This is a genomic window from Cytobacillus oceanisediminis (assembly GCF_007830235.1).
Lineage (GTDB): Bacteria > Bacillota > Bacilli > Bacillales > Cytobacillaceae > Cytobacillus > Cytobacillus oceanisediminis.
This window is the reverse complement of record NZ_VLKI01000002.1, coordinates 153,962-269,304: the sequence shown is the minus strand read 5'-3', so window position 1 is coordinate 269,304 and position 115,343 is coordinate 153,962. Positions and strand designations below refer to the sequence as shown.

Annotated in this window: 99 protein-coding genes, 1 pseudogene and 3 riboswitches (1 of these 103 cut by a window edge); of the genes and pseudogenes, 22 read left to right on the top strand and 78 right to left on the bottom strand. The window is 42.8% G+C overall.

What is annotated here, in order from left to right:
• From IQ19_RS05085 to IQ19_RS04970, 24 genes are all read right to left on the bottom strand, one after another.
• Nucleotides 1-653: the 5' portion of a U32 family peptidase gene (locus IQ19_RS05085; RefSeq protein WP_144540541.1), read on the bottom strand. It extends 295 nt beyond the left edge of the window; 653 of the gene's 948 nt are visible here — the first part of the coding sequence; the start codon lies at nucleotides 651-653; its stop codon lies beyond the left edge, outside the window.
• Nucleotides 650-1,561: a dihydrodipicolinate synthase family protein gene (locus tag IQ19_RS05080; protein WP_144540538.1), complete on the bottom strand. Its 912-nt coding sequence runs from the start codon at nucleotides 1,559-1,561 to the stop codon at nucleotides 650-652. The genes IQ19_RS05085 and IQ19_RS05080 overlap by 4 nt, the downstream gene beginning before the upstream one ends.
• A gap of 19 nt (nucleotides 1,562-1,580) precedes the next feature.
• Nucleotides 1,581-2,729 carry a galactonate dehydratase gene (gene dgoD / locus IQ19_RS05075; RefSeq protein ID WP_144540535.1) on the bottom strand — a complete coding sequence of 383 codons (1,149 nt, stop codon included), beginning with the start codon at nucleotides 2,727-2,729 and terminating at the stop codon, nucleotides 1,581-1,583.
• Nucleotides 2,730-3,066: 337 nt separating this feature from the next.
• The gene (gucD, locus tag IQ19_RS05070; protein WP_144540532.1) at nucleotides 3,067-4,533 is read right to left on the bottom strand and encodes an alpha-ketoglutaric semialdehyde dehydrogenase GucD; all 1,467 of its coding nucleotides are present in this window, start codon (nucleotides 4,531-4,533) and stop codon (nucleotides 3,067-3,069) included.
• Between the two features lie 561 nt (nucleotides 4,534-5,094).
• A complete protein-coding gene (locus tag IQ19_RS05065; RefSeq protein WP_144540529.1) occupies nucleotides 5,095-6,267 on the bottom strand; it encodes a UxaA family hydrolase in 1,173 nt (390 codons plus the stop codon).
• Nucleotides 6,260-6,556 (bottom strand): UxaA family hydrolase, encoded by a 297-nt coding sequence (locus IQ19_RS05060; protein ID WP_144540526.1) that lies wholly within the window; start codon nucleotides 6,554-6,556, stop codon nucleotides 6,260-6,262. The genes IQ19_RS05065 and IQ19_RS05060 overlap by 8 nt, the downstream gene beginning before the upstream one ends.
• A gap of 4 nt (nucleotides 6,557-6,560) precedes the next feature.
• Nucleotides 6,561-7,457: a fumarylacetoacetate hydrolase family protein gene (locus IQ19_RS05055; RefSeq protein ID WP_144540523.1), complete on the bottom strand. Its 897-nt coding sequence runs from the start codon at nucleotides 7,455-7,457 to the stop codon at nucleotides 6,561-6,563.
• A gap of 34 nt (nucleotides 7,458-7,491) precedes the next feature.
• A complete protein-coding gene (locus tag IQ19_RS05050; protein WP_144540521.1) occupies nucleotides 7,492-8,259 on the bottom strand; it encodes an IclR family transcriptional regulator in 768 nt (255 codons plus the stop codon).
• A 60-nt stretch (nucleotides 8,260-8,319) separates the two neighbouring features.
• Nucleotides 8,320-10,524, bottom strand: coding sequence for a dihydroxy-acid dehydratase domain-containing protein (locus IQ19_RS05045; protein WP_144540518.1), 2,205 nt, complete (start codon nucleotides 10,522-10,524; stop codon nucleotides 8,320-8,322).
• A 62-nt stretch (nucleotides 10,525-10,586) separates the two neighbouring features.
• Nucleotides 10,587-11,837, bottom strand: coding sequence for a nickel pincer cofactor-dependent isomerase, group 22 (locus IQ19_RS05040; RefSeq protein ID WP_144540516.1), 1,251 nt, complete (start codon nucleotides 11,835-11,837; stop codon nucleotides 10,587-10,589).
• A 39-nt stretch (nucleotides 11,838-11,876) separates the two neighbouring features.
• Nucleotides 11,877-13,151: a TRAP transporter large permease gene (locus IQ19_RS05035; protein ID WP_144540514.1), complete on the bottom strand. Its 1,275-nt coding sequence runs from the start codon at nucleotides 13,149-13,151 to the stop codon at nucleotides 11,877-11,879.
• 30 nt (nucleotides 13,152-13,181) lie between these two features.
• Complete coding sequence (locus IQ19_RS05030; protein ID WP_144540511.1) at nucleotides 13,182-13,733, bottom strand: TRAP transporter small permease; 552 nt, start codon at nucleotides 13,731-13,733, stop codon at nucleotides 13,182-13,184.
• Between the two features lie 73 nt (nucleotides 13,734-13,806).
• Nucleotides 13,807-14,835, bottom strand: coding sequence for a TRAP transporter substrate-binding protein (locus IQ19_RS05025; RefSeq protein WP_144540508.1), 1,029 nt, complete (start codon nucleotides 14,833-14,835; stop codon nucleotides 13,807-13,809).
• A 185-nt stretch (nucleotides 14,836-15,020) separates the two neighbouring features.
• On the bottom strand, nucleotides 15,021-16,286 hold the full coding sequence (locus tag IQ19_RS05020; protein ID WP_144540506.1) for a TRAP transporter large permease: 1,266 nt from the start codon (nucleotides 16,284-16,286) through the stop codon (nucleotides 15,021-15,023).
• 28 nt (nucleotides 16,287-16,314) lie between these two features.
• On the bottom strand, nucleotides 16,315-16,848 hold the full coding sequence (locus tag IQ19_RS05015; protein ID WP_144540504.1) for a TRAP transporter small permease: 534 nt from the start codon (nucleotides 16,846-16,848) through the stop codon (nucleotides 16,315-16,317).
• A gap of 66 nt (nucleotides 16,849-16,914) precedes the next feature.
• Nucleotides 16,915-17,967 (bottom strand): TRAP transporter substrate-binding protein, encoded by a 1,053-nt coding sequence (locus IQ19_RS05010; protein WP_144540501.1) that lies wholly within the window; start codon nucleotides 17,965-17,967, stop codon nucleotides 16,915-16,917.
• Between the two features lie 473 nt (nucleotides 17,968-18,440).
• Nucleotides 18,441-19,554, bottom strand: a protein-coding gene (gene prfB, locus IQ19_RS05005; protein ID WP_144540499.1) for a peptide chain release factor 2 whose coding sequence is annotated in 2 segments (ribosomal slippage) — nucleotides 18,441-19,481 and nucleotides 19,483-19,554 — 1,113 coding nt in all. Because the reading frame shifts where the segments join, the coding sequence is not laid out codon by codon here.
• 595 nt (nucleotides 19,555-20,149) lie between these two features.
• Complete coding sequence (secA, locus tag IQ19_RS05000; RefSeq protein WP_144540497.1) at nucleotides 20,150-22,660, bottom strand: preprotein translocase subunit SecA; 2,511 nt, start codon at nucleotides 22,658-22,660, stop codon at nucleotides 20,150-20,152.
• Nucleotides 22,661-22,841: 181 nt separating this feature from the next.
• Complete coding sequence (locus tag IQ19_RS04995; RefSeq protein ID WP_158638741.1) at nucleotides 22,842-23,834, bottom strand: NERD domain-containing protein; 993 nt, start codon at nucleotides 23,832-23,834, stop codon at nucleotides 22,842-22,844.
• A gap of 292 nt (nucleotides 23,835-24,126) precedes the next feature.
• A complete protein-coding gene (locus IQ19_RS04990; protein WP_144540491.1) occupies nucleotides 24,127-25,185 on the bottom strand; it encodes a YecA family protein in 1,059 nt (352 codons plus the stop codon).
• A gap of 394 nt (nucleotides 25,186-25,579) precedes the next feature.
• Nucleotides 25,580-26,419, bottom strand: coding sequence for a DUF1028 domain-containing protein (locus tag IQ19_RS04985; protein WP_144540488.1), 840 nt, complete (start codon nucleotides 26,417-26,419; stop codon nucleotides 25,580-25,582).
• Nucleotides 26,420-26,432: 13 nt separating this feature from the next.
• On the bottom strand, nucleotides 26,433-26,963 hold the full coding sequence (locus IQ19_RS04980; RefSeq protein ID WP_144540486.1) for a chromate transporter: 531 nt from the start codon (nucleotides 26,961-26,963) through the stop codon (nucleotides 26,433-26,435).
• Nucleotides 26,960-27,535 carry a chromate transporter gene (locus IQ19_RS04975; RefSeq protein WP_110064533.1) on the bottom strand — a complete coding sequence of 192 codons (576 nt, stop codon included), beginning with the start codon at nucleotides 27,533-27,535 and terminating at the stop codon, nucleotides 26,960-26,962. Before IQ19_RS04975 ends, IQ19_RS04980 begins: the two co-directional genes overlap by 4 nt.
• Before the next feature lie 149 nt (nucleotides 27,536-27,684).
• The gene (locus IQ19_RS04970; RefSeq protein ID WP_144540484.1) at nucleotides 27,685-29,295 is read right to left on the bottom strand and encodes a gamma-glutamyltransferase family protein; all 1,611 of its coding nucleotides are present in this window, start codon (nucleotides 29,293-29,295) and stop codon (nucleotides 27,685-27,687) included.
• A 368-nt stretch (nucleotides 29,296-29,663) separates the two neighbouring features.
• Between IQ19_RS04970 and IQ19_RS04965 the strand changes: the two genes are divergently transcribed.
• The 3 genes from IQ19_RS04965 to IQ19_RS04955 all read left to right on the top strand — a co-directional run bounded on the left by IQ19_RS04965 (nucleotide 29,664) and on the right by IQ19_RS04955 (nucleotide 30,827).
• Nucleotides 29,664-29,798 carry an FbpB family small basic protein gene (locus IQ19_RS04965; RefSeq protein WP_144540482.1) on the top strand — a complete coding sequence of 45 codons (135 nt, stop codon included), beginning with the start codon at nucleotides 29,664-29,666 and terminating at the stop codon, nucleotides 29,796-29,798.
• 110 nt (nucleotides 29,799-29,908) lie between these two features.
• Nucleotides 29,909-30,298, top strand: coding sequence for a sporulation protein (locus IQ19_RS04960; protein WP_144540480.1), 390 nt, complete (start codon nucleotides 29,909-29,911; stop codon nucleotides 30,296-30,298).
• A gap of 250 nt (nucleotides 30,299-30,548) precedes the next feature.
• The gene (locus IQ19_RS04955) at nucleotides 30,549-30,827 is read left to right on the top strand and encodes a YkvA family protein (RefSeq protein WP_144540477.1); all 279 of its coding nucleotides are present in this window, start codon (nucleotides 30,549-30,551) and stop codon (nucleotides 30,825-30,827) included.
• A gap of 179 nt (nucleotides 30,828-31,006) precedes the next feature.
• Here the strand turns inward: IQ19_RS04955 and IQ19_RS04950 are convergent, their stop codons facing one another.
• Nucleotides 31,007-31,942 carry a response regulator gene (locus tag IQ19_RS04950; protein WP_144540475.1) on the bottom strand — a complete coding sequence of 312 codons (936 nt, stop codon included), beginning with the start codon at nucleotides 31,940-31,942 and terminating at the stop codon, nucleotides 31,007-31,009.
• A 5-nt stretch (nucleotides 31,943-31,947) separates the two neighbouring features.
• On the bottom strand, nucleotides 31,948-33,201 hold the full coding sequence (locus tag IQ19_RS04945) for an ATP-binding protein (RefSeq protein ID WP_277875288.1): 1,254 nt from the start codon (nucleotides 33,199-33,201) through the stop codon (nucleotides 31,948-31,950).
• A 421-nt stretch (nucleotides 33,202-33,622) separates the two neighbouring features.
• Between IQ19_RS04945 and IQ19_RS04940 the strand changes: the two genes are divergently transcribed.
• From IQ19_RS04940 to IQ19_RS28915, 3 genes are all read left to right on the top strand, one after another.
• Entirely contained in the window at nucleotides 33,623-34,606 is a 984-nt protein-coding gene (locus IQ19_RS04940) for a glutaminase (protein WP_242020918.1), read from the top strand.
• A 128-nt stretch (nucleotides 34,607-34,734) separates the two neighbouring features.
• A complete protein-coding gene (locus IQ19_RS04935) occupies nucleotides 34,735-36,162 on the top strand; it encodes an alanine/glycine:cation symporter family protein (RefSeq protein ID WP_144540472.1) in 1,428 nt (475 codons plus the stop codon).
• Nucleotides 36,163-36,250: 88 nt separating this feature from the next.
• Entirely contained in the window at nucleotides 36,251-36,379 is a 129-nt protein-coding gene (locus tag IQ19_RS28915; RefSeq protein ID WP_277875276.1) for a hypothetical protein, read from the top strand.
• Between the two features lie 77 nt (nucleotides 36,380-36,456).
• Here IQ19_RS28915 and hpf read toward each other — a convergent pair whose 3' ends face one another.
• From hpf to IQ19_RS04830, 21 genes and pseudogenes are all read right to left on the bottom strand, one after another.
• Nucleotides 36,457-37,014 carry a ribosome hibernation-promoting factor, HPF/YfiA family gene (gene hpf / locus IQ19_RS04930; RefSeq protein ID WP_144540469.1) on the bottom strand — a complete coding sequence of 186 codons (558 nt, stop codon included), beginning with the start codon at nucleotides 37,012-37,014 and terminating at the stop codon, nucleotides 36,457-36,459.
• 255 nt (nucleotides 37,015-37,269) lie between these two features.
• On the bottom strand, nucleotides 37,270-37,665 hold the full coding sequence (locus IQ19_RS04925) for a DUF8042 domain-containing protein (RefSeq protein ID WP_242020902.1): 396 nt from the start codon (nucleotides 37,663-37,665) through the stop codon (nucleotides 37,270-37,272).
• Nucleotides 37,666-38,010: a flagellar protein FliT gene (fliT, locus tag IQ19_RS04920; protein WP_144540465.1), complete on the bottom strand. Its 345-nt coding sequence runs from the start codon at nucleotides 38,008-38,010 to the stop codon at nucleotides 37,666-37,668.
• The gene (fliS, locus tag IQ19_RS04915) at nucleotides 38,010-38,411 is read right to left on the bottom strand and encodes a flagellar export chaperone FliS (RefSeq protein WP_144540463.1); all 402 of its coding nucleotides are present in this window, start codon (nucleotides 38,409-38,411) and stop codon (nucleotides 38,010-38,012) included. Before fliS ends, fliT begins: the two co-directional genes overlap by 1 nt.
• 20 nt (nucleotides 38,412-38,431) lie before the next feature.
• Entirely contained in the window at nucleotides 38,432-40,552 is a 2,121-nt protein-coding gene (gene fliD / locus IQ19_RS04910; RefSeq protein WP_144540460.1) for a flagellar filament capping protein FliD, read from the bottom strand.
• Nucleotides 40,553-40,567: 15 nt separating this feature from the next.
• Nucleotides 40,568-40,927 carry a flagellar protein FlaG gene (flaG, locus tag IQ19_RS04905; protein WP_144540458.1) on the bottom strand — a complete coding sequence of 120 codons (360 nt, stop codon included), beginning with the start codon at nucleotides 40,925-40,927 and terminating at the stop codon, nucleotides 40,568-40,570.
• A gap of 324 nt (nucleotides 40,928-41,251) precedes the next feature.
• A pseudogene (locus IQ19_RS28400) lies at nucleotides 41,252-41,365 on the bottom strand (flagellin); the annotation flags it as partial.
• 344 nt (nucleotides 41,366-41,709) lie between these two features.
• On the bottom strand, nucleotides 41,710-42,768 hold the full coding sequence (locus IQ19_RS04895) for a flagellin N-terminal helical domain-containing protein (protein WP_144540455.1): 1,059 nt from the start codon (nucleotides 42,766-42,768) through the stop codon (nucleotides 41,710-41,712).
• A 150-nt stretch (nucleotides 42,769-42,918) separates the two neighbouring features.
• Complete coding sequence (csrA, locus tag IQ19_RS04890; protein ID WP_144540453.1) at nucleotides 42,919-43,149, bottom strand: carbon storage regulator CsrA; 231 nt, start codon at nucleotides 43,147-43,149, stop codon at nucleotides 42,919-42,921.
• Nucleotides 43,149-43,589: a flagellar assembly protein FliW gene (gene fliW / locus IQ19_RS04885; protein WP_144540451.1), complete on the bottom strand. Its 441-nt coding sequence runs from the start codon at nucleotides 43,587-43,589 to the stop codon at nucleotides 43,149-43,151. The genes csrA and fliW overlap by 1 nt, the downstream gene beginning before the upstream one ends.
• A 16-nt stretch (nucleotides 43,590-43,605) precedes the next feature.
• The gene (locus IQ19_RS04880; RefSeq protein WP_144540449.1) at nucleotides 43,606-44,169 is read right to left on the bottom strand and encodes a DUF6470 family protein; all 564 of its coding nucleotides are present in this window, start codon (nucleotides 44,167-44,169) and stop codon (nucleotides 43,606-43,608) included.
• Between the two features lie 55 nt (nucleotides 44,170-44,224).
• Entirely contained in the window at nucleotides 44,225-45,088 is an 864-nt protein-coding gene (flgL, locus tag IQ19_RS04875) for a flagellar hook-associated protein FlgL (protein WP_144540447.1), read from the bottom strand.
• A 13-nt stretch (nucleotides 45,089-45,101) separates the two neighbouring features.
• Entirely contained in the window at nucleotides 45,102-46,664 is a 1,563-nt protein-coding gene (gene flgK / locus IQ19_RS04870) for a flagellar hook-associated protein FlgK (RefSeq protein ID WP_144540445.1), read from the bottom strand.
• A gap of 18 nt (nucleotides 46,665-46,682) precedes the next feature.
• Nucleotides 46,683-47,165: a flagellar protein FlgN gene (locus tag IQ19_RS04865; protein WP_144540444.1), complete on the bottom strand. Its 483-nt coding sequence runs from the start codon at nucleotides 47,163-47,165 to the stop codon at nucleotides 46,683-46,685.
• Nucleotides 47,166-47,180: 15 nt separating this feature from the next.
• Nucleotides 47,181-47,447 carry a flagellar biosynthesis anti-sigma factor FlgM gene (gene flgM / locus IQ19_RS04860; protein WP_144540442.1) on the bottom strand — a complete coding sequence of 89 codons (267 nt, stop codon included), beginning with the start codon at nucleotides 47,445-47,447 and terminating at the stop codon, nucleotides 47,181-47,183.
• A gap of 144 nt (nucleotides 47,448-47,591) precedes the next feature.
• Entirely contained in the window at nucleotides 47,592-48,023 is a 432-nt protein-coding gene (locus IQ19_RS04855; protein ID WP_144541141.1) for a TIGR03826 family flagellar region protein, read from the bottom strand.
• A 33-nt stretch (nucleotides 48,024-48,056) separates the two neighbouring features.
• Nucleotides 48,057-48,722: a ComF family protein gene (locus IQ19_RS04850; RefSeq protein ID WP_144540440.1), complete on the bottom strand. Its 666-nt coding sequence runs from the start codon at nucleotides 48,720-48,722 to the stop codon at nucleotides 48,057-48,059.
• A 25-nt stretch (nucleotides 48,723-48,747) separates the two neighbouring features.
• Nucleotides 48,748-50,244: an ATP-dependent helicase ComFA gene (locus tag IQ19_RS04845; RefSeq protein ID WP_415802365.1), complete on the bottom strand. Its 1,497-nt coding sequence runs from the start codon at nucleotides 50,242-50,244 to the stop codon at nucleotides 48,748-48,750.
• A 264-nt stretch (nucleotides 50,245-50,508) separates the two neighbouring features.
• Complete coding sequence (locus IQ19_RS04840) at nucleotides 50,509-51,348, bottom strand: DegV family protein (RefSeq protein ID WP_144540438.1); 840 nt, start codon at nucleotides 51,346-51,348, stop codon at nucleotides 50,509-50,511.
• A gap of 185 nt (nucleotides 51,349-51,533) precedes the next feature.
• Nucleotides 51,534-52,217, bottom strand: a complete 684-nt coding sequence (locus tag IQ19_RS04835; RefSeq protein WP_144540436.1) for a response regulator — start codon at nucleotides 52,215-52,217, stop codon at nucleotides 51,534-51,536.
• A gap of 48 nt (nucleotides 52,218-52,265) precedes the next feature.
• On the bottom strand, nucleotides 52,266-53,408 hold the full coding sequence (locus IQ19_RS04830) for a sensor histidine kinase (protein WP_144540434.1): 1,143 nt from the start codon (nucleotides 53,406-53,408) through the stop codon (nucleotides 52,266-52,268).
• 450 nt (nucleotides 53,409-53,858) lie between these two features.
• Here IQ19_RS04830 and IQ19_RS04825 point away from each other — a divergent pair, with 450 nt between their 5' ends.
• On the top strand, nucleotides 53,859-54,497 hold the full coding sequence (locus tag IQ19_RS04825) for a YigZ family protein (RefSeq protein WP_144540432.1): 639 nt from the start codon (nucleotides 53,859-53,861) through the stop codon (nucleotides 54,495-54,497).
• Nucleotides 54,498-54,614: 117 nt separating this feature from the next.
• A complete protein-coding gene (locus tag IQ19_RS04820) occupies nucleotides 54,615-55,682 on the top strand; it encodes an LCP family protein (RefSeq protein ID WP_144540430.1) in 1,068 nt (355 codons plus the stop codon).
• A 151-nt stretch (nucleotides 55,683-55,833) separates the two neighbouring features.
• Here IQ19_RS04820 and IQ19_RS04815 read toward each other — a convergent pair whose 3' ends face one another.
• A complete protein-coding gene (locus IQ19_RS04815) occupies nucleotides 55,834-56,877 on the bottom strand; it encodes a glycosyltransferase family 4 protein (protein WP_144540427.1) in 1,044 nt (347 codons plus the stop codon).
• Between the two features lie 428 nt (nucleotides 56,878-57,305).
• Here IQ19_RS04815 and secA2 point away from each other — a divergent pair, with 428 nt between their 5' ends.
• Complete coding sequence (secA2, locus tag IQ19_RS04810) at nucleotides 57,306-59,657, top strand: accessory Sec system translocase SecA2 (RefSeq protein ID WP_144540425.1); 2,352 nt, start codon at nucleotides 57,306-57,308, stop codon at nucleotides 59,655-59,657.
• Between the two features lie 173 nt (nucleotides 59,658-59,830).
• Nucleotides 59,831-60,718 (top strand): accessory Sec system S-layer assembly protein, encoded by an 888-nt coding sequence (locus IQ19_RS04805; protein WP_144540423.1) that lies wholly within the window; start codon nucleotides 59,831-59,833, stop codon nucleotides 60,716-60,718.
• Between the two features lie 428 nt (nucleotides 60,719-61,146).
• Here IQ19_RS04805 and IQ19_RS04800 read toward each other — a convergent pair whose 3' ends face one another.
• Nucleotides 61,147-63,663 carry a phosphodiester glycosidase family protein gene (locus IQ19_RS04800; protein WP_144540422.1) on the bottom strand — a complete coding sequence of 839 codons (2,517 nt, stop codon included), beginning with the start codon at nucleotides 63,661-63,663 and terminating at the stop codon, nucleotides 61,147-61,149.
• A gap of 499 nt (nucleotides 63,664-64,162) precedes the next feature.
• Between IQ19_RS04800 and IQ19_RS04795 the strand changes: the two genes are divergently transcribed.
• Nucleotides 64,163-65,608 carry an MBOAT family O-acyltransferase gene (locus IQ19_RS04795; protein ID WP_144540420.1) on the top strand — a complete coding sequence of 482 codons (1,446 nt, stop codon included), beginning with the start codon at nucleotides 64,163-64,165 and terminating at the stop codon, nucleotides 65,606-65,608.
• A 12-nt stretch (nucleotides 65,609-65,620) separates the two neighbouring features.
• Nucleotides 65,621-66,676: a hypothetical protein gene (locus tag IQ19_RS04790; RefSeq protein ID WP_144540418.1), complete on the top strand. Its 1,056-nt coding sequence runs from the start codon at nucleotides 65,621-65,623 to the stop codon at nucleotides 66,674-66,676.
• A 56-nt stretch (nucleotides 66,677-66,732) separates the two neighbouring features.
• Here IQ19_RS04790 and IQ19_RS04785 read toward each other — a convergent pair whose 3' ends face one another.
• From IQ19_RS04785 to IQ19_RS28910, 3 genes are all read right to left on the bottom strand, one after another.
• Nucleotides 66,733-68,364 (bottom strand): M14 family metallopeptidase, encoded by a 1,632-nt coding sequence (locus tag IQ19_RS04785; RefSeq protein ID WP_144540416.1) that lies wholly within the window; start codon nucleotides 68,362-68,364, stop codon nucleotides 66,733-66,735.
• A gap of 80 nt (nucleotides 68,365-68,444) precedes the next feature.
• Nucleotides 68,445-68,804 carry a hypothetical protein gene (locus tag IQ19_RS04780; RefSeq protein WP_144540414.1) on the bottom strand — a complete coding sequence of 120 codons (360 nt, stop codon included), beginning with the start codon at nucleotides 68,802-68,804 and terminating at the stop codon, nucleotides 68,445-68,447.
• Nucleotides 68,805-69,126: 322 nt separating this feature from the next.
• Nucleotides 69,127-69,255 carry a hypothetical protein gene (locus IQ19_RS28910; RefSeq protein ID WP_277875273.1) on the bottom strand — a complete coding sequence of 43 codons (129 nt, stop codon included), beginning with the start codon at nucleotides 69,253-69,255 and terminating at the stop codon, nucleotides 69,127-69,129.
• Nucleotides 69,256-69,457: 202 nt separating this feature from the next.
• Here IQ19_RS28910 and IQ19_RS04775 point away from each other — a divergent pair, with 202 nt between their 5' ends.
• From IQ19_RS04775 to IQ19_RS04760, 4 genes are all read left to right on the top strand, one after another.
• Nucleotides 69,458-70,336: a helix-turn-helix domain-containing protein gene (locus IQ19_RS04775; RefSeq protein ID WP_144540411.1), complete on the top strand. Its 879-nt coding sequence runs from the start codon at nucleotides 69,458-69,460 to the stop codon at nucleotides 70,334-70,336.
• Nucleotides 70,337-70,544: 208 nt separating this feature from the next.
• Entirely contained in the window at nucleotides 70,545-71,207 is a 663-nt protein-coding gene (locus IQ19_RS04770) for a hypothetical protein (RefSeq protein WP_144540409.1), read from the top strand.
• Nucleotides 71,208-71,221: 14 nt separating this feature from the next.
• Nucleotides 71,222-72,472 (top strand): efflux RND transporter periplasmic adaptor subunit, encoded by a 1,251-nt coding sequence (locus IQ19_RS04765; RefSeq protein WP_144540407.1) that lies wholly within the window; start codon nucleotides 71,222-71,224, stop codon nucleotides 72,470-72,472.
• A gap of 209 nt (nucleotides 72,473-72,681) precedes the next feature.
• Entirely contained in the window at nucleotides 72,682-74,814 is a 2,133-nt protein-coding gene (locus tag IQ19_RS04760) for a 5'-nucleotidase C-terminal domain-containing protein (RefSeq protein WP_144540405.1), read from the top strand.
• Nucleotides 74,815-75,307: 493 nt separating this feature from the next.
• On the opposite strand, the gene IQ19_RS04750 is transcribed toward IQ19_RS04760, so the two are convergent.
• The 3 genes from IQ19_RS04750 to IQ19_RS04745 all read right to left on the bottom strand — a co-directional run bounded on the left by IQ19_RS04750 (nucleotide 75,308) and on the right by IQ19_RS04745 (nucleotide 82,164).
• Nucleotides 75,308-78,856, bottom strand: a complete 3,549-nt coding sequence (locus tag IQ19_RS04750; RefSeq protein ID WP_144540403.1) for a S8 family peptidase — start codon at nucleotides 78,854-78,856, stop codon at nucleotides 75,308-75,310.
• A gap of 766 nt (nucleotides 78,857-79,622) precedes the next feature.
• On the bottom strand, nucleotides 79,623-79,778 hold the full coding sequence (locus tag IQ19_RS27685; protein WP_158638740.1) for a hypothetical protein: 156 nt from the start codon (nucleotides 79,776-79,778) through the stop codon (nucleotides 79,623-79,625).
• A gap of 160 nt (nucleotides 79,779-79,938) precedes the next feature.
• Nucleotides 79,939-82,164: an S-layer homology domain-containing protein gene (locus IQ19_RS04745; RefSeq protein WP_242020901.1), complete on the bottom strand. Its 2,226-nt coding sequence runs from the start codon at nucleotides 82,162-82,164 to the stop codon at nucleotides 79,939-79,941.
• Between the two features lie 232 nt (nucleotides 82,165-82,396).
• On the opposite strand from IQ19_RS04745, the gene IQ19_RS04740 reads away from it, so the two are divergent.
• On the top strand, nucleotides 82,397-83,188 hold the full coding sequence (locus tag IQ19_RS04740) for a hypothetical protein (protein ID WP_144540401.1): 792 nt from the start codon (nucleotides 82,397-82,399) through the stop codon (nucleotides 83,186-83,188).
• A gap of 17 nt (nucleotides 83,189-83,205) precedes the next feature.
• Here the strand turns inward: IQ19_RS04740 and IQ19_RS29260 are convergent, their stop codons facing one another.
• Both IQ19_RS29260 and IQ19_RS04735 read right to left on the bottom strand, forming a co-directional pair.
• The gene (locus IQ19_RS29260; RefSeq protein ID WP_422386968.1) at nucleotides 83,206-83,448 is read right to left on the bottom strand and encodes a hypothetical protein; all 243 of its coding nucleotides are present in this window, start codon (nucleotides 83,446-83,448) and stop codon (nucleotides 83,206-83,208) included.
• A gap of 165 nt (nucleotides 83,449-83,613) precedes the next feature.
• Nucleotides 83,614-83,853: a hypothetical protein gene (locus IQ19_RS04735; RefSeq protein WP_144540399.1), complete on the bottom strand. Its 240-nt coding sequence runs from the start codon at nucleotides 83,851-83,853 to the stop codon at nucleotides 83,614-83,616.
• Nucleotides 83,854-83,997: 144 nt separating this feature from the next.
• Nucleotides 83,998-84,081: riboswitch (cyclic di-GMP riboswitch) on the bottom strand.
• Between the two features lie 277 nt (nucleotides 84,082-84,358).
• On the opposite strand from IQ19_RS04735, the gene IQ19_RS04730 reads away from it, so the two are divergent.
• Entirely contained in the window at nucleotides 84,359-84,817 is a 459-nt protein-coding gene (locus IQ19_RS04730) for a hypothetical protein (protein WP_144540397.1), read from the top strand.
• A gap of 353 nt (nucleotides 84,818-85,170) precedes the next feature.
• On the opposite strand, the gene IQ19_RS04725 is transcribed toward IQ19_RS04730, so the two are convergent.
• The 10 genes from IQ19_RS04725 to hutG form a co-directional block, all read right to left on the bottom strand.
• A complete protein-coding gene (locus IQ19_RS04725; protein ID WP_144540395.1) occupies nucleotides 85,171-85,791 on the bottom strand; it encodes a cell wall hydrolase in 621 nt (206 codons plus the stop codon).
• Between the two features lie 231 nt (nucleotides 85,792-86,022).
• Nucleotides 86,023-87,480: an aldehyde dehydrogenase family protein gene (locus tag IQ19_RS04720; protein ID WP_199749378.1), complete on the bottom strand. Its 1,458-nt coding sequence runs from the start codon at nucleotides 87,478-87,480 to the stop codon at nucleotides 86,023-86,025.
• Between the two features lie 3 nt (nucleotides 87,481-87,483).
• A complete protein-coding gene (locus IQ19_RS04715; protein WP_144540393.1) occupies nucleotides 87,484-88,224 on the bottom strand; it encodes an SDR family NAD(P)-dependent oxidoreductase in 741 nt (246 codons plus the stop codon).
• Between the two features lies 1 nt (nucleotide 88,225).
• Nucleotides 88,226-89,308: a tartrate dehydrogenase gene (locus tag IQ19_RS04710; protein ID WP_144540391.1), complete on the bottom strand. Its 1,083-nt coding sequence runs from the start codon at nucleotides 89,306-89,308 to the stop codon at nucleotides 88,226-88,228.
• Nucleotides 89,308-90,684, bottom strand: a complete 1,377-nt coding sequence (locus IQ19_RS04705; protein ID WP_144540389.1) for an FAD-binding oxidoreductase — start codon at nucleotides 90,682-90,684, stop codon at nucleotides 89,308-89,310. The genes IQ19_RS04710 and IQ19_RS04705 overlap by 1 nt, the downstream gene beginning before the upstream one ends.
• Nucleotides 90,685-91,033: 349 nt before the next feature.
• Entirely contained in the window at nucleotides 91,034-92,302 is a 1,269-nt protein-coding gene (locus IQ19_RS04700) for a TRAP transporter large permease (protein WP_144540387.1), read from the bottom strand.
• Nucleotides 92,302-92,781, bottom strand: a complete 480-nt coding sequence (locus IQ19_RS04695; protein WP_144540385.1) for a TRAP transporter small permease — start codon at nucleotides 92,779-92,781, stop codon at nucleotides 92,302-92,304. The genes IQ19_RS04700 and IQ19_RS04695 overlap by 1 nt, the downstream gene beginning before the upstream one ends.
• Before the next feature lie 76 nt (nucleotides 92,782-92,857).
• Nucleotides 92,858-93,892, bottom strand: coding sequence for a TRAP transporter substrate-binding protein (locus tag IQ19_RS04690; protein WP_144540383.1), 1,035 nt, complete (start codon nucleotides 93,890-93,892; stop codon nucleotides 92,858-92,860).
• Between the two features lie 176 nt (nucleotides 93,893-94,068).
• Nucleotides 94,069-95,277 (bottom strand): sodium/glutamate symporter, encoded by a 1,209-nt coding sequence (gltS, locus tag IQ19_RS04685; RefSeq protein ID WP_144540381.1) that lies wholly within the window; start codon nucleotides 95,275-95,277, stop codon nucleotides 94,069-94,071.
• A 15-nt stretch (nucleotides 95,278-95,292) separates the two neighbouring features.
• Nucleotides 95,293-96,252 (bottom strand): formimidoylglutamase, encoded by a 960-nt coding sequence (hutG, locus tag IQ19_RS04680; RefSeq protein WP_144540379.1) that lies wholly within the window; start codon nucleotides 96,250-96,252, stop codon nucleotides 95,293-95,295.
• Nucleotides 96,253-96,381: 129 nt separating this feature from the next.
• Here hutG and IQ19_RS04675 point away from each other — a divergent pair, with 129 nt between their 5' ends.
• On the top strand, nucleotides 96,382-97,263 hold the full coding sequence (locus tag IQ19_RS04675) for a LysR family transcriptional regulator (protein ID WP_144540376.1): 882 nt from the start codon (nucleotides 96,382-96,384) through the stop codon (nucleotides 97,261-97,263).
• A 105-nt stretch (nucleotides 97,264-97,368) separates the two neighbouring features.
• Here IQ19_RS04675 and argH read toward each other — a convergent pair whose 3' ends face one another.
• The 5 genes from argH to IQ19_RS04650 are packed head-to-tail and all read right to left on the bottom strand — an operon-like array spanning nucleotide 97,369 to nucleotide 103,974.
• Entirely contained in the window at nucleotides 97,369-98,859 is a 1,491-nt protein-coding gene (argH, locus tag IQ19_RS04670; RefSeq protein ID WP_110064477.1) for an argininosuccinate lyase, read from the bottom strand.
• A 16-nt stretch (nucleotides 98,860-98,875) separates the two neighbouring features.
• Nucleotides 98,876-100,567 (bottom strand): ABC transporter permease, encoded by a 1,692-nt coding sequence (locus IQ19_RS04665; RefSeq protein WP_144540374.1) that lies wholly within the window; start codon nucleotides 100,565-100,567, stop codon nucleotides 98,876-98,878.
• Entirely contained in the window at nucleotides 100,564-101,670 is a 1,107-nt protein-coding gene (locus IQ19_RS04660) for an ABC transporter ATP-binding protein (protein ID WP_144540372.1), read from the bottom strand. Before IQ19_RS04660 ends, IQ19_RS04665 begins: the two co-directional genes overlap by 4 nt.
• 14 nt (nucleotides 101,671-101,684) lie before the next feature.
• Complete coding sequence (locus IQ19_RS04655) at nucleotides 101,685-102,782, bottom strand: extracellular solute-binding protein (protein WP_144540370.1); 1,098 nt, start codon at nucleotides 102,780-102,782, stop codon at nucleotides 101,685-101,687.
• Nucleotides 102,783-102,798: 16 nt separating this feature from the next.
• Nucleotides 102,799-103,974 (bottom strand): ROK family transcriptional regulator, encoded by a 1,176-nt coding sequence (locus tag IQ19_RS04650; RefSeq protein ID WP_242020900.1) that lies wholly within the window; start codon nucleotides 103,972-103,974, stop codon nucleotides 102,799-102,801.
• Between the two features lie 350 nt (nucleotides 103,975-104,324).
• Here IQ19_RS04650 and IQ19_RS04645 point away from each other — a divergent pair, with 350 nt between their 5' ends.
• On the top strand, nucleotides 104,325-106,829 hold the full coding sequence (locus IQ19_RS04645) for an NEW3 domain-containing protein (RefSeq protein WP_144540368.1): 2,505 nt from the start codon (nucleotides 104,325-104,327) through the stop codon (nucleotides 106,827-106,829).
• A 149-nt stretch (nucleotides 106,830-106,978) separates the two neighbouring features.
• On the opposite strand, the gene IQ19_RS04640 is transcribed toward IQ19_RS04645, so the two are convergent.
• Nucleotides 106,979-108,991, bottom strand: a complete 2,013-nt coding sequence (locus IQ19_RS04640; RefSeq protein WP_144540366.1) for a penicillin-binding transpeptidase domain-containing protein — start codon at nucleotides 108,989-108,991, stop codon at nucleotides 106,979-106,981.
• Between the two features lie 232 nt (nucleotides 108,992-109,223).
• Between IQ19_RS04640 and IQ19_RS04635 the strand changes: the two genes are divergently transcribed.
• A complete protein-coding gene (locus tag IQ19_RS04635; protein ID WP_144540364.1) occupies nucleotides 109,224-109,484 on the top strand; it encodes a CGCGG family putative rSAM-modified RiPP protein in 261 nt (86 codons plus the stop codon).
• Nucleotides 109,469-109,747, top strand: a complete 279-nt coding sequence (locus IQ19_RS04630; protein WP_144540362.1) for a hypothetical protein — start codon at nucleotides 109,469-109,471, stop codon at nucleotides 109,745-109,747. The genes IQ19_RS04635 and IQ19_RS04630 overlap by 16 nt, the downstream gene beginning before the upstream one ends.
• Before the next feature lie 25 nt (nucleotides 109,748-109,772).
• Here IQ19_RS04630 and IQ19_RS04625 read toward each other — a convergent pair whose 3' ends face one another.
• The 5 genes from IQ19_RS04625 to IQ19_RS04610 all read right to left on the bottom strand — a co-directional run bounded on the left by IQ19_RS04625 (nucleotide 109,773) and on the right by IQ19_RS04610 (nucleotide 115,039).
• On the bottom strand, nucleotides 109,773-110,204 hold the full coding sequence (locus IQ19_RS04625; RefSeq protein WP_158638739.1) for a VanZ family protein: 432 nt from the start codon (nucleotides 110,202-110,204) through the stop codon (nucleotides 109,773-109,775).
• A gap of 346 nt (nucleotides 110,205-110,550) precedes the next feature.
• Nucleotides 110,551-110,636, bottom strand: a riboswitch (cyclic di-GMP riboswitch).
• Nucleotides 110,637-111,260: 624 nt separating this feature from the next.
• A riboswitch (cyclic di-GMP riboswitch) is annotated at nucleotides 111,261-111,346 on the bottom strand.
• A 165-nt stretch (nucleotides 111,347-111,511) separates the two neighbouring features.
• On the bottom strand, nucleotides 111,512-112,429 hold the full coding sequence (locus IQ19_RS04620) for a DMT family transporter (protein ID WP_158638738.1): 918 nt from the start codon (nucleotides 112,427-112,429) through the stop codon (nucleotides 111,512-111,514).
• 67 nt (nucleotides 112,430-112,496) lie between these two features.
• The gene (locus IQ19_RS27680) at nucleotides 112,497-112,664 is read right to left on the bottom strand and encodes a hypothetical protein (RefSeq protein WP_158638737.1); all 168 of its coding nucleotides are present in this window, start codon (nucleotides 112,662-112,664) and stop codon (nucleotides 112,497-112,499) included.
• 93 nt (nucleotides 112,665-112,757) lie between these two features.
• The gene (locus IQ19_RS04615) at nucleotides 112,758-114,287 is read right to left on the bottom strand and encodes a sodium:solute symporter family protein (RefSeq protein WP_144540356.1); all 1,530 of its coding nucleotides are present in this window, start codon (nucleotides 114,285-114,287) and stop codon (nucleotides 112,758-112,760) included.
• A gap of 170 nt (nucleotides 114,288-114,457) precedes the next feature.
• Complete coding sequence (locus IQ19_RS04610; RefSeq protein WP_144540354.1) at nucleotides 114,458-115,039, bottom strand: hypothetical protein; 582 nt, start codon at nucleotides 115,037-115,039, stop codon at nucleotides 114,458-114,460.
• Between the last annotated feature and the right edge of the window lie 304 nt (nucleotides 115,040-115,343).

Below are 115,343 nucleotides of genomic sequence, written 5' to 3'. Positions count from 1 at the left end.
TCGATCGGAATATCAATGGCCTGCCGGATGGCTGCAAGTTTAGCCAGCGGCAATGCGGAAGGAACATTGTAGGTATCTGCGCCAATATCCTGCATTAACTTTACTGATACTGGATTGGCCGAGCCCATTTGAACGGATACCTTCACAACGAAGTCCTCCGGCAGCTGTCCCTTCCTTTTCATTTCTTTTGTTAAAAGCAGAAGTCCCTCATCAGCCACAAGCGCACCCCTTAAGCCAAGTGCAGCACCGCGTTTTAAATCTTCCATTGCATAAACCAGCTGATCGGCTCCTTCATGGCGAAGAGCCTGGGATTTGCCGCCCGATGTAAACGGAGCTGCACTGATGTCCCATGTGCCTCGCGGACCTACGAATAAGCTTAGCTCCATGCCTCGTTCGGCTGTCAGATCACACATTTCTTTAATTTCTTCATCTGTTTGAAGCATAATACCGCTTCCCTGGGAAACGCGGTGAATCGTCAAGCCTAGGCGGTCAATTTCTTCAAGCGTGGCTTTTAACGCTTCAGGTCCTTCCACACTAGGAATTTCAACACGGTATTGTGCACCGTCAGGAAATCTTTTTGTGGATATGGGCAATTCTTGAAAATCGCTGGATGGGTAGCCTAATTGTTCAAGCAATTCGCGGGATTCTTTCATGATTGGACGCCTTCCTTCATTTCAATAGTTTTTAATAGACTTCTAACATTTTCACGTAAGTTTGCCGGGTATACATCAAACGGAACACGGTGTCCCGCTGCTGTGTCAAACCAGCGCTGGTGAACAGCTTCTTTCATGGTTGTAAAAAATGTCGGGCAATAGGTGTAAACATCCATCAGCTTGGAGATCAGCTGGTGGTTTCTCTCCGCTTCAGCCAAATCTCCTCTTTGATAAGATTCATATAAATCCACTGATATTTCCGGAGCAAAAACGGCGCTTCCGTTAATGCTGCCATCTGCGCCGATCATTTGCGCAGGCAGCATATGCTCATCAAATGCAGAGAAAACAAGGAAATCAGGACGGACGTTCTTCACCTCTGTGATCACCTGGCGAATGTGGCCAAAATCACCGACCGTTTCCTTAATGCCAGAAATATTCGGGTGATCTTTCGCCAATTTTACAATTAGCTCAACAGGCAAATTTTGGCCGGTTAATTGCGGAATATTATAAATAAACACTTGCATCCCAGTTTGGCTGGCAACAGATGAATAAAAACGGTAAAGCTGCTCATCTGAGAGCTTCCAATAGTATGGGCTGACAACCAATACACCATCTGCTCCCAATTCTTCTGCATAGGAAGTCAGTTCAAGGACTTCCTTTAGCGCTGTATGGCCCACGCCAACCATTACTTTTACGCGCCCATGGATATGTTTAATCATTTCCCTTACATAAAGCTTCCGCTCTTCGATGGAAAGAGAAGAAAACTCGCCTGAACTTCCCATCAGCAAAATACCATGAATATTCTGTGAAATCAGCTTATCAATATAGCGTCTGTTTAGCTCCAAATCCAGATTTCCGGCTTCGTCAAATAAGGTGACGACCGGGGGGATAATTCCATGAAAGCTCATTATGTTCTCCTCCTTCTCCTTACCATTCGGCAATACTGCCATCTTCATGGCGCCAAATAGGGTTTTTCCAGTCATGCCCGACTTCCGCTGCCTGTTTTACTTTTTCTTCGTTTATCTCAATTCCAAGGCCAGGCTGATCCGGAATGTTCACATAGCCATCTTTATAGGCGAATACTTCAGGATTATTAATATAATCCAGAATGTCCATTCCCTGGTTATAGTGAATGCCAAGGCTTTGCTCCTGGATGATGAAATTTGGGGTAGAGGCGTCCAGATGAACCGATGAAGCAAGCGTCATTGGACCCAATGGACAATGCGGCGCAATGGACACATCATATGCTTCAGCCATCGCGGCTATTTTCTTTCCTTCCAAAATACCACCTGTGTGGGAAAGATCAGGCTGGATAATATCCACATATCCGTCTTGAAGAAGCTGCTTAAATCCCCAGCGCGTATACATTCTTTCTCCGGTTGCAATCGGGCAGGTCGTATGAAGCGCTATTTCACGAAGAGCTTCATTATTTTCCGGCAGCACCGGTTCTTCAATGAACATAGGGCGGTACGGTTCAAGCTCTTTCACTAGTGTTTTGGCCATTGTTTTATGAATCCGGCCGTGAAAATCAACGCCGATTCCAAAATCTTTTCCTAGCGCCTCGCGAATCGATGCAACGCGCTCAATGACTGCATCCACTTTTGAAAAGCTGTCTATGTAGTTCATTTCTTCCGAGGCATTCATTTTAACAGCTTGAAAACCCTGTTCTTGTTTTTCTCTTGCTGCCGCAGCAACATCAGCCGGCCTGTCGCCTCCGATCCATGAATACACTTTAATTTTCTGGCGGGCTTTACCGCCAAGCATTTCATAGACTGGTATGTTGTAATACTTGCCTTTAATATCCCAGAGAGCCTGCTCAATGCCGGATATAGCACTCATTAAAATCGGACCGCCACGGTAAAAACCGCCACGGTACAGTGTTTGCCATATGTCTTCGATGTCATTGGGGTTGCGGCCAATGATATAGTCTGATAGTTCATTGACTGCGGCCTTCACTGTTTCAGCGCGTCCTTCAACAACTGGCTCTCCCCAACCGGAAATGCCTTCATCCGTATCAATCTTTAAAAACAGCCAGCGCGGCGGAACTTTGTATAATGAAAGTTTCGTAATTTTCATATGGGCACCTCGCAACATTTTTATAAAAAGGAGATTTCTATTCCGGAAATCTCCTTTTTGCGCACAAATAGCTCTATGCCTTACTTAACTAAAAGAGTTAAAATCTTTAGCTCTGTTAAACTGGCCTGTTGATTTCCGCTTCAGGTGCTCAGCGAACCGCGGGCAGTCCGGGAGCCTCCTCGGCGCATTCACGCCTGTGGGGTCTCCCTTTGATCCGCACTCCCGCAGGACTTTGAGTAAGCATCCCCGAGTTAACACCGCACGAAGAAAATGCGAATGCATTTTCGAGGAGTCTCGCACCTTACGCTCCAATCAACAGGGTGCCAAAATCATCCCTTTAAGAACCTTTGATGAAAACCGTTTTAATGGCAGTATAAAACTCTTTCGCAGCTTCACCCTGTTCGCGTGAGCCTGTGCTTGAGGCTTTCATGCCGCCGAATGGCGCCTGCAGCTCTACTCCTGCGCTTTCCGCGTTAATACGGACAAGTCCCGCCTCGATTTCATCAATGAATTCCAAAATGGAGCTGATATCTGAAGTGAAAATGGATGCGCTCAATCCATATTTCGTATTGTTCGCCAAATCGATTGCCTCTTCCAGGTCAACGGCTCTAATAAGAGCGATCACTGGCCCGAAAATCTCTTCCTGGGCAATCGTCATATCTGGTGTCACTTCTTCAAAAATCGCTGGTTTAACGAAGAAGCCGTTATCATATTCTCCCCCTGTAAGCACTTCGCCGCCATGTACCAGTCTTGCACCTTCGTTTTTCCCGATCTCAATGTACTTATTGAACGTGTTGAATTGGCTTTCACTTGCACAAGGCCCCATCCAGATGCCCTTTTCAAGCCCATTGCCGACTGTGATTTTTTCGGATGCTTCGATAAGCTTTTGCTTAAATTCGTTATAAACCTCGGATTCAACGATTACGCGGCTTGAGGCCGTACATTTTTGTCCAGATGAGCGGAATCCGCCGCTGATAACCGCTTCAACTGCCTGGTCAAGATTGGCATTTTTCGCAACGATAACAGGGTTCTTTCCGCCCATTTCCAGCTGGAACTTTATGCCTCTTGCTGCTGCTGCTTTCGCTACACTCTGTCCGACACTTTCTGATCCTGTAAACGTAATAGCATTTAATTTAGGATGATCGATCAATCCCTGGCCGATAACAGAGCCTGAACCCGTTACGAAGTTTAAGACACCTTCAGGGAAGCCGGCTTCTGCAAAGCACTCGACCACCTTAGCAGCAGTGACAGCCGCTTCACTTGCAGGCTTGAAAACCACGGTATTTCCATAAACAAGAGCAGGTGCGATTTTCCAGATTGGAATGGCAACAGGGAAATTCCAAGGAGTAATGACGCCTACAACACCAAGCGGCGCACGCTTTGTGAACATAAGCGCATCTTTATCTGTTGATGGAATCACGTCCCCCTCTTTGCGCATTCCTTCTCCTGCATAGTAACGAAGAATCGCAATCCCTCTTGCTGTCTCTCCTTTTGCTTCTGGCAGGGTTTTACCCATTTCCATCGTCATGGATTCCGCAATTTCATCCAGCCTTGCTTCCAGAAGGTTTGCTGTTTGGAACAATAGCTGGCCTCTTGCTGCCTGGCCCAGTTTGCGCCATGCCTTTTTCGCGTTGTGTGCTGCCTCTACCGCCTGGTTTAATTCTTCTTCAGTAGAATTTTGAACATAGCCGACTGCTTCCTTATTGGCAGGGTTAATGCTTGTAATGACTTTCCCGGATGCGGATTCTTTCCATTCATTATTAATAAAGTTGCTATATGTTTTTGTTTCGATGGTAGTTTTCATGTTTTAACCTCTCCTTTTTAATATTAATAGGCTTTGTTAACTCTGGTTAACTTGCCTGTTGATTTCCACTTAAGGGGCTCAGCCAACCGCTTGCGGTCCGATGATCCTCGGCGATTTGGGACTGCGGAGTCTCCCGCTGGATGCTGAATAATCCTGCAAAACAAGCATTTGGCCGATAAATCTTAAGGTTTGGCCGATAACTGGCCGGTTTTGGCCGATAAATTCATGAATTTATCCGTTAAACCAAATTTGAGTTGTTGTAAAATACCGTTTGGCCGGTAAATCCGATAGTTTGGCCGGTATTTTTCTAATTTTGGCCGGTAAATGCTCTAGTTTGACCGGTATTTTTCTAATTTTGGCCGGTAAATGTTATTCGGCCCGCTAATCCGAGTTTGGGAATCTGCTAATTTCGGTAATTTAGCCGTTTTTTTCTACTTCCAGTCGGTAAATGCTTATTTTTGCTCGTTTTTATATCCAAAAAGGAAATGCCCAATGCAATTTCGAGGGCTCCTTCCCTTCCCCCTCAATCAACTCAACAATGAGGCTTACCCAAGCCATTTATTAAAATGTCGGACCAATTCGCCAGATGCCGAAATCATGCTGTTTTAAAATCTCCGCTTTTGTCAATTTGCCATTTGCTACAGCTTGAATTTCATTCATGATACGCCCGCCGACTTCGGCGACCGTTTCTTTGCCGTCCACGATGGTGCCTGCATCAAGATCCATGTTTTCGTTCATGCGTTCGAACATTGGTGTGTTTGTTGAGATTTTAATAACCGGAGCGATCGGTGATCCGGTGGGTGTGCCGCGCCCGCTGGTAAACAGGACGATTTGCGCGCCTCCAGCAACCATACCTGTCAGCTGTTCAATGTCATGGCCTGGCGTATCCATCCAGACCAGCCCTTTTTTTGTTGGCCTTTGTGCATAGTCAATGACTTCTTCCAATCGCGTTGTACCTGATTTTGTCGCAGCTCCCAGCGACTTTTCCTCTAGTGAACTTAAGCCGCCCTCAATGTTGCCGGGGCTTGGATTGCCTGTACGGATGTCCACACCCATTTGGATCGAACGATTTTCCATCATTTTAATGACGGCATAAGCTTTTTTCGCAACTGAGTCATTAGCTGCACGGTTGGCAAGCAAATGCTCTGCACCAATTAATTCGGTTGTTTCGGCTAAAATAGCTGTCCCGCCCTGTTCAACAATCATATCGCTCGTACGTCCTACAGCAGGGTTCGCCGAAAGGCCGGAGCATGCATCAGATCCCCCGCATTCTGTACCGACGATTAATTCGCTAAATTCACAAAGCTCCCGCTGTACCATGGAAGCATCCTGAACCATTTTCACCGCAATCTTTGCCACTTCGGCAATGGTTTGAAGCGTACCGCCATGATCCTGGATGGAGACGGTTTCCACCGGCTTGCCGCATTTGGCGATCTCATCGCCAATGCGGTGAGCCTGATGGGTTTCACACCCAAGGCCGAGGACGATAACACCGTAAACATTTGGGTTCATCCCCATTCCTGCATATGTTCTTGCCGTCTGGTCATAATCCGTGCCAACCTGGGCACAGCCATGCTGGTGAATGAATGTAACGGTTCCGCTGACAAGCTCTGTTACCCGCTGGGCAGTTTGCGTCGCGCAAGTAATGGTTGGCAGGATCAACACGTGATTTCTTACGCCAACGCGGCCATCAGGACGGCGGTAACCCCAAAACTGAAGTTTTTCATTAAACAACCTTGTCACCTCTTCCTCGTTTGCCTTCTAGATTGTGAACATGCACATGTTCTCCGGCATCAATCGGGACGACTGCCGCCCCGATTACCTCTCCATATTTAATAATGTCATCCCCCTGGGGAATCGCTCTGACTGCGAACTTATGGCCAAAGCGGATGGGCTCAAGAATCTTAACCGTTTTTTCGCTGCCCTCTGCTTTGACAATCACTTCAGCTTCTGCAGGTATATCTGAAAGAGCGACAGCTACACTATCTTTCTCGTTTAAATAAAGTGTTTTGTACTCACTCATTTCCTCACCCCTTAGCTGCTTGCCTCGCTTTTTCACTTTGGACAACCGGGTTATTCAGAACGCCGATTCCAGGAATTTCAATTTCAATCCGGTCATTTTCGGCTAATGTAAATTCATTTGGCGGTACAACACACGTTCCTGTCAGGAGTACCGTTCCGTCAAAAATATCATTATCAAGCACTAAGTAATGGACAAGCTCATCCAGCGTCCGTTTAAGTTGATTGACTTGCGCATCCCCGTAAAAAACAAGCTCTTCATCCCGGTAAATTCGGCAAATAATTTGGAATTCATAAGGGTCTGACACAGCCTCTGCCAATACAATTGCCGGCCCGATGGAGCAAGAGTTTTTCCAAACCTTTGCCTGCGGCAGGTAAAGCGGGTTTTCTCCTTCAATGTCCCGGCAGCTCATGTCGTTTCCAGCTGTGTAGCCAAGGACATTCCCCTCCTTATCAATAACCAGCCCAAGCTCAGGCTCCGGAATTTGCCAGTTGGAATCAGAACGGAGATAAACAGGATCATTCGGACCTACTGTTCTTGCAGCAGTTGATTTAAAGAAAATTTCCGGGCGTACGGCATCATAGACTTTGTCATAAAACGTCTCACGATCCAGCTTTCCTTGTGTGGCTTCATAGTTTCGCGCTTCTCTGCTTTTTTTGTATGTTACGCCTGATGCCCACACTTCTGGAGCTTCGATTGGGGTTGTTAACTGAAGGCCATCCAATGGCTGCTTTTCTGCTTCAGCCGCAATTTGTTTTACAATATCAAATGCCGTTTTATCATTTTCACGTGCCTTGTCAATCAACGACATAAAATCGTTGAATGGAAGGTCTGCTACTTCATTTTCATTCGTTACAGCTGCAAGTTGTTTCGCATTTTCTTTTAGGTAGCGAATAATTCTCATTGTTTGTTCCTCCTGAATGACCGATTGTCATTTTTTAAATTTTTTGATATTCATACCCGAGATCCTGTGAAATGCTGTTGCTGCAATCTTTTAAAATGCCAACGTAATGTTCACGGATTTCATCTGTTACTTTTGTAGCCGGCATAGACATGCTTATACCTGCTATAACCTTGCCTGAATAATCCTTAATCGGAACAGCGAAGCAGACAATGCCTGGTTCGTTTTCTTCATTATCCACTGAATATCCGGCCATCCGGACATGGTTGATTTCCGCTAATAATTCTTCTTTTGAGCTGATTGATTTCGGTGTTTGTCTTGTGTATTGATAGTTTTTAAGGAACTGACCCAGTTCGGCGTCTGTTTTGGTTGAAATAAGTGATTTGCCTACCGCGCTTGTATGAACCGGGACACGCCGGCCAATGCGGGAATATAAGACGGTAACACCGCTTCCTTCCACTTTATCGATATAAACACCTTCCTGTCCGTCCAGGATCACAAGATGCACCGTTAGGTTTGTCGTAGCCGATAATCTTTCAAGATGCTTTCTGGCCACTTTCCGCAAATCAAAGTTGCTAAGGACCATATTGCCCCGTTCAAAGAGCTTAAGCCCAAGCCGATACTTCCCATTCTCCTCATTTTGCGAGATATACCGTTGTTCCTGTAAGGTTTTTAAGAGCGAATGAACTGTGCTTTTATGCAGGTTCATTCGTTTGCTGATTTCAGTAATGGATAATTCTCTCTCCCGCTCGTCAAATAAATCCATTATTTTTAATGCGCGTTCCACCGATTGGATAATAGGCATTATTGCTCACTCCTCTAGTTCTATTTAGCCTAATTTTACAGGATATTTGACGAGCTTGCCTTATTTTGCAACCGTGCTTGATTCATGAATTAAAATATCTTTTTCATAATCCAGCACCGCATCTTCCACGACAGCCAATGGAACAACACCATTTGCAGCATCTGTATGGCCGTACATGCGGTTGCTTGCTGCCACCATCTTCTGGCGTGCTTTCATTCGCTGTTTTCTCTCTTCTGCAAGTGGTCGTCTATCATCTTTTATGCTGTCTGAAAATAAGTGAACAACGTTTCCAGCGAATAACTGGGCTCTGTCTACAAAATCAATGCGGCGGCCTCGAAGCTGAAGATGAACAATGTCGCCCGTCTGAAGGAAACCAATGCCTCCATCTTCATAGGCTTCAGGCGTCATATGCCCGATAGCTGCACCATATGTAACGCCAGAATAGCGGCCATCGCTGATAATGGTTGCCAGCTTTTTCATCACGCGGTTGGCATTAATATGCTGCATTGGCGTAAACATCTCAGGCATTCCAAATGCCACAGGACCCTGGCCAGCAATCACAACTGAAATTTTTAAAATGCCTTTTTCAGCCATCTCGTCAAACAATTTTTCGTATGTTTCTTCTTTTAGAAGTTCCCATTCTTCCTTATTATTGTATTTAAGTGTTTCAAGGAGCAGGTTATGATCAAATAATTTTTTCTCTTTTATATGGTTCAAGAGATTTGAGTCCAGCAGACTTCTATTCGCATCATCTTCATTCTCGAAATAAAGGACGAATGCAAGCTTGTCATCGAACTGGTCAAGCTGTGGCGTTGGCATGCCGCTTATTTTTACAACAGCGCTTTCAAAGAAGTTTCCTTGCAGCACATCTACCCCGCTGAATGTCCTGCGCGGCGTTGATAGGATAACTGGGTTTTCTTTAACACTCACAGCTTTCAAGCTTTGTGTAATGGCCAATCGCTCTCTCCATGTTCTGGCTGCAACGGTCGGTGCATCCTGATCCATTGGTACCCCATTTTCAATTAGTTCATAAAAAAGTGTTTCCATCCCTCTGCTCGTACCGCTGCAGCACTGCATAGCCAGCGAATAAATATCGCGCCCTTCTGTCAGGCTGTAATCAAACAGATCCGGAATCGGGTGCTCATGATGAATGCGGTCGAGATCCCATAAGCTGAATTTATATCCTCCATACAGCATGCCTGCCACGATATGCATCATCAGATTAGTTGAACCGCCGGAGGCACTGTGAATGCGAATGGCATTTTTAATGTTTGCAGCAACAATATTGGAAACGCCATATTTTTCTTCATTGATCATGGTAGCAAAACTGTCAAGAACGGCATTAATCTGCCTTTGTGTTGGCGGATCTGTCAGCAGTTCAACCGCTGGATGAACAAGGCCCATTCCGGCTACTAAATGGCGGGAACTATTGCCCGTTCCATTAAAGGCACACACACCGCCCTGGCCATCACATGTGGCAACTGCCAGCCGCATTTCAAAATATTTATGCTGTTCTTTGGTTATAATGCCCCGTTCATAGGCACGCTCGAAAACTCCCTGGAAGGCTGTATTGGATGAGCACTGCAAGATATAGGCCATTGTGTCACGCAAATCAATCGCCACATCTGAAGCGCCTTCCAATTCTGCTTTTTTCGCCAGCTCTTCCAGCTCGGCGATGACATCATCCGGAATCGAACCGCCTTCCAAAACATGCGCTGGTGCAAATGTTGCAAAGAACGGAGCTTCACCGCGGCTGCGCCTTACACGGTCTACATGTGCCAATGCGCTTACAACGCCCAGAGGCTGTTTATCGCAGCCTTGAATGACGAATGCACCATGATAGCTATGTGCTTCAAGCTGATTGACAACCATTTGAGCAACAGCGTTTCGGCTTTGCAGGGAATAGCTCATCCCCTGATTGCTTTGAGCTGTACCGTCACACATAACCGGAGTAGAAAAGTAAAAGGGTACTCCTCCGTTTTGCCAAATGCGGATTGCCGCCCGTGAGGAAGTTTGATAGTCCATTATGTGTGCCGGGTGGTCTGATGAACCTCCGATAATGGCAATGCGCGGGGCATTCATTTCAAGGCGGTTATAGATTTCTTCCAGTGTCCAATCCGGCTTTCCGCCTTCGTAGGAGGAACCGAGTGTCTGTTTTGCACGGTCAAGCAGGCCTGCTACAGTAATGGGTTCATTGGCTTTCCCCTGCACGTTATCACGGTAAGGGTTTACAGGATTATCAATAAGCGGATATAAATGTGTCATGTTAACACTCCTTATCTATCAATCTGCAAAAATAGCAAATCATTTTGCAGCTATTTTTCGAATTAATCGAGCACCAATTCTTCCAGCTCTGAAATGATTTCCAGATTGCTATTTTGTTTGGCTTCGTCAATCATACTTTCCGAGATCCAGATTTCCCCGATGTCTAATGTATTCTTGATTCTAACGGCTTTCACCTTGTTTAAATCGAATGCGTTGCATGTTTTTATGGCAGCCTTAACAGCCAGCTCCTTTGTTTCAAGCACCATCGGAAGTTTAATGACTTCGATAACGGTACTTGTCAATGCGTTCGCATAGCCTTTTTCCCAGATAATCTCATCTACAACCGCTTTGGTTGTCATATCCGCCATGCCAATGCCATTTGCATTTCCATGCGTTTTTTCTGTCAGGCCAAGCACAACGGTTCTTTTAATATCGGGTCCGCCAGTAGCGTAAGGTGTAGCGAAATTCCCTGTTATATTCGGATCCATCCCATCGCCTGAAATATCTTTTCCAAGCTCATCTACAATCAGAACATCAAACTCATCAAAATGAATTTTGGGCATCAAAGACTTCGCTTCTTTTAATAATTCCGGCTCTGCTTTTTCCAGATCTTCTGCTGGTACCGCAATGACTTTTGCCACCTTGTCATATGCATTTTCAAGAGAAGCAAGGCCGAAAATAATCGGGGCTTTCGATAAAGAGATTTTGGCCATTTCAGGCACATGCTCTGCCATATATTTAAAGCTAAAGGCATGGGCAGCCTCTGCCCCTTTTTGCTTCCCAAGCCCGATCGTAATCATCTTCATTAGCCCGCTTTCAATGGGACCCCGGAAGGCTGTATGGGGCTTAATCCGGTTAATGACGACAATTTTATCTGCTTCATAGGCGTTTTGATCAATATAGACCGGGAGCCCATTTGGGAGTTCGCCAATTTTGACCACTTCCATTGAAGATTTAATCGGTGCCCCGACAGCCTCTTCCGTCACACCCAATTGTTGAAGCACATCAATCTGGCCTTCGTCTGTGGCCCCGCCATGGCTACCCATTGCCGGGACGATAAACGGCTGACCGCCAGCACGTTTGATTTCCCTTACCGTCTCGCGCACAAGCACAGGCAAATCTGCCAGGCCTCTGCTTCCAACCGCTATCGCAACAGAATCGCCTTCTTTTATTTTCGTAAGCACATTGGTTTCATTCAGTGTTTTCCGGACCTCAGCTCCAACATCTTCCAGCTGGGGCGCATGAAATTTCTGCTTCACTCTTACCATTTTGGGAATGGGAATATCTTTTAAAATTTCTTTAATGATGTCCATATCCTTATCTCCTTCACATGATCACTCTGGCAGCTTCAATTAATTAAGCCATTCAAGCGGCACCGTAATGATTTCCGGGAATAATATTAAGAGCGCCAGCACGATTGCATGAACGACCAGGAATGGCCAGATGCCTTTCGTCAAATCCGCCAGGCTGATTTTACTTATTCCGCAGCCTACATATAAAACAGTGCCGACCGGAGGAGTAATCAAGCCAATACACAGATTGATAACCATGACAATTCCGAAATAGACAGGATCGATTCCAGCCATTTTAACAAGAGGCAGCAATACTGGCGTAAAAATCAGGATAGCTGGTGTCAGGTCCATCACAAGGCCAATCAATAATAGGAAAATCATAATAACAACCATTAAAAGCAGCGGGCTGTTAACAAGTGAACCCATATAGCCTGCCATTTCTGCCGGGACATTCGCAACGGTAATAAGCCAGGCCGACACCATTGCAGCTGCCGCCACAAACATAACAACACTCGTCGTTTTAGCCGAAGCAATTAAAACTTGATACAACTCATCAAGCTTCAGCTCCCGGTAAATAAATAAGCCAACAAACAAGGCATAAAACGCAGCTACAACAGCAGCTTCAGTTGGTGTAAAAACGCCGCCGCGCAGTCCGCCAATGATGATGACCGGAAGCATTAAGGCAAAACTGGCCTGCTGAACTGCCTTCCAAATTTCTTTGGCCGATTTTCTCGGAGGCAGTTCACTTGTATCTTTTCGTGACATAAAGAACCAGCCAATCATCAATCCGACTCCCATCATCACCCCAGGAATGATGCCGCCCATGAATAAATCGGTAATCGATACACCCGCGGTTACCCCGAATAGAATCATCGGAATGCTTGGCGGAATAACGGGAGCAATGATACCGGATGCACAGATGATGCCTGTAGATGTGTTGACGTTATAACCTTTGGCAATCATCATTGGAATTAAGATGGCACCAAGTGCTGCTGTATCCGCAACAGCGGATCCCGATAGTCCCGCAAATAAAATACTGGCAATAATGGCTACAAATCCAAGGCCGCCTCTAATATGGCCGACAAGCGCCATGGAAAAATCAACGATACGCTTGGAAATCCCGCCTGCATTCATCAATTCACCTGCTAAAACAAAGAACGGGATGGCCATCAATGAAAAGTTATTGGCCCCATTAATCAAGTTTTGAGCAACAATTTGGCTATCAAAAGTTCCCATGACAAACATCAGCATGACACCGCTGGCCAGCAGCGCGAATGCGATCGGCACCCCTAATGCCAGTGATCCAAATAGTGATCCTAAGAATACTCCTATCATGGCGAGTAATGCCCTCCTTTCTTGCCGACGCTATTTTGCTATAAATTCTTCTTCCTGATTATGATTAACCTCTAATAAAACATCTTCTGAAGATTGGATGATCGTAAACCGCTCTGACTTTCCTTTGATTGCTTTAAATAAACTGGCAATGATAAGAGCCATCATCCAAATGCTTGATACAATCCCAATTCCATATAAATAGGAAAGCGGCATTCCCGTTGCCGGGCCTGTACTGTTCATATTGAGAATGGTCATTTTCCAGCTCCCTTCCAAAACAAGCCAAAGCAAGTAAAGAACAATGGCATTGCTGATAATGAAGGCCACTTTTTGAAGGCCCTTTGGCAATGCATTGACGACAATGTCCACTCCAAGGTGCATTTTATCTTTTAATGCGGCAATTGCACCCAGGAATACAAGCCAGACGAAAAAGTAGCGGGACATTTCTTCTGACCAAGTAAGACCGGAATTGAATACATACCTCAGTACAACGTTTCCAAAGACGGAGAGGGACATGGCTGCCAGTGAAAAGGCAATCGCAATGTTTAAAACTTTATTTGAAAAAGAGCTGATTTTACTAAACACGGCTTTCTCCTCCCTGCTAATGAAAGCTGGAGAGATAAAAAGGGTTTATCCCTCCAAGCCATTTATTGCAGTATTACTTTGCTTCTGCCCGGATGCGGTCTGCAAGATCCTTTGCCCAATCAAATTCGCTGTAAATTTCTTCGTATAGAGGCTGCGCTGCTTCTTCCATTTCAGCTGAGAATTCTTCTGACGGTGCAGTAAATTTTAGGCCGTTGTCCTCGAGAAACTTCTTGTCTTCTTCATAACTCTTTTCAAGCAGTTCAAATTCGTAATCAGCAGCTTCCTTTGAAGCCTTTTCAATGATTTTCTGCTGTTCTTCTGTCAAACCACTCCAAAAATTGCTGTTGATAATATACAAGTTCGGGCTAAACATATGCTTTGATTCAAGAATATCGCTTTGCACTTCATACCAGCCTGATGCCCGAACAGTCGCAATCGGGTTATCCTGCCCATCCACAACGTTTTGCTCCATCGCGGTGAATACTTCGGAAATTGGCAGAGGTGTTACATTGGCACCAAGCAATTTTCCAAGTTCGATATAGTTAGGAATATTAGGCATTCTAAGGCGAAGGCCGTTAAAATCCTCTAAACTTTCAATTGTTTGATTGGAAGAAAACATCCGGAAACCATTCGCACTCCAGGCAAGCGGCTTTACGCCATGCTCTGATTCAAGATCTTCCGTCAATTCTTCACCAATCGGTCCATTCAATACGGTTTTGGCATGTTCAAAATCTTTAAATAAGAACGGCCATTCAGGTGCTGCCATTTTCGGAATATCCGCCTGCATGATCAAGCCTGGAATTCCCATCTCAATTGTGCCGTTGCGGACACCGTCATAGAACTCTTTTTCTGCACCAAGCGTACTGTTCGGGAAAATTTGCACTTCAAGCTCCCCGTTGCTTTCTTCTTCAACCATCGTTTTAAACTTTTCTTTTAAGGCAACATTCTGGGGGTGGTCCTCAGCAAAGTAGTGTGCTACTTTGATCACCTTCTTCTTTCCTCCCCCGCCTTCACCTCCTGTTTCTTCCCCTCCGCAGCCTGCCAGAAGTAAAAAGCTTGCAAGGACTGTTGCGGCCAAACCAAATAACTTTTTCTTTTTCATTATTCATCTCCCCTTCATATCATTTGCTGTTTAATCTAAAGTTGATTTTTGTTCTATATTATAAAACCCTGTTTTGTAATATCTGCAAAAAGTGAACAGCATTTTTTCTACTTGTTAATGATTAAAATGCTGTTTAATAGAGATAAATTTAAATTTTTTCTATAAGACAACGAATCTAGGGAACCTTATAAGAACAGCAGTGAAAGCTGAGGTGCAACGATAATAATCAGCAATGTAATTAACATCGCAAAGAAAAACGGCACAATCGCTTTTGATAACTGCTCCAGTGACAAACCGGATATCCCCGCACCTACGAACAAGTTCACACCAAGCGGCGGCGTTATGAATCCAATGGATAGGTTGACAATCATAATGATTCCGAAGTGAATGGGATCATAGCCAATTTGAAGTGCTACAGGAAGCAGGATTGGCGTTAAGATAATAATCGCCGCAATCGTATCCATAAAACAGCCTACTATGAGCAGCAATAATGTAATGAGCAACATAATTATGAGCGGTTCGCTTGAAATGGACATCATCGCTGCCGCAATCTGGTTCGGAATCTGTTCGATTGTTAATAGGCGCCCAAATGCTGTTGCAGCTCCAACGATTACAAGCACTGTGGCTGTTGTTAAGGCAGAGTCGACAAAAATCTGCGGCAGATCTTTGAATTTCAATTCCTTGTAAACAAAAACACTGACAATTAAACCAAATACCACAGCGACAACCGCTGCTTCTGTCGGGGTAAAAATACCGCCGTAAATCCCACCTAAAATAACGACAGGAATGAGAAGTGCCCATTTGGCTTCCCAAAGTGCAGTTAACACACCTTTAATGGTTGTAGCCTGATCAGTTCCTGTATAACCCATTTTCTTTGAATGGATGTAAGAATAAATCATCAAGCCAATACCAACCATAATTCCTGGTATAATCCCGGCAATAAACATATCCCCGATTGAAACACTGCCAGAAACGCCGTAGATAACCATCGGAATACTTGGAGGAATAATAACGCCAATTGAACCTGCTGCAGCAACAACGGCTGTCGCAAAACGTTTATCATACCCTTTTTGTACCATGGCCGGAATCATGATCCCGCCGATTGCCGCAACAGTTGCCGGCCCTGAACCAGAAATAGCAGCGAAAAACATACAGGTGATGATGGTTGCCATGGCAATCCCGCCTGTTTTATTTCCGATCATGGAATCTGCTACATTAAATAGGCGCTTGGATATGCCGCCTTTCCCCATAATTTCGCCGGCGATAATAAAATAAGGAACAGCTAATAGAGGAAATGAGTCAACAGAGTTTGTTAATTCTTTCATCAGGAATTCAACTGGCATTCCTCCGGTATATAAAATAGTGAATAATACCGCTAACCCGATTGCGATCCCGATAGGAACGGTTAAAAATAGGAAAACTGCAAATGAACCGAATAATACCCCTGCCATTCAGAACGTACCTCCTTCAAAAAATCTTCTAGATCGCGCTAATGTTCTGCTCCACATCTTTCGGAAGTTCATGGTTTTTGTCGAAGTTTTTAATCGCTTTAAAATTGCCGATAATGTTTTGAATTAATCGGATTCCCGCAAGCCCCATGCCAACGGGTGGAGCCATATACACGATGCCTGTCGGAATTTGAAGTGCCGGCGTTGTTTGCCCAAATAATAGCAGCTGGGATGCAATGCCATAACCATAGATCACTACATACACACAGAAAACGAGAAAGAGGATATTAGAAATGAGTGAGAAATAAATTTTTGTTTTATCTTTAAATAGCAAAAGGGCCGCATCCACTTTAATATGGCGGTGATGCTTGACCGCATAGCTAATCCCGATATAAATGAGCCAGATAAAGCAGTACCGCGCAAGCTCTTCTGACCAGGAAAGGGAATTTGACATCACATAACGCATAAACACCTGTACAAATATAACGGCAACCATGATAGCCGATAAAAGGAATAATATGTACTTTTCGAGGTTTTCATCAAGCCATTTCAATGATTTAAGCAACTGGATCGCCTCTTTTCTTTAAAAAGAGACCGGCCATCAGGCGACAACCGGCTGCTCTTTTCAAAATTATTTTGCCTTATCAATCTCAGCAAGGAATTCGTCTACAATTTCAGCGCCGATTTTATCTTTATACTTATCGATAACTGGCTTAACTGCTTCCTGGAACTTTTCAAATTCTCCATCTTTTATTTCTGTGAAAGTCATTTCCTTCTTTAACGTTTCAAGAGATTCATCCGCCACTTCACGATTGCGCTGACGGTTAAACTCCCCTGCTTCTACTGCTGCTTTTGCAATGACTTCCTGTTGTTCAGCGGAAAGCTCTTCCCAAATTTTCTTACTGAATAAGAAGATAAACGGTGTGTAAACGTGATTTGTATTCGAAACATGCTTCTGAACTTCAGGGTATTTACTCAATAGAATGGTTGGATATGGATTTTCCTGTCCATCAATTGTGCCTTGCTGCAGCGCTGTGAACAATTCAGTAAATGCCATAGGCGTCGGATTCGCACCAAGTGCTTTCCAAGCATCCAAATGAATTTCGTTTTCCATTGTACGGATTTTAAGGCCTTTTACATCTTCCATAGTGGCAACAGGCTTCACATCGTTCGTTAAGTTACGGAAACCATTTTCCCACCAAGCCAATCCAACTAGTCCCTGCCCGTCAACCATCTCAAGCATCTTGTCTCCAAACGGGCCATCTAATACCTTGTCTGCCACTTCTTCATTTGGAACAGTGAACGGAAGATCAAATACTCCAAACTCAGGAATAAAGTTTACAAGCGGAGACGTTGATGGAATCGTAATATCAAGTGTACCGAACTGAAGCATTTCAATCGCTGAGCGGTCATCAGCAATTTGGCCGGAATGATAAACTTCAACGGTTAAATCATCTGATTCTGCTTCAACAAGCTCTTTAAATTTCAATGAAGCTTCATATTCTGGATGCTTGTCATTTACTCCAATACTAACTTTAAGCGTACGCTTTCCGCCTTCTCCGCTTGCACTATCTGATGATCCTTTTTCAGATGCGCCCGTTGAGCTTGAGTTTCCTCCGCAGGCTGCTAATACCATTGTGCTGATCATTAAGATACTAAGAAATAAAATGGACAGTTTTTTCATTAATTTTCCCCCTCAACTATTTTAAAAAAATGATAGTGTACTCTATCTTTTGCGCTATCATTGGAAGTTCAAAAAAGGCTTTTTCATAAAATAAAACGCTTTCAAAACAGACTAAAAAAATTTGATATGTAAATCACCCTTCCACTCTTTGTTTTACATTATAAAACTCTGTTCTGTATTCATGAACTTATTTGTATTGTAACTTCAGTAAGATTTATTGTCAAACTATTTTTTATATTCAAAATGCACATTTAAATGAACGTTATTGCAGAAAAATTACTTAGTTATATAGATAGCAAATTACTTAAGAAAAAGAGATTTTATTAGTATGTTAGTAAAATGTTTTTGAGGAAAAAAATTTTCTTTTATAAACGAAATAAGCCTTTGCCAGTCATTCGCTGGCAAAGGCTTTGGGTTATTAGGTGGCGGCAATTCTTTGAATTTGTGATTTGCCGGGATAAGCTTTAGGTGTTTTAGTCTTGAGACAAGCTCAATCTTGAACGCAAGTATGCATTGATAAAGAGATCAAGGTCGCCGTCCATGACTCCCTGGACGTTTCCGACTTCCGTATTCGTACGGTGGTCTTTGACCATGGAGTAAGGATGGAAAACGTAAGAGCGGATTTGGCTTCCCCAGCCGATTTCTTTTTGTTCGCCTCGGATTTCCAGGAGTTCCTGTTCCTGCTCTTCGATTTTCTTTTGGTAGAGCTTTGCCTGGAGCATTTTCATCGCGCGCTCACGGTTTTTGATCTGAGATCTCTCAGTTTGGCATGTTACAACGACATTTGTCGGCAAGTGCGTGATCCGAACGGCAGAGTCAGTGGTGTTAATGTGCTGGCCGCCGGCACCGCTTGCACGGTAGGTGTCAATTTTCAGGTCTTCTGTCCGGATATCGATTTCAATTTCATCGTTAAATTCCGGCATGACTTCACAGGATACGAATGAAGTATGGCGGCGTCCTGATGAATCAAATGGCGAAATCCTCACAAGACGGTGTACGCCTTTTTCTGCTTTTAAATAGCCGTAAGCATTATGGCCCTTGATGCTAAGCGTAACACTCTTGATGCCCGCTTCATCTCCAGGAAGGTAATCAAGCGTTTCGACTTTAAAGCCTTTTTTCTCGGCCCATCTTGTATACATGCGAAGAAGCATGGAGCCCCAGTCCTGTGACTCGGTTCCGCCTGCACCTGGATGCAGTTCAAGAATGGCATTGTTTTTATCGTATTCTTCACTTAAAAGAAGCTGCAGTTCGAAGTCTTTCAGGCGCTGTACTAAATCCTTAAGCTCCTCAACAAGCTCTGCCTGCAATTCTTCGTCGCTTTCCTCTTTGACCAGCTCATACGTTAATTCCAGGTTCTCGAACGTTTCGTTTAAATCGTGAAATTCATTTACCTGGTCCTTAAGAGCATTGGATTCGCTGATAACACCCTGTGCAGCCTGCTGGTCATCCCAGAATCCCGGCTGCAGCATAACATCATCAAGCTCGGCAATACGCGCCTCTTTGTTTTCTAAGTCAAAGAGACCCCCTAAAGTCCGCTAAAATCTTAGCTGTTTTTTCAAGTTCATTGCGAATATCTGCTAATTCCATTCCTGTCACCTCAAAAATTATTTTTTCCTATTATAGCATGATTATTTAGATGGCCTTTTTCACTATTATTGTTTTAGTTAATGAATTCTGCCCGTTGATTTCCGCTGCAGGCACTCGCTTTCCGCGGGCGGTCCGGGAGCCTCCTCGGCGCATACGCGCCTGCGGGGTCTCCCTTTGACTCGCTTCTCCCGCTGGAGTTTCGCGCCTTCCGCTCCAACCAACAGGGTGCCAAAATTAATATAGAGTTATTTACAGTACCATTAAAAAAATAGTCTCTAAATTCAATGGCATGGGTGGAGCCTGGATTCGTCACCTATGAAGGAAAGTTGCATTCTTAAGCGCCAATCCTATTCCTCTGCCATCTGCATAACGCGGAGCCCTAGCCTTTTTCCCAAAAGGAGAAGCCGGCAAAGCTGTTGCCGGCTTGGTTTGTTTATTTTAAATGAGAAACTATAAAATTTTAACGTCGATAACTGTCTAGCTCCAGCGCCTACCCCTCGAGGTCACAAGCCAATCCTCCCAAAAAGGCAAAGAACGCCTTTCCGGGAGGCTCGACTTGTGCTTATCGGGGGTGGGCAAGGCGCTTCCGCTTTTCTTATTCTGCACCACAGCAGTTTTTATATTTTTTGCCGCTGCCGCAAATGCATGGGTCGTTGCGTCCAATGTCCATTTGCTTGACGACTGGCTTTTTCTTGACCTTTTCTCCGTCTTCCTTCGGGTTGACAGCCTGGCCTTTGGCGACTTCCTGGCGCTCAAGGTTGTTGCGGATTTCGGCTTTCATGATGTACTTGGCGACATCTTCTTCGATAGCCGCAATCATGTTTTCGAACATCGCAAAGCCTTCTGCCTGGTACTCGCGAAGCGGATCTGTCTGGCCGTATGCACGCAGGTGGATACCCTGGCGAAGCTGGTCCATCGCATCAATGTGGTCCATCCACTTGGAGTCAACGGCACGAAGTACGATAACTTTCTCGAATTCGCGCATTTGCTCAGGCTGGAGCATTTGCTCTTTTTCGTCATAGCGTTCTTTAACCTTGGCAAAAATGGTTTCAGCGATTTCTTCTGTATCTTTGCCGCGGATATCATTTACTGTCAGGTCGCCTTCATGAAGAAGGTTCCCATTTACATAGTCAATGATGCCTTGCAGGTTCCAGTTTTCCTCGTCCTCATGACCTGGCGCATAGGCTTCAACATTGCGCTGGATGCTGGTCATGATCATTTTTTCAACGATGCCTCTGAGGTTCTCGGACTCAAGAACTTCGTTACGCTGGCCGTACAGGATTTCACGCTGCTGGCGAAGAACGTCGTCATAGGAAAGAAGCTGCTTACGGGCATCAAAGTTGTTGCCCTCAACGCGTTTTTGCGCAGATTCAACCGCTCTTGAAACCATTTTGCTCTGGATCGGCTGGGTGTCATCCATGCCGAGGCGCTCCATCATCGATTTCATATTGTCAGAGCCGAAGCGGCGCATCAGTTCATCTTCCATAGAAAGATAGAACTGTGTTACACCCGGGTCTCCCTGACGTCCGGAACGTCCGCGGAGCTGGTTATCAATACGTCTGCTCTCATGGCGCTCTGTCCCGATAACAGCAAGTCCGCCACGTTCCTTTACGCCTTCACCGAGCTTGATGTCGGTACCGCGTCCCGCCATATTTGTCGCGATCGTAACGGCACCTTGTTTACCTGCGTCCGCGATAATTTCAGCTTCACGGCCGTGGTTTTTCGCGTTCAGGACATTGTGCGGAACACCTTTTTTGGAAAGGTATTTAGAGATAATTTCAGATGTTTCGATTGCCACTGTACCGACAAGAACAGGCTGTCCATTTTTGTAGCGTTCTGCGATATCTTCTACAACGGCGCGGAACTTGCCGTCCATTGTTGCGTAGATTAAATCCGGACGGTCGTCACGGGCAATCGGACGGTTTGTCGGAATGACAACAACGTTCATATTGTAAATATTGCGGAATTCCTCTTCTTCCGTTTTCGCTGTACCTGTCATACCGGCAAGCTTTTCGTACATACGGAAGTAGTTCTGGAATGTAATCGTCGCAAGTGTCATGCTTTCGTTTTGGATTTCAAGGCCTTCTTTTGCTTCGATTGCCTGGTGAAGCCCATCGCTGTATCGGCGGCCCTTCATCAGACGGCCTGTAAATTGGTCAACGATAACGATTTCGCCTTCCTGAACGACATAATCAACGTCAAGATGCATGCTGGAATGCGCTTTTAGCGCCTGTGTAATATGGTGGTTAAGCGCTACATGCGAGATGTCGAAAAGGTTTTCGATACCAAAAGCCTTCTCCGCTTTTGTCATCCCTTCCTCTGTCAGCTGAACACCTTTTGTTTTCTCATCATAAGTGTAATCCTCGTCTTTTTTCAGGCGGCTGACAAAGGCATTCGCCTGGATATACAGCTGAGTTGATTTTTGCGCAGAGCCTGAAATGATCAGCGGTGTACGCGCTTCGTCAATCAGGATGGAGTCAACTTCATCGATTACGGCATAATGAAGCGGGCGCTGAACCTTCTGCTCTTTGTAAAGAACCATGTTGTCGCGAAGGTAGTCAAAGCCAAGCTCGTTATTGGTGCCGTATGTGATGTCAGCAGCATAAGCAGCCTGCTTTTCTTCTTTGGAAAGTCCGTTCAGGTTAAGGCCGACTGTCAGGCCAAGGAACTCATAAAGCTGGCCCATTTCAGTAGCGTCACGGCTTGCGAGGTATTCGTTGACGGTTACAACGTGAACGCCTTTGCCAGTTAATGCGTTCAAGTAAACCGGCATAGTCGCAGTCAAGGTTTTACCTTCACCGGTTTTCATCTCGGAGATATTTCCTTCATGAAGGGAGATCCCCCCCATTAATTGGACCGGGTAAGGATATAAGCCAAGAACACGCTTCGCTGCTTCGCGGACAACTGCAAATGCTTCGATCAGCATATCGTCAACAGATTCACCCTTTTGGTAGCGCGCCTTAAATTCTTCCGTTTTTGCGCGCAGCTGCTCGTCCGATAATTTTTCGGTATCGGATGCAAGTGCATCAATTTGTTCTGCCATTTTGGTGAGACGTTTTATTTCGCGTTTATTTTGATCAAACACTTTATTTAAAATCCCAAGCATTTAAAACGCTCCTTTATGTTGGATATGAGAGTCATTCGCTGTTCCGCCCTTTTCTGGAAAAAAGGTAGTAATTAAAAAAGATTCGCTTTTTACCGGCGGAATCCTCCCATGAAAATTCACATTATTTCTTATTAATATTACCACTTTGGGAGGGGGGTGACAACTTATGCCATACCTCAGCTTATTCTAGCTCCTTAATTTGCTGATAGCCGGGCGGGGGGAAATAAACCCTGCCCTTCTTTGAACCGGAATAGGGAAGCTGCATGGAAGTGAGCAATTTTTTAGCGATGTCCCCGGAAGGCAGGTGCAGGAAGCGGCAGATCTCCTGATTGGTTAAGGGAGAATTTTTGTTTAAGAGGAAAAGATCTTTAAGGGCATGGACGTGAGCATCCTTATCTTTGGATTGGCATTTGGTGCAGTACCATATTCCAAAATGGCGCTTCATTGGATATGATGAACAAACCTTGCATATAACTCCTGTTTGTATATCGTCCGGTGGAATTCCATAGTATTTTAAGATATCAACAGTTTCGGGAATGTGTTCTTTTATAATCATACGGGTAATTTTCTTTAGGTCCTTTGGTGTCATAGCTTCGTTTTTGTAAGAGACTTTTATTTTTTCAATGCTTCTCAGGAGGAATTGGGCATGCTGGACTTTTTGCAGCATTTTGGAATAGCCAGGAGCAGTTTTGAGGATAGTGGAAGGCTTACTGATAATGATAAGAAATTCGACCGGAATTGCGAAGTTGGGCTTCTGGAACCATTTTTTCAGTTCCGCGCTCTGCTGGCTGGCTTGTTCAATCGGATTGGGGTACCCTTTGGTCTCACCCTTGTTGTTCGTTTGAATTAATTGATTAAAATCCGGGTCGAAAAATAAGGTTCCGCCGTAGTTCTTTACTTCTAAAACTAAGGCAAAAGATGCGCTTATGAGCAGCGTGTCAATTTGGAAAAAGTACCTGCCATTTGAAAGGCGGAGATCATGAAAGATTAAAAACTCTTTTTCCGGCAATTTACTTAGGTAAAAATCAATGGCCTGCTCTCCTTTGTAACCTGCTAATCTTCTGGTTTGATCAGACTCGATATCAGGCCTTTTTGGGTGGTTCTTCGGGATTCTCTTCAGCAGCGCATGATTTTTCTGAATTCGGATGGGTACAAATCGTTCTTTTTCAATCAAGAGCAACACTCCTTTTTAGAATTGAGGATAGAATTCTGTTTTGGCGGAGAAATCTCCTGCTTTATTGACTTCATTTTTAAGCTCTAATCGATATATCGGTCACTTTGCCAGGTTTATCGGTCAGATTTTAATTTTATCGGTCACTTTTTCGATATATCGGTCAGATTTCATTTTTATCGGTCACTTTTTCAATTTATCGGTCACTCTGCGTCCTATCAACATTCCCGCATTCACAATGTGAAGATAAAAAAAACGAAGAGCCCAAAAAGCCCTCCGTTTTTTTCTGTGCCCATTAAGAATTCGATTCCTCAATTAGCTTGCGGATCGTATCCTCAACTTCATTATAAATCTCACCGTAATATGTCGATACGCGGCTTGCATTGATGCCATATTTTTCGCCGATTTCCTTCTGAGTCAGCGTTTCCTTTGAATCAGCTATTGTGGTAACAAGATACCGGAGTCCAGCAACGTAATTATCAGGCTTTTTCACCTGCTTGCCTGTCTTTTCGCAATAGTCCATCCAGAGAGAAATCCCCATGCCGATGATCCATGGTTCTTCACCAGCTTCTATCATATCGTCTCTGAAAATCTCGGCCACCTGCTTGGCGCCCTTGCTCGGCCAGCCGAAATTATCCATAGTTGGAGCAAACACTGATTTTGGTGTGTCGTTCATGAGATCGACGAGATATTCCGCCAAGTATTCTTCCGGGTTATCATAACCTTCTTCTTCAAAAGAATATTGGATATAATCCTCAAATTGTGATGCATTTTCTTTCGGCAGATCAAAAATGGCCGGAAACGCCAGATACTCTTCTCCATATGGAAGAAGAATGGCAAAGGCGAAATTTCCTTCCTCAAAGCCATGTAAATCGCCAAAAAGCGAAACACTATAGATCTTCCCTGTTAAGGTATCCTTAATAACAGCCTGATCTTCAGTGACTTCAGTCATGATTCCAGCCACTGCTTTGCCCTCAGCCCAGGATTGTAAAATGCTTTTTAAACGCGGACGCGAAATGTAAGGCATTTTCACACGAATGAACTCACCCATAATGGATTCATCTTCCTCTAAGGTACCGAATAGAATGTACCAGAAAGAGTGAACAAATTCATAGAACTCTTTCTCTTCCCCTTCAATGCCTTCGAGTATATCAAGAAGATCGGTAAAATCCTCTTTTATGTCATCCCCATAATGGGTAAGTGCAAATATTCTCGCTTCCTTTTGAAGTTCAATGACTTCATGGTTCAGTACTTCTTTAATCGATACGGCATCCTTGCTGCCGCAGCACTTCTTATATTTTTTCCCGCTGCCGCATGGGCACGGTTCATTTCTGCTTGCTTTAACTGTTGACATGCTTTAAATCTCTCCTACTAATTTCGTTCGATTCTACTATCCTAACATTAATCAGCAGTTTGGGCATTTTTCAAGTAAATTAAAACAATTGGCTCTTGTCAGATAGCTTTTAACCAGGGGACGAGAACTATAGATCATATTTCTTTAATTTTCGAGTTAAAATACCTTATTAATGAGTAAATTTCAGGCACGCTGACGATATATCGGTCACTTCTCCAGGTTTATCGGTCAGATTTTGATTTTATCGGTCACTTTCAGGATATATCGGTCAAATTTCACTTTTATCGGTCAGTTTTTCAATATATCGGTCACTTCGCGTCCTTTCAACTTTCCACCAATTACCTTGTAAAAATAGAAAAAAACGGAGAGCCCCCACTCTCCGTTTTCCGCGACCTTATTGCTTTTTCATATAATCCAAAACATCCAAATCAATCTTCCCCGCTTCCTGCTCGCGGGCTTCGAAGTTTTCAGTATGGATATAGGCTGTTAGTGCTTTTAAAAGCTGCTCATCTCCCTTGCCGGCCTCTAAATATGTAAGGCGCACAAGTTCCCGAACCAGTTGTTCTTTTACCGCGCCTTCAATCGCAGCCACCCTGTCTGCCTTTGAAGGAGCAAAGTAAAGCTGCTGCAGATGATAAATTCGGATCAATTCGGTAATTGGCTCCGGATGGTCATCGACTCGCAAATCGATGTAACGGTCATTAAACCCTCCGTATCCGCCAGCCTCTTTTACGACCAGCAGTGCTGCGGATTGCTGGCCGCGGCTGTCACCGCCGGCTGACTGGCCTGCGTTCAAAGAAGCAAGCAGACGTTCCGCCAGAGAACCTTCCGTGCTGATAAATGTCTGGCCCATTGCCTGAACCGTCTTTTCATCGACTAAAATATTCCCCTGTGCAGCAAAATGAGGTCCAGTCATTCCGCCTGCCCAGTTGTAGCAGCCTTCCCCTGTGAAGGTAGCCGGATTTCCCATTGCATCCAGCAAACCGACCTGGCGGAGCTCTTTTTCCGGATCATCTTTTGTGATGATTTCGAGCGCTTCTTCAGCCGTTTTGCCTTCCTCCATTAATTGCAATGCACGCGGGCCATATGAGGTATTGGCATATGACTGGGTCGCAACCGCTCCGACTCCCGCTTTTGCAAACGGCACTACTGCGCCAACGCCTAAAAATTTCGATTGAACCGCAATTCCCCATTCTTTTTCTTTTGGATCGAATCCGACAATTGAAAATGTCATGTATGAAACCTCCCTATGCTAAAACAAGTCCCCCGTAAACAAGCGCCCCGGCAATGACGTAAGCTGGATGCACTTTAAGCTTTTCCATTAGGAAAAAGCTAAGCAGCCCAATGAAGAGTGTCTGCCAGATGCCGACGCCTTCATAGGCTGAGAAAAAGAAATCATAGGTCATGATGCCAAGCAGGACAGCAATGACCGGGCGGATATAAGTGGTCATCCGTTTAACGCGCGGAGATTCTTTATATTTCATTAGCAATCCAAGTAAGGTAATCATCAGAATCAATGATGGAGCAACAGTTGCAAACACCCCAACAATTGCTCCGAGCACTCCCGCCTGCTGAAAGCCGATATAGCCCGCCATTTTGGTAGCGATCGGGCCAGGCAGCGCGTTGCCCATTGCCAGCACTTCACTGAATTCATTAACGGTCAGCCATTCATAATTGTCTACTACTTCGTTTTCAACCAAAGGAATGGATGCCGGTCCCCCGCCGTATCCAAGAATCCCAGGGATGAAAAATGCCAAGAAAATCTGTACGTATATCATGCTGGATTCTTCTCCTTCTTCGCTTCATTTTTTTCAGCTGCGTCCTTTTTTAGTAGAGCTGTTAAGAGTAAAGCAAATATGATAATGGCAGGATGAATGTTTACAAACTCGAGAAGAATTAGGCTTGCCGCTACAAAAAGAAGCGTCCAGCCCCAGCCTAGTGATGATTTCGTTGACTTTTTAACGAAGTCCCAAGTCAATGTAGCGAGCATGACTGCCACAACCGGAACAACCGCCTTCGTCATGCCTGCAACCCACGGCTGGTCTTTAAACGTATTTAGTGCAGTAAGAAGAATAATCATAAGGACAATGGTTGGAACCATGGTTGCTATGAGTGCATTCACCATGCCAAGAATTCCGCCAACGCGGTAGCCGATATAGCCGGCCATTTTCGTCGCAATCGGGCCAGGCAGCGCATTCCCAAGCGCCAGCACATCGCCAAACTCATCCGTATCCATCCATTTGTATTTATCAACAACCTCTTTATGGACAAGCGGAATCGACGACGGCCCGCCGCCATATCCCAGAATGCCCACTCTAAAAAAAGCCATAAAGATGTCAGCCTGCTTCATGATGCAACACCTCTTTTCATTGATCGTGTTGGTACTTCCCTGTCTCCTATCCGGAAAAAGCAGGTGAAGGAGCGGCTTTCTTTTCCGCTCCCCAGTACCTGTTATATGGTTATTTTACTCTTATATGCGAGTTGCTCTATCGTTTTTTATTACCAAGCAGCAATGCTGCCATCTGTGCGCGGCTCGGTTCCGCCCATAAGGACGCCGGTTTTCGGGTCACGCCAGATGATTTGGCCGCGGCCGAATCCGCCGGTATCAACGGTTACTTCAATTTGATGCCCTTTGCGTGCAAGAGCCTGGGCAATATGGTTAGGGAAGTTCGGTTCCACTTGAACCTTTTTGCCTTCAATCCACTGCCATCTTGGTGCATCCAATGCGGCCTGCGGGTTCAGATGGAAGTCAACTGTGTTCATGACCACCTGCATATGGCCCTGCGGCTGCATGTAGCCTCCCATAACGCCGAACGGCCCAACTGCTTCGCCGTCTTTTGTCAGGAATCCAGGGATAATCGTGTGATACGTTTTCTTGCCTGGCTTCAGTGCGTTATGGTGCTCAGGATCAAGCGAGAAATCGTGTCCGCGGTTTTGCAGCGCAATACCTGTTCCCGGAACAACAAGCCCTGAACCAAAGCCCATGTAGTTACTCTGGATGAACGAAACCATATTGCCTTCGCTGTCCGCAGCTGCAAGGTATACAGTACCTCCGCTTGGCGGCTGGTATGGTTCCGGTTTTAGAGCTTCGTCGCCAATTTCGCTGCGGCGGGATTCGCCATATTGCTCAGAAAGCAATTCTTCAACCGTTACTCTCATATCAGATGGATCCGTAATAAACGCCTTTCCATCAGTGAAAGCTAACTTCATAGCCTCGATTTGCTTGTGGTATGTATCCACCGTATCTTTAGCACCAAACTCAAAGCCTTTGGCGATATTTAAGCCCAGCAGAGCCACAAGCCCCTGGCCGTTCGGCGGGATTTCCCACACATCATAGCCGCGGTAATGGACCTTAATTGGATCAACCCACTCCGCTTTAAAACCAGCTAGATCTTCTTTGGATAAAAATGCATTATATTTTTTGGAAAAAGCGTCGATTTTATCAGCAATTTCACCGCGGTAAAAGCTTTCGCCGTCTGTTTCGCCAATGGATCTTAAAGTAGCGGCATGCCCTTCTGAGCGCCACACTTCGCCAATTTCAGGACACTTTCCATCAGGTGCAAAGGTTTCAAACCAGTGCTGGAATTCATCATCTGTAAAAATCTGCTTGAATTTCCTATAAGCAAATTTCCAGTACTTGCCGAGAATCGGCGTTAAGGGATAGCCCCTTTCCGCATAATCAATTGCCGGCTGCAGCACTTCTTTTAACGGAAGCTTACCGAAACGCTTGGATAGCTCTGCCCATGCGGATGGCGCGCCAGGTACTGTAACGGGCATCCAGCCGTGCACTGGCATTTTTTCATGGCCTCTTTCCTTTAGTGCTTCAATGGAAATCGACTTTGGCGCCGGACCGCTGGCATTCAATCCGTGCAGTTCACCTTTTGTCCAAACAAGTGCAAATGCGTCGCCGCCGATTCCGTTTGAAGTCGGTTCAACCACTGTAAGAGCAGCTGCTGTTGCAATCGCTGCATCGATCGCATTTCCGCCTTTTTTCATCATGTCCAATCCGGCCTGTGCTGCGAGCGGCTGGGAAGTGGCAACCATGCCGTTATTCGCCATGACGGTCGTTCGCTGTGAAGCGTATGGGTGGTTCTGAAAATCAAAGTTCATGGAATTCACCTCTATATAGTCTTAAATTCGTTAATTCTGATTATAGCAAATTATATAAATATTATGTTAGTATTTATTTCGCATATCTAATTTTCTAACTTCTAGTTGATTTTTTAAAAAAATTTTTATATGATATACCTATAAATTGAATAGTCATTCTCCTAAAGGGGAGTAGCTTTTACAGCAGAGTCGTCATTACGGAGCACACGCTCTCGGCTTTGTTGGCAATCTAAACAATTGTTAGCAAGACCTTTACCAATACGGTAGAGGTCTTTATTTATGGGCCTTTACCAATCAGGGTAAAGGCCCTTTTTGTATACAGGCCCGCACAACGAATCGTTTTACTTTATAAAATGGAGGAATAGGATATGAAGAAGAAAATAAGATATACAATGGATGAACTGATCAAACGAAATAAAGAAGAACTGATGAAGGACAGATCACAGCTGGAGAAAATCGAACGGAAACTGGATGAAAAATATGTGAAGGTGAAGCCAATGTAGTTTACGGATAATAGATTGGGGAAATATGAAACTTTCTCATCCCCTTCACGTAACTATATCTAATACAATCAGGCGAACAATCGCCAACACCAAAAGAGGAGAGATCTTGATTGATTTTGCGAAAATATATGTCAATGCTGGGAATCGGTTCTGCAAAAATTGACCTGCAGCTGCCAAAGCATGAATACGCTCCAGGCGAAAATGTGAGCGGCACCTTCCTAATCGAAGGCGGCACGATCGAGCAGCAGATCAAACGAATTGAGTGCGACCTCGTTATGACGACATTAACGGACGAAACGGAAGAAGTGATCGACTCAGCGACAATCCTGACATCACAAACAATTGAGTCGGAAGAAACCAACCGGATGGAATTTAACTTTCAATTGCCGAAGGACATCCCTGCTTCCACACCGGAGCGCACTTTTCAATTTAAAACGAGGCTGATCTTTAACGAAGGCGTCAAAAGTGCTGATCTGGATAAAATAATTATCACACATTAAAGATTCGAAGGAGGAAGAACCGCGGTGTAACATAATCCCCTCTATCATAGAAAAATAACACACAGAGGAGATTCGTATTCAATTGAAAACAGCGACTTTGCAAAAGTGGCTTATCATACTAACTTTTTGAAGCATACTTGAAACCAGTTATTGATCGGCTGTCACACTTGAAGTGAAAAACCCGCCAAGAATCCAAATGGCGGCAATGGCAGCCCCCTTCCAGCGAATGAACTAGAAAAAGGTGAAAGTGATGAAGTTTATCAAACGCATCAAATTTGTATTTAAGTTTTGGAAGTTCCTGCCCTTCCTGAGAGACTACTTTCTCTCAAGAGAGGTCTCTACTGGCAAAAAACTGTTTCCGATTGCAGCTGGACTGCTTTATATTTTCCTGCCGCTGGATTTAGTGCCCGATTTCCTATCGATATTCGGCTTTACGGATGATATTGTCGTCACGTCGCTCGTTCTCCAGCAGATGGTGAAGATGGCACCGGAGTCGTTGAAGGAGAAGTATAAGGTGCTGGAGGAATGAATGGATGACTGCTGCCCGGACTGAACTGCACTTAAGATTGAGGAACCTATTAAAAATTTGCAAAAACAGTTTGCTTAAAATACGTTCAATCGAAACCCCCGTCCGCTAAATCGAACGGGGGTTTCTGGTTCATGTCGGCCATCCTGCTGCCAGAGCTTTTCCTGTTTCTGAAAGGGTCCTTAATTCGGCTCCGAATATAGAAGTTTTGCTTCAAAATAGAGAACTTGAATAAATTTTTTGGTATTGATTCGAGTTGGGGAGGATGTTGGTTTTGAATCATGCTTTAAATCTGTCATCTTTTTCCTGACACTTGTAAAATCAAAGAATTTGGACGCGTAGCTTTCAAACTTCAGGTTTGAAAAATCGGTTAGACCCAGTGAAGCCAAATGATTCAAGGATTGGTAAATCGCTCTGCGCACCCGTTGTTCAGATGCTTTGATCTCTTTTTTTAATTCCTGCTCTGTCTGTGTTGCGCCAAGTTTTCTTTTAGCAAGGTTCAAAAAGATCTCTTTCAGGGGTGGAAATCCTTTTTCAAGCATATGCTCCTGTTCGTATTGAACTAAATAATCCAGTATATCCAGTAAATCTTTACTCCCGTTTTCACCCGCTATCCCCAGTTCGGACAAAAGAAACTGACCGGAAGTTCTTATATTTTTTTTGTTATGCGGCAGGTCATGCCGCTCCTTAACTTGATCGAAAGACAACACATTATGCAGTGATTTTTGAATATCTTGAATCGATCGTTCTAATCGAATACGTTCGATCACCTTCCTGATGACGGTAATGACCTCAATCCTGTTGATCGGTTTTGTTATATAGTATTCAATGCCAAGTGAATAGGCTTCACCGATTAATTCTTTTGATTCGACTTGTGAAATCATGATCGTTTTCCCCTTGAATGCCGGCTTTATTTGACGTATCGTCTCTATTCCGTCCTGAACCGGCATTAACAAATCAATTAATAAAATATCGATGTTCTTCAATAGCAGCATCGGCCCATTCAGCAATGAGCCGTCTTCAGCTTCCCCGGCAACCTCGCCAAGATCCTCATCTTCAATGATTTGGGAGAGCATGGATCGAACTGCTTCATCATCGTCTGTTATATAAAAAAGCATCACAATCACCCTTTATCAACTAATTGATTAATCGGTATGCGGATAATAAAAATCAGCCCTCTTCCTCCTGACCCTTCATGGAAGGTGATGTCCCCATCAAGCTGTTCGACAATTTCCTTTACATAGGATAGCCCAATCCCCGTTGATGGGTTGCCGGCATGGTCATACTTCGTTGTAAATCCCGGCTTGAATAATAAAGCTTTATGCTTAGGCGGAATTCCGGGGCCATTATCGCTAATCATGAATTCAACCAAATGACCATGCCTGTCGATACTAATATTGATAATTCCCTTATTTCCGATCGCTTCTGCCGCGTTTGCGACGACATTGTTGATAATCGATAGGACGGTGAACACATGGTAATGAGGATGCGTCTGTTTAACTGTTTTCACGAATTTAATGTCTTTTCCTAATAAATCTGCATATTTCTCATTTGCCCGCACGATGATATTCACCAGTTCATGCACGTCCATATAATCGGCGATGCTTTTATCCGAAATGAGTTTTGAAAGGCCAGAAAAAATACGCTGGTTATCTTTTTTCACTTCATGTACTTCACCAGCGATTTCCAAAGCTTTTTGGCGATATTCCCCAACCGGGACAGAACCCTGTTTATCGATCCAACCGTTTAAACTTTTGTATAAATCATACGATTTTTTCGTAATATTTTCAGTATTTTTCAGTGTCTTTTTTAAATAGACCGATTCCTCATATAGATTGGAAATGAGCATCAGCAATTGTTCATTCTGCTTCCGGATTTCCCTTTCCCTCGACTGTGCCTCATACAGACTCAGCATATTGAAAAAGCTTATAACAATAAAGCTGTGCGACATCGCGATGACCATAATTCCGTTTAGCGCCGTTGCCGTTATGGTTGTTCCCAATATAAAATATTGCGCGATCAGCTCCGCCAAGTCGGACAAGACTTCAATTGGAATGCCCAGTACTCCGATGATCAGCGGCCGATTATAAAAACGGCTGATTTTTGCAGCATTAACGAGACAAGAAAAGGTGAAATAAAAGAAAAAACTGGCGATATGGGCTTGAAAGGCGGAGGTCCAATCAAAATGATCCAGGACAATCAAGTCTATCAATATACGAAATCCAACGACCGCGGCAGCAGTCAAAAAACCCGGCAGAACCGCTGGCATTTTTCGGAACAGCAATAAAAAGAAAAAGAAAGCAGGTGCTCCAAAGCTGATCCGAAACGTTTGATTAAAAGGATAAAAATTCAATTCACCTGCCAATGGCACGATCATCACCATGAGGACCAGCATATACATTTCATTTTTTACAATAAAACGGCTATTCAAAAATCACCACTTCCCCTTTTTGCTGAAAATCAGTATACATTCCCCTCGGCATCTATACAATGTATTTTTTATATTCAATCTATTAAATTTACAAAATGCAAAGGATTTTTCGTCACTTTTCGTCTGATTCTGTAGTTTGGAATATATCATAATCAGAACAAAGGTGGAAGCGTTTCCATTCATCGGAAATTATCAGAACACTAAAAAAAGTCTGGTTTCCATACTTAACGTAAAGCCGGAGCGGTTCCGGCCATTCAAAAACCTGCAAAAACTGGATAGCAGTTTTTACACGATCAAGATTAGCCTTTCCACATCCTTTCCACCGAAACAAAATCATAGAAAGAGAGGGTAAACCTTAATGTTCGATATGACGATTAATCAGGAGAGCCAACCATCAGGCTGTCTGCAGATGAATAGCCTCGATGAATGGGTCGCTTATTGCCGTTCCTTTGCTGCTGAAGGAAAATGTGCAGACTATATTCCAGCTCTGGCAAATACAAATCCTTCGGAGTTGGGCGTTTGTATCATTAGACCTGATGGAACGGTTATAAAATCAGGAGATTGGAATGCCTTTTTTACGTTACAGAGCATCTCAAAAGTATTCAGTTTTATGGCTGCCTGCATAGGCCGCGGCATTTCATATGTACTAGAAAGAGTGGATGTTGAACCGACTGGAGATCCCTTCAACTCGATTATCCGCTTAGAGATGCATAAACCGGGAAAGCCTTTTAATCCCATGATTAATGCTGGAGCCATTACGGTATCCTCCCTTCTGCCCGGGGAATCACCGCAGGATAAATTAGATTTTTTATTAAAATTACTGGAAAACATGCTGGGAAAACGGCCGGCAATTAATGAAGAAGTGTTTCGATCGGAATGGAAAACGGCTCATCGGAATCGGGCATTAGCCTATTATTTAAAAGAAACGGGCTATTTAGAATTAGAGGTCGAGGATGCTTTAGAGGTTTACTTAAAGCAATGTTCCATCCAGGTCAACTCAGAAGACATCGCCATGATCGGGTTAATTCTGGCTCATGACGGCTGCCATCCAATCCGCAAAGAACAACTGATTCCTAAAGAAGTGGCCCGATTAACCAAAAGTTTAATGCTTACGTGCGGAATGTACAATTCTTCGGGCAAATTTGCCGCATTCGTCGGAATACCTGCAAAGAGCGGTGTTTCCGGAGGCATAATGGCACTGGTCCCTCCAAGGAATCGGAACGAAGTACCATTTCAGGATGGATGTGGAATTGGGATTTATGGTCCAGCTATCGATGAATATGGAAATAGCCTGGCAGGCGTCATGTTATTGAGACATATGGCAGAAAAATGGGATTTAAGCATTTTCTAGAATGGATCATTCAGCAGACAAAAAGCTCTTCGGGATGGGACTGGCAGTTTGCTGTTTAGCAAGGAAGCAATTTTATATTTGGCATTGATAGATTCATTCAAATTAAAGGAAATAGGGGGATTAAATTTATGGAAGAAGTAATCAACTGGCTGACTGCAGACTTTAGCCATTTTCTATGGAGTTATGTGCTCATCATCATGCTAATTGGTCTCGGGCTTTATTTTACTGTCCGGACAAAGTTTGTCCAATTTCGCATGATCGGTGAAATGTTGCGGCTATTGGGTGAAGGGGCGGTAAAAAAGAAAGGTGTCTCATCCTTCCAGGCTTTTTGTATCAGTACCGCTTCCCGTGTGGGCACGGGCAATTTGGCAGGTGTTGCCATAGCAATTTCTTTCGGCGGACCTGGCGCGGTATTTTGGATGTGGTTAATTGCCCTTATCGGGTCCTCATCCGCTTTTGTTGAATCGACATTAGCCCAAATTTATAAGGTAAAAGATAAAAAATCAGGGACATTCCGCGGCGGTCCTGCTTATTACATGGAAAAAGCTTTGAATGCCCGCTGGATGGGCGTTCTATTTGCGATGATAATCAGCGTCACATTCGGACTTGCTTTTAACTCCGTTCAAGCGAATACGGTTACAAATGCATTTCATCATGCGTTTGGTTTTGATATGTATTGGACAGGTCTTGGGATTACAGCCGTTACAGCCTTCATCATTTTCGGCGGCATTAAACGTATTGCCAAAGCAGCTGAATGGATGGTTCCCCCTATGGCCGGTATGTACATCCTTTTAGCTGCTTACGTGATGATCAAAAATTTCGGAGAGCTCCCTCAAGTATTCTCCCTTATTTTCCAAAGTGCTTTCGGATTAAATGAAGCGGTTGGCGGCGGATTCGGAGCGGCCATGATGCTAGGCATTAAACGTGGACTCTTTTCGAATGAGGCCGGCATGGGAAGTGCCCCGAATGCTGCAGCCACTGCAGATGTAAGCCATCCTGTAAAACAAGGCCTCATCCAGTCACTTGGCGTTTTCGTTGATACACTGGTCATTTGCAGCTGTACAGCATTTATCATTTTATTATCGGGTGTTTATAAATCCGCCGAATCTAACGGCATCGTTCTGACTCAATCTGCTTTAAATACCGAAATCGGGCCATGGGCAGCGGTTTTTATCGCCATTCTTATTTTGCTGTTCGCATTCAGTTCGATCGTCGGCAATTACTACTATGGTGAGTCAAACATTGAATTTATAAAACCAGGCAGAGTTTGGCTGACCATATACCGTCTTGCCGTAATCGGGATGGTGGCGTTTGGTTCTCTGGCTTCGCTTGAAACAGTATGGAGCCTGGCTGATGTCTTCATGGGCATCATGGCTGTGATTAATCTGGTTGCGATAGCCTTGTTGGGGAAAATTGCTTTTGCCGCCTTAAATGATTATCAGAAGCAGAAGAAAGCAGGAAAAAATCCAGTCTTTTCCGTTTCCAATATCGATGGTCTCAAAAATGCGGAATGCTGGGAAGCAGAGGAACAGCCAGCATTAAAAAAGGAAGCATAAGAAACGGTAGCAAATATTTTCGGAAGACCTTCAGAAGACACTATGGAAAAAGGTAAAATGATTATTTTTTAAGGGGAGGAAAAATTTCATGTGGATCATCACGGTTCATTCAAAAAACAACATTAAAATGTTTGAATTTCACACAGAAAAAGAAGCAAAAGAAACGTTCAAAAAAATCAAAGGGTATAAAATCCTCACCGAAGTGGTTTACTGTTAGAACTAATACAAGGTGGCAGTCCCGATCTGCCGCACATGAAAACCCCCTGCAAAAAGGCAGGGGGTTCTGTTTTAAAATTATTGAGCTTCAATCAAGCCGTAACGGCCGTCTTTACGCTTGTACACCACGTTTGTTAAGTTAGATTCTGCATTGGTGAACACGTAGAAGCTGTGGCCCAGCATGTTCATTTGCAGGATCGCCTCTTCGCTGTCCATTGGCTTCAGATCAAAGCTCTTCTGGCGGACAACTTCAAGATCATTTTCCTCTTCCTCAACCGCTACAGCCCCTTCTGTTTCATCCAATGCTGCGAATACAGCAGTCAGATTGCCTTTTTCACGGAACTTGCGATTAACTTTTGTTTTGTGCTTGCGGATTTGACGCTCTAATTTATCAGTAATCAAGTCTATCGCTGCATACATATCATCATGATCTTCCTCTGCACGAAGAACCAGATTCGGCATCGGAATCGTTACTTCCACTTTAGAACGGTTATTATTGTACGTTTTCAAGTTTACATGTACATTTGCATCAGGAGTTTCAGTAAAATACTTTTCTAACTTCGCAATTTTCTTCTCTACATACTCTCTAATTGCTGGAGTTACCTCAATGTTTTCACCACGAATGTTGTAATTCATACGTGAACTCCTCCTTCTCATTATACAATAGCTACTTTGCCAGAACGCCAGCTGTAAAATCAACAGCTAAAAAATGAGCGTCTGAAAAAGAATGCCTAGTCTTAAAAGTATATTAAGACTATGTATTTATATTTCTATTTTACCCCTAAAAACTCCTGCTGAAACAGTGAAAAATGTGCAAAAGTTATGACGAATTGGTGACCAGGCCGTGAATAATTATTGGGGGAAAATAAAAACCGCTTCTCGGGGAAGCGGTTAGGATTGGAGATAGGGAGTGAGCTCTTGCTGGATGGATTTATGCCACTCAGAAAAGGCTGGATAAAGTTTTTGTGAGATGATATCCTGCCTGACTGGAATGTCCTCAAAACATTCCAAAAGAAGTTCTGCCTGATCGGCCACAATGCTGATATCCTTCATAGCATCCTGTAATTGCTGATTGTCATGGAAAAGCTGGCTGAGCTGCTCATTGGCAGCCGCTACCTGCGGCAATGCCTGAAAAATATCGCCAAGAAGGCGATTGCCTTCTGTTTTACTCAAGTCACTAAAGCTTTTAACAATATAATCAAACGCCTCGTCGATGGTATATAAGAGGTCGCTGTATTCCTTCAGAAATATGTACTGCTCTTCGGTCAGAGTTAGCAATGATGTCACCTAATTTCTTTTATCATAAAACATGCCGTCCGTCGCCATGGATTGATAGGGATTGATGTATTTATTGGATGATTCTTTTTTAATGCTTAGGTCTTTGATGTCTTTTTGGATAAAAAGCTTTTCGCGCTGCATGAGTTGTGTTGCCTTTTCGTTGAACTTGATCAGCTTGGCCCCTAGTTCCATTTCAGCCTCTGAATAAGGAGGAGCCATGCCAGCCATTGCCTGCTGGCGTTGTTCTAGCTGCGTTTCAACTTTGCTGATTTTTGTATCGCGGTCGAGCTTTGTATCTTCTAAAGTGGATATCAGTTCAAGAGTTGCTTCATAGAAACCTTGCACAGAACTCACTATATTGTGCCGCCTTGAGTAAACTGCTTCTGGCGGTTTACTTGAATGACTTCCTTCCAGGTGTCGCGGAATTCAGTAACGAGACTTTCGACCTCACCGAGAATCGCAGCATCATTTTTTATATTAGCCTCTATTAATCTCCGGTTTATATAATCATACAGAGACATCATGTTTTGGGAAATCTCCAAATCCATATTCAGCGTAACCATCAGCTCCTGAATGATATTCTGCGCTTTTTGGATATTAGTATTTTTCGTTTCAATGTTCTGATCTACAATAGCCTTTTTAGCCTGATGGATAAACTTCAGACAGCCGTTATACAGCATTAGGGTCAGCTCTCCTGGTGATGCTGTATTCACCGAGGTTTGCTGATAGGATTGGTATGGATTGCTTACTGCCATTTTTTAAACACTCCTTTTTATTACATGCCGCCGCCAAATTGGTTCATTAGGAAAATGGATTGCTCGTTGGAACGCTGGATCGCTTTTTCCATGGCGGTGAATTGGCGCCAGTAGCGGTCTTCGACTTGTCTTAACTTCCCTTCGAAGCTATCAATTCTTCTATCTACATCTGAGAGCTCTCTTCCAATGGCAAACTGCTGATTCGTAGAAAAACTGTTACCAGCTTTTGTTTTTAACTTATCCATTGCCGAATTTACAGTGTCATAGAGCCTGTGGGCGATTCCTCTTTGTCCTTCTGTCTGGCCGTCTCCTCTAAAGAGGTTCTCAACGGAAACAGGATCCGCTTCGATTGCTTTTTTAAGGGCAGCCTCATCAATTTCAAGCTTTCCTCCTTCTAAATAATTGCTGGATGTTTTAATGCCGATACTGGACAGCTGATTATAAAGAGGAGATACTTGATCGTTTGTGACAGGCTGGTAAAAATTTATTCTCATTCCAGATAACACGGATTGCAGGGTAGAATCTCTGCGCAGAAGACCGCTCTTCGCTTTTTCTTCCCATTGTTCCTGCTGCTTGTCAGATAATTGCTCACGCTGCTCACCCGATAATGGAGCATAGCCTTTGTAGCGTTCCTCTCCTGCTTTTTTCTGGATTTTGTCTATCATTTCATTATATTTATCAACGAATGCTTTGATATTGTCAAAAACTTTCCCAGAATCATTGCTGATGTTAACACTCACAGAATCAGTAAACTCCTGTTTTAGAGTGAAAGTGACACCATTGATTTCAAATGTGTTCGAGCTACGATTGGTGGCCAAACCATTGATTTCGAAGGTGGCGTTTTGAGCAACTTCTTTAACTGTTGCGCCTCTAAAGCGCAGGACATCATTAAGGAAGCTTCCATTTGTCGCAATTTCGTCACCATCCGGGTTAAAGTCTCCAGTCTCTGTACGGGTCATCGTCATTTGGCCAGTAACACGATCAAAGAACATACTCACACCGGCACTGGATGCATTAACTTTATTGATTACATTATTCAGAGTTTCACTTCCTGAAATGAGGAAGGAATCATGTCGGTCTCCTTTGGAGGTAGAAGTATCTACTGAAAAGGAGGTGTATTTGTGGTCGTAAGCAATCTCAAGACTCATCGTTGTACCGGAGCCTTCAGCCGGCTTTTTCATATCAGCATTAAAAGTGATTTTACCTGTTTCATAGTTTAAGGTGCCAACCACTTTATTCGTGTCATCTAATATTTCTCTTTCTCCATCAATAAGGTTGCCCATTGTAAAAGTCTTTTCCGTTGTCGTTCCTGAGGTTGTTTCCTTGAACTTGATGCTTTTCACTTCGTTCAAGGCACCCTGAGCCAACTGGATAGACGATGTGCTGCTTGTTATGGAGTGTGTACCGGTACGCTCAGTAGCCACGTAATCAATTTTGATCACACTGCCTTTTGTAACTTCTTTCCCAAACTGAAGGGTGCCATCGGTTTTTACTAATACTTCATTTTCCTTTAAGGGGCGGTTAGCGGCAGTCAATTCAGCTTCAGACATAGCGTTGAATCCAACACCATTTACTTTTACACTCCACGAGCTAACCTCATTTAGATCCACCTTAGCCATGTCACCGAATTTAATAGCTGCAGGATCGGTCACATCAATGCTTTTGTTTAAGACCGCTCCATTTTTCCATACACTGGCTATTGTAGTTCCTGCAGAGTCAACATGGTTCCCTTTATACATAAAATTATTTTCCTGTGCATAAAGGCTTTTACTCGGATCAACCGTTTTGCCATCGGCATAAATGCTGCCGCCATTAACTCTCGTTTCAGCTCTAGCAAGTTTGGTTACATTTGAAATAGAATACGACGCCTGGCTGGCAGCACCAGTTGCTGTAGCAGTTACCATGGCTTCATTTGTAGAGGTCGCCTGCCGTGCCCGATAGCGTGTGGTCAGCTTCATTTGAGTCAATTCACTTCTAAAATCAAGAAGCAACGCATTAATAGCCCGGTAGTCATCCCGCTGCCACTCCAATACCTGTTTCTTTTGCTTTAATTTATCAAGAGGCATCCGTTCTGCCTTCATTAGATCCGACACAAGCGAATCAATATCCATCCCGCTCGCCAGACCTCCGATTCTTACCAATGAGAAAACCTCCCTTTAAATCTTTTTATCTACCATTAGCCCCAGGAAGCCTGTCATCGCCGCATAAACATCAAGCAGCTTCTTAGAAGGAATCTCCTTTACTACTTCCTGGGTGATGTCATCGACTATAGTTACGTAGTACTCGTTTAGTTCTTCATGAAGAACAAACTTTAAAGAAGTATGTGAGGCTTGTATGAACTTATTCATACTGTCTACTACTTCTGTTAGCTGTTCTTCCTTTATCTGCTCACGCTGTTTCTTTTGAACCGGCACTGCATTAGTTACTTCTTTTCTTTGTAACTCACTTGAATTTTCATTAATATGTACTGTTCTAGTTGTAAGAGAAGTATTTTGAGATGATACACGCTCTATCATAACTATCCCCTACCTATATAAAATAAATGCTTTTACCATTTATATCGGTATTTATTTAAAATTGTTAAGAAGGAGTTTGGTTGTGAAGGGATTTTCTGAAGTTTAGTATATTTGAGGAATTTTAATGTAAACAGTAAATGCTTAATTTATTAACGTATGTAGGGAAACGTATGTGGGGACAGGCACTAATACTTAAAGGAAGGTGGGACAAGAAACCGAGGGACGATGTACCTGTCCCTTTGTCCCTCTAGGTGAATTTTCATACTGAAGATTATCAAAAAGAAAGAGACCCTAGTAAATCTAGAGTCTCTTTCATATCTAAAATTAACGAAGAAGTTGTAGAACTCCTTGAGGTTGCTGATTTGCTTGAGCAAGCATAGCTTGTGCTGCTTGAGAAAGAATAGAATTCTTAGTTTGGTTCATCATTTCTTTCGCCATCGTGCGAACATTTGCTTTCACAAATGACCAGACTATATCTTCACCTTCTAATATTTTAGTAAGGGTCGGGCACTTCGGATTCACAATGCTGATGACCATTGTTTCACCTATGGATTTCATCATCATAGCTTTCGCCTTAGATGGTCTATCCTAGTCGTTGAACCTTCTCCACTCTTTCAAGACAGGAGCTTGGCTGCTGATTGCCCAATCTTTCCTTTTATCAAACCATCACGCTTGTCGTTTCCAACTACGTTTTGGTAAGAAAAGCTCTAAGGGTTTTCCAGCAATTCACCCGATTATAATCACTAGCCGTTACCAGCTAGGACGACTGTGCTTTTCACTGCTTATGCAGCTAAAGCATAATCTACGTCACGCACACGTGATTCTGCTGCAGTTAAGTTTTCAGAAGAAGTATTCAAGTTATTAATTGTGTGTTCTAAGCGATTTTGCCATGAACCTAAATCAGAACGAGTACTAGATACTTTTTTAATAGCCTCATCAATAACTTCTAGGTTATCCTCAAAAGTTTTTGTCGTTACGTTAACAGCAGCAAGGTTTGCTACATTAGCATTTGAAGCAGTTGAACCAAGAGCTGTAGATTGCATATCGCCGATAGAAATATCTAGTTTAGTATTTCCATTTGCACCGATTTGGAAGCTTAATTGATTACCAGAAGTTAATAAAGTACTTCCACTAGCTGTAGCTCCCCCATTAAGAGTTTCTAAGTTAGCATCCGATGAGAATGACATAGAAAAGCCTAGAGAATCAAAGTTTAGAGTAGTACCCGCTGCTATTGCTTCTGGGTCTTGAGATAATGTTTGAGATACACCACTATTAGTTCCAGTTACAGTAATAGTATCACCAGCAGCACTTGTAGTAATTGTAAGTGTTTCACCACTTTGAACTCCAGAAGCATCGAATGAAATTCCTGCAGCAAGGTACTCAGCATCAGTTGCACCAGTAGCAGATGCTGCAGATACACCTAAGCTACCAGTTAATAGTGTTTTAGTGTTGAATTCAGTTTTTTGTGCTACTCGGTCAATCTCTTCATTCAACTGTCCAATTTCTTTTTGAATTTCAGCTAAATCATCACCAGTATTTGTACCATTATTCGCTTGTACAGCTAATTCACGCATACGTTGTAACATATCATGTGTTTCGTTCAATGCACCTTCAGCTGTTTGAATTAAAGAAATACCATCCTGAGAGTTACGAGAAGCTTGATCTAACCCACGAATCTGACCACGCATTTTCTCAGAGATTGCTAGACCTGCTGCATCGTCTCCAGCACGGTTAATACGAAGACCTGAAGACAATTTCTCCATTGATTTAGATTGGTTAGTTGATGCAGTGTTCAACTGACGATAAGTATTCAACGCTGCAATATTATGATTAATTCTCATTATTTTACTTCCTCCTTGAGTTATGTTGTCCCACGTCCATGTGGTTGTTTTGCCAAACAACTGAAAAGTCGGCCGCCTTTTTGCTGTTAGCCTTTACAATGGTTATATCGACTTATTTTGAAAGGAGTTTAATAGGTTTGTAAAAATTTTTTATTTCTTTTTGAAGTAGGTGCTTAGACTGTCTATTGCATTTGCTTCCGTTTGTGTAGCACTGCTGTTTTCCTGCTGGATGGATAGGTAGATTTCTTTTCTATGTATGTCCACATTTTTTGGGGCATTAATGCCGAGTTTTACTTGGTCTCCTTCAATAGATAGAATGGAGATTTCGATGTCGTCACCGATCATGATGGATTCTTTCAGCTTTCTGGTAAGAACTAGCATTATTTCTCCCCCTGTTCTTGAGGGGTCATGATACTGTGCTTGGTTTGGTAGGCAGGGTTATTGAGTATAACCTGCTTTCCAAGTTTTCGGGTTTGGTTGATAATTACCGGTGCCTGCAGGTTTGCTGTTGTATTTTGGAATGGTTCCCTTACCGTTAAAATCGCAAAGGTCACCACATCTTTTTCAGATTGGATCTCTAATTTTTCAAGCACTTCTTGCGGCAATTCAAATTCATACTGCGGGAATAACAAAAATGGATCTGTAATGATAAACGCAACATCAGCGGTTTTAACCGACTGCAGCACAAATAGATCCGTACCTTCAATCGGCAATACTATAAACTCTTTTTCCTCCAAAAACCCCGGAATCCCGCTTGCAAACTGAATTATATCTTCCTTATTTACCTCTTGCTCACCATGAAATTTCGTCTGTATGTTCATTTCTTTCACCACTTTGTTAGATTGTTAGATTTATAAAATCAATAGTAAGGCTGTTTTTCTCAAGTATTTCCGCGCTGACTTTTCCTGGTGTGTAGTTATGTATCGGTTTTCTGATTTCGACTTCAATCTTTGGCTTTTGCGGCTGGGCATGGATGTTGACCTTTGCAGGTTCATAAGCGATTTTCACGCTGTTATGAGATGGAACCCATCCGATGTTGAATTGTTTAGGAGGTCCTTCACTTTTTGCTTTTGCCTGGGAGGCGATGGGACTGCCGCCGTTTTCGATTCTCATGAGTTCGGCTCCCTCGCTTGCCCTTCTTTCGAGTCCTTTGAGCCAATCCTGATAGCCATTTTGGGCCGTTTCCTCCAATCTGCGGCGGGCGCTTTTTAAATCGACGTCCTCCCTTGCTTTTGTCTGGTCGATGGTCAGCTTGCCGGGAACTGTTTCGATTTCAAGAATGGCTTTTGGCTGCTGAATGGATTGGATGGCAGGCGGCTGCGAGAGTTCCTGCATGGGTCTTTCAATCTTCAAGCCCAGTTGTATAAAATTGGATTCCAATCTGATTTGCGGGACATTCATTTCCGTCACCTCTTTTATGAAAAAAAGCTATCACAGATGGATAGCTTTTTCGTTATTATCTTAAAAAGTCAGTCAGGGTCGGCTGGATGATTTTGGCACCGACACTTAAAGCAGCTCGATGGACGCTTTCCTGCGTTGTGAGCTCAATAATCGCTTTTTCCATATCAATGTCTTCGTTATCTGATAGGATTCTGGTTGAGAATACTTCCTGCTGTGATAAGCGGTCCTCCATCAGTTCGACCCGATTTTGCTTGGCGCCGATCAAGGCCCGTGCGGATAGGAAGTTATCAATATTTTTATCAACCGTTTCAAGCATATCCCCAATTACCGGATCATTTGTTTCAAGAGCTGTGATTAATTTATCGATATCACCTTCCGGCCCAAGCATATCCCCGAACAGCTTGGATCCTTCTGTATTCACTTGAATCTTGATTCCCGAGAAAACTTCCAGTTCAATCGTCCCGCTTGCATAAGTCCCCAAATCAGATGGCCTTAGGTTTGTCTGGTTTCCGTTGAAAAGATATTTGCCGCCAACCTGCGTATCACCGATATTCTGGAGATGCTCCTTCAGCTGCTTAACTTCCTCTGCAATCGCCTTCCGCTGATCTCCTTCAAGCGTGCCATTGCTTGCCTGAACAGTAAGTTCGCGAATCCTTTGCAGCGCCAGTACCCCTTTATCCAGAGCATCGTCCGTGCTGTCCACCCAGTTCTTCACTTCCCCGATGTTGCGGGTATATTGCTGAATTCGATTCAAGTCCGTACGATAGTTCATGCCCATCATGGCTGCAACCGGATCATCGGATGGCTTGGTGAATTTCTTCTGTGTTGAAATCTGGTCCTGCAGCTTGTCCAGCCGGCTATAGCTGTTGCTGAGGTTGCGGAGCATATTATTGGAAAGCATTGATTGCGTTACACGCATTTTATTTCACCGCCTATCTGCCTACAACGCCCATGCCGTTGATGATTTTATCGAGCATTTCATCGACCACTGTAATATTTCTTGCCGAAGCATTGTAGGCATGTTGGAATTTAATCATATTGGTCATTTCTTCATCTAATGAAACCGCGCTGACGGATTGCCTGTTCTGTTCAACCGAGTCTGCGAGAATCGAAGAGTTTCTCAGGTCCTTTTTAGCACTTTGGGAATCGACACCCATCCGGCCAATGATTCCTGAGTAATACGTGTCAAGGCTGCCGTTCAGTCCTTCCGGCAGGGTATTGCCAGCTTGTTTATAAAAACCGTAATCTGAAAAAGATTTCTTTCTCAGGTCGGCCAGCAGCTGTGCATTTTGGTTATCCCCTGATGCACCGCTTTCTTTTCCTGCAGCAATCAGGCTGGAATCATCCAATAGATCCTGGTTTACTTTCATGCTTTGAGCCGGGTTCCCCTGATCAAACACAAAGAAGTCCTTGCCGGAAGGCTCACTCGCTCCCAATGCAAATCCCTTGCTGTGAATATGATTGAACTCATTGGCAAATGCTGCGGCCATTTTATTCAGCTTATCAAGCATTTCAGGATAAGATCCTTTTTTGCCGCTTTCTGTCTTATATCCAAAGCTCTTGATCAAGCCGGAAAGCTCTCCTGAAAGTCGATCAAAATCGGTGATGGATGCATCCCCAACCTTCAATTCGGAAACAGCGCCATTCTCATCTTCAAGTTCAAGCTTATTGGTGCCCATAATACCAGAAGCTTTTGTGACAGAAATCAGATTAAGGGGCTGGGCAAATGACTTCCCATCCTGCTGAACGATTTCGATATTGTATAGGCCTTCTGCAATTGATTTTGCATTTCCATAATTGTTCGGAATCACATTGGTCACTTTTACATTGACCATTTTTGATAGCTGATCAACAAGGACATCCCGCTCATCGTACAAATCATTCGGCAAGTATCCATGCGGTTCAACCTCGGCGATCTGCTTATTGAGATGATCAATCTGCCCAACAATCGCATTAATTTCATCCACCTTTACACCGATCTGGCTGCCGATATCCTCTTGAACTCTTGTTAGGGAATTATGATAGTAATTGAGGGTGTCCGCAACCATCTGGCCAGTCGCAGCCACGACATCTCTCGCACCTGTATTTTCCGTATGGCTGGATAGATCCTGAAGAGCATTCCAGAATTTTTCCAACGTACTATGCAGCCCATTCTCAGATGGCTCATTCATAATCTCTTCCATCTTGGTAAGGGACTCGCTCATGGCACCGTAATAGCCCATTTTCGTGTTTTCCGTTCTGAACTGAACATCCAGGAAGGATTCCCTGATTCGCTGGACCGTGCCTGCTTCCACTCCAGTTCCCATTTGCCCCGGAAGCTGCGGGCGGTTCATGCCGACTGATGGGTACGGAGTTGTCTGGGTAAAATTAATCCGCTGACGCGAATAGCCCGGTGTGTTCGCATTTGAAATATTATGTCCGGTTGTATGTAAAGCGCTTTGCTGGGTGAACATGCCGCGGCGGGCAGTTTCAAGTCCCATAAAGGTTGAACGCATGTTTGTTCCTCCGTTCTGCTACACTTTCGAGTTAAAGATGCCTGGGGTGTTCTTTTCGGATGGTTTCTTTTTTGCCGGCGGGCCGTAGTTCATACTTTCCTGCTGCGGCCTTAATAGATTCATAGATACGTTGACAAACTGCAGGGAATGATGGACAAGCTGCTGGTTCAGGTAATTCTGTTCCTTTAATTCAAACACCAGCCCGGTCATCTCATTGGTTATGGCCTCCAGCTTGAGCCTTTCCGCCTGCGACAAAACCGTCATGCAGTCTGACACCGTAGGGCTATCCATTCCAGTAGTAATTATCTGTGCAGCTTTCTGCCGTTCTGTTTCCATCCGGTCAATCGCAGCTATATGCGCCTGCTCATCCTTCAGCATCTGGTTCAGGGCGTCCATGTCGCCGTTCTTGATGATGTCTGTCTTTTTGACTGCAAGCTCGTAAAGGCTTTTATGAAGCTTGAGCAATTTTTCCATGGATGTGATTAGCGCTTCGGCGGACATGCTTGTTTCCTCCCCTTATTTTTTCGAATAGAAGTTGGCAATGCTTTTCGCCACTTCTTTTGGATTCATTTTATACGTACCGTTCTCTACCTGGATTTTAAGCTCTTCAACCTTTGCTTTACGGTTTTCGCTTAGCTGTGATACCTGCTGCATTTCCTTTGCAGTAGAGCTGATTTCGATTTTATCTGAAGCAGTTTTGGCTGGTTTTCCTGCATTTTCAAGTTTGTTTATTTGGCGTTTGTACGGATTTACACCTGAAAGTCCAAAGTTATTGATTTTCATAGGTATCCCTCACTTTCATTCCGGTCGATTTCAATCTAATCCTATTATCGGCTATAGATACGGTTTCTTTAAATATTAATTTATCTTTGGTAAAAAATACATCTAAAAGCCTATAGAAAAAGCTATGTGTACCTGACACATAGCCTAAAGCCGCCTATTTATCTTTTCATTTACCGAAAAATAGGTAGCGTTCTTCTCTCTTTTTAAAATTTCAGCTCTCTGCTCTTCCTCAGATGTAAATCGTTGAAGATCTTTCCTCAGCTCATCGGCACATCCTCCGCAAATTTTCCCTTCCCTTATGCTCGTCCCGCATTTCTCGCAAGGATAACCAAGGTTTGGAAAATGCGCCAGCTTCAAGCGTCCGCTTTTAATGAACTTCAATATCAGCTCTTCTTTAACCCCAGTCGCTTCCACTACCTCCAGCGTTTTCGCCGTCCGGTTTTCCCGCTTGCGGATGAACTGATAAACCGCTTCATATGCCTTTTCTTCTTCTTTCCAGCAATTCTGGCAGATGTCACGGAATTGATTTTTCACAAATATCTCATTGCATTTAGGGCAGTTTGAAAGTTCAGCCATTACTGCTCCCCCTCTTTCAATTGATTCCACATTTTAGCCTCTTGCAATAGTCAAAGAGCTAACAGACTCAGCGCCTCCCTCCTTAAGGAGTTTAGCAGCATGATGAATCGTTGAGCCGGTAGTATATATATCGTCAATAATGAGGATTTTTTTATGTTTGATTTTGTCGGGCGTGGTGATTTGAAAAACCTGTGGAAGGTGTATCCTTTCGGAGCGGGATTTTTTCGATTGTTTTTCTGTGTGGGTTCTGGCGAGGATTGATTCTGGATAGGCTCCCATGGCTATAATGATTGCCTCTGATTGGTTAAACCCACGTTCGTACAAACGTTCATCACTCAGCGGAATAGAGATAAGCTGATCATATTGGAGAGAGTTCAGCTTGCCTTTCATCAAGCTGGCAAATGCATAGGAAAGAATATAATCACCTCGAAACTTATAACGCGCTATTGCTTCCTTGCAAAAATCAGTGTAGGTGACCAAAGAATAGTTTCGTTCAAGGCAGCCTTTCCATTGAGGATCCGTCTCCCATCGAATGCAGTCAAAACAGAGATTACTTTGTTTATACTCGGTGTCTCTAAGAGGGCGGCTGCATTTATTGCAAGTCTCTTCATCTATTAAAGTGAACCTGTTTATACAGAATTCACAAAGGTATTGAGGTTCTTGCTTTGAAAATAAGTAGTTCCATCCAATTTGCGGCATGATTTCTTCTTGGCATATTAAACATTTAATAATCAATCAGTCCTTTCTTTCTAGCTTCATCGTTCATTTTGAGGATTTGTTTACGTGCTTTAACCATGCTTTCGGTTTTGCCATAGTGAAAAAAGGTTATTTCACCATTGGGGAATTGTGCGCTTCGGCCGACTCGGCCTGAAATTTGGACAAGGGCGCTTTCTGTGAAAATGCGGTTTTCTGCTCCCAGAACGGCTACATCTACATTTGGGAAGGTTACTCCTCTTTCAAGGATAGTTGTTGTTAGCAGCATTGGGATTTCTTTGTCGCGCATGGCTTGGACCTTGCCTTTTCGGTCTGGATCCTCCGCATGGACTGCTTCAATTTTCAGGTGGTGTTCCCTGAGGATTGCGAGGACTTTTTCCATCTTATCGATTTTAGGGAGGAAAAGCAGACATTGCTTCTGATTGTCGAGCCGCTTTTTGATCCATTGGGTGACTGCCGGCGGGAGCGTGTCCTTTTTGAGAGCTTTTTCCCAGTTCCCGCACCATTTGAAGGCTGGGACCGGCAAAGGGTGGCGATGAAATCTGGCCGGGATTGTAACGTAGTCCCTTTTTCCGCTCCTGCATTCATTTTGCCATTTCTGATTGGGAGTTGCTGTTAGGTAGATCATAGAGGAGAGGTCTTTTCTTGATTGGCGCACAGCATATTGCAGGCTTTCGTCTGCCGTGTAAGGGAAGGCATCCACTTCATCCACGATGACGGTATCAAAGGCTTTGTAGAAACGGAGGAGCTGGTGAGTGGTGGCGATTGTGAGCGGCACCTGGAGGTGGCGGTCTTCACTGCCTCCGTATAGGACGGCAACCGGGATATCGGGAAAAACCGCTTTCAGACGAGGACCGAGTTCCAGGACGACGTCGGTACGCGGTGTGGCAATGCAGACTCTTTTTCCAGCAGTTAGCGCAGCGTTGATTCCTTCGAAAAGGACTTCGGTTTTACCTGCACCACAAACCGCCCAAACTAGGAGTTCTTTATTTTCTAGAATAGCCTGCTTTACTCGGTCCGAGGCAAGCTGCTGTCCATCTGAAAGCTTGCCGTTCCAAATTAATGGATCATCAGGAACCACCTCGTCCGGCTCTGCTCCCCGCCAGCTAATCAATGGCGTACAAGCACTAACCCTCCCCATCATGATGCACTTCCTGCAATACCTACAATTCTTTTCACCACAGCGCTTACAGGGAAAGCCGGCAAAAAGCGAGGCTTCCTTATTGCCGCACCGGGCACAGATTATCTTATTATTCTCTCTAATAATGCCTTTTCGGTAAAGGATATGGCCGTTTTCAAAGTGTTGTTGGATTTCTTCAAGGGGAAATGGCAGATCATCGACTAGTAGCTGTTTTCCATGGAGTAATTGCTGAAAGTCTTTGTTAAAGGGGTAGGTTTGATTAAGTGGCGGCTCTGGAATGGTCTCTATTGAGGAAATCGGGAGGCTATCGGGAGGGTTTTCGTTTAAAAATGGTGTCAAAATGGTATTTTTCATGGTAAATCTCAATAAGCTCACCTCAAAACAGTTAGTTCTTCTTGTAAAAAATGATCTTGAATTTGCTGGGATCTTTTCTATTTGCAGAACTCAGCGGTCTATTTGCAAATTTTTTTATTCTATTTGCAGGTTGGGGCATTCTATTTGCAGAATTTCCCCTTCTATTTGCAGGATTTCTGTATCTATTTGCAAAGTTCACCATTCACCTGCAGTCTTCCATCACCCCTTTCAAAAATCTGCGCCATCCTATCCAGAATGGCGCAGCCTGCATAACGATTACTTCTTCACCCAGCCAAACCCCATGGCGCCTTCGCCCAAATGAGTACCGATAACAGGACCAAAATAACTAATCATAAATTCAACATTTGGATAAGCGGCCGCAAGCTCTGCCTTCCACTCGCGGGCTTCTTCTTCGCGATTTGCATGGATAATGACTGCTTTATAGGGCTCGCCGCTTTTCACATCTTCCCAAAACAAATCCACCATACGCTTCATTGCTTTTTTACGAGTACGGATTTTTTCAAATGGAACAATCTTTTTGTCTTCAAAATGAAGTAGTGGCTTCACCTGCAGCAGGCTTCCGATCAATGCCTGGGCACTCGATAAACGACCCCCGCGCTGAAGATGTGATAAATCATCGACCATGAAATAGGCACGAATTGACTTCTTCATTTCTTCCAATCGCTCAACGATCTCCTGAGGGCCTTTTCCGGCCGCAGCCAGTTCAGCAGCTTCAAGTACATAAAAGCCCTGCACCATACAGCTGATTTCGGAATCAAACGGGAAGACCTGAATTTCTTCCACCATGCTTCCAGCGGTTAAGGCTCCCTGGAAAGTGCCGCTGATGCCGCTCGATAGATGAATCGAAACAACCGCGTCATAGTCCTTGGAAAGCTGCTCAAACAGCTCGGCAAACTGGCCAACCGGCGGCTGGGAGGTCGTCGGTAGCTCTTTATGCTTCACTTCTTCATAAAAGTCCGCTGCAGTGATTTCCACTTCTTCCTGATACGTTTCATTGCCGAAAATCACGCTAAGCGGAATCATATGTATATTTAACTTCTCTCTTAAATCCTTGGGGATGTATGCTGTACTATCCGTTACAACAGCCGTTTTCATAAATGGAGTTACCATCCTTATCTTTTTTCTCTACTAAATGTTCATGTTTCATTTTAAATGATCGTGTAAGAAATTGCATTAAGTTTAGATTAAGGGTTAGGCTCAGCAATAAGAACATTCGACAAATTTCGGGTGGTACCTGGCACCTAAAAAAACGGAATGGCGCTGCCATTCCGTTTTGTCCTTTATCGTACTTCTACCCAGCCATTCTTAATAGCGACAACAACAGCTTGTGTACGGTCGTTTACGTTCATTTTTTGCAGGATGTTGCTTACGTGATTCTTTACGGTTTTTTCACTAATGTAAAGTGCTTCCCCGATTCCACGGTTGCTTTTTCCGTCAGCCAAAAGCTGGAGGACTTCACATTCACGTCGCGTCAGCAAGTGAAGCGGACGGCGGATTTCAGGCTGTGAGTAGGTGTTTCCGCCACCGGCACTTACGGCTACCAGGCGGCGGTATTCGTTTACAAGGTTATGCGTTACCTTCGGATGAAGATAAGACCCTCCGTCTGCTACTACTTTAACAGCCTCTACTAATGCGTCTGCATCCATTTCTTTTAATAGATATCCGCTTGCTCCAGTTTTAAGTGCATGTGTAACATAGTTTTCATCATCATGAATGGAAAGGATGATGACTTTTGATTCAGGATGCTTTTCAATAAGCTGGCGAGTTGCCTCTACCCCATTTACATTCGGCATGTTGATATCCATGATTACTACATCAGGATTATATTCTTCCACGAGTGAGATGGCTTCCGTACCGTCATCGCCCTCTGCTACTACAGTAAATGATCTTTCAAAATCTAAAATGCGTTTTACCCCTTCTCTGAACAATTGATGGTCATCAATAATGACAATCTTCGTAGTCATTTCTTCGCCTCCCTAATTCCCTGTTAGTTGTTCTCTCTATTTATTAATCTACAAGCTCAAAGGTATTTGGATAATCACAATAGTGCCTTTGCCTATACTGGAATCAATGGAGATCTGGCCTTCGAGAAGCTCGACTCTCTCCCGCATTCCGATAATTCCAAAGGACTCTGCTTTTTTCTCCCGGATATCAAACCCTTTGCCATTATCTTTTACAATAACGACCACCCTTGTCTTATTAATCTCCATTTTTACAATAATTTCATTGGTATTTGCATGCTTTAAGGCATTTGTGACAGATTCCTGAATGAGTCTGAAAAGGGCAACCTCATATTGAGGAGGCAGCCTGACTTCTTCTCCCACATTGGCAAATTTAATTTTTGTCGTGCTGTGATATTCTTCGATCGTCTGCAGGTATTTTTTGAGGGTAGGCACTAAGCCCAGGTCATCGAGTGCCATCGGCCGCAGATCATAGATAATTCTGCGCACTTCATAAAGGGCACTTCTAACCATTTTTTTAAGGCTTTTAATTTCAATAATAGCCTCATCGCCGCCTCGTTCATTGTATACCCGCTCGATTAGGTCTGAACGCATCATCACATTTGCCATCATTTGGGCAGGGCCGTCATGAATCTCCCTGGATAGCCTCTTCCGCTCTTCTTCCTGGGCTTCAATGATTTTCAGTCCGAATTCCTGCTTCATTCTTGCGTCTTCAATAATCTCACCCATTTGCTTGAGATCACTTGTCAGGTAGTTCATGACAACAGAAATTTGTGAAACAAGGGACTCTGCACGTTCGATGGTTTCACTTACACCCAGCAGCCTTCTTTCGATATCGTCTCTGCGATCGCGGAGCTGCTTCTCTATCTGCCTGTTCATGGAAAGATCCATCTGCAGCTGATGGGCCTTTTCGTAAGCATCCCTTACTTCAGCCTCAGTGTAATCCTTGAAATGCATGCTGACTTCTGAAAGCCTCTTCCGGGCAAATCTTGTTTGAATATCAAGCTTGTCCCCTTCTTCAATCGTTTTAATCACCAGATGCTTGACTTCTCTAAGTTCCTCAGTCAGAGTTTCATGGTCTTTTCGGCATTGCTCCCCTATGCGAAAAATCTCATCCTTGCTCGTACTTACTGTGGTTATCATCTTTTGTAATATAAGGTCGAGAGTTTTTGTATCAAACTTTTTAATGTTCATGTAACAATCCTCCAAGGAGTGTAAAACCCCTGCTTGCTTTTCTACCACTATTTTAGCTTGAAACGGTGGGTTATACTATCTAATTAGTATGAAAACTATCCTTCAAAACCCAAAATTCGGTAAAAAGGCACAGACTTGAGATTCTCCTCTAGGTCCTATATCCTAGATAAGATGGATAAACCAAAAAATAAGAAAAATTAACTAGAGATTTTTATAGAAGACCGTCCAAAAAAACTATTCCAAAATAACAGCATATGTACTATCAGAATACAGATTATTATAACACGGGAAAAACCTGGCTATATTAAAGTTTCATTACAATCAGTTGAATTTCCTTTGCTGCGCAATATGTCGAATTATAATAAATACGGCGTATTCTATTAATCTGTGTGTATGACCAAAAATAATAATACACATTCAACGATAATAATATAGAAAGGAACGGATCGTATGCTGCCCCATTTTTACACTGTTAAGGGATATGGCGAAACAGAAATTATTATTCAAAAATCCAGGTTCATTGCACATGTGGCTAGAGCTGAAAATGAGCAAGCCGCACAGCAATTCATTGAAAAAATTAAAAAGGAACACTGGAGTGCCACCCATAATTGTTCCGCCTATCTGATTGGCGAGAATGATCAAATCCAAAAAGCAAATGATGATGGGGAGCCCAGCGGAACAGCGGGAGTCCCCATTTTAGAGGTATTGAAAAAAAAGAAACTAAAAAATACAGTGGCTGTAATAACCAGATACTTCGGCGGAATAAAATTAGGAGCAGGAGGGCTTATTCGGGCATATGGCAAAGCGGCATCTGAAGGGATTAAGGCAGCAGGCACCGTTGAAAGGGTGTTAATGAAAGTCATTCACACAAAAGTGGATTACACGTGGCTTGGGAAGCTGGAGAACGAACTGCGCTCTTCCTCATACACCCTTAAAGAAATTCATTACCAGGATAAGGTTGAAATCGAAGTGTTTGTTGCGGAAAGCGAAACGGAAAATTTTAAAGAATGGATGATAAGCTTAACAAACGGGCAGGGAGACATTTTTGAAGGGGAACTGCTTTATCTAGAAAAAGAGGTAAGCCTGTAAACCAGCCTATTTGCACGAAAATTCATTTTACGAAAATCCAAAACAAAGGTAAAATAGGAATTGTCTAAATTTATCCGAATTTGTAGATAACACTTTTTAAAAAGGAGAACAATGATTATGTCTGAAGGTAGACGTACCAATAAAATAAATAAAACAAAAAAGCGGCGAAAGCGGATCATTGCCTTTATTCTGCTCCCCCTTTTAATTATCACTCTAAGTGCAACAGCGTATGGTGCTTTCTTATACAATAAAGCTCAATCTGTCATTAACAAATCGTATCAGCCGGTTGAACGCGAAACCTCCAGGGATAAAGTTGACCCAAAGGATGAAAATACTTCCATCCTTTTTATTGGAGTGGATGACAGCAATGTCCGGAATTTTGAGGGCGGATCCCGTTCAGACGCTTTAATGTTGGCCACTTTTAATGAAAAAAGAAAATCAGTTAAGCTGCTGAGCATTCCGCGTGACTCATATGTGTTTATTCCAAAGCTTGGATATGACGATAAGATTACTCATGCACATGCGAATGGCGGTGTCGTCTCGACCATTGAAACGGTGGAAGGATTGCTTGATATCCCTATTGATTATTATGTGAAAATGAACTTCAATGCATTCATTGATGTAATTGACGCATTGGGCGGAATTGAAGCTGAAGTTCCATACACGATTAACGAGATGGATTCAAAAGATCGAAAAAACGCGATTCACCTTGATCCAGGCCTGCAGGAGCTCGATGGAGAGGAAGCACTTGCACTGGCAAGAACCAGAAAGCTGGATAATGATATCGAACGGGGAAAACGGCAGCAGCAGATTATAAAAGCCATTATGGGTAAAGCGGCTTCTGCTAAAGGAGTTACTAAATATGCCGATGTCATTGAAGCAGTAGGTGATAACATGACAACCGATTTATCGTTTGCAGAAATGAAATCGTTCATTGATTATGCAGCGGCAGGCACAAAACTAAATGTTGAAACATTATCATTGGCTGGCAGTGATGCCTATATCGATTCCATTTATTATTATCAATTGGACGAAGAAGAGTTAGAAAATGTAAAACAAACATTAGGCATGCATCTTGAACTTACAGACAACATGAATACAGCTGAAGTGAATGGCTATGAGGATTCACAGTATGAGGATTCACAGTATGAAGATCAAAATGAATCTGAATATGACGAACAGTAGTAGTAAAAAGCGTGTTCTTTGAGAACACGCTTTTTTTATTATGGAGGATAAAGTTGGCCAAGATTTTCTAAAGGGCGGCAGCATGCATTAATGGCTGTCAGCACCCTACACAAGCATTAAAAAACGGCTCTTGATCAAGAGCCGTTTCGAATTATGATTCTTTTTTCGTACCTACCATTTTGAGCAGAGGCTTGTATTCGTGATTTACCAGGCCGATTTTTTCAACAATTAGCTCGATTGACAAAATCAGAATCGCAATCACAAGTAAAGATCCCCACACAGTTGCCTGCGTTAATATGACTGCAGCCAAACCGAACATGGCAGCCATTGCATAAATAAGCAATACTGTTTGCCTGTGGGAAAAGCCCACTCTTAGAAGGCAATGATGTAAATGCGATTTATCCGGTGCAGATAACGGCTGTTTATTAACAATCCGTCTAATAATGGCAAAGAATGTATCAGAAATCGGAACACCGAGAATAATAACAGGGATTATCAGCGAGATCATTGTTACGTTTTTAAATCCAAGCAATGACAGAACGGCGATCATATATCCTAAAAACAGGGCACCGGTATCTCCCATAAATATTTTAGCCGGATGAAAATTGTAGAGAAGGAATCCTAATGTACTTCCAAGGACGACAAAGCCGATGCTGACTACAAACATGTCTCCCTTTAGAATGGCCATGCCGGAAATCGTAATCAAGGCAATGGAGGAAACCCCTGCAGCCAATCCGTCTAATCCATCGATAAGGTTAATGGCATTTGTAATGCCGACAATCCATAAAATTGTCAGAGGAATACTTAATGGTCCAAAGTTTAACTCTCCAAAAAATGGGATGTTAATATAATCTACATTTACTCCACCTAGTACAACCACTAGAGCTGCAGCAAGCTGTCCAAAAAGTTTAAATTTGGCAGAAAGCTCGATAAGATCGTCAAGGACTCCTGTAAGGATGATAATGATGCTTCCAATCAATATTGGCAAGAAGTATTCATCCTGGGGCCTCAGAACGAGCAATCCGATAATGAAGCTGATATATATAGCAAGACCGCCTAAGCGGGGCATTATTCTTTGATGAACTTTCCGCTGATTTGGTTTGTCTACTGCACCGATCTTAACAGCAAATTTTTTTACCAGCGGTGTAATAAGAATCGATGCAAAAAAACATATTAACAAGGTAAGGTAAACCATATGGACCTCCTCAGTCATTAGCATATCCAAAGTGTATTTTTTTTAAATTGACAAGTTCGTCTTCAGATTCAAATTATTAACATTCATCACATGGCGCATAGCATCTAGCAGTCTCTTAATATAGGATAAAACAAAAATCAATCTTTCAACTTCATTATTATATCTACTTATTTAAAAATTATCCACCCTAATTTTGCTTAAACCTTATTGTTACTAACTCCCCAGATTTTGATCATATTAAACTTTCTTTTCCCCCTTCTTAGACGCATTCCCTGGCTCTAAAGTTTCATGCTTACACGGAAAAACTACAAAAACCTTACGTTTCCTTTCATAATTTTCCATTTAATGAAACAATATAGTAAAGATTGCATTCTTTTGGTAAGATTAATTAATGTTAGAGATTACTAGAAATTAAGGGGCGTACTACCATGATCACGTTTCTGAAAAGAACAATAGGAGATACGAACGATAAACGCTTAAAAAAATATTACAAGCTTGTCGAAAAAATTAATTCACTTGAAAGCAAGTACGAGCTGCTTACGGATCAGGAATTAAAAAATAAAACAGAAGAATTTAAAAAGGCTCTGATGTCAGGCAAGAGCGTAAACGATATAAGAACAGAAGCTTTTGCAGTAGTGCGTGAAGCATCAAAACGTGTTCTTGGACAGAGACATTATGATGTACAGCTGATTGGCGGCCTTGTACTAACAGAAGGAAATATTGCTGAAATGCCGACAGGAGAAGGAAAAACACTTGTCGCTTCTCTGCCAAGTTATTTAAGAGCGCTCGAAGGCAAGGGCGTTCATGTGATTACGGTCAATGACTACCTTGCGTCCAGGGACAAGGAAAACATCGGCAAAATCCACGAGTTCCTCGGCCTTACAGTCGGCTTGAATGTCCCTCTAATGAGCCCCGAAGATAAGAAAAAAGCATATGAAGCAGATATTACATATGGCGTAGGGACGGAATTCGGGTTTGATTATTTACGCGATAATATGGTTAGAGATCCCCGTGAGCGGACTCAGCGTCCATACCATTTTGCCATCATTGACGAAGTGGACAGCGTGCTGATAGATGAAGCAAAAACGCCCCTCATTATCGCCGGCAAAATGCAGGCAAGCGCAAACCTTCATTATATAGGTGCAAGACTTGCCAAGCGTTTTAAGAAAGATATGGATTATATCTATGATGAAGAAACAAAAGCCACAAGTCTCACCGACGAAGGAATTGAGAAAGTTGAAAAGGCTTTTGGGGTTGATAACTTATATGAACTTGAGCACCAGACACTATACCATTACATGATTCAGGCTGTCAGGGCTCATGTTATGTTTGAACGGGATGTGGATTATATTGTCCATGAAGGCAAAGTCATGCTTGTGGATATGTTCACAGGAAGAATTATGGAAGGCCGGACATTAAGTGATGGACTTCATCAGGCCATCGAAGCAAAAGAAGGTCTTGAAATTACGGAAGAAAATAAAACCCAGGCTTCCATCACGATTCAAAATTACTTTAGAATGTACCCGCTCCTCTCCGGAATGACTGGCACAGCCAAAACAGAGGAGAAAGAATTTGAGCAAGTTTATGGAATGTCCGTAATCCAAATCCCTACAAACAAACCGAAACAAAGAATCGATCTTGAAGATAAAGTCTTTAAGTCAACACATGACAAATATTCAGCTGTTGTAGAAGAAGTAAAGGACAAACATGCAAAAGGACAGCCTGTGCTAGTTGGAACAACATCCATCCTGCAATCTGAAAAGGTAGCCAAATACCTGGACGAAGCGGGACTTTCCTATGAAATCCTGAATGCAAAAAGTGTAGAGCAGGAAGTGAATCTTATTTCCCTTGCCGGCCAAAAAGGTCAAATTACCATTGCGACCAATATGGCGGGCCGCGGTACAGATATTCTTCTTGGCGAAGGCGTCGCAGAACTTGGCGGCCTGCATGTCCTTGGAACGGAACGCCATGAAAGCAGACGTATCGACAATCAGCTTAAAGGCCGCTCAGGAAGACAGGGCGATCCAGGTTCTACCCAATTCTTCATCTCACTTGAAGATGATATGTTCCGAAGATTTGCTAAAGATGACCTTGAAAAACTCCAAAAAACACTGAAAGCTGATAAAGCTGGACTTGTTCAAAACAAGAAAATTCATGAGTTTGTTGACCGCGTACAAAGAATTGTGGAAGGCGCAAACTTCTCCATGCGCGAGTACAACTTAAAGCTGGATGATGTCATTAACGAGCAGCGCGGAATTATTTATACCTTAAGGAACAGAGTGCTTGAGCAGGAAGACCGATTCAAGCTCCTGATCCCGATGATCAAGGATGCCGTTGATAAAGAAATAGAAGAAACATGCCATGAAGAGGTTCTCCCGGAGGACTGGCCTGCATCCAAGCTGCTGGAAACGTTGAAGCTTCTCATTCCTAAAAAACAAATCTCCTTCCCTGAAGTAATCACTGATAAATCAGAGATAACAGATGCCATTCAGCCGGCACTTGAGGAGTACATCCGGGAGCTTGAGGCTCATACAGACAATGAGGGACTTCAGGCAGCTCTGAAATATTTAATGACTTCCATTATTGATAGCAACTGGATTCATCATCTGGAAGGCATGGCAAGATTAAAAGAAGGAATCGGCCTGCGTTATTACCAGCAGGAAGACCCAATGCGGATCTATCAGCGTGAAGGCCTTGAATTATTCACATACGCTTTCCATAAGATCCAGAAAACCACAGCCAGCCAATTAGCTGCCCTTCTAATCAAAGCAAACGAATAAGAAAAGCGCAAGCGCCTTGCCCACCCCCGTCTTGTGACCTCGAGGGGGTAGGCGCTCCTCCTAAAAGCTGTCGAAGCGTTCCTTGTGGAGCTGGACAGTTATCTAAATTCAACATTTATACTTTTTTACTTAGGCATAGAAGCAGCAGCAATAACTAAAAAGGAGAAAAAGCAATGCTTTCAATCTTCCGACGAAAAAACAGTGATAATGTAAAAAAATCAGGTTTGGACAGCAGTGTTTCCTCAGGCGAACTTTTAAATGAAACCGAAACATCTGCTGATGAAGAAATCGAAACTGAGCTTTCAATACACCCGGCCTGGAATATCCCATCTGAACAAATGTATGTTTTAAGATTTTTAAATAACGAATTGCAGCCGTTAAAACCAAATCAAATTTCCCTTTCAGGAATAGAAATGAAGGCTGATGGATCCGGTCTTGAGGTGACTGCCTTCGTACGCAACAGCCTGAACAAAGGGATCAAATTTGAGCAAGTGGGCCTGCTGCTAATGGACTCCGAGAAGCAGGTCATTGCACGCCATGAATTCTCCTTGAGCGAACTTGGCGAAATTCCGGGAAGAAGCAGCCGTCCATGGACGTTTGTCTTCCCTCCTTCTTCTGTTCAAAAAACAGAATTCTCTAAAGAAGACTGGACCATTGCCTTTGAACTTAAGAAGAAGCATTCTTTGGATCTTCACAGCACCTGGGAAAAATCCATTGCTGAAGAAGATAAAGAAAAACTGGAAAAGCTCCTGCAGAACATTCAGCCTCCTAAGGCGGGTGAAGTCAACTTTATGGGTCTTTCCGCCAAACTTGCCGATTCAGGAGATCTTCATGTCACCGTTTTAATTCGCAACGGACACGAGAAGAATATCCAGCTCCAGCAGCTTCCATTGCAAGTGGAAGACGCAACTGGCGAAAAGGTGGCCGGCGGAGGGTTCAAGCTTGAAGATTTCGAGGTTAAAGCCAACACATCAAAACCCTGGACGTTCATCTTCCCTTCCAGCCTCGTTACAAAGGAAAACCCGGATCTTTCCAAGTGGAAGGTTTATCCTTTGCAATAACAAGAAAAGCGCAAGGCGCCCGCCTATCGGCGACAAGCATAAGACGAGCCGGCTGAAAGGTTGTTCTTTAACCTTTTGGACGGATTGGCTTATGACCTCGAGCCGATGGCGCCTGGAGCTGGACAGTTATCGAAGTTCAAAGCTTATACTTTCTTTTCTCATCATAAAAAGATCAGCTCATCATGGCTGATCTTTTTCAATTTGAAATTCTTATGGCACCTTAATTTTCATCCGCCTGGTTGACGATATACTCAACATGTTGACGATATGGGGCCGCAGTTGATGATATTTTCCCAAATGATGATGATGTCCTCCTTCTCCAATAAAAAAGCATCCTAAATCCTCTGAGTTAGCATGCTTTTCTTCTATTATTGCCACCCTTTTTCGTATTCCCTTGCTGTTTTGACTAAAAAAGTCCATTTTTTGCTTTACTGAACCTTAAAACTCATAGAAAAGTCTTTCCTGAATGGAATCCCCATTATGGAACGGACATATTTTGTCACAACCAGCTGATAGGACTTGCCTGAAGCATATCCGGATGATGGCGCCCCCACTGCAGCAGATTTCAGGTCAGCGTTAATTTTAACTGAAACTGCCTGGCGCACGCCGTTCTCATCTTGGATATAGATATTTTCATTTGTAAAGGATGCCGGGTTAAGAGCTGTATTAAATTTGATGTTCCAGACTTTATCGGGCTTTACCGTCTTGGCATGAACATCAGCCGTAAAATATTTCTCATGATGAGGGAGCTCATAAACCGCCTGGAGATCATCAAGATAAAGGGTGCCTTTATCTTGATTTGATACATTCGGTTCAGTAATATAAACCCTGTCCAGCGAGATTGGATAACTTACGCCGGCTGGAATGTCAGCCTGGACATACTTCCAGCCTTTCCAGTTCAGTTTCCCATCTTCAGTAAAATTGACAGTCCATTCTTTTCCGGCGGCATCATATAATCTTCCACGGAGCCAGTGGGCTTGTCCGTCGCCATATACCCACATGCCAATTGCTTTTGGTTTGCCGGATAGAGCGATTCTTTTGGAAGATACGGCATATGACGCTGCGGTGCCTGATTGATTCCCTGTAAAATCATAGCTTAATTTTAACGATGCCGTTCCTTCTTTTTGATTGCTGTCACCCGAAACTCCCAATGAAGTTTTTGCCCTAATGCTTTCAGCTTTCCAGGCAGCAGGATTATCAAAGCGGCTGATCAGCTTTGGCTTATTGCTGACTGTTACAGGAACAGCCGCTTTTCCGGTTCCAAGCTCCGCAGTGATCACTCCGCTTTTTTCAGATGAAGCAGCTGTAAATAAACCTGTCTGACTTACGGTGCCAGCTTCCCCTGAAATAGACCATTTTATGTTGGAAGAATTAAAGACTAAGGGTTTTCCGGCTTCATCGTATGCCTTGACCGTCAGCTGCTGCTGATCTCCCTTTTGTATGTAAAGACTTTCCGGACTCACTTCAAATCTGTGAGGCGCACCTGCAACCGTAACCGGCACCTTTACCTGGGCTTTTCCATATTTAATGGTTACATTGGTTTGACCTTCTTTAAGTGCTATAAAATTTCCATCCTCGATTTTGCCTATCGTGCCATCTGTACTGTATTGAACCTCTTCTGCCTTTATTGGAATCAGGTTATTGTAGCTATCCAGTGCATCCGTGATTTTAAATGAAACCGATGCACCAATGGCGATCTTCCCTTCGACAGCCTGTTGAGCTTTAAAGGCAACAGCCTGTCCATACGGAGCGGTGCTGATTGCCTGCAGGATGGCAGAGACGCTTCTTTGTCTTCCGTCTGAAGGCTTATTTACTAAGGCAGCATAACGGTTGCCAGGATATCTGACTGCCATCGTTGTAGATCCCCCGCCATCCAGATTAAGAGCCTGATAGGCTCCCAAGCTTGCCAAATAGCCGGCAAACTCCTTTAGCGTCATCCCTTCACTGAATCCTGGCATACGCCCGTCAACGGTTACATAAAATACTTTCGTCCCTGTTGAATCCACCGCTACAGCTGTACGCGGTTCTCTGTATGCTGCACGCGGGCTGGAAGGATCTATCGTCATATCCAGCTTCCCTTTTTGCACGAGCAAAGGTCCGCTTGCCAGCATAAAATTTGAATTCCTCCATTTTTCATCTGTATCTATTTTAACGGAAAGCGGATCGCCTATTTTCAGATCTCTTATTTGGTCCACTTTTGTCCCATGCGCAGAAATAACAAAGCCATCTTTTGGAATGATGGAACTGGAGACGGTTCCGTATGGCCTAATGGCAGCCACAGTTCCTGATATTTCATCTCCGAAACTTGCACCAGGATCCAAATTCCTGTTTAAATTTCTAACAACAATCTCCAGCCCAGTTTCGTTTGTCCTGGTATTGCCAAACCGAAAGCTGCTGGTAAACAGGATGCTCTCATTTGGATTCCTTTGCCGATTAAAAGAATCAAGCTGATAGGTTCTATTATGATGGGTTAAAGTGATATTTAAATGAAACTTATCGATTAATGCCTTCCCATCTTTATTCACTCCAAAAGCTGCAGGAGTGTGCATAAATCCGTTATCAAGTGCCGATAGAGCTCCCAGGGATTCGATTTTGTTATTGGATGCAAGCAGGTAGGCGGGATTTCCGTTTTCTATATGAAAAAATGAAGCGTTTACAGCTCCCACCACATGATGCTTCTCAAAGGTATTCATTTTTGCCAAGGAAGTGACAGGTGCCAGCTGGGTAATGGGTGAAGAAATTCCATATCCTACAGTGGTGTACGGATCAAGCAGGTTGACATTTAAGATACTGATAGACTGCTTTTTATTTGAAACGATGGTATTTTTCTTTTCCAGCTTGACGCCAGGTGTCAGGTTTACAGTGCTATCCGCAGATGCAGCAGAACCAAACAAGCTTTGCAGACACAGAAAACAAACAACAGCCGACATGATGGCTTTCTTCATTGGTGGTATACAACCCCTAACTTTAAATATATGAATATACCAAATTTGCAAAATTTGGCTATCTTTTCAATTATACCGTAAACATAAATGGAACCAAGACTATTTTCATAGATTTCAAACATATTTTTACATAAAAAAAGGTACCCGCTTAAAAAAGCGGGTACCTTTTTTTCCGGCCTGCGACCAACCATCGCCCATAATTTATCGCCAACAAAACGCGGAAGATGTATTACATTTTTTATTTTAACACATAAGAGGTTTTATACAAGATGAAAAATATGAAAATTTTTCTTGTTTTGGATAATTTATGTCCAATTATTTTTCTGATGCCGCTAAATAAAATCATGCCTGATTTACTAGTAAAAATTACCCTTGGAATTCTTTGTATTTATCACCATTGATTAAAACGAAGCTTGTATTGTCACTATGAAACTTGTATAGTATGATTTATTTGGCAATCAATAGGGTTGCCATTTTAAATTAGCGGAGGAGATTCTCTTTGATCTTTAATTCTTTTGAATTTATTTTTATGTTTCTCCCAATTGTCTTTGTGCTCTATTATTTATTCAATAAAATAAATTTCACACTTTCAAAGATATGGCTGCTTCTTAGTTCGCTGTTCTTTTACAGCTGGTGGAATCCGAGTTATTTGCCATTGATTTTATCTTCACTGCTGGTCAACTTTTTTATCGGCACCTATCTCGGAAAAATCAAGAAGATTGGACAAAAAAAGCTGCTTCTTACGATTGGAATTATCTTTAATGTCTCGCTTCTGGGCTATTTCAAATATTACGATTTCTTTGTAACGAACTTGAACATTGCTTTTAATACCAATTTCAATGTTCTTCATTTGATCCTGCCATTGGCGATCAGCTTCTATACTTTTCAGCAGATTGCCTATCTGGTAGACTCTTACCGAAATGAAACAAAAGAATATAATTTCCTGAATTACGCTTTGTTTGTCAGCTTCTTCCCTCAGCTGATTGCAGGGCCGATTGTCCATCATAGCCAGGTTATGTCCCAGTTTGATAATAGCCATAACCGCAAAATCAATTATAAAAACATTGGTCTTGGATTATTTGTCTTCTCAGTCGGATTATTTAAGAAGGTCGGCATTGCCGATACGTTTGCCGTATGGGCAAACAAGGGCTATGGCATGTATGAGAACCTGACCTTCGTGGATTCATGGATGACCTCTCTTGCTTATACGTTCCAGCTGTACTTTGATTTCAGCGGCTACTCCGATATGGCGATCGGGGCAGGATTATTATTCAATATTGTCCTTCCAATGAATTTCAACTCGCCATATAAGGCTTTAAATATCCAGGATTTCTGGAGAAGATGGCATATCACCTTATCTGGATTTTTAACGAAATATATTTATATTCCTTTGGGTGGAAACCGCAAAGGCCCAATCCGTACGTATATAAATATCCTGATCATTTTCTTTGTGAGCGGCTTTTGGCATGGCGCAGGCTGGACATTCATTGTCTGGGGATTGATGCATGGATTTGCAAGCGTGGTGAACCGCCTTTGGTCCAAAGCAGGCTTCACGATGAACAAGCTGCTGGCCTGGTTTATCACTTTCAACTTTGTTAATGCAACATGGGTATTTTTCAGAGCTCCCTCCTTTGATGTGGCCATTGAGGTGCTTAAAGGAATGGCCGGTTTGAAAGGTTTTGCCCTGCCGGCAGAACTGAGCGAATACAGCTTTATTCAACAATTGACAAGTGATTTTTACCAATACCCTCTTGATGAAGGTTTCATCAAGCCTGCTCTTATCACGTTGATTGGTTTCATGGTTGCAGTGTTTGCCAAAAACTCACTGGAGTTAAAAGAAACCATAAAGCCGAACTGGACTTACGCCATTTATGTCTCTGCCCTTATTGTTTATTCTGTATTCCAGCTGCAAAAAGTCACTGAGTTTCTATACTTTAACTTCTAAGGTGGAATATCCATGAATTATAAATCGTTTGTAATGAAAATTATGGCAATGGTACTTGTATGCGTTGCTTCAGTTGGATCCTTTATCTTCTATATGGATCCGATGTGGACATTTGGCCATCATCATCAAAATAACGATGTCCAAACGGTTATTAATGAACGCCAGCAAAAGACAAACCGCATACTGTTCCAGCCTTTCCCTTATGACACACTGTTATTGGGAAGCAGCCGTACCACATATATAAACCAGAATGACTTTAAAAATATGAATGTCTATAATTTTGCAGTCAGTAATGCTTCTATCCAGGAATATAATAGTTTGATAGAGCTGGCCAAGAAAAAGCGCGGCAAAGAATTTGACCGAATCATAATTGGGCTTGATTTCTTTAAATCAAACATCAAGGAAAGCAGCGCAAAAAAGTCAATGAACCAATATATTACCGCTGCCAGTGAACCTTTTTACCGTTACAAAAACCTGCTATCCATGGATCTTCTTGAATATTCCTGGCAGAACTTTAAAATGTCCAAAGAAAACAAGGTTCTTGAAGAGCGAAATTATAACCGCAGCAACGTGGCCAATGCAAAGGCCGTTGATCCTGAATTAATGGAAAAGCAAACTGAAGCCAAGATTCAAAAATTCCGTGAAGTATTTTATGGGGATACGTATGAATATAACCCCGAGTATAAAGAGGTACTCTCACAGCTGAAGAAAAATAACCCAAATACGGAGTTCATCGTGTTTACAACACCCATATCCAGCCCGTTATTTGAGGCCATGGTTGAAGAAGGAAGGCTGCCTGACTATGAAACGTGGCTGAAGGATGTAACAGAAGTGTTTGGCGGTGTATACAATTTCATGTATCCTAACTCTGTTACAGAAGATCTTGAAAATTACTTTGACGGGCACCACTTCTACCCGGAAGTCGGCAAACTGATTGCACAAAGAATCAGTCAGGGCAATAGCTCAACTCTGCCGTCAGACTTCGGCACTTACGTCAGTGGCACTGAGCTTGCCGCCCACCTAAAAGGCATCCGCAAAGAAAGCGAGCCCCTGCTTGTCAATAGATAAAGGAAATCGTATACATTAAAAACCGCCTGCCTGACATAGCTCCGCAGGCGGTTTTTTTAATTAATGTATTGCGCTTCCTTGGCCATCAAGATCCCAATAGAGTAGTTCTTTTTCCAGATGCTATCAAAGTAGGATACCGGCACCGGTCTGTTCCCTACATATGGAGAAATTTCCGGTGTAAAGCCCGGTCTTCTTTCATTCTGGATAAACCAGTCGGTAAAGCCCCCGCCGCTCGGATTTCTCATAGGCGGAACTAGGGAGTATCCTGTCTTGGCTGAAATCTTCTTCGCGAGTGCCTTATCCCTTTGAAGGGCAGAGTACCCTTGATGGAAATGCCAATAAAGAATTTCACCGGAGGAATGGTAGGCGACCGCTGTTTTAAAATCATGAGCAAGTGTAAAGTCTGCCACCGCCTTTGCTTCCGGCTCGCTTAAAGGACGAAGGCCCTTATAGTTTTGCGGGCCAGGCTTTCCGGGATCGCAGCAAATATTCGGCCAGTCAGCCGGGTATTGGCGGTTGAGGTCCACTCCGCGGATATTGGCTTTCCAAGCCGAAAAGTCTGTTTTATACCCATTAAGCTTTAACACATAATCCGGATTCTTAGCAGTTTTGTGCCCTCTTTGGACAAGAGTCACTCCATCCGGATTGACCATCGGTACAAACCAGATGCTTGTTTCGTTAAGAATTTGCCTAACATTAAAACCATCCAGCGTTTTATTGCGCAGATACGAATAAGCATAGGCATCAATCATTTCCATGACAAGATTGGTTGTCATATGTTCCCGTGCATGATGGGATGCGTTCACAAAAACCTCTCTTTTGCCTTTGCCCAGTTTTAGCGCATACAAATTTCGCCCATCCACTGACTTTCCGATGATTTGGATTTCTGTCAGATCAGCATACCAAAGGCGGATATCCTTCAAATCCCTGATCATTTGTTCGTATGTATACGTTTTTCTTGGATCAACAAAATTGCCTGTATATCTGTTAACATCGCTCTTTTTCACATATGCGCGCCGTCCGGCAATATTGACTATGTAATAATCTCTATATGCTTCAAGTGCCTGAACTTCAATCTTCTTTTCCATCCTGGCCATCGGCTGCAATCTGCCGTTATGGGAATAATAGAAGTTTGTTACATTTAAAGAAATCAGCCTGTTTGTAAATGTACTGCCCTTCACCACTCCATTTGGCAATGTGCCGCTTAATACCGGATCCGTTTCGGATTTTAACACATAGCCTGTAAAAGAACTGAATTGGATAATATGATAATTCCCTTCCTCGCCAACTCTCTTAAAAACCTGTCCGGACAAAAGTCGCGCTCTCTTTACAAGCTTTCCATTTTCCTTCCGCAAAACAGCTGCATCTGTGTTTGCTTTAAATACCTTAATATCATTGTAATAATCCCAGCTTGTCGCCGGCTGCACATATTCCTTCAGAATCAGCGCTTTCTGGTTATTGGCACTGACATAATATCCAGTTTCCGCAGGCTCTGTTACCTGGTATACTGTTCCGGCGGCAGCAGGCTGCCTTCCGATTTCATTGCCCTCCCCGTCAACCAGGATTAACTCCGTTTGGGCAGTCACTTTGATATACTCAGGAGCTGTTTCACTCGCTAAGCCTATAGGTGCAAAAAATAGAAGCATAAATAATGACATAAAAACAATAAAGCTTAATTTCCCCTTCAATCTTCCTCCCCCTCTCCCTACTTATCTTAAATACTTCCATTTCCTAAATCTAGTACTTTTTACAGAAAAAAAACGCCAATTTAAACTGGCGCTTCCGTTTCCATATGAAATATCTGCATCTGCTGCTGATACATGAATTTTTTTATGCCAATAATCTTTAAGAATTCCAGAATCTTTCTAAAAGAGGCCCGCTTGTACTCTTCCACAATTTGAAATTCCTTAAAATACGCAATGGTGCTTTGCAAATCCTGGCTCTTGCCGGACATGGCGGAGAAATTGAATTCTTTCATCCCGTTCCTGGCTGTTAAAAAGGCTTCTGAACATGTGCATATGACTGCTTCGCCAATCTTTTGATGCCCATTTTTAAAATGAAAAGAAAAAATAATTGAACATTCCTCTTCTTTAAAGGAGGGCAATACTTTCATTTCAACCTCGTTCATTTAATCACCTCTTCATCAGGATTAAATTAAAGATACCAAATTTGAAGAAAACGTGAATTTTTGATTATGAAGTGAATTCAGCAGGAAGGAATCCTTTATTTCGATGTAGAACCTATTTATAGACAAAAATATAACTTTAGGCATATTTCAATAAAAATTCCTCATTCAATGGATCTGCTTATATAGTCAGAACTCCCTAGTGTTTTTGGATCAAAAAAAGATCACCTCTTATTCAGAGGTGACAAATGGAGATTAATAAGATATGGTTCGTAAAGCTGATAAACATAATGGGAGAAACTACCCATAAATATAAAAAATGATTTTAGTGAACAGATGGAAGTTCAAGTGTGCGGATTCCGCCTTGATCCTGACCTGCAGCACTAGCCGATGCTCCGGCAAAACCTAATACCAATGTAACTACTGCTAAAACAGCCAAAATTCTTTTTTTCATAACACAGGCCCCCTTAACTTAATAAATTCAAAGTAATTTAATAATAGTAATATGCTTACAGTCCTATTTAACCATATTTTTAAAAATGGCAAATTCGCTTTAAAGCAAGGTATAACGTTATTTTCCTATAGAAATCTTCAAAATAAGCAATCTAGCAGGAAAAAATATAACTCTAGGCATAATTTTAAGGGGGAGATAGGATATGAATTTCTCGGCAATTGGCGATAAGATTAAAGAGCTTAGAAAATTAATGGGACTTTCCCAAAGCGAACTTGCACACGGCATATGCACACAGGCTCAAATCAGCAAAATTGAAAAGGGTGATGTGTTTCCTTATGCGTCCACTCTATATTTAATTTCTCAGCGATTAGGCGTCGATGTAAACTACTTTTTTGACATTGGCACAACGCCCCGGATCGATTATGTCCAGGAAGTAAGCAGACAGTTAAAGCTGGCTAGAAGAAACCTGGAATATGAGGAGATTTACCAAATTGTCAAAACGGAAGAAAAAAATGCCCTCTTCCTGCAAAACCGGAAAAACCTGCAGCTTTTGTTATGGCATAAAGGCATTTATGAATACCACCTGAACAAAAATGTATCAAAAGCTTTCAAGCTTCTGGATGATGCCATTCAGCTTACACATGATAAAGTCTGGTCAGAACGGGAAATTGAAATCTCCCTCAGTAAGGGCATCATTCTATTTGAGGAAGAAAACCTTGATGACGCCCTGTCAATTTATGAACCTGCAAAGGAACAATTGAAACTGCTCCCCTATCTGCAGGATGATACAATCAAATCCCGGCTGTATTATAATCTCGCTCGAACCTTGACCCGGCTCGGTAAGCTGGACCAGTCTATCCGTTATTGCAAACAGGCCATTGATTATTGTATCGAACGAGACAATTTATACTTACTTGGCGAGCTGCACTACCATGTCGGCTATAACTATGAACTGAAAAAGCAAATTCAGATAGCAAAATCCTATATGGAGAAAGCGCTAATTATTTTTGAACTGCAGATGGACGAAAAATATATTCAATTTATTAAAAAGAAAATAAGCACCTGGGACGTAAAGAATTAGGCATCACCGCCTCTATTAAATAGAGGCGGGCTTTTTTTGTGTTTCTTATCCCCACCGTAAACCGACCGTATCCTTCAGGGACAAAAGTCCTGTTTCTATTATTTTACATTCCAATTCATGGCATAATATGTGCCATTTTGTCAGTTTTTAAGTTAAAATAAAGATTGTTGCATTTTTGTCATTCTATCTTAATACTGGAGGATTTTTCATGATCTATCAGGTCCGCCTTTTAAAGGGACTGCTGCATCCTAACAATGCTCTCTATCAGCTTGATAAAGCCGAAGAAATCAGAAATTATCGCATCAGAGTGTTAATGTTATTTTTATCCAGTTTGATTATTTTTACAGCCAGCGCCTTTCTCGGAATAGGCACTGAAATCATATCGAGAGAATTGACCAATTCTTCAGCTGGGGACTTCGAAACGAGAAAGCTATTATTCTTGGCTGGCCAGATCCTCTGGTCTCTTGTATATACTGCGATCATGCTATACATTCCGGCAGCATTTTTCTGGGCGTTGACAGACATCCCCTTTATTAAAGTGCTTGTTATCCAGATGTTTGCTGTTTCCGTTCTTTTAGCAGAAAAAGCCCTGCAGGTGCCCTTCTTTTGGAAGCTCGGCCTTGACAAAAGCTCTTCCCCATTCTCTCTGGGACTTATTGCACAATATTTGACAGACCATACATTAATCATTTATTTCTTTGGGCAACTATCCATTTTTAGCCTTTTTGTATTCTACATTCAATATAAAGGGCTAGTATATATTTCTGATAGAAAACGAGGAAGAATTTTTATGTATGTACTGCTCATACATATGACATTCTGGTTAATTTCTTCTTTCCTTTCATTTATAAAATTTGAGAAGCTTTTATAAAGGTGTTGAATAAGATGAAAAAATGGACGCTCGCGGTATTGGGTGCTTCTGTAATTGCTCTGATTGCCTGCAATTTTTTTCTGATCCTCAAAGACGACAGCAAAATCGCACGATCTGCATATGTGGACCGGTGGCAAGCAATCGGCAAGGGAGATTTAAAAGAAAGCCTTAAGACAGAGGGCGTAGTTACATCCTCTGAAGAACATTATGTTTATTTTGATGAAGACATCGGCTCCTTTAATCAATTTCTTGTAAAGGAAGGGGACACAGTTAATCCTGGTGATGCTCTATTTGAATACGATTCTTTCAATATAGAGGCAGACAAACGAAATATGGAAGCCAATTTGGATAAAGTCGAAGACCAAATAGACAGCCTGGAAGATCACATTGATGAGCTTCGCAGTTTCATTTCGGTTATTGAATCGAAAGGAACATACAATAACACTAATGACTTGGATAACAGTAATCATTCAGAATCCATGAATTTGGTTTACAACTCTGTTGTAGATGTAGAAAGAGAAATCTACAATAAGGAGCTTGAAAAAGAGCTGCTGGAAAAAGAAGCGGATCTACTCGAAAAACAGATTGATAATATGGATGAACAATCGAGCAGACTAAAAGTCTCAAGCAATGTTGAAGGAATGGTCACAAAAGTAAATGCCGATTTAAACAACCCGGTCATAGTGATTAAATCATCCATTCCAGCTGTGAAAGGGCTGCTTGATGAAAAAGAATTAACCATAGTGGAAACCGGGATGCCCGCCCTTATCTATCCAACAGTGATCAATGAGAGATTAAAAGGGTTTGTTTCCAAAGTACTCTCCTATCCAGAGGAGGAGCCTTCCCTTGAGGAAGAGAGCGTATACCCCTTCTATATTGAATTGGAAGGCGACAATAAAGACCTTCACCCTGGGGCCCACACTGGCCTTACAATCATTACAAATGAAATTAAAGACGCTGTCATTATTCCTGCAAACACAGCGAAAAAGCAAAAGGACAACACTTATGTCTATGTAATAACAGAAAGCGGCAAATTGGTTAAGCAAAAAGTGAAGCCAGGGATTACCGTAAATAAAAAGCAGCAAATAAAAGAAGGACTCGAAGGAAATGAAATCCTGGCCATCTTCCCTTCTTACCCAAGGCAATTCGCAGAGACCGACTTTATTACCCCTATTAAAACAAAGAATTTCAGCAAAAAATCATTTAAAAGCCTGACAAGGAAAGAAGTTCTGAAATACACCTTAACAGGTTTCATCCGCAGATAATCCAGTGAGGAACAGCTTTATGGCAGCTGTTCCTCTTTCTATGTAAAAAAAACGTGAAAATTGTAAAAATATATTAATCTATCTGACAATTAGCTGGGTTTAATTGTTATAATGTTGATGGGTCTAAGTCTCTATCACTATCAATCTAATCAAATATATACATATCTTTACCTAATGGCCCTAAACCGGTAATAATGAGGAGGAAAACAATGGAAAACAAAAAGATCTACCGCAAGTTTATTAGCACTGCTGCCGCTGCAGCATTAGTAGCCTCTGCCATCGCGCTTTCTGCATCTGCGGCTTCCAAATTTACGGATGTACCTGAGCGCTATCAGGATGCCGTTGACTTTTTAGTTTCTAATGGGGCCAACGGTATTACATCTACTTCTTTTGGCACAGACCAAAACATCAAACGTGTGGATGCTGCTATCCTGGTTGCTAATGTTCTAGGCCTGAATACAGAGAACGCTCCTGCTTCCGGTTTCACAGATGTACCGGACCGTGCTGCGGGTGCTGTTAATGCCCTTAAAGAAGCAGGCATCACTAGCGGAAAGACAGCCACTTCTTTTGGATCCCAATCCTCCATTACCAGAGGCGAACTGGCTGTCTGGATTAAAAAGGGCTTTAGCTTAAAAGGTTCTACTGACCTTGAATTCACAGATGTAAATGAGCGTTACGCGAAGGCAGTCGAAGCTTTAGTTGCAAATGAAATTGCACAAGGAGTAGCTTCCGGCAAATTTGGGGTTGCACAAAATGCGAAGCGCGGAGATTTTGCAATCTTCCTTCATCGCTCAGATGCAGCGAAAGGATTCTATGAACTTTCAATCATGCACACAAATGACACACATGCGAATGTTGCAAGTGCTGCGAAACGTGTAACAGCTGTAAAAGAGTTCCGTGCACAAAAGCCGGACGCTTTATTGCTTGATGCCGGCGATGTCTTTTCCGGAACTCTATATTTCAATGAATTCCTGGGACAAGCAGATCTTGAGTTTATGAACTACTTAAACTATGATGCTATGACATTCGGAAATCATGAGTTTGACCTGGGAGCCAGCGATGAGGGCCATCAGGCACTGGCTGATTTTGTCACGAATGCCAAATTCCCATTTGTAAGTGCGAATGCTGATTTCTCTCAGGATTCTCTATTTGATGGATTATTTGATGGGGGAACCATTGCCGAAAATCCTGAAGACGGAAAAATCTACAATGCGATTATTAAAGAGGTTCATGGCGAAAAAGTCGGTATTTTTGGATTAACAACAGAAGAAACAGCTGAAATCTCCAGCCCAGGTTCAGTTGTATTTACAAATTATATCGAAGAAGCAAGAAATTCAGTTGAAATGCTTGAGGCTCAGGGAGTCAACAAAATTATCGCCCTTACTCACCTTGGCTACGATGACAATGTTGAATTCGACAATGACCTTGAATTAGCTAAGCAAGTGGAAGGCATCGATGTGATAGTAGGCGGACATACCCATACGAAATTATCTGGTCCTTCCTTCATTACGGAGGGCAAAACAGAACCAACGGTCATTGTACAGGCAAATGAATACGGCAAGTTCCTTGGTACATTAAGCGTTGACTTTGATGAAAACGGAAAAGTGACAGCTTATGAAGGCGAGCTTGTTGATATAGCTGCTAAGCTGGAAGATGCAGAAGCAGCAGCGATGCTTGCGCCATATAAAGAGCAAATCGAAGCACTGCAGAAGCAGTCTATCGGAGTTTCTGCCGAGGTCAGCCTGGATGGGGAACGTGCAGATGTACGTACAAAGGAAACAAATCTAGGAAACTTGATTACTGACGGTATGCTTGCAAAAGCAAAAACAATCACCCCTGCTACAGTCATTGCAGTCACAAACGGCGGAGGCATCCGTGCATCCATCGATGAAGGCGACATTACACTAGGTGAAGTGCTTACTACTATGCCTTTTGGAAACACTCTGGGAATTATGAACCTGAAGGGATCAGAAATTGTGCAAGCATTAGAGCATAGCGTTAGCCAGGCTCCTAATGCCAGCGGTGCATTCCTGCATGTTTCAGGCCTTAAATTCGTCTATGACAGCTCAAAGCCTGCATATGACCGCGTAGTATCTGTTGAAGTAAAAGATAGCGAAGGCAACTATGCACCAATCGATGAAACAAAGAATTATTTTGTAGCTACGAACACATTCACCGCTAAAGGCGGCGATGGCTATGACGTATTTAAAAAGGCTTATGAAGAAGGCCGTGTAAGTGAGCCAGGATATGTTGATTACGAAATGTTCGTAGATTATCTGCAGCAGTTCGAAACAATCAATCCAGCTGTAGAAGGACGCATCACAGACGAAGCAGCAAACTAATATTCTCAAGAAAACGGGGATTCTTTCCCCGTTTTTTATTTGGCGTAAATTACCACCATTTCTACCCTCTTAAAAACGGCTCCCAGCGGGTATACTATAAATAGACTTAGGTTGGTAAGCCATTGTAGTCTCCCTTTTCCGTTGGAAAGGGTTTTTTTGTCTAAGTAAATCGTTTTATCAATGAAATGATGGATATCTAAAAGAAAGGCTCTTTCTAAAAGATTGTTGTTTTTAAATAGGTTTTGTGATTGGAAACAAATGATAGACAAGTTGGTTGATTGGAGCGCAAGGTGCGAGACTCCTGCGGGAGTAGTGGGACAGGTGAGACCCCACAGGCGCTGCGCGCCGAGGAGGCTCACCGCCCGCCCCGCGGAAAGCGAGCATCCTGGAGCGGAAATCAACCTCTCCTCACTACTTCTTAAAAAGCAACAACGTTTGCGAAAACAGCCAAAAGAAAAGAGCGATGTCCACCATGAACATCGCTCCACCTTTTCTACTTAATAATTAATTTGTAAGGATTTGTACTTGCATTGCCAAATGCGTCTTCTACTTTGATATAGTAATCGCCTTTTTTCAAAGTCAGCGACAGTATTTCATCATCGCCTTTCCCATAATAATCAGAGACAGCTACCTGAGCTCCTTTTGAATTATAGATGGTTACCTTGCCGTCTATGTCCGAAGGAACTTCCATTGAAAGAGTATAGTTCTTTTCTTTTTCAATTTTCAGCTTGTAGAAGTCTGTATCTCCTTTATTGGAAGTAAGATTCAGATATCCATAGCTATAGAAGCGGTCCTTGGCTGGACGATTCAATAATAGCGGCTTGGATGGAATGTTATTTTTCACAGTCGATCCCTTATCTTCGTCAGCCTTATTTGTTTCATCGATTTTCAGCACATATGGCACTAATGAAGAGTTCGTTCCAAAATAGTCAAACGTAGCAATGAAGTAGCCAGCGTTTTTCTTTGTCCTGAATCCAGCTCTCTCTTCATCACTCCATAGGCCATAATCTGTAAATGTCAGCCTGCTTTCTTCCTCAGGCTCCAGCTTGCCATTTCCATTAGTATCTTCAATGATCACCAATACCGGATCAATTTCTGATTTATGCCTTTTTGGTACATTCTTATACTTTGCAGGAAGTGCCCCTGGAGTCACTCTTGCACCGTAAATGCCATCCTTCCCAGGCTTGAAGTAGTAAATATCTGTATCAGCTGAACTAGCATAGTTTCCGGTAATTCCTTTGGTTGAAATCTTAGTGGCTGATTTAAATGTTCCATTTGCTTCAAAAGAATCAGCTACATTTTTAACTTTTGTTTTAAGTGTGAACTTATAAGGATCAAAAGACGGTCTGTACATCGGATCGGCTGCTCGGAAGTAATAGGTTTCTCCAGCCTGAAGGCCAAGAGTGAATGTATCTTCAACTGAAACAGTGCCGTCCATCCGGTTCCAAATTGTATTAGAATATACATAAACAAAGTCTTTATACTCTTCATCATATTTCAGTACTTCAATGGCTGCCGGCTTATATCCCGATGTCTTTGCCATTGACAATTCAAAAATGGAACTATGGTCTGGTGTGAATGCAAACCAGTCTTCATCGCCAAAAGTCTGCAGATATCCTTCACCGCCGCCATTTTCTTCGAATGGTATCGCTGCTTCTTTCAGCATATTAATATAATCTTGGTAGGTCATTTCATACGGGTCATATGCCTTTTGCTGAATTTCTTTCTTCTTCGCAATAAATTCTTCAATATCGCCTTCCATAAGCTCTTCTTCAGGGCTGGATTCCATGCCTAGCTCAAATGGAATTCCGTCTTCATCAGCCGGAAGGGTTTTAGAATCAATCGTCACCTTATACGGCTTAAAGGATGAATAGCTGCGATCAAAATCGATTTCATATCCGCCAAACATCATCATGAATTCGTCCATATATGGCTTGTTCGTTACTTCAACAATAAATTTCTGGCCAGGAATGGCATTGAAGCTCAGCTCTTCACCTTGCCCATAGCCTTTCTCTGCAGCCTGATCCATTTCATAGATGAATTGTTCGCCTTCCATTTCTTCAATTATATGAAGTTTGATAGCCGGGTTAATGCCCGGCACTTCAGAGAGGTGAACTTTTACAGCTTTCAATCCCTCTTCTGGATTGCCCGGAACGGTAAATTCAAAATAGTCCGAGTCGCCAGGAACTTGCTTTTCTTTGCCTGCCTCCTCTTCACCAGGAACATCTTCTTCAGTTGTTTCGGAATCAGAAGCTGCTTCCGCTTCTTCCTCTTCTGGGGCCGTCAGCAGCTCATCTGTATAGTAGTTATCAAGAGATGATGCATATGGAAGAGACTCGACCACTTTAGGCGTTTCCATGCTGTTTCCATCATCCAGTAACTCCTGGCTCTTATGAAGAACCAGCTTATAAGTTGAGCTTCCCGCTTCGCTGTATTTTCCGAAGCTATCCTTTACAGCTACAACCAGGGTTCCATTTTCAGGCGCTTTAAAGAGGCTGCCTTCTGAACTTCCTTCGCGCGCATCATTGACTTCAACCTTCTTGGAAGGTTTTGTTTTGCCCTCAGGGAAGAACAGCAATTCGAACTTCAAGTCATATTTTGCTGTGCCATCCAATGACACTTGGACAAACTCATCTTTATTTACTTTTGCTTTATACAAATCAGTTTGATTTAATTTCTGGATCTTTCCGCTGACAGGGATTGCTTCAAATTCCCCCAGATCCTTTGCTTTTGCCAAGGCATCGGCTTCTTTCACGGACGGATCAGACGGAATCTTTTTCGGATCAAACGAGAGAATCTTCTGCAGATCGATCATTCCATATCCATACTTCAGGTCATAGCCCTTATCTCCTAAATCCTTGGCCGTATGTGTCAGGATATAATTCACCTGATAAGGAGTCAGGCTCGGATGCTTTGATAACAGCAGCGAAACCGCACCTGCTACAACCGGAGACGACATGGATGTACCGCTCATCTCTGTAAAGGATGATTGCTTATCCGGATCATAGACGGACGAATAAACCTGGTGTCCAGGGGCAACAACATCTACAGAAGGACCGTATGTAGAGAAATAAGCAAGCTCATTCTTGCTATTAGTAGCACCTACACTGATTACACCGTCAAAGGAAGCCGGGTAATTGATAACGTTTGCCCCATCATTTCCTGCAGAAGCAACTACCGTAATGCCGGCATCAATGGCTTTTTTGACAGCATCCTGCAAAATGGGCGAAGGATAATAGGTTCCCAGGCTCATGTTGATAACCTTTACCTTCTGGCGGATTGCTTCCAAAATGCCTTCTGCAATCGTATAGTCGGTAACAAACCAGGACCGGCTGAAAACATCGATGGAAACAATATCGGAGTTAGGAGCAATCCCAAATCCTCCTACTCCATTTCCTTTTTCAGCTGCGATAATGCCGGCAACATGGGTGCCATGCGGATCAGGCAGCCCTTTTTTAATCGGGTCCATTGCATTTTTGTTGGCAGCAATCTTATTTTTAAGCTCCGGATGCTTGGCATCCACCCCGCCATCAATAACAGCTACTTTTACTTTATTCTTGCCTGCCAAGCTTTGAGCTTTTTCGATATCAAGATTTTTCAAATGGTACATTCCGGCAGCTTTAGGATCCACGCTGCCCAATTTCTTCGCATAAGCACTTCTTGTAATGGATGTCACATTTGCCAGATTGGCATATGCAGCAGCCACTTCCTCAATCTTTTTATTTCCTTGTATTTCAATGACATCATAGCCCAGGCTAGCAAACCTTTTTACAAGTTTTCCCCCAGCTTTGCGATGTTCCGAGGATGAAAGAGGGCTGCTATATTTCACAACAAGCTGATTATCCGTAAATTTCTTATTTTCCTCTTTCGTAACCGAACTCGCTTTAACTCCCGGCTGTTTCAGATTAAGCCTTTCAAGCTGCTGATAGATTCTTTGGCTGTTTGTTTTTTCAGCAGCTAAAGATGCACCGGGCAAGAATGAACTGGTCACTAATGCTGCAGCCAATCCTACTGCCAGACCTTTTCCTTTGAATGTCTTCATACCCTACCTCCTAGAAAATTTTACCACCTTTTATAATATTCTTTCTTTCTCTCAATATCCCTTTAAAAAAGGCAGCATTTAAAAAGATTTTTAGTACTTATGCAATAGACTTTTGCACCTAATAGTTAGACGTATGGGATTGGAAAAAGTTTCATATATTTCAATTTTATTGATAATTTTCTTAAAACTTCTTTTGATAGTCATAATACTCTTTAAATCGGCTAAACATATGGAAGTTAAAGCTTTTGATAATGAGGTGGGATATGAACAGAAAAAGAAAATTATAAAGGGGGATAAAAAAAATCGATCAGCTGTCTCTTAAAGGATCAGGCCAATATATCGGCGGAATTTGGTACCTAATTGTATCAGAGGAAGAAAGGCTAAGAGTCAAAGGAAACTAAAAGAACATCTTGGACTGGGTCAATAAATGCTGTTTGAAAGCTGCCTAAAGGCCGGCTTTATTTTTAATTCGACACATTTCATAGGAAGGAGGAGAAATTTGCAGAAATTTTTGTTGTTTCATTTACAGAAAAAGGCGGTATAGAATAATACAAATTTACAAGTCTATCCATTTATCCATAGTAATCCTAAAAAGAGGAGTGATTTAGCATGAGGATAAAAGCCGGAAGCTGGCGGATGCTGACTCAGCAGGAAAAACTTTTTATTCTGAACGCTGTAAGTTTTCGTTCCCAAACAAAAAAACGCAGTTAATAAACTGCATTTTAAAGGTCGTTTCTTCCTAGTTTCATTCCAGCAATCTATGTATCTATTTCTTTATCACAATCGCTTCTAACCTATCGGTAATTTCACCAAGAAGATCTCCTAAAGTAGCATCAACAGAATGGCCCTTTTCAAGAACTTCTGCCAAGAGCCGGGCAAACTCTTCAGACACAGACGGACTGCAAATTTTATATTCCGACATAATGAGCACCTTTAGCATGTATTTTAATGACCTGAATCTTCCAATTAGTTTCCTATTATAAAGTATATAACAAAAAAAGAATAGATAGTGGAAAAAATTACCCTATAACCTAACTGATATAAATAAAAGCCGCCAAAGGTTTGGCGGCTCCTTGACACTCTTATTCGATAGTGTCGTTCATTAGTTTAGCAGATACGAGGAATTCACCTAAGATTCTAGCCATTTGATCCCTCTTGGTTAATCCAGATGGATTAAATTTACCTGCTGATGTTCCGCTCATGATGCCCGCCTGATAGATTTTTTCAATATCCGCTCTTGCCCATGGAGCAATTCCGTTGTAATCTTTAAACTCTTTAATTTTTTTAGAAGTATCTAACCCGGATTTATCATAATTTAGGAATTTAAGCTCCATTGCTCTGGAAACCATTGCTGCAGCCTGAATACGGGTAATCTTTTCACCAGGAGCAAATCGGCCATCTCTCATTCCTTCAGTGATTCCGTATTTTACAGCAGCCATGACTTCCCCGCTCGAATTAAACCACTCGCTGCCTTTAACATCCCTGAATTCCCCATTGTACTCTTCTCCAGGCAGTCCAAGGCCTCTTACTAAAAGAACAATAAATTCGGCACGAGTCATATCATCTGCAGGAGCATAGCGTCCATCAAGCTTCCCTCTAATAATATATTTAGATGCCAAAGTCTCGATATAATCTTCAGCCCAGTTAACATTATTTACATCCGGGAACGTAATATCGTTTTCAACGATGGTATATTTTGAGTTAGTCAGAGACTTCACTGTTGCTGTATTGCCAACAAATAGAGTCGGAATAGCCGAGAAAGTCCCATCCTCATTGAGCTTTACAGCTACAGATTGATCAGCATCAAACTCTTGATCACCAGTTATCTCACGTTCGACAAAGGTTGTAAAAGTTGAAATAGACTGGCTCTTATTACCTGAAACAGCTGTCACAGTAAATTCAATTACCTTGGAAGCCAGATTCAGCTTATTCTTATCAACTGTATCTTTTACATCTTCTTGCGGAACTTCATTCACGGAAATAATAATCTGGACTTCGCTCTCGTTCACGCCTAGCTTCGCGGCAATCTCTGAAACCTTTACCTCTGAAGCAGGAAGCTTATAGCTGGCTCCTTCTGTTTTAACTTCCACCACTGCATGAGGATTTTTCTTCCCAGCTTCTGTAAAAAGATTCCCTGGCACATTGGCTTTTACCTCTTCACCTTCAGCCGCTTTTTCCAGCTTGATAGCTATAACATTCTTTTCAGGAGTAATTAAATTAACAATTTCCTGAACCTTTTCAGGTGAAACTTTCGTGACTACGTCCACTTTGCCAGAAGGGTTTGGCACTCTTATCACTTCAACTGGAGGCTGGACTACATTATCATCACCAGGGTTTGGATCGGTTCCGCCGCCTCCGCCACCAGGAGCAGTGACGGAAACGCTCTTAGTCATTAATTTAATTCCATCCAGCATTGCATACACATCTACTGTACCAGTTGCATGAACAGATAATGTGTTTCCAGTGAACGATGCTATACTTGAATTACTAGTACTCCAAGTAAGACTGTGGTCCAAGGAAATATTAGCTGAACTGGTACGGACTCTTAATTCATACTTATTATCACTAGAACTATAAATTTGAGCACCTTTCTCTTTGAAAGCGCTTTGCATCATTGCTGATCTTAATGTCTTTTGAGGATCGATATGGTCATTGAGTGCGCTTTGAAGTAGAAATAAATCCTCAATAGAAAGACCTATCGAAGTAGATAATCTTCCATTTAGGTTGGAATATTGATCTTTGTGCAAGCCATAATTCAGAGTTTGTGAGACAGCACGTTTTATTACATCCGAATAAGAGCTGGACCCTGTCAAAGCAGCCGCTGCAATTGCGCTTTCTAACTCATTTTCAAGATCTGAGATAAATAATATTAACTGTTTAGATGTTATATCTCCTTGACCCTCAAATAAAGAATTAAAAAGAGTGGCATTATTTGTTCTAAATGTTTTTACTGCTGAAGAAAGATCTGCAGCTGACCCATGTTCTGTATAGATCAAAGTTGATATATTCTTCAGCAATTGAGTAAGTGTATCCCGTTTGTCAGAAGGTATACTAGAATAAGCGGTAAAATTAATACTCATTGTATTTATTTTATCTGTAGGTGTACCAGTAAAACCAAACGTCCCGGCGCTATTGTAAAATACATAAAACTTACTAGCTAGATTTTCAATTTCTTGATTAATGTCTACTTCCGCAGCCTCAACCTTCTCCCCTCCGCTAAACACCCCAGTCGTTACAACAGGAGACAGGGCAATAGTCGCTGCCAAAATGGCTTTCATGGCTTTATTGCTAAATGGATATTTTTTCACTTTCCTTCTTCACCTCAATTTGTTTTGTTAATAATTTTACATATAGTTCCAAAGTTATAGATTTATCATACTTAATATTAATGTTTTATTCAATGATTCTGGGTTAATTTCTTCAAATAATAGAAAAAAGTGAGAGGGTTTCAAGTTTTTTATAAATAGTAGTAAATTTATCTTATTTTTATGGTAGAATTTTATTATTTATAAGCGGAACGAAAGGGGAAACACCAAGAGAATGAAAAAAGTATGGAAAATATTAATTTCTTTAGTCCTAATCTTGATTATTGGAGGAGCTGGAACGGCCTATTACTTTTTCAAACTAAAAACATATGATGTTGCAGATGAAGAAGTAGAGGAGATCACGGAAACTGATTATGAGATTATTTTGCCGGATGAAGACGGTAATTCTGCAATTGAAGAAAAAATTAACGAAGCAAAAAAGCAGCATGAGAGCAGCAATGCAAACGAGAGCAGTGATACAATCGAGGAAAATTCATCAAGTACAAATACTGCTGCCATCAATACTGCTTCTGCAGATACTTCAACTGCTGCCGGCTCTTCTTCCACAGATAAAAAAACCGGAGATAAATCATCTTCCAATCATACGTCCTCTTCAACCAACAAAGAGGCAGGAAGTAAAACTGGAGAAAGCAATCAAGATACAGTTAAAGAAGTGACTGTCGCAGATATTAAAGATAAATATTACCCTTCTTTTGACTATCTGCAGGCCCAGGCTAACAATAAGATTGATGCCCTAATGTCTCAGGCTTATGGAGAATTCCAGACTAAAAGAAACAATGGGGAAACAATTTCATTCTCTTACTTTTACCAAAAATACACTTCAGCCAGTGCGGCACTGGAAAGCAACACAGATGCCGCTTTCGATATTATCTATAGTGCTCTTCAAGATGACCTGAAGAAAAACGGATTTAGCCCTTCCCATGCGAATAGTTTTAAAGAGGAATACGAAGCCGCCAAAGAAGCACGCGAAGCTGCCATTTTAAATAAAGTAAAAGAAGCACTATAAACCTGGTACACTATTTTTTAGGCATTGTCCTTACCGCGGGCAATTGCCTTTTTATTTTGGAGAATTTTTTTAGCTGCCCCTCCTGAAAAACAGAACCAGAAGGCCAGCAGTAATCCCCATACTATCAATAAGAATGTCAAAACCCCTTCCATCCCGCATAAAAAAAGCTGGATAACTTCTGTGAAACCAGCATAAAGGAAGGCTATCAGCACGGAAAAACAGATGGATCGGGAAGCGGCATAAAGGGTTAAAGCAAAAATTAAAAAGGTAAAAGCGTGGCCAATTTTCCGAATAAATTTAATCGAGCAGTCCTTTGGCCGATCACTTTACAATAAAAAAGTGTCAGTCGCCAGACAAAGACTTTTGTCCTTGGCTGGCGGCTGACACCTGCTTTGCTGGAAACCATTGGATTTTACCTGAGTCTATCAATTCCCTGCTGCCGACTGGTATCCCCCATTTTTTACATTTCCTGAAGCGAAGGTAAGATTGTTTAAGCATTGTCTCCGAATCTTCTCGTCGCAAACAAAATCGTATAAAAGTTCCGTTTCCAGTTTGGAAGTGATAACGGATAATTGATCTTCTGTAACTTCCTCCACTTGGTTATCAGTTAAATACTCTTCTATTTCCCTTTCAAAGTATTCAACTGAACCAAATAATACTGTCATTTTGCCTCCACCTTTCTTATTTGAATTATAGGTCTATATAGGTTTTTATATGCACGGGCATGAGATGGCAAAAGACCATCCAAAATGTTGGCGGAAAATGCTAGTAAACTTATACAATACTTTTCCAGGTATTATCCGTTCATTTTTGGCAGCCCGACTATCATAGTGCAAGACCTTAGATTCGCGGCTTTGCGTCCTTATTTTTCAATAAGTTTGCCTTTTTCAAATTCATACACTAATAATAGAACTTTTGTATCGGATTTTCAACAATTTTCAGCATATTTCTACAGACAAACAAGACTTTTCTCATATGTCATTTTACCTTTAATATAGCTTTTTCTTAAAAACCTTAAATACTTTATTCGTGCCTTAATAATCTGTTCCCCCTTTCCCGTTAAAAAAACATAATTTTCAGATATGGACATTGTCAGGCCTTCAGACATGTTTCAAAAATGATATGAATATCATTAAAAAAACAGCCATAAAAAAAGAGAGGACACTTTTCATGAGACACAAAAATACGGGAAAAATATTGCTGGCAATACCTGTTTTCGTGCTAACTGCTATTCTATTAATAAACATTTTATTCTCTTCACCTGACCAGCATGCCATAAATGCAGTTGATGAATTTTATTCTTTCGAGCAGCAAGGCGAGTTTTCATCATCATGGGGAATGTTCCATCCTTGGATGAAAGAAAAGTTTGCGAAGGGACATTACATTCAAGACAGGGCCCATGTGTTTATGAACCATTTTGGAGTAGACACGTTTTCATATAGCCTTAGTGAACCGGAAGAGCTAAAAAACTGGAAGCCTGTAAAAGAAGGGCCAAGCTTTAAAAACATTTATAAGATAAACGTAACTCAAACCTATAAGGGGAAATATGGGAACTTTGATATACAGCAAGAGGTATTTGCTGTGAAGGATAAGGATGAATGGACCATTCTTTGGGATTATAAAAAATAATAAGAAAAGCGCAAGCGCCTTTCCCACGAAGGAACGCAGACTAAGAACGCCACGTCCTGTGGCAACGTCTGCATGACCCGCATCCTCCCAAAAGCTGCCGCTTTTGGTCGTACGATGATTATGCTGACGAAGCCTTCCTTGTCCTGCGGGCCTCAGGCATAAGACGGTTCCTGTAAGAAGGCGTTTTTCCTTCTGAAAGGAAACGGCTTATGACCCCGAGTCCCTAGGAGCCGCAACTAGACAAGCTTGTGACCTCGAGGGGGTAGGCGCTGGAGCTAGACAGTTATCGAAATTTTTATGCTTCCTTACCTTTTGAAAGAACGGCCAGGCCTAAGCCCGGCCTGCTCTAGTGGTTAATAGGCAAATGTGTGGCTGCCGATTTGCTTGATCACAGTCCGAGTAAAAATCCAATTATCTGTTGCAAGGCTTGGGTTATAGTAATAAACGGCACCACCCGTAGGATCCCAGCCCAAAAATGCATCTTTCACGGCCTGATATGATGAACTGCCAGGAAGCAGCCTGTATTGTCCATCATTAATTGCCGTAAATGCATTCCTTTGATAAATAACTTGACTGATGGCATTAGGGAAATCATTGGATTCGATCCGGTTTAATATAACGGCTGCAACCGCAACCTGCCCTTCATAGCTTTCACCCCTAGCTTCTCCGTTTACAATGTGTGCCATTGTGTCGACATTATAAATCATATTGGCTGTTTCACCGCCGACGATCCCATCCGCCTTTAAACCAAAATCGTTTTGAAACTCGCGTATCGCATTAGCTGTAACCGGGCCATAATAGCCAGTTGTTTCTGTTTCAAAATAGCCAAGCTTTTTCATAAAGTCCTGTACAAATGTAACCTCTGATCCAGCAGACCCCTCTTTTAAAAGCTGGGAAGCCTTTGCATCCACTTGACCGAAACCAATTAAAATGATAAACGTCAATGCTGCAGTTATGTACTTCAATAAACTCATTCTACTTCTCCTCTTCAATATGTATTTATGCTTTGCAAAACAGTTAGGAAAAAATCTGGTTTGAATTCATATTATTGGCAACTTGCAAAGCACCTTTCTGCTTTACCCTTGTAAAACTCTAAAGAAACTGAATCTAAAGTTGGAATTTTCTTAAGAGGTATTTTTTCACATAAAAAAACAGCCCCTTTGATAAAGCCAAGGGGCTGTCTTAAAGGACCTGCCTGGATAACATCAATATTTCAACGCCACATTCTTCACCTGCGTGTAATTCCGTAAGGCCTCCAACCCTTTTTCCCGGCCAAAGCCGCTATGCTTATAGCCGCCGAATGGCTGAGCGATGCCGCCGCCAGCGCCGTAGTGGTTGATGAAGACCTGGCCGCATTCGAGTGCATTGGCAACGCGGTGGGCACGGCTGGCATTTTCGGTCCATACGCCTGCAACGAGGCCATACGGTGTTCCATTTGCGATTTCGATTGCTTCCTCTTCTGTTTCAAAAGTAGTGACTGTGAGAACCGGCCCGAAGATTTCCTCCTGTGCAAGATGATGGTTCGCTGGCACGTTATCAAAAATCGTCGGCTTCAGGTAATAACCTGATTCACAGCCTTCGACTGGCTGGCGTTTTCCGCCTGTTGCCACCCGGATTCCGTCATCTTCTGCAAGCTGCAGGAAGCCTTGAATCCGCTCAAATTGCTTTTGGTTTAAAACGGGTCCAAGGTCAGAATTATCGATTCCAGGTCCTATCGTCAGCTTTTCGAAGGAGGCAGCGAGTTTCTGCACAAACTCATCCTTGATCGATTTTTCAATCACAAGGCGGGAACCTGCTGAACAAGTCTGACCGGCATTTTGGACGATGGACTTTAACACCCACTCTAATGCTAACTCCTCATTGCAGTCAGCAAACACTACATTCGGTGATTTTCCGCCAAGCTCCAGGGTGACCGGTACAATATTCTTTGCAGCTGTCTCCATGACCCTTTTTCCGGTTTCGACTGAACCTGTAAACGTAACATGGTTGATCCCTGGATGTGCGGATAATGCCGCCCCTGCCTCATACCCATAGCCGGTTACGACATTAAGAATCCCCTTTGGCAGCCCAAGGCTTTCCATTAACTCAACAAGCTTCAATGTGGATAGCGGAGTATCCTCAGCAGGCTTCAGCACTGCGGCATTGCCGGTTGCGATCGATACGGCAACGCTTCGTGCGGCAATTTGCAGCGGATAATTCCAAGGAATGATATGCCCGACCACCCCAAGCGGTTCGCGGACCGTGTAATCAATAATGCCTCGTTCTACCGGGATGGTTTCCCCCATGATTTTATCGGCTACACCAGCGTAAAACTCGAAATAGCGGGCTGCAATCTCGACATCTGTTTCAGCCTGAACAAGCGGCTTGCCGACATTTAAGGTTTCCAGCCTGGCTAATTCTTCTTTGTTTTCACGGATGATATCTGCTGTTTTGAAAAGCAGCCTTCCCCGGTTATAAGCCTGAAGCGACTTCCACTCTTCCGAACGGAAGGCCTTCTTTGCCGCTTTGACTGCTCTGTCCACTTCTTCCTGATCTCCGCGAGGCACTAGCGCCAACACAGAACCATCAGCCGGATTTTTCACTTCTATTAATCTGCTTTCATCCGGTACAGTCCATTCTCCATTGATATAACAACCTTGCATTTGTACATCTGTTGCTTTCATTATTTAAATCCCCCTTCCGCCATCCACGTTCAGAACAGAGCCGGTCACAATGGCAGACTCTTTTGAACAAAGATAGACAAGTGAGTTGGCAATATCAATTGGCTGGATTAACCTTCCTAATGGGACACTCTTTTTAAAAACCGTATCCTTTGTTGTTTCGATGTCTGCATCCTTTGAAGTGAACTGGCCAAGCATGCCTGTATCAGCAGGACCCGGATTCACGACATTGACGCGAATTCCATATTCAGCGAGTTCAATAGCCAAGGCCTGTGAAAAAGAAACCGCTGCTCCTTTAGACGCGATGTATGCATTTAAGCCCGGACGCGGACGCACCATGGAAACCGAAGCGATATTCACAATGACGCCTTCTCCCTGTTTTTTCATATAAGGTACGGCTTCCCGGCTTGTGAGAAAAAGGGATGTTGCATTGACACTCATGATTTTCTCCCAATCTCCCAGACTCACTTCTTCAATCGGCGTCGCCGACTGGGCAATGCCGGCAATATTGACCAATCCGCTGATTTTCCCAAATGCCTCGTTTGCTTCTGAAAAAATCCTCGCAACGTCTTCTTCCTTTGTTAAATCACCGGCAATCGGCAGAAGGCGGTCCGTCTTTTCGGCGCCATCCACATTCAAATCAACTGCTGCCACATAAGCGCCTTCTTCCAGGAAGCGTTTAACCGTTTCTTTCCCCATGCCGCCTTGGGCACCGGTAACAACAAACACCTCATCCTGCAATCTCATTTTAAAAACCTTCTTTCACTAAAAGTTTTTGCTGTAAAGCCTCGCTGATGGCAGATCCCATTTCACTTGTTGTAGCGCTTCCGCCAAGGTCTGGTGTACGTACTTCCCCCTCCACCAACACCTGTTCAATGGCTTCAATCATAACCGCAGCCAAATCCGCTCTTCCCAAGTGCTCAAGCATAAGGGCGGCCGACCAGATCTGCGCAATCGGGTTGGCGATTCCCTTCCCTGCAATATCAGGTGCCGAACCATGGACAGGCTCAAACATGGATGGGAAATCTCCCTCCGGATTCAGGTTGGCAGACGGTGAAAAGCCAAGACCTCCTACAACGGCAGATCCCAGGTCACTTAAAATATCGCCGAATAAATTGGACGCGACGACCACTTCAAAATCATCAGGTCTCTCGACAAAATAAGCAGCAAGTGCATCAATGTAATAGCTATCCAGTTTAATAGAAGGATATTGCTCAGCTACCGTACGTACAACATCATCCCAAAGCTTCATCGAATGGATAATGGCATTGGACTTTGTTGCACTCGTAACGGATTTTTTGCCATGCTTTTGGGCGTATTCAAACGCGAACTTTGCTGCTTTGGCTGTGCCAATTCGCGTAATAATCGTATTTTGAACAGCTACTTCCTCTTCAAGCCCAGGATATAAACGGCCGCCGCTATTCGAGTATTCACCCTCCGCATTTTCACGGACGATGACGAAATCAATGTCCTCGCCCTCAAAGCGGGAAGGAACGCCTTTCAGCATTTTGACAGGCCTTAAATTAATGTACTGGCGGAATTGCTTCCTGATTGGCATGATCAGCTCCCAAACCGTTACATCATCAGGAACTCTTTTATCGCCAATCGCCCCGAATAAAATAGCGTCGTATTTTTTCAGCGTTTCCAGCGCGTTATCTGGCATCATTTTTCCATGCTGGAGATAGTACTCGCTGCTCCAATCAAAGGTTTCAAACTCCAGATCCAGTGATGGGTCCAGTTTTTTCAATAGTTCCAATACCTTTACTGCTTCACTAACAACCTCAGGACCGATGCCATCACCAGGCAAAACGGCGATTCGATGACTTGCCATTAACTATGCACCTCTTCCATTTCTACTATTTTTCCAGGGTTCAAAATATTTTGCGGATCCAATGCTTTTTTGATCATTCTCATGACCGGCAAAGCCGTGCTCCGTTCTTCCTTTAAAAATTTCATTTTCCCGATGCCGACGCCATGCTCGCCGGTACAGGTGCCGCGGTGATCAATCGCGAATTTCACCATTTTTCCATTAAACTCATGGAAGCGTTCCATCTCATCCCGATCATCTGTATCCAATCCGAATGCCACATGGAAATTTCCGTCGCCGACATGTCCGAGAATCGCGCCATCAAGCTTGTATTCATCGAGGAGCTGGCGGGTATGGGCAATGGTTACAGCCAATTGCGAAATCGGCAGGCACACATCTGTCGCAACCAGCTTGCAGCCAGGCTTTTTACCGAGAATCGCCAGGGCTGCCTGATGGCGGGCTTCCCATAGCTGGGCCCGTTTTAGGGAATCATGCTCAAACTCGAATTTCACCGTTCCGGCATCCTCCATTAGCTCTTTTATAACCGCAATTCCCTGTTCGGTCGCTTCTGCTGTTCCGTTATACTCTAAAAAGAGCGTTGGGACTTCTTCAAAATCTGTCCCTTTGAATTCATTAACCGCTTGAATCGTCGCAGCATCTACAAGCTCCATTTTTCCAATATCCACGCCAGACTGAAGGACAAGCTCAGCCGCCTTCCCTGCTTCCTCCACACTTTCAAAGGCTGCTTTTGCCACAACAGTTGCTTCCGGAATTCCGGCAAGTTTCAGCGTTAATTCCGTAAAAATGCCAAGTGTTCCTTCCGAACCAATCAACAGCTCCGTCAGGTTATAGCCAGCCGATGATTTAACGGTCTGGCCACCGGCAGCAACCACGCTTCCATCTGCCATGACAGCCTGCAGGCCGAGCACATTATGCTTCATCGTTCCGTACTTAACCGCGTTTGTTCCGCTCGCATTGGTTGCGGCCATTCCGCCGATCGTTGCATCCGCACCCGGATCGATCGGGAAAAACAGCCCATATTTTTTCAAATGCTTATTCAGCTGCATTCTCGTAACACCCGGCTGGACTTTCACAAGAAAATCTTCTGGGTAAACAGCAACGACCTCGTTCATTAATGTAAAATCCATGCTGATTCCGCGATTTAGCGGAAGCAGATGGCCTTCAAGGCTGCTGCCCGCTCCAAATGGGACAACAGCCACCTTATTTGTTGCAGCATATTTAACGATGGCGACAACTTCTTCCTCCGTCTTGGGAAAAACAACCACATCAGGCTTTTTCCTTTCATGGTAGTCCATGCCGCCTGAATGATGCTCAAGCACCGTTTCATTCACACTGACACGTTCAGGGTCTTTTAAAATCTCCAGCAAATCTTGATACATTTTCCTTCACCTCTATTTATAAGAAAAGCGCAAGCGCCTTGCCCACGAAGGAACGCAGACTAAAAGCGCCACGTCCTGTGGCAACGTCTGCATGACCCCCATCCTGGGGGCCTCAAGCACAAGACGGGCCTCACGGAAAGGCGTCCTTTGCCTTTTTGGGAGGATTGCCCAGGCGACTGCCCAGGGATGACAGGCATAAGACGATTCCTGTAAGAAGGTGTCTTCCCTTCTGAAAGGAAACGGCTTATGGCCCCGAGTCCCTAGGAGCCGCAACTAGACAAGCTTGTGACCTCGAGGGGGTAGGCGCTGGAGCTAGACAATTCTCGAAGTACAAAAAATTTATATTTTCTTATTTATCTAATAAGAACAAGCTGATCGATGGCATAAAGCTTAGAATTATTACATCGATGATAAGGACAATAATGAATGGCATGATTGCGCGAACGATATGCTCGAGCCTGATATTGGCGATATTCGACGCCACAAACAGGTTGATGCCGACCGGCGGCGTAATCATCCCGATCGCAAGGTTGACAACCATAATTACCCCGAAGTGGACAAGATCCATTCCGGCCGCCGATGCGATCGGCACAAGAATTGGCGCCATGATGACGATGGCTGCAGATGTCTCCAGGAATGTCCCGACAATCAGCAGAATGACATTAATAATGATTAAGATCATGATGGCATTTGACGTAATCCCCAGCATGCCTTCTGAAATTTGCGCCGGGATTTGCTCTCTTGTTAAAAGGAAGCCGAAGATCGACGCACAGGAAATAATAAATAAAATAACCGAAGAAGTGATCGCCGAAGAAATGAAGATTTCCGGCAGGTCCTTCCACTTGATCTCCTTATAGATTAAAAGACCTACAATCAGACCATAGACAACTGCAACTACTGATCCTTCTGTCGGGGTGAAAATTCCCCCGTATATGCCTCCCAGAATGATGACAGGCATCAGGATGGCTAAAACGGCTCTTTTAAACGCAGACGCCACTTCCTTTAACGAGCTTTTTTCTTCCTTGCCATATCCCCTTTTGCGGGAGATAAAATAAGCAACAAGAATAAGAGATATTCCTACAAAAAACCCTGGTATGATACCGGCGATAAATAAATCACCGATGGAGGCTCCGGCTATGACTCCGAATAGAATCAGCGGAACACTCGGCGGGATCATAACCCCAATCGTACCGCCAGCAGCCTGGATGGCGGTAGAAAAGCTTTTATCATAGCCGCGCTTTACCATTGCGGGAATCAGGATACTTCCGACGGCTGCAGTAGTAGCCGCTGCCGACCCCGAAATGGCTGCGAAAAACATACAGGTCACAACCGAAACCATCGCAAGGCCGCCATGAAGGCTTCCAACCAGCGTACTGGAGAAATTGATTAAACGTTTTGATATCCCGCCAGATTCCATCAGCTTACCTGCCAATATGAAAAATGGCACAGCCATGAGCGTAAAAGAATCGGTGGACGTAAACATTTTTTGGACAATAACCATCAATGGAACATTATCCTGAACCATTAAAACAATCATGGAAGCGAGCCCTAGTGCAACCGCAACCGGAACGTTAATGAGGAAAAGCATAAGAAGCAATCCAAATAATAGCCAAGCCATCAGTTACTCGCCTCCTTTCCCCATTCCGAAACGGTTATGTAGAGCAGATTGATGACAAATAAAATACTTGAGATCGGAATCACTGTATAAACAAGTCCCATCGGCAGCTGCAGGGCTGGAGAGGTTTGTACCATGCTTCGCTCGATAAAAACAAAGCTATTAACGATGATCTGATAGAAAAAGAAAACAACTAATAGGGTAGAGAGAGCCAGCATCACTCTTTGTACTGCTTTATTGGCTTTTTCAAAAAGCAGTGTGATGCTCGGATGCGCTTTTACGCTAACTGCATAGCCTGCCCCCAAAAAGGTAATCCAAACAAGCAGGTAGCGTGATAATTCCTCCGTCCAGGCAAGCGGCTGATCCAGCACAAACCGGAATAGCACCTGTAAAAAGACCACAATAACCATAATGAAAAATAGAAGGATCAGTATCCATTTAATGAAAGCATTCAATGAATCTACTAATTTTTTAACCACCATAGACTTCCCCTTATGTGTAAAAAACCTGGTCTGTGCCGGCATCTATTATCCGGCACTCGCCAAGTTTCCTGTTTTATTATTTCGTGTTTAAAATGGCGTCAAGTTTTTCCTTGCCGAATTCAGATTCATATTTTTCATAGACAGGCTGGATGGCTTCACGGAAAGGAGCTACATCCACTTCCTCTACGATTTCCATTCCCTGCTCCTTCAGTACCTTTAAGGATTCTTCATCAGACTTTGTAATCAGGTCGCGGATTTGGTCGCCCGCCTTTTTCGATTCTTCTTTTAAGATATCCTGATACTCCCCAGGAAGCGTATCCCAGACAGATTTACTGAACATGATGACAGCCGGTGAATATAGATGGCCAGTTAACGTCATGTATTTTTGGTTCGCTTCATAAAGCTTGTACGTATCTGCTACAACGATAGGATTTTCCTGCGCATCAACTACTCCCTGCTGAAGGGCTGTTAATGCTTCAGTCCAAGCCATTGGCGTTGGCTTTGCCCCTAATGCGTTAAAAGCATCAAGATGGATCGGGTTTTCCTGTGTTCGGATCTTCAAGCCTTTCAAATCTTCAGGCTTATTGATTGGCTGCTTGGCATTCGTAATATGGCGGAAACCATTTTCACCCCATGCTAGGCCAACAATGCCTACATTCTCCATGCCCTTTAAAAGCTCCTGCCCAACTTCCCCATCAAGCACTTTGTAAGCGTGTTCTCTTGATTCAAATAAGAAAGGCATGTCCACTATCCCAATTTCCGGATAGAAGTTAGCAATCGGCGCTGTAGAAGAAACCGACATATCAGCCGTTCCAAGCGTAAGGGCCTCAGTCAGCTCTCTTTCCGCTCCAAGCTGGCTTAACGGGAAAACTTCAATCTTAACTTTTCCGTCAGTACGCTCTTCAACATTCTTAGCAAGTTCCAATAAACCGATATGATAAGGATGGTCCTCTGTTAAGGAGTGGCCCGCCTTTAAACTAAACGTTTTATCGTTATCCTTTCCTTCTGAATCAGCCTCACCGCCAGTCGAACTGGAGCCGCCGCCGCAAGCCGACAAAATCAGACTCAGCACCAGCATCGGCACTAACCACAAAAATCTCTTTCTCTTCATGTCTAAATCCCCCTTATGTTGTTCTACTTATTAGAATATACAGGCAATTATAACACCTTTTACGCTTTTATGCGGTAAAATTTTTGTGAATTTTTCGAAATAAATAGGTACCAGGTACCACCCGAATTTTGTCGAATAAAAATAGGAGCTGAAATTCCTTCAGCCCCTAGCATTTATTATTTTAGTAAATTAATGCTTGTAATAATGATTGGCATGGCGAATACGTCGATAAGGAATGCTCCGACAATCGGCACAATTAAAAATGCTTTTGGGGATGGACCAAAGCGGTCAGTAATGGCAGCCATATTGGCCATTGCATTTGGAGTGGCTCCCAGACCATGACCAGTAAAGCCTCCTACCATAACAGCAGCATCGTAGTCTTTACCAAGTAACCTAAATAAAACAAATACCCCTAGAAGAAGAATGAATATAACTTGAACAATAACAATAATTAACATTGGAAGGGCTAAGCCTGCGACCTCCCAAAGTTTAATACTCATCAAAGCCATGGAAAGGAAAATGCCAAGTGTAACATCACCAATTAAGCTAATACTTTTCATATCCACAATGTTTTTATTAAAGCTATCCAGAATATTTCTGACTATAACCGCTACAAACATGGCTCCAACATAGCTAGGCAGTACAAAGCCTGTAACGGTGGAGAATAACTCACCCAAATATGAACCTGCAGCCATACAAAAAGTTATGATTAGGATCTGAACCATAAACTTTTGGGAATTGAATTCAAAAGCAGATTTCCCAGATACCTCTTCACTAGCCGCTGCCACCTCTACTGATGCATCAGCTTTAGAAGGTTTCAATTTGTATTTTGTAATAAGGTATTTAACTGTTGGCCCTCCGACAAGACCTCCAGCTATTAACCCAAATGTAGCTGCTGCAAGGCCGACTGACAGAGCAGAGTTTACTCCCAGCTCCTCAATTGTTCCGCCGAATGCAGTGGCAGCTCCGTGCCCTCCCTCCATGGACACAGCACCAACCATTACCCCTAATAAAGGCTCAAGTCCCAGAACACTTGCTAAAGAAATTCCAATGACACTCTGGCATAATGCCAATACTCCGCACGCAAGCCAATAGATCACCAGCAATTTGCCGCCGAGCTTTACCAATTGAAAGCTCGCTCCCAATCCGACCGTCGTGAAGAATGTCAGCATGAATAAACTTTGCAGGGAAGTATCTAATGTAATAGTTAAAAGTCCTGTCTGTTTAAAAATAGTTACAAGAATGGCAAATAACAAACCGCCAACAACTGGAGCAGGAATGCAAAACCGTTTTAAAAATGAAACTTTATTAATCAGGAACCCTCCAGCTATGAGTAAGGCAACCGCCAAAAAGATGGTGGTAACATTGTTTAATTCCAAGTCCATATTGTACCCCCTAGATTATTTGTTAAAATTCATAAGTGCTTCCATAATGAAATGTGCTGCTAAAGCTATCGTTTTTTTACCTTCATCAAACGAAGGATTTACTTCACATACATCAAAGGAGATTGTTTTATCTTTTGAAACAATATACCTTACTAACTTTCGCACTGTTTTCGGGTCAAGACCAAATGGGGAAGGTGCACTTACTCCAGGAGCAAAAGAAGAATTAATGGCATCTGTACATAAAGTGAGAATAAGGGTGTCATATTGTACGGCAAAATCATCTATTTGCTTTAATGCACCAGCAGTTTCTGCGGATAAAAGCTGCTCTTCCAATATATAACTCACATTATATTTACGGGCTGTCTCAAATAAAGCGGCCGTGTTCCCCAGTTTTTGAATTCCAGCGGCTAAGTAGCCGCAATTTTGATCCTGATCCAAAATCTGTTTAAACATAGTACCCGAGGAAGTTTGCTGATCATACGGCCTCATATCAAAATGGGCATCAATATTAATGATTCCCACACTCGCTTCAGGGCCTAAATACTCCCTTACCCCGAGATAGTGGCCATAAAAGGTCTCATGGCCGCCTCCTATAATAAAAGGAGTTACTCCTTTTTTAAAAAGAGAGGAAACGGCTTTTCCCAGTTCAACTTGAGCCTCTTCCATGTTTTCCCCCACACATGCTATATCACCTGTATCAAACACATTTGCATTCGGCTGCAAATGCCAGGGCAATTTTGCAATGGCCAGCCTAACTTCTTCCGGTGCTTTTGCGGCTCCTCTCCTGCCCCGATTCCTTATAACTCCTTCATCACACCTAAAACCAATCAGGCCAAACGATTGGCCAACCCCCACTTCCTTAGTATCAGCTGCGAGGTCCATCAATTTTACCTGCTGGTGAAACCGAAAACTAAGTGGGTCTGTTTCACTATCAATTCTCCCGGACCAATGATTGCTAGACGGCTGAATATACATATTTCCTCCTGCTGTTTTTAAATTCTGAATTTTTATCCTATAAAAAGTATATTTAAGTTAATATATAATTACCAATACCAAAATTTTATATATTAATAGTTTGAAACTATAAATGAGAGGTGTATACACTTGGATCTTCGGCAGCTTCGTTATTTTACCACTGTAGTACAGGAAAAGAATTTTTCTAAGGCCGCTGGAATCCTGCATATTTCCCAGCCTTCCTTAAGCAACAGCATAATAAAATTGGAAAATGAAATAGGGATTCAGCTTTTGGAAAGGAACACGAGAAGCTTAACTCTTACAGAATCAGGGGAAATTTTTTATACACGTGCTATGGATCTTATAAAAAAGCATGAATATATGTTAAAGGATCTCGATGAAATTAGACAAACAGGAAGCGGTATTATCTCGATTGGACTGATTGAATCTTCCAAATACTGGATTCCGAAAACGATTAAACAGTTTAAGAAAAGTTATCCTAATATAGAAATTCACTTTAAAGAACTGCTTGGCCACAAACAGGTTTTAGAGTCGCTATCCAATTATGATGTTCATTTTACAATCACAAACCAGCCGGTTCATAGCGATGAAATTGAGGTTATCCCCATTTATATAGAAAATCTGCTTCTGGTCATGCATAAGGACGACAAGCTTAATCGTCTAGTTTCCATAACTTTGAACGATCTCACGGAACACGATTTTATTATCAGCACAGCCGGCTTCCAGACGAGAGAAGATGTTTTAAATGCATTTCAGCATGAAAATCTAACTCCAAATATCATGTATGAAATCGAGCGTTTAGAAACCGCCTGCAGCCTGGTTGAACATGACCTTGGAATTGCCATCCTGCCGGAAAGCTATGTTAAATATTACTCAAATCCTAACCTCGTGACCCGCTCTATTAATTCAAGGTTTCTGCAAAGGCCTGTTTATATTGCCTTTTGGAAAGACCGCAATCTAACACCGGCAGTGTTTCATTTAATCGAAGAAATACAGGGCCTCTTTGTTTGAATTTCCCAGGTACCAGGTACCACCCGAATTTTGTCGAAATAAAAAAGCTGCCATTTCGATTGGCAGCTTTACATTAACCTTATCTCATATTCATTTAAAAAATATCTAAAACCTGAACCCGATTAGGTTAGCTCTTTTCTCCTTAAGCTTCCTCACAGTTCCTTCATAGTTCAGCAGTTCCCCTGTGAGTGTTTCGGTCCGATTTTTGATCATTCTAGAAACCTCTTCCGGATTCGGACCGCCTTGTAAATTTCGGATTTGAACGAAGTATTCAGGTGATATGATCTTCTTCCACTCTTCCTCTGTCAGGGAGACTGGGACAAATCCCTGGATCACTTCATTAACATCGTCCACTTTCCAGTCACATAGTTCCTTTTGTTCTTTAACAGTTTGTTTGGATATATAGCTGGCAATGGAGTGTGCTTTTCTGAAAGGGATGCTGTAGTCTCTGGATAGGGTGTCGGCCAATTCAGTGATGGTAATGCAGGATTTCTTCGCCATTTCTCTTGCATGTTCTTTATTGACTTTTAAAGTAGCAATGACTGCGTACATGAGCTTTAACACACGGTTGGCATTATTGAAGGCCCGGTATAGATGAGGCTGCAGATCATCTTCAGTATCGACGATATCGCCAAAAGGCGTATTATGAACCATGTTCATCGCTGCAAAAGCCTCCCCGTATGCACTGCTTGCAATAGACCTGGAATGCTCAATGGAAACAGGGTTCCGTTTTTGCGGCATGATGCTGCTTACCTGAACATATGGGTCAGCCACCATGAAGGTTCCAAACTCCCTTGTCACATGCTGAAGAAAATCCTGGATCCATCTGCCGGTATTAACCATACAAGTCATGAGTGCGGACGAAGTCTCAAGTAAGTAGTCCGCTCCCCCGATGGAATCGTAGGAATTTTCAATGATTGCATCAAATCCTAATAACTCACGAGTGCGGTCACGGCAGATCGGGAAACCGGTTGTGGTAAGTGCGGCTGCACCCAGTGAGGATTGGTTGACTGTTTTATAAGCAGCCCATAGCCGCTTAATATCCCGCTGCAGTACATCATAGATTGCCAGAAGATAATGGCCTAACGTCGTTGGCTGAGCTGGCTGTGTATGAGTATAACCAGTCATATAGGTCTCTTTATGCATTTCCGCCTGCTCAAGCAATGCCTCGCTTAGCTGATATGCGCTGCCAAGAAGCTGCAGCAGGTGCTCCCTTAGGACGAGTCTGTACATGGCAATACCCATATCATTCCTGCTGCGGGCAATATGAATCTTCCCAGCCAACTCATCTCCGATCTCTTCCCCTATTTTTGCTTCCATCATAAAGAAGAGATCTTCAAACTGAGGCTGGTAGCATAGTAAGCTGGTGTCTGCCCCGGCAACTTTATTTATCCCTTCCAGCATAATTTTTGCTTCTTCTTCGGGAATGATTTCCTGTTCGGCCAGCATGATCACATGTGCCCGGTGAATATCAAACATGACATGAAACAAATAATCTCTCTGGTCATTAAAAACCGGCATTAACAATTCTTCTACATACGTTTTGCCAGGAAAAGCAAGGCCTTCATTTTTGATAAATTCTTCTAATTTGCTCATTTTTTCAACTCCGTTTTTATGACAATGATTTTTCCGCCTTCACTCCGAAAAACTTATTTGATATGAAAAGCACTAATGCAATTAAAGAAATTTGTATCATTCCGTAAGCCGCAGCCTGCCCCATATTAAACATGCGAAGCTGATTCATAATCTCGATTGAAATCGGGCGATTGGATATGGTATACAGCAATACGGAGGTCGGAAATTCACCGACAGACTCAACAAATGCAAGCAAAGTCCCTGATAAAACCCCCGGCAAAATAAGAGGGAGAATGACTTTTCTAAATGTATAAAACCACTTTGCACCCAAACTCCTTGATGCTTCTTCTATGGAATCATCTAATTGCTCCAGTACGGCATTGGTCGATCTAACAACCAAAGGAATATGCCGGATAAAATAAGCAAGAGGCAAAATCCAGAATGTACCGACAAGGATATTCCCAAATGAAAAAATGGTTGGCTCGTTAAAAGCAAAAATTAAGTTCATCCCAATGACTGTGGCAGGCAATGCCCAAGGAATCATGACCAATATATCCACGAAGCTTTTGCCGACAAATTTCCGTTTGACCAGAACATAGGAAGCCAATACCCCAAAAATCAGGTTTCCTGCTGTAGCAATAAATGACAGAATCAAACTGTTCTTTAATGGCTTGAAAATATTCGGATCCTGGTACAATAAACGATAGTTTTCAAAGTTAAACACAGATGGATAGGTTTGCCATGTCCATGTGCCATCAGGTACGAGGGACAGGAGGAGAATCGTAAAATGCGGCAGCAGCAAAATGATGACACCTACAACGCCTGTAAAGACTAAAATCCACTTCAAAAGAGGATGATTCACTTCACTGCGATGAGCACCAATTCCCTTTGATGCCATCCGATAATCCTTTCGATTTTGATACCAGCGCATAAATAGCAAAAAGCTAATCGATACGATGGATAAAATAACGGATTGTGTTGCAGCAACTTCCATATCTCCGTTAATTTTAGAAAAATAAATCTGCAAACTTAATACCCTGTAGCCCCCTGCAAGTAAGAACGGCGCACTGAAAGATGCCATCGATATCATAAAAACAAGCAAAGAGGCAGCCACTATAGCCGGTGTTAATAAAGGAAAAGTTATTTTCCAAAAAACTTTAAAACGGTTTGCTCCAAGATTATAGGCGGCTTCCTCCAAGGAAGGATCAATTTTATTAATAGCTGATGAAACAGTCATATAAAAATAAACATACATCGTGTAGGCATGGACAATCAAAATGCCAGATACACCGCCAATTTTAAATGGGACTTCATCCAGCCCAAATAAATCTTTAATGGCATTCGGAATCAAACCTGTCTCACCATATAAAAACATAAAGGCCATAACCCCTACCAATGACGGAAGGACAATAGGCATAATGGCAGCTGATGCGAAAAACCCCCTGCCCGGAAAATCATACCTGTTGAAGATGAATGCCAGCGGAATACCAATAAATGCACTTACAAGGACACTCAAAATCGAGATATAAACAGAGTTCCACAAGGCTTCCAAATTTGTTTTGGATTCCTGTGTAAAGAAATCACTATAATTGCCAAAAGTCATGCTGCCGTCTTTTTGCAAGCTTTCCATAAAAGTCCGCAAAGATGGGTATAACACATAGGCTATCAATACTAAAAGGACTGGAATGAGAAGAAGCAGTGTGAATCTTGTATCCCGATTTTTAATCATGATCCATCACCATTAACAACTGGGATGATCCGCATCTGCTCATCAGGAAGTTCCACCCATACCTCCGATCCCGCTTCCAGGTTTCTTGATAAACCGCTATTAAGTGCGTTTACCTGCAGCTGCAGGCCGCCAGTACGGACGAGGATATTGATAAGCGAACCAAAGAATTGTACTTCCTCAATCGTTCCTTTGAAAATATTTTTCCCTTCCGTCTCTTTGTCCAATATATTGATAGATTCCGGCCGGATCGATAAAGCTAAATCACCTTTATTTTCCTCCTTATAATTAAATGGAGCATTTCTTACAGCAAGCTCACTCGAACTCTCACCGTTCTGCACAATTACATAAATATATTCCCGCTCAATCTTCTCGATTTTTACAGGAAGTAAATTAATCTCCCCAATAAACCCGGCTACAAAATCATTGGCAGGCTCATTATAAATTTCTGATGGTGTCCCCACCTGGTGGCAGACCCCAAAATTGAACACCGCAATCCGGTCGCTCATAGAAAGAGCCTCCGACTGATCATGGGTAACATAGATAGTGGTGATTTTATAATCCTTTTGCAATCTTAGTATTTCGCTTCTCATTTCATCGCGAAGCTTTGCATCCAAATTACTAAGAGGTTCATCCAAAAGCAAAATTTCCGGCTCTATCACTAAAGCCCTCGCTAATGCGACACGCTGCTGCTGACCTCCGCTTAACTGGCTCACCTGACGATCGGCATACTGCTCAAGCCTGACTTTTTGCAATACATCCTCAACCCGCATTTTGAGCTCCTTAGAGCCAAGCTTTCTAACCCTTAATCCAAAAGCGACATTTTCAAAGACCGTCATGTGAGGAAAAAGGGCATAGTTTTGAAAAACCATGCCCGTATTTCTCTTTTCAGGAGGTACACGCGTCATATCCTTTTTGCCGAAACGGACAACACCTTTAGTAGGATAATAGAAACCAGCAATCATCCGCAGAGTGGTAGTCTTACCGCATCCACTTGGTCCAAGGAAGGTAAAGAATTCCCCATCCTTTATATCAAGGTTTAAATGATCAACTGCCATAACCTTTCCAAAGGCTTTTTGGACATTATCAATGTTTATAGACGCCATACCTATTACACTTCCTATTCTTTAATTTCTTTCTCTCCGCTCTTAATGTTTTCATCCCAATACTTCATCCAGCTGTCACTATACTCCTGGAATACTTTCCAATCGATATCCATGCTCTTGATTTCTGTATTGGTAATCCACTCAGGAAGCCCTTCAATGTCATCCCTTGTTGGAATGCGGTAGAATTCCTCAGCAAGGATTTTGGCTGCTTCCGGAGTGTTGACAAACTCATAGAATGCTTCTGCCGCTTTTGGATGCGGAGCTTCATTTACAATCGCAATTCCTTCTGTTAAGACAGGTGTACCGCTTTCCGGAATGATAAATTCAAAAGGATAGTTTTTGTTTTCTTTTAGCATAACGACGTCTGGCATCGCCCAAACAGAAAGTTTTCCTTCCCCTTTGGCCACCTTGTTGTACATCATTTCAGGATTCGCTGCGTACTCTTTTGTGTTTGCATCCAATTTTTCGAGCCACTCGTATCCGGCAGCTGTATCATTGGAATCCTTGAAATCACGATAAATCATCGCAGAAAAAATCGTTCTCATCGTACCGGAAGCAAGCGGGTAGCGGATGATGATTTCATCCTCCCACTTAGGGTCAAGAAGCTCATCCCAGTCTTTAGGCGCCTCTTCTTTAGACAATTCTTTGCTGTTATACATAATGACTTCTGGTGTTTGGCTTGTGCCGGACCAGTTCCAATCCGGATCATGGAATCCTTCCGCCAGGCTTCCGGAGTAGGAAGGCTCATATGGTTTTAACAGCCCTTCATCTTTTGCCTGATCAAAGTTCACAGATGGAGCTCCCCACCAAACATCTGCCTGTGGATTATTTTTCTCGGAGCGAATCCGGTCCAGAATCTCCTGTGATCCCATATCAAGCCACTCAACATCAATCTGATATTTTTCCTCGAATTGCTGTTCAAACTTTGATAAAATATCTTTTCCATGCGGAGAATACACAACAACCTTTTCTTCCAGTTTATTCTCTTTCTCAGCCGGCTCCTTTGAATCGGAACTGGAGCTGGAACCTTGTTCAGAACTGCATGCAGAAAGCAGTAATGCAGCTGATATGGATAAAGTTGTTAAAATCGACGCCCTTTTCTTATTTTTCATTTAAAAATCCCCCTCATTATGAAAATTTAATAATACTTTCATGTTCCCGCAAAAAGAGTGAAACAGCACCAAGGACTCCTGCATTTTCACCTAATCGTGAAGTCTTCAATTCTACTGAACTGGGAAGATAATGATTCACGATAACTTGTAATTTGGGCAGAATGTAATCAGATGATTTTAAAACACCACCTCCTAAAATAACGACCTCGGGATTTAGTAAGCTTGCAGCATTAATAATTCCATATGCAAGGTGCTCAATGGACTCCTCAATTACCGAAATGGCCAGCTTGTCACCTTTTTTTGCTAGTGTAAAGGCCATTTCCCCAGGCAGTTCTGATTGCTGTGCCTGCAAGTATGCTGGATGATCAGGCTCTTGTTTTATTAATTCTGTCAGTTTTTTTCCGATAGATTTCCCTCCGGCTACACTTTCCAGATAACCATAACGGTGAAAGATCGGCTTGAAGTCTTTTTTCATATCCGTTTTATCCGTCACCATATAGCCCATCTCACCGGCAGCATTTGAATATCCACGGTAAAGCTGATTGTTGATAATGATCCCGCTTCCGATTCCCGTTCCGACTGCTATAAACAGAACATTCCGTTTATTTTTGGCGTTTCCCATCCATTGTTCGCCTAATGCAGCAACATTTACGTCGTTATCTACATGAACTGGAAAAGAGAAGCATTTTTGGGCTTCTTTTAAAAAAGGGTATCTTACCCAATTCAAAGTCGGCGCTTCAGCTACTACCCCGCTGGATGTTTGCGTGATACCCGGTACACCTGCTCCCATTCCAAGCACCTGCTTCAAAGGAATCTGGCATTCATCCAGCATGGCATGCACCTCTTTGGAGATTTGCTTTAGAAGTCCTGATTCCAAAAATTGATTGGTTGAAAAACTGCTTGAATTTACAATATTTCCTCCCAGATCACTAATAACAGTCTTTACTTTCGTGCCGCCGATGTCCGTTCCGATCACATAAGCCGCTTTATCGTTGAAATAGAGTTGTATAGGTCTCCTGCCGCCTTGTGAGGACGACTCTCCTATCCCCTTTTCATAAACCCACTTTTCTCCAATCAATTCATCCACTAATAAAGAAACAGTTGGTTTGCTTATAGAAATCTTCGCAGCAATCTCAGCCCTTGAAGTCGGTGAATTCTCCTGAATCCATTGAAGTACCCTTTTCTTATTCATTGATTTCATCTGCATAGGTGTCCCATTTAAATTCATCTCATCACGGCCTTAATTGATTTGGTTAGTAAATATTACTAATTAACTCCAATATAACTTACCTGGTATATGTTTACAACCTATTATTTTTAATTTTATGATAATTCAGCATTTTATTATGTCTATGGGAGTTCAATTAAAATAAATAATTTTCTGAATGTTGCAATACTTACAGATTTACCCTATTATGATATTTGTTAGGGGAGGGTTTATCTGCAGTTAGTTAGGCAGATTAACTAACCTACTTTATACCCAGGAAGAAAGGAGTGTAAAAGGGCTAGGAATTTATTAAAAATTGAAAGGGGTAACACACTTTGAAAAGAATCTTTATTTATTTTCTGTCACTAGCGCTAATCCTGTCTTTGCTGCCTGTAAGCGGAAGTGCCCAGTCAGATGAGCATGATGCAGATCTATGGAGCGCAGTAAAGCCACTTGAGACAACTGTCAGTTTTTTGAACACTGGGGCACACCCTGATGATGAGCGAAGTGATTTTCTTGCCTACCTATCAAGAGGCCTCGGTGTAAAAACTTCAAGCCTAATTGCCAACCGCGGTGAAGGCGGCCAGAATGAAATCGGGCTGGAGCTTGGCAATGGCCTTGGAATTATCCGCTCCAGAGAAATGATTGAAGCAGCAAAAATCACAGGTGTAAAAGCCTATCATCTAAGTGAAACGACCTCAGATTCCATCTATGACTTCGGATTTTCGAAAACGAAGGACGAGACTCTTAATCACTGGGGAAAGGATCTTACTTATGAAAGACTAATCCGTTTTATTCGTACTTACCAGCCTGATATTGTTATGCCTTCCTTCAGAGACTCAGATACCCAGCATGGACACCACCGTACAATGACCATCCTAAGTGAAGAAGCTTTCAAAGATGCAGCAGATCCTAACGTTTTTCCTGAACAATTAAAAGAAGGATTATCAGTTTGGCAGATTAAAAAGCACTATTTGCCAGCGGAATCAAAAGATACAGCTGATACTTCCATAGAGATCGGAATGTATGACCCTGTTTACGGTAAATCCTATCCGCAAATAGGTGAGCAATCACGCTATATGCATAAAAGCCAGGGGATGGGAAATGACATCCCTGTTGCCCCAAGACAGACTCACCTGGAACTAGTTAATAGCGCTGTTGAGACAAATGGCAGCAATGAGCTTTTTGCCGGTATCCCTTATGATTTTGAAGAGTGGGCCCAAGCTTTTCCAACGAAAGAGAAAGATTTGCAAGTACAGTTTACTAAATTCCAAAAGAACCTGGATTCTATTATCTCCAGCTATCCTAGTCATAGCAAAGTATTTAGCGAAACTCAAAAGGCCTTAAAAGAAGCAGACCATTTAGTAAAGAAAACAGAAGAGTCCGCGCTGAATGCACAACTGAAATCTGATTTGCTTCATAAGCTTGAAGTTAAAAAGGAACAACTGCTAAATGCGAGCTTCGTCTCCTCCGAGCTCAACATCAAAGCGGCTGCTGAATCCACGATCCTTACAAAAGGACAGAAAACAAACGTTACAGTGACGTTAAAGAATAACGGAGATCAAGAGTTGAAGAAAGCTGATGCTGAACTGTTAACTCCAGAGGGCTGGGAAGTTTCCAGCAATGGAAAAGCTGCTGACCTTGCACCTGGTGAAACATTAGAAATCAAATATGACGTAGGTGTTCCATCAGACGCAGAGTATTACCATGCATATGCCGAGCCTGCCATACAGGTTAATGTCAGCTATGAGTCTGCCGGAGCAAAGACTGTTAAAGTATCTGAACTTGAAGGCACCATTGCAGTTCTGCCAGACGTCGGACTCACTCTTTCTCCTGAGGATTTAGTTATTAATACTTCTAAGGTTCAGGAAGAAGTTCCAGTAACTGTGAAGGTGAAAAACTACCGCAATGGAGCAGCACAGTCTTCTGTATCCTTGAATGTTCCTGAAGGCTGGTCCGTAAGCCCGGAAACAGCCACGGTTAACTTTGACTCCTCTTTGGAGGAAAAAGAAGTAACTTTTACATTGAATCCGCCAGCCGATATTCAGGACGGGGACTTTAAAGTATCTGCCCAGGCTGTTGTGGATGGAAAAACCTTTGATTCTACTATTCAGGAAATCCAGTATGACCATATCGGCACTTTCTATTATCTGTATCCTGCCCAAGTAAATGGAGTAGCCTTTGAATTGCTTGCACCAGATAGCTTAAAGGTTGGCTATATTGAGAGCGGCTTTGATATGGTAGCAGATTATCTTTCAAATGCAGGGCTTGATGTTACAAAGCTTACCGAGTCAGACTTAGCTTCAGGAGATTTAAGCCAGTATGATACAATCGTGGTCGGTATTCGCGCCTACTTATCAAGGGAAGACCTTACTGCGAATAATAACCGTCTGAAACAATATGTTGAAAATGGCGGACATGTGGTGGTTCAGTATCATAAGCCGAACGATGGCTGGGATAAGGACACAACGGCACCGTATCCGTTAACGATTGGCAGCCCATCGATCAGCTGGAGAGTAACGGATGAAAATGCAGCAGTAACCGTATTGCAGCCTGAATCACCGCTGTACAACTATCCTAATAAAATTACGGATACTGACTGGGATAACTGGGTTCAGGAAAGAGGATTATATTATCCAATGCAATGGGATGACCGTTTTGAAACCTTTGTGCGCATGGGAGATCCAAACGAGGAACCATTCGACGGCGGCATCCTTATGGCCAACTACGGCGAAGGAACCTACCTCTACACCAACCTGGTATTCTACCGCCAAATCCAAGGCCAAGTCCCAGGCGGCTACCGAATCTTTACTAACTTGATCAGCTACGGGTATAACTAAAGCCCTACTCTTTACGCAAAGGAGAGCTATCGCAAATAGGCGATAGCTCTTTTTTGTACCAGGCACCACCCGAATTTTGTCGAAAAAAAATGCCTGGGCTCCTTTTCAGGAATGCAGGCACTTTCTTAATTACATATTCAGGTATTACCTTAGAAACGCCCTTTATGCGCCTCGAAGACATTTTTTACTTTTTCTACAACCACTTTTGAGCCTCCGCTGTTTTCAACACCCTCAATCATCATCGCAATAAGCAGCTTAGGTGATTGTGGGTTGTAGGCAACGAATAGGCCGTTTTCCTGGCCTTTTTCGTCAGCACTTTTCTTGAGCTCTGCCGTACCGGTTTTACCTGCTAGAGGATAGTCATTCATATAGGCAGCACGGCCGGTACCGCCTGGTTCCTGAATGACCTTTACCATCGTGGACGCCACTGTGTTAGCGATCTCCTCGTTCATCACGCCTTCTTTTAGCACCTGGCCCTTTTCCTCACCTTCCAACAATACAGGCTTTATCATGGAGCCTTTATTGATAAAAGGCGTATAAGACATTGCCAGATGAAGAATGCTCATCTCAACTTCCCCCTGGCCATAACCGGAGTCGGCGATCTTAATCTCACTGTCCAGGCTGCCGATTTGGGACTGCTCAAGCGGGAATGCATATGGAATCTCTTCTTCAAATGCAAATTTCTTGAGCCCTGCCGCAAATCGATCTTTCCCAAGCTCGAGAGCCTCCTGGGCAAAATAAATATTATCCGAGTACATCATTGCTTTCTCAAAATTAACTGGACCACCCGGATCTTTTACACGTGTAACCTTATATCCTCCCCACGAGCTGCTCTTTTGCCATTGGAGGCCCTTCACATTAATCGTTTCGTCCAGTGATAGCGTACCCTCTGTCAATCCGATGGCTGCAGTTAACGGCTTCATAACAGAACCTGGAGCATAGGTTTGCTTAAAACGGTTCATAAGCGGCATGTCCTTGTTCTCTTCAATTGCCTTCCACTCATCAGCCGTAAAACCTAATGAAGCCTGGTTAGGATCAAAGCTTGGGCTGCTGACCAGCGCCAAGGTTTCACCTGTTACGGGGTCAATCGCCGCAGCGGTTCCCGGCTTTCCTCCCAGTTCTTTGAAAAGAGATTGCTGGAGGTTAACATCTATCGTCAGCTGTATATTTTCGCCATTCTCAACCGGCTTTTCAGCCAGCACTGCCTCTGAACCATCCTTCTTTTTAATACCTATTTTAATTCCATTCGACCCTTTTAGCCGTTCCTCCAGAACCTGCTCCAGTCCTCTTTTCCCAATAATATCAGTACTGGAGTATCCCTTTCCTTCTCGTTCTTTAAGCTCTTCAGCAGTAATTTGTCCAACATAGCCAATCAAGTGGGCAGCCGATTCGCCAAAAGGATAAATCCTTCCTTTTGCATCCTGCTTTAGGACTCCCTTTAAGGCAAAAACTTTATCAAGTGTTTCCCGATCCTCAGGGGAAACCTTTTTAATCGGCACAAAATAACTCGGCTGGACCCAGCTGGCATTCAAGTTTTTATTAATCTGGTCCTCTGAAATCCCAAGTGCCTCGGACAAACCTTTGATGGTCTGCTCCTTCTGGTCCCCCATCTGCTCAGGAACCACACCAATTTCATAAAGGGTTCCGTTTAAAGCAAGCGGGTCTCCGGTGCGGTCCACAATATCACCGCGCTTAGCCGGAATGGTCGAATAGCTGATCTTGTCCTCAGGTCCCAGCTCAGGAAAAATATATGTCGTATCCCAAGCCACAAACCAGCTTTCCTCATCTTCCGTTTCTTCCCTCACAAGCTTCGCATCATGGGTAAAATCAATCTTCCCGGCAGCACTGTCCATACTAGCAGAAAAAGGAAAACTGACGCTCTCTTCCTTCTTATATTCCTTTTCCATATCAGGCTCATATGTAACCTTCAAATTGTCTATCTCCAAATCTTTATAAACCTTTTCATAACGCTCTTTAAAATCCTCTTTGCCGATCGCCAGCTTCGCATCCTCGGAAAGGAATTCATACATCTCTTCGAACTCCTGCTTATTCCAATGATCCACATACTGCGCAAAGCGATCCTGGGGCTTTATCTCCTTATTGCACCCGCTCAAAGCGGCCAAAACCAGGGCAGCTAAAACGACAAACAATATCCTTCTCATAAATCACCCTCCCTTCAATAGTTTACCATTTTATTGAAGAAATTACCTAGTACCAGGTACCACCCGAATTTTGTCGAATAATCCCCTCAAGGATTTAAATCAAACGTTTGATTGATTTTTTATTTATTGGGAGACTGCTTTTTTGGTTGAAAGTGAAGCAGCTCACAGGTTCGAGGTTTTGCAGCCGGTATAATGTAATTAGGAAGTTCGAGCAGCTTTAAGGGGTGATTTCATGGAAACAAATTGGTCCATTTCACTGGAACACGGGGAATACAAGAACAATTTGGAGTTAATCGTAAAGGAAGCAATTGATGCAGTGCAGCAGACGGCGAAAGGATTTTATGTCAACGTTGTAACACCAGCAGACTTTGGCAATCCGGATGATTATTTAACCGAGTCCCTGTTGCTCTTCTTTGGAAACAAAATCGATGCCAAATATATCGACCAATGTGGCTGTGGAGGGTATGTACTAAGAGTATGGAAAAACAAATAAGGGATCTTGCCATTTTCAATACCTATCAAAACCGCCAAGTGATCCTGAATTTTTATAAAGATAGCCTTCTAATTAAAAGGGAGGCTTTTCACTATAGCTCCCTTGAAATAGAAGGTGACTGCCTTTTCTTTTATAAAAATAAAGAACACCGTTATACCCTTTCATTAAAAGAGTACCCAATCAGGGTTATAGGCAGCGACTTTCAGCACTATTATGTTTTCACCAATGATAGGAATCGTGCAGAAATATACTTTACAAACTAAATACCTAGATGGGTAATATCCCCTTCTAGGTATCTATTTTCGTTTCATTATTTATCTTCAAAAATCTCCTGCCTAAGACAATAAGCAAGACCGCAGCAAAGATCCCCAAGCTATCAAATCCCAGATCAAAGAACCTTCCATCCCTCATGAAAAATAACTGCAGAGTCTCGGTTGCCGCTGCATATACCAATGCGTAAAGGAAATTTAAGAAAGGAGAAGGAAGAACCAGATACAATGCTAGAGTTAAAATAAAAAATACTAGCGCATGACCGGCTTTCCTAAGCAGGAAGTCGTTGGATAGGTCTGCAGGAAGAGGCTCTAGCATCTCTTCTACCATTGGCTCCGTGGTCCAATTAAATTGAATACTTTTCATTTCCATCAATGTTTCAATACTGTCCACACAGGTAAAGATAAAAATCACTACTGCCCAGCCAATTAGAAATATTATCCTTAACAATACTCTCACGCCTTATTACCCTTTTAGCAAACCATTTTTGCCAGCCGGCCAGATGCATATGCATGAAAACGAAAAAACTTTTACGTGAATAAGGAATCAATCAATCGTTTGATTAATATCCCAAAACAAAAAGCCTCCCTCACCGGGAAGCCTTTTCAACTTATGTACTTTCCTGGATGCTGGTTTTCACAACTGACTCGCTAACACTGTTACCAACGCACTGATAGCACCTGTAAGAATGGGAAAGGAAATATACAGGGCTCTTTTCTTAAGCTTTTTCCTTTGCGCAATCTCTTCCGGAGTAATCCAAGTGTGATTTGACATCAACTATTCTCCTTTTCTTTTTGATGGCAGCTGGCTGGCTTTATCTTTTTGATAGAAGCCCCTCTAGCTTTGCGTCATTACTTTTCAGTAATTTTGCCCTTAGATATATTATCGGTTTTCCAGGAAAGTCTTGGAGGTCCTAAGGTGAAGTGGGAATTTTAAAAAAAGTCTGAACGCAAGCTATTACAAAATCCTTTTTACCCATGGAAGAAAAGAATAAACTTATAATCTTAAAAAAAATAAAAAAAGACTAATAAAGTCTCAGGATTGTAGGCCTATTAAACCTTCTCTTTTATATCCAGAGATTGGGCAAATGATGACAAATACGAAAGGAAAAAAAAACATAAACAGCAAGCCAAAAGGGTGCATAGTGAAAGAATTATCGAAGCAGTCTATAGCATACTTGTAATTGACAGGATGGATTTTAAACCAAAAGAAACAGAACTATAACATAAAAAAGCAGAGAGCATCATTTGCCCCCTGCAATTTTTCGATAAAATTAGGGTGGTACCTGGTAATGAAAGACTAAGTTTCCATATTTCTTACTGGAATGCTTTTTCTTTATGATACAATGCCTTCTTCAAATATTTATCCTTTAGATCATCCTCTAGACAACCGATGATTAACAATTCATAATGTACTTTCTGAAATAAATGCCAATAAACTTTTAATTTATAAAAAGGATTTAACACACAATCCCTCCCCTATCTACATAAACCGCAGGAGAACGTATTCGAAAGCTGGCTGGCATGGTCTCTAAGACTTTAGCCCCTCTAGTTTTGCGTCATCACCTTTCAGCAACTTTGCCTTTATCGTACGATTCATGTGTCTTTATATCTAATATATACCATTTTTTATATCAATAAGTAAATATTACCTATCAAAATAGGTATTTATTCCTATTTGCGAACAAAGAAAAACCTGCTGACATATATGACCAGCAGATCCACTTCATTCGACAAAAATCGGGTGGTACCTGGTACCTAAGCGCTAACCTTCTCCCTTTTCTTACTAATAAAATAATCATCCACATACCCCGTTCCCAGTACAACCCCAGCCACAATAAACAAAAACCCGATAATTTGCTCCATCAGTATAGTTTCTTTTAAAAATAAAACCGATCCAATCAGGGTGAAGAACGGCATGAGATTGTTAAATATCGTTGTCTGTCCAGGGCCGATATGCTGAATAGCGATATTGTAGAGGAGCTGGCCAATTCCTGTCGCCACGACACCTGACAAAAGGAAGATGATCCATACTCTTATTTCGGTTACAGCCATGCTTGATATCCCCTTGGTGTCGATAAAGAAACTAAACAGGAACATAACGATTGAACCCGCTGTCAGCATGATGGCTGTCATAAATTTGGGATTAACAGATTGAGAGTTTCGTTTGATTAAGATAAAGCTGAAAGCCTGTGTGAGCATCGCCATAAAAATTAAGAAATCTCCCAAGGATATGCCGCCCAGCTGTCCGTTGCCGTTCAGCACAACAAAAAGGACACCTCCAAATCCTATGCAGATTCCGAGTAATCTCATTTTGGTCAGCTGGTCATGCAAAAAGAGAATCCCGAGGATCGAAGTGGTTAATGGGCTGAGTGCAAGGATAATGCCTGCATTGGAAGCCGTTGTCTCCAACAGGCCGATCGCCAAAAACAAATGGTGTCCCGTGACGCCCAAAACTCCTGCCAATACCGTGATAAGCCACTCTTTCCTGGTCATCTTTTGCAGGTTTTTCCGCCACCAGAAAAACAGGATGAGAAGGAGTCCTCCAAGAAAGATTCGGGTGCTTTGCATCAAAATAGGCGGAAAATATTCAATTAATATTTTAATAGCCACTACATTCAATCCCCACATCAGCATGACGAAGACGAGTAAAAGATATGTGCCGATCCGTGACATAGGTTTCTCTCCCTTTTGCCAGAAAAATGCCGAATACGAATTGTATCCGGCCATTCTGGTCTATTTATTACTTAACAATCGTGACGATGCTGTTTTTGCCAATTTGCTCGGTATTGTAATTTTTAAATACGGCAATGTCATGTCCCGGGATAATCCGGTCTATGTTCCCTCCGGCCAATTCAGGCTGTGCAGATCCTTCCTCATTTTCAGAAGAGTCAGCCTCCGGTGAAGGCACTGAACTACACCCTGTTAGTGTCATTAGCATTATGGTTATAGTTAAAATATATTTCAAAATGAACGCCATTCCTTGAAAAAAGCCGCCGTATCTTTATTGGGAAATCGTCTTACTATCAGGTACGATGACTTCTGAACCGTAAATATTGTCAATAAACTCTTGAGACATCGGTTTCGTTAACAGCGTTACCACAACCATGACGGCAGAAGCGACTAAAATCGAGTAGCCTGAAGCCGCAAATGGATTTGTAATGGCTTCAAGGCCTGGAATCCATCCCATATACAGCACTGCATAACTGATCACGCCCACACAAAATGAAGTGATTGCTCCTTCTTTGTTGGCTCGCTTCCAAAGAGCCCCGATCGCAAGCGGACCTGCAAGGCCTGATACCATTCCCCCAACACCGATCCATAAGAACATGGCCAAAGATTGAGGAGGGTTATACGCAAGAATGATTCCCAGTACAAGACAGGCAACAACGGATACCCTGCCAATGATTAAAGAATTTCTTTCTACCTTTTCTTTATCAGGATTATTTTTCGCAATCGTTTTACGGTAAAGGTCATTTGCGAAAATTTGTGAGAAAGAAACGACCAATCCGTCACCTGTAGAAAGGATAGCCGATAAGACAACAACGGCCATCAGCGCTGCAGCAAATGGAGGGAATACCTCAACAAATAATGCCGGGATAACCGCATCTGCGCTCTCCAGTGTACCTGGAATCACCGCAGCCCCCAACAATCCGCCAAGTGCCATCATTGGCAACAGAGCGCCGCCAACAATACAAAAGCTTAAGAAGACCTTCATTTGCTTTCCATTTTTAAGAGCAAAAAACTTGTTGCCGATATGCGGCAGCACACCAAATGGAATATGGGCAATTAAAATGAGGAATACAAGCCATGCACTGCCATAAGTATTATGCCCTTCAATAAACAGTGTGTCCCATCCGCCCTGCGGATTTTTGGCTGTAATCGCATCATTAATGGCAGAAACTCCGCCATCTACTCCAAAACCAGTAAAGAACATAACAGTGATCATAACGGCAATAATTAACATGAGGAAACCTTGAACAGCATCCGTTAAAATATCGGAATGCGATCCGCCAAGCACCAGATAAATGCCAAGTACAATGGCCGTTAGCCAAAGCCCTGCTTGGTAACTTAAGCCCATCATCGTTTGGAACATCAATGCAGCTGCGACCAGCTGGGAAACGATATAGAAAATAAGGAGTAAAGATAGCAAAGCCAGCCCAACACGCAAGAATTCACTGTTAAAACGTTCCCCAACAATCTCCGGAATCGTACGATTGCTGAATTTGTCGCCCATTTGCTTAACCATTTTCGCTGTTAAAAGCATCCCGCCGTAGATGCCAATCGGATAGATCATCGGATACCATAAGCTTGGAAAACCCGAGGTATAGGCAGTACCCGGAATACCCATGAAAGTAGATCCAGATGCTGTAGTGGCACATACGGCAAGTCCAAGGGCAATGGGCCCATAGCTTGAACGTGCTGTAGCGAAATCATCTGCATTTTTTGTTTTCTTCATTCCCGCGTAACCCAGATAAAGCATCAGCCCAATAAAGAACACCATTAAAATCCAAGACCAAGCAATTACTGACATATACAGACCCCCTCTATTAATGATTAGTCGATTTTAAACATATCTGTTTTAAAAATTAAAAAGCCAAGGACTACCCAGGAACCCAAAATATAAATGGCACCGTAATGCAATACAGTCATATTTTCACCTCCCCAGAAAAGGGTTCAAAAATGACAACGCTTCCAAAAGCATCAATTGTGTCTTGCCATACTCTCAAGCCACGAATTCAGTTCTTTCATTTTTTTGGCTTCCGCCGTCACTCCGGTTAATGCTTCTGTTACCATCAGCGTTTTTTTGCCTGTCGAATTCTCATAAAAAACATGGTAAGGCAGATAAATCATTTCCTTCCGGCTTAATTGGTAAATCGGCGGCTTTAATGGCCTCATAAACTTAAAAACATAATTTTCAAGTGCCAGCTTGCATTCATCATTGGCTGACTCTTCCGTTACCCTGAACGGCAGGCATCTCTGAGGCTCAGCCTCAACCGTTTCACATTCAGGCCAAATATCGGTTTGGGCAGCTACATTAGTCAAACCATTTACACCAATCCGAATAAGGGCTTTACCGTCCCTGAAAACAAATCTGGGGACGGTCACCTTCCATTCATAGAACATATATGGATAATAAAAAGTAAACACCGGATCAGCCCGCTGACTGGCAGAGGGGCCAATTAGTTTCCTTTTTCTCGGTTTGTTTATGATCTGTTCTAGAGTCAGTTCACTCTTCGAAGCCTGAATGACAACAGAAGGCTCATTTTTAATAGCATGAGTCATCTTCTAGCCTCCTTCGCAAAAATTCTTCAACTGATTTTTATCTTCAACTAATTTTATAAAGTAAGCTCTGTTAAATTTGGCCAATAGATTTATGTTCAAGAAGCTTCCTTTCCGTGGGCGGTCAGGGAGCCTCCTCGGTGCATGACGCGCCTGTGGGGCCTTCCTTTGACTCGCTTCTCCAGCTGGACATAGACGGACTCAGCTGGAAAACAGGAAAAAGAGAACAAATACGCTCTATTCGTACCCGAACTCAGTTGAAAAACAGGAGAAAGGGAACGATTACGCTCTATTCGTACCCGAACTC

Bases quoted from the DNA above. Each gene is read 5' to 3' on its own strand.
- IQ19_RS05080 (WP_144540538.1), bottom strand. From the start codon at position 1,561: ATGAGCTTTCATGGAATTATCCCCCCGGTCGTCACCTTATTTGACGAA.
- dgoD (WP_144540535.1), bottom strand. From the start codon at position 2,729: ATGAAAATTACGAAACTTTCATTATACAAAGTTCCGCCGCGCTGGCTG.
- gucD (WP_144540532.1), bottom strand. From the start codon at position 4,533: ATGAAAACTACCATCGAAACAAAAACATATAGCAACTTTATTAATAAT.
- IQ19_RS05060 (WP_144540526.1), bottom strand. From the start codon at position 6,556: ATGAGTGAGTACAAAACACTTTATTTAAACGAGAAAGATAGTGTAGCT.
- IQ19_RS05055 (WP_144540523.1), bottom strand. From the start codon at position 7,457: ATGAGAATTATTCGCTACCTAAAAGAAAATGCGAAACAACTTGCAGCT.
- IQ19_RS05050 (WP_144540521.1), bottom strand. From the start codon at position 8,259: ATGCCTATTATCCAATCGGTGGAACGCGCATTAAAAATAATGGATTTA.
- IQ19_RS05045 (WP_144540518.1), bottom strand. From the start codon at position 10,524: ATGACACATTTATATCCGCTTATTGATAATCCTGTAAACCCTTACCGT.
- IQ19_RS05040 (WP_144540516.1), bottom strand. From the start codon at position 11,837: ATGGACATCATTAAAGAAATTTTAAAAGATATTCCCATTCCCAAAATG.
- IQ19_RS05035 (WP_144540514.1), bottom strand. From the start codon at position 13,151: ATGATAGGAGTATTCTTAGGATCACTATTTGGATCACTGGCATTAGGG.
- IQ19_RS05025 (WP_144540508.1), bottom strand. From the start codon at position 14,835: ATGAAAAAGAAAAAGTTATTTGGTTTGGCCGCAACAGTCCTTGCAAGC.
- IQ19_RS05020 (WP_144540506.1), bottom strand. From the start codon at position 16,286: ATGGCAGGGGTATTATTCGGTTCATTTGCAGTTTTCCTATTTTTAACC.
- IQ19_RS05010 (WP_144540501.1), bottom strand. From the start codon at position 17,967: ATGAAAAAACTGTCCATTTTATTTCTTAGTATCTTAATGATCAGCACA.
- secA (WP_144540497.1), bottom strand. From the start codon at position 22,660: ATGCTTGGGATTTTAAATAAAGTGTTTGATCAAAATAAACGCGAAATA.
- IQ19_RS04990 (WP_144540491.1), bottom strand. From the start codon at position 25,185: ATGTCAACAGTTAAAGCAAGCAGAAATGAACCGTGCCCATGCGGCAGC.
- IQ19_RS04985 (WP_144540488.1), bottom strand. From the start codon at position 26,419: ATGACATTTTCAATTGTCGGATTCGATCCAAAAGAAAAAGAATGGGGA.
- IQ19_RS04980 (WP_144540486.1), bottom strand. From the start codon at position 26,963: ATGATATACGTACAGATTTTCTTGGCATTTTTCATCCCTGGGATTCTT.
- IQ19_RS04975 (WP_110064533.1), bottom strand. From the start codon at position 27,535: ATGAAGCAGGCTGACATCTTTATGGCTTTTTTTAGAGTGGGCATTCTG.
- IQ19_RS04970 (WP_144540484.1), bottom strand. From the start codon at position 29,295: ATGAACTTTGATTTTCAGAACCACCCATACGCTTCACAGCGAACGACC.
- IQ19_RS04965 (WP_144540482.1), top strand. From the start codon at position 29,664: ATGAAGAAGAAAATAAGATATACAATGGATGAACTGATCAAACGAAAT.
- IQ19_RS04955 (WP_144540477.1), top strand. From the start codon at position 30,549: ATGAAGTTTATCAAACGCATCAAATTTGTATTTAAGTTTTGGAAGTTC.
- IQ19_RS04950 (WP_144540475.1), bottom strand. From the start codon at position 31,942: ATGCTTTTTTATATAACAGACGATGATGAAGCAGTTCGATCCATGCTC.
- IQ19_RS04945 (WP_277875288.1), bottom strand. From the start codon at position 33,201: ATGATCGTGCCATTGGCAGGTGAATTGAATTTTTATCCTTTTAATCAA.
- IQ19_RS04940 (WP_242020918.1), top strand. From the start codon at position 33,623: ATGACGATTAATCAGGAGAGCCAACCATCAGGCTGTCTGCAGATGAAT.
- IQ19_RS04935 (WP_144540472.1), top strand. From the start codon at position 34,735: ATGGAAGAAGTAATCAACTGGCTGACTGCAGACTTTAGCCATTTTCTA.
- IQ19_RS28915 (WP_277875276.1), top strand. From the start codon at position 36,251: ATGTGGATCATCACGGTTCATTCAAAAAACAACATTAAAATGTTTGAA.
- hpf (WP_144540469.1), bottom strand. From the start codon at position 37,014: ATGAATTACAACATTCGTGGTGAAAACATTGAGGTAACTCCAGCAATT.
- fliS (WP_144540463.1), bottom strand. From the start codon at position 38,411: ATGGCAGTAAGCAATCCATACCAATCCTATCAGCAAACCTCGGTGAAT.
- flaG (WP_144540458.1), bottom strand. From the start codon at position 40,927: ATGATAGAGCGTGTATCATCTCAAAATACTTCTCTTACAACTAGAACA.
- IQ19_RS04895 (WP_144540455.1), bottom strand. From the start codon at position 42,768: ATGAGAATTAATCATAATATTGCAGCGTTGAATACTTATCGTCAGTTG.
- csrA (WP_144540453.1), bottom strand. From the start codon at position 43,149: ATGCTAGTTCTTACCAGAAAGCTGAAAGAATCCATCATGATCGGTGAC.
- fliW (WP_144540451.1), bottom strand. From the start codon at position 43,589: ATGAACATACAGACGAAATTTCATGGTGAGCAAGAGGTAAATAAGGAA.
- IQ19_RS04880 (WP_144540449.1), bottom strand. From the start codon at position 44,169: ATGAATGTCCCGCAAATCAGATTGGAATCCAATTTTATACAACTGGGC.
- flgL (WP_144540447.1), bottom strand. From the start codon at position 45,088: ATGCGTGTAACGCAATCAATGCTTTCCAATAATATGCTCCGCAACCTC.
- flgK (WP_144540445.1), bottom strand. From the start codon at position 46,664: ATGCGTTCAACCTTTATGGGACTTGAAACTGCCCGCCGCGGCATGTTC.
- IQ19_RS04865 (WP_144540444.1), bottom strand. From the start codon at position 47,165: ATGTCCGCCGAAGCGCTAATCACATCCATGGAAAAATTGCTCAAGCTT.
- flgM (WP_144540442.1), bottom strand. From the start codon at position 47,447: ATGAAAATCAATAACTTTGGACTTTCAGGTGTAAATCCGTACAAACGC.
- IQ19_RS04855 (WP_144541141.1), bottom strand. From the start codon at position 48,023: ATGGCTGAACTTTCAAACTGCCCTAAATGCAATGAGATATTTGTGAAA.
- IQ19_RS04850 (WP_144540440.1), bottom strand. From the start codon at position 48,722: ATGCCGCAAATTGGATGGAACTACTTATTTTCAAAGCAAGAACCTCAA.
- IQ19_RS04840 (WP_144540438.1), bottom strand. From the start codon at position 51,348: ATGAAAACGGCTGTTGTAACGGATAGTACAGCATACATCCCCAAGGAT.
- IQ19_RS04835 (WP_144540436.1), bottom strand. From the start codon at position 52,217: ATGACTACGAAGATTGTCATTATTGATGACCATCAATTGTTCAGAGAA.
- IQ19_RS04830 (WP_144540434.1), bottom strand. From the start codon at position 53,408: ATGAACATTAAAAAGTTTGATACAAAAACTCTCGACCTTATATTACAA.
- IQ19_RS04825 (WP_144540432.1), top strand. From the start codon at position 53,859: ATGCTGCCCCATTTTTACACTGTTAAGGGATATGGCGAAACAGAAATT.
- IQ19_RS04820 (WP_144540430.1), top strand. From the start codon at position 54,615: ATGTCTGAAGGTAGACGTACCAATAAAATAAATAAAACAAAAAAGCGG.
- IQ19_RS04815 (WP_144540427.1), bottom strand. From the start codon at position 56,877: ATGGTTTACCTTACCTTGTTAATATGTTTTTTTGCATCGATTCTTATT.
- secA2 (WP_144540425.1), top strand. From the start codon at position 57,306: ATGATCACGTTTCTGAAAAGAACAATAGGAGATACGAACGATAAACGC.
- IQ19_RS04805 (WP_144540423.1), top strand. From the start codon at position 59,831: ATGCTTTCAATCTTCCGACGAAAAAACAGTGATAATGTAAAAAAATCA.
- IQ19_RS04800 (WP_144540422.1), bottom strand. From the start codon at position 63,663: ATGAAGAAAGCCATCATGTCGGCTGTTGTTTGTTTTCTGTGTCTGCAA.
- IQ19_RS04790 (WP_144540418.1), top strand. From the start codon at position 65,621: ATGAATTATAAATCGTTTGTAATGAAAATTATGGCAATGGTACTTGTA.
- IQ19_RS04780 (WP_144540414.1), bottom strand. From the start codon at position 68,804: ATGAACGAGGTTGAAATGAAAGTATTGCCCTCCTTTAAAGAAGAGGAA.
- IQ19_RS28910 (WP_277875273.1), bottom strand. From the start codon at position 69,255: ATGAAAAAAAGAATTTTGGCTGTTTTAGCAGTAGTTACATTGGTATTA.
- IQ19_RS04775 (WP_144540411.1), top strand. From the start codon at position 69,458: ATGAATTTCTCGGCAATTGGCGATAAGATTAAAGAGCTTAGAAAATTA.
- IQ19_RS04770 (WP_144540409.1), top strand. From the start codon at position 70,545: ATGATCTATCAGGTCCGCCTTTTAAAGGGACTGCTGCATCCTAACAAT.
- IQ19_RS04765 (WP_144540407.1), top strand. From the start codon at position 71,222: ATGAAAAAATGGACGCTCGCGGTATTGGGTGCTTCTGTAATTGCTCTG.
- IQ19_RS04760 (WP_144540405.1), top strand. From the start codon at position 72,682: ATGGAAAACAAAAAGATCTACCGCAAGTTTATTAGCACTGCTGCCGCT.
- IQ19_RS04750 (WP_144540403.1), bottom strand. From the start codon at position 78,856: ATGAAGACATTCAAAGGAAAAGGTCTGGCAGTAGGATTGGCTGCAGCA.
- IQ19_RS27685 (WP_158638740.1), bottom strand. From the start codon at position 79,778: ATGTCGGAATATAAAATTTGCAGTCCGTCTGTGTCTGAAGAGTTTGCC.
- IQ19_RS04740 (WP_144540401.1), top strand. From the start codon at position 82,397: ATGAAAAAAGTATGGAAAATATTAATTTCTTTAGTCCTAATCTTGATT.
- IQ19_RS04735 (WP_144540399.1), bottom strand. From the start codon at position 83,853: ATGACAGTATTATTTGGTTCAGTTGAATACTTTGAAAGGGAAATAGAA.
- IQ19_RS04730 (WP_144540397.1), top strand. From the start codon at position 84,359: ATGAGACACAAAAATACGGGAAAAATATTGCTGGCAATACCTGTTTTC.
- IQ19_RS04725 (WP_144540395.1), bottom strand. From the start codon at position 85,791: ATGAGTTTATTGAAGTACATAACTGCAGCATTGACGTTTATCATTTTA.
- IQ19_RS04720 (WP_199749378.1), bottom strand. From the start codon at position 87,480: ATGAAAGCAACAGATGTACAAATGCAAGGTTGTTATATCAATGGAGAA.
- IQ19_RS04715 (WP_144540393.1), bottom strand. From the start codon at position 88,224: ATGAGATTGCAGGATGAGGTGTTTGTTGTTACCGGTGCCCAAGGCGGC.
- IQ19_RS04710 (WP_144540391.1), bottom strand. From the start codon at position 89,308: ATGGCAAGTCATCGAATCGCCGTTTTGCCTGGTGATGGCATCGGTCCT.
- IQ19_RS04705 (WP_144540389.1), bottom strand. From the start codon at position 90,684: ATGTATCAAGATTTGCTGGAGATTTTAAAAGACCCTGAACGTGTCAGT.
- IQ19_RS04700 (WP_144540387.1), bottom strand. From the start codon at position 92,302: ATGGCTTGGCTATTATTTGGATTGCTTCTTATGCTTTTCCTCATTAAC.
- IQ19_RS04695 (WP_144540385.1), bottom strand. From the start codon at position 92,781: ATGGTGGTTAAAAAATTAGTAGATTCATTGAATGCTTTCATTAAATGG.
- IQ19_RS04690 (WP_144540383.1), bottom strand. From the start codon at position 93,892: ATGAAGAGAAAGAGATTTTTGTGGTTAGTGCCGATGCTGGTGCTGAGT.
- gltS (WP_144540381.1), bottom strand. From the start codon at position 95,277: ATGGACTTGGAATTAAACAATGTTACCACCATCTTTTTGGCGGTTGCC.
- hutG (WP_144540379.1), bottom strand. From the start codon at position 96,252: ATGTATATTCAGCCGTCTAGCAATCATTGGTCCGGGAGAATTGATAGT.
- argH (WP_110064477.1), bottom strand. From the start codon at position 98,859: ATGAGCAAATTAGAAGAATTTATCAAAAATGAAGGCCTTGCTTTTCCT.
- IQ19_RS04665 (WP_144540374.1), bottom strand. From the start codon at position 100,567: ATGATTAAAAATCGGGATACAAGATTCACACTGCTTCTTCTCATTCCA.
- IQ19_RS04660 (WP_144540372.1), bottom strand. From the start codon at position 101,670: ATGGCGTCTATAAACATTGATAATGTCCAAAAAGCCTTTGGAAAGGTT.
- IQ19_RS04655 (WP_144540370.1), bottom strand. From the start codon at position 102,782: ATGAAAAATAAGAAAAGGGCGTCGATTTTAACAACTTTATCCATATCA.
- IQ19_RS04650 (WP_242020900.1), bottom strand. From the start codon at position 103,974: ATGAATAAGAAAAGGGTACTTCAATGGATTCAGGAGAATTCACCGACT.
- IQ19_RS04640 (WP_144540366.1), bottom strand. From the start codon at position 108,991: ATGAGAAGGATATTGTTTGTCGTTTTAGCTGCCCTGGTTTTGGCCGCT.
- IQ19_RS04635 (WP_144540364.1), top strand. From the start codon at position 109,224: ATGGAAACAAATTGGTCCATTTCACTGGAACACGGGGAATACAAGAAC.
- IQ19_RS04630 (WP_144540362.1), top strand. From the start codon at position 109,469: ATGGAAAAACAAATAAGGGATCTTGCCATTTTCAATACCTATCAAAAC.
- IQ19_RS04620 (WP_158638738.1), bottom strand. From the start codon at position 112,429: ATGTCACGGATCGGCACATATCTTTTACTCGTCTTCGTCATGCTGATG.
- IQ19_RS04615 (WP_144540356.1), bottom strand. From the start codon at position 114,287: ATGTCAGTAATTGCTTGGTCTTGGATTTTAATGGTGTTCTTTATTGGG.
- IQ19_RS04610 (WP_144540354.1), bottom strand. From the start codon at position 115,039: ATGACTCATGCTATTAAAAATGAGCCTTCTGTTGTCATTCAGGCTTCG.